We start from the raw sequence: 105,367 nt of genomic DNA, 5'->3' as shown, positions 1-105,367 counted from the left end.
GCTGACCCTAGCTTTCTCAAACACCGTCGAACTACCCATGAGAAGATAGAAACAGTAATGTAGTGCAAAGCTCACCCAAAAAGTTGCAACAAAACTTGCTACTTACCGGAGAGGATTTTGCGCACCCAATCGACGGATAGGTCGACACAATGGGCGAGTTCCTTCGGCGAATAGCACTCAGTTGCCATTTCTCGGGGTCGACGGTTACAGGCGACGCGCACGATGAAACGGCAATTGGACGGCTGCGTCATCATCCCGGAAAACGCCTTGACCAGCTTGTTAGCATCTTTCCAGCCCAGAACCCGAACCAAGGGATGATTTACCGACGGCAGGCGTTTGCGCTGACCTACGAACTCGCGGTGTCTGAGGCGACTGAGGAGCACGACAGAAGTCGGCTTGAAGTACCAACCAACGGAAAGGCTGTTAAGCTGTTGGAAGTAAATGACCCTGTCTCACCAACCGACGCATTGCCTCAGTAAATGCGTTTTTCGACCGAACCAACCTAGGTCTTCCTTCAAATGACAATCGTTTTGTTTGCAAACCGGTGATGGTGAGCAGAGGGTACGCTTGCAAACGGCCGCAATGCCCGGCTTTGTTGCCCGGGCCTGTCTACTTGCAATGCCATTCGGAGGCCCGTAACACGGCTGTAAGGGAATGCGCGCTACGCCTCTGTGATGCAGATAGAGTGTGCCATGGTTGCAAGGTGAATGAATGAGACTTGTCATTTCCACTATGAAAGATGAAGGCCCTTTCATCCTCGAGTGGATTGCCTATTACCAGTCGATCGGCTTCACCCACTTCATCGTCAATTCAAATGATTGCTCGGACGGCACCGACGCGATCCTGAGTCGATGTCAGGAACTGGGGTTTCTTGCACATATCGACAATCCGGGGCCTTGGAAATTCGGGCCTCAGGCTTCGGCTTACGCGAACGCGATGAAACATCCATGGTGCAAAGAGGCCGAGTGGATATTGGTGTGCGACGTTGACGAGTTTTTCGACATCCGCATCGGAGAAGGGACTTTGGACGATCTGTTTCGTGCATTGCCATATGCAGATGGGTTTACTGCAATTTGGCAGCTATTTGGGCATAACGGGGTTGTTGAATTCGAAGACCGGTTCATTGTTGAGCAGTTTACCCGTGCGGGTGAGCTTGGAGCTGTCAGCCCACACAACTTGCGGGCGTTCAAGTCTTTGTTCCGAAACAACGGATCGTATCGGACAATCAGTACGCATCGACCGCGTGGACCAATACCTAAAAAAGCAGACCGTTTTACTTGGATCGATGGCGATGGTGATCCGTTGCCTCCTGCGATGCGTCGACGGGGGTGGGCCTATTCCTCGACGGGGGCCGGGTTTGGGCGCAGACTTTTTCGAATGAACCACTATGCAGTGCGGTCAGTGGAAAGCTATCTGATGAAACGGTTGCGAGGGGATGTGAATACCTCGAGTTTTCATCCCAAGATGGAAGCAACCGGTCAGGCGTACTGGCGACTGCATTGCTATAACGACATCGAAGATACCTCGATCCTGTCGAAAGTTGCACGCCTGCGCCGGGTTTACGAAAAGCTGCAGTCAGATTCAGTTCTGAGGCAGGTGCACGAGCAGGCGGTTGCGTATCACAAAGACCGTATCGCAAGCCTTCTCGAGACCGATGTGGCGAAGGAATTTGTCGCGAAATTCAGACGGTTTCACAGCGGGCGCTATGTCAAGGCGCTGGAACTTGGTGTGATGGAAGATGGTGATTTGTCCTTCAACACCGAACTCTACAAAGACCCTGAAATCACATTTGCTCAGGTTGCAAAGTGGACGCGCCTGGGCAAAATGTCCAAGGCCGAGAACTCCAAGCCGAACAATTTCCCTTGGTTCGTTCGCCTCGATTCCCTTGGTACGACGTTCGACCATGAAGAGGCTGCGACGCAACACGCGCAGATTACCGATGCCAAGCAGGTTTCGGTGCCGTTTGATCCGAAAGATCCGGCTTTCTTGCCCTCTGCTTCTCCTGAGATTGAAAGAACGAAAGACCAGCGTCAAAGCTTTTTGCAATCCATCAGTGGCAAGAAAAATTGGGCGCTGATCGGGCATGTCGAAACGGAAATCGTTGAGGAAGTACTTGCCTTGGATGCCGTCGCGCAATTGACGCTCATAGCGCCATGGGGGCTGTCTTGGGACAGCTTCACTTGCGCGGATGCTTCGCAGGATCCGGATCTACAGGCGCTTGATCGCACGTTTTATGCGTTGCTGGAGTATTTCCGCGAGCCGATCCTGGCCGGGCGCCTCAAAGTCTACCGCGCACTGCCACCTTTGATGCTTAAGCTTTTTGAAGATGAAAGTGTCGGTGTTGTCATAATTCGCGGGGTGCGCACAGAGCAGGTGATGAGCCAGCTTTTGCGTCGCATCGACCGGGTTCTTGCGCCGGGCGGCAGTATCGCATTCACGTCCTATCGCCGTCATGGAGGCGGGTCCTATTCAGGAATGAATGCGGCCATAAACAGTTTTCTGGGGCGCAATGCAGCAAGATACAGGATAACCGGCTTGCAGCCACCGTGGCTTGGTATCGACAAGTTGCCGCCACTTCCCAAAAAGGACACATAGCTTCTGGTTCTTGATACGATGACATGATAGCCATGGCTTAATAAACAAAACGGGTTTTGAGCGAACCGAATGCCCGTCTGTAAGTGAGGTCGAGATGTCAAACGAACCCAAGGTTATCGGTGTTGCACCCGGCAGCCAGCAAAAACCAAAGGCTGACAAGGCGACCAAGCGGAAGAACAGTAAAGAAGCGATCCGCCGCACGTTCCTTTCGCGCCTACCCAAGGGTGGCGTCGCGGTTGAGATCGGTGTCTGGCAGGGGGCGTTCTCTCCGACCATTCTGAAGCTTATTGAACCCAGTCAGCTGTTTCTCATCGACCCATGGAAGCATATTGGAGAAGAGTCCCATACGACGGCTTTCGTCGGGCGGACCGAAGATGAAAAGATGGAGGCCATCTTTCAGAAGGTGGTCAAATCTTTCGAAAAAGAGATCGAAGAGGGCAAGGTCGGTATCATCCGCGATTTCTCGGTTCCCGCGCTCGCGCTGTTTGAAGACGAAAGCATCTCGTTTGCCTATGTCGATGGCGACCATTCTTATGAGGGCGTGACCGCCGATCTGGCGGCACTGTTTCCCAAGATCAAGCCCGGCGGGATCATGGCATTTGACGATTACCATCGCCGTGGCTGGTGGGGCGATGGCGTGATCCGCGCGGTCAACGAGTTTCTAGGCAAGCACCCCCGAGAGCTGCGCATCCGGGCGATCGCCGGCGCTCAGATCGCGATAGAAAAGATTGTCCCGCAGGACAACGACAAAGGTCAGGACAATTAATCCGCGGGATTGAGGGGCAGCGATGGACAAGCCGGAAAAAATCCTCATCACTGCGATGAAGAACGAGGGGCCCTATATCTTGGAATGGGTCGCCCATCACAAGGTGTTGGGGTTCGACAGGATAATTGTCTACACTAATGACTGTTCAGACGGCACAAACCAGATACTTCGCCGTTTGCAGGACATGGGCCATGTCGAGTTTCATAAAAATCGCGTTGGAACAGGCGGGATTCACCGATCCGCCCTCAGACAGGCGCGTCGTTTGCCGGTCGTGAAAGAAGCCAAATGGATTTACGTTGGCGATGCGGATGAGTTTCTGAACATCCACGTTGGCAATCACAAAGTTGATGATCTGATCGAAGCAACGCCGGGCGTTGACGTCGTCTCAATCCCTTGGAAGATTTTTTCGAACAGCGGCAGGCACGTGCTGCGGGATAAACCTGTCACGCAGCAATTCTTTGATGCTGAGTTGGACTATGAACACGGTGGGGCAGGGCGTCGTTTCGTAAAGTCCTTGTTCCGGCAGGGTGAGCTGTATTTGCGTTTCGGCTTGCACAACCCTCATCCTAAACCTGAATTTCAGGCGGCGATGTTTCGGTCCGTGCCCGGGGGGCACGCGAAAGAACCTGCGCCCTTCGGCAACCATGTCTCACCGCCCTTTGGTCTCGAAGTCGCACAAATAAACCATTACGCCGTTCGCTCTACCCAGGCTTATCTGGCCAAGCGAAGCCGGGGCAGGGCAAACCATTCGTCCCAGACGCTGGGAACGGATTACTGGGATCGCTGGAACCGTGGCGGTGCGACGGATGAAACAATCCTGCGCTACAAGGACGAAGTCGATGCGGTGCTGGAGGAGTTTCGTTCAGATGATCGGCTCAAGCGGTTGCACAGAAAATCGTTCCGTTGGCACAAGGCGCTGATCAACGAACTTCTGAAACAACCGGATTATCATGAGCTGTACCAGAAATTACTGGCCACGCCCGCCGTGGAATTTGTCGGAAAAGATCGCATCGTGCGGGAACGGCTTTCAACAGAGACGATCCACACGACCGGCGAACAGCAACCAGAATCCTAGTCAAACGCCCTTCGGAGACATACGTTAATGGCTGCGGATCATTCTCTTCCGACGATTGGTATGCTCTGGATGGAAGGCCGCCTGAGTTTTCTGGAGCAGATGTGCATGTTGTCCTTTGTCGAACAGGGGCACAGGCTTGTTTTGTTTCACTATGGGCAGGTCGAAAACGTGCCTTCAGGTGTTGAACTAGTATCGGCCAATGAAGTGCATGAGCCGAAACAGTTCATTGTGAACAATCAGTTCAATACACCTGTACCGCAATCCGACATCTTCAGATTGCAGTTGATGAAGAAGACGGATTTCCTGTGGTGCGATACGGATGTTGTGGCGCTGGCCCCGATTCCAAAAGCGGATCATATCTTTGGCTATTTCAACCGAGACACGATTTGCAACGCCGTGATGCGGCTGCCGCCCGACAGTCCGGCGCTGAACGCTTATGTGGAGTACAGCGAAGATCCTTACCCGATCCGCCCTTGGGTCGAAGGAGAAGAACGGGAAGAGTTGGAGCGCATGAAACGCGCAGGTGAGTTGCCGCACGCGTCAGATCAGGAGCACAGCGTTTACGGTCCAGGCGTCATGACCTGGTATCTGCGCCAACATGACGAGCTGAAACATGCCAGCCCAATCCCCGTGTTTTATCCGCTGCCGTTCCGTCAGGCAGGGCAAGCCAACGACATTCACGTTCGCGAATTCAGAGGCAACTATATCAAGGATGACACTCTTGCCGTGCATTTGTGGGGCCGCCGGATGCGGTGGTGGATCGCAAATGGTATCAAACGGCATTCATTCCTCGACAGACGCCTGCGGAACTTAGGCATCCGCGCCAGCGATGCACCTTTGCCGCGCCACGGCAGAAAGGGGCCCAAACCGATCGAGTTCCCGGCCAATTTACCCGCGCTGCGCGCAACAACCGAAGACATCCGAAAGGCCACGGGCGGTGCAATGTCCACGGCCTTGCTGTCTGACAGGGAAGACTATCTGAAAGCGGCGCAGGCTGAACTCGATAAGATCACGACTGACAATCTCTATGGTGTAAACGATCCGCCGCCTCCGGGCTGTTCGCGTGGCTGGGATTTCTACGGCAGCGACGCGGCGCGGCTGAACGCGCTTGCGTTGTCTATGTTCAATTATGCCGAAAGCCACCGCCATCTACCCGACCTCTGTGACCCAAATAGGTTTTCGGAAAAGCTGTTGATCATGAAGCTGTTCGGTGCTGTTCCTCATGCGTTTGTCGCGGATAATGACGTAGAGTTGGAAAAGGTGTCGGATATTCTGACGGTGCCTAAGCGAGTGTGGCATGCACAGTCTCCGACGTTGCCGGACGCGCTTAAAGGCGAGCCTGGAGAGTATTGCTTGAAAGGCTCAGCCAGCGCGGCGCACAGGATTGGGGTGTCGCTTCCTCTGGAAGATGCTGAGCGTGATGAGACAAACAATCACTTGGCCGCGTGGCACAAGACCAAAACGCCGGAAGGGTTTTGGACTGGCGACTGGTGGCGCGTCACCAGTCAGCCCATCTATTGTCTTGAAGAAGATCTGTCAGCCGGTGATCAATCAGTCAGCGAATGGCGGTTCTGGGTGATCGCCGGACGCGTACACTTGGTGCAAGTTGATCGTGACCGGGGGCGCGGACGCATTCAGATGCTGCACGACCGCAACTACACATACTTGGCGGATGAGCTGTTGTTCCCAACCAGTTCTGACACAGAGCCACGGCCCGCGCAGTTCGATGATATGATCCGGATCGCGGAAGCCATGGCAAAAGATGTCGAACTTGCCAGAGTAGATTTCAGCCTGATTGAGGAAAGGATCTGCTTGCGAGAGGTTGCTCTGTCTCCGCTCGCGGGAAAGCAGAAAATACGTTCAGATGCGCTGGATCAGCAATTGGGCGCGGCATGGACCGGAACAGCCTTATTCCCCAGCAACAGCTAAGCGGTGTGTCAGATCAGGTATGTGGATGAGTTGCTGCATGGGGGTCACTCAACCACGATCTCCTGACGTAGCTTTCCGGTCGTTTTGTCAAAGATCAGAACACGGTTGTCATCGGTGACAACTGCATACCAGTTGGAGCCGATGGTCAACGCCTGCGCCTTTGCGCCGCCCGGCAAATCGATCTGATCCGGAAGGGTGGGGGTGCGGTCCGATAGGCGGATGACAATCAGGGCGAATGTCACTAGAACCCCGCCAATCATCACCGCGGTCAGCAGCATGACCATCCGCCGCAGCAATCGCAGCTGTGGTGTTTCCAGCGGTTCTTGGGGTTCGGAAGGGACAGTCATGGGCACCCGCCAGATTGAGTTTCAGATCGCGGCTGATCCGCCGCCTCGCCTTGATAAGGCGCTTTCCCGGGATGTGCCAGACGGTGAAAACCTGTCGCGCACCCGGTTGGCCCGCCTGATCCAAGAGGGCGCGGTACAGATCGACGGAAGTGAGACACGAGACCCCAAGGCAAAAGTTGCGGAAGGGGCGCAGATTACCATCGTCGTGGCCGAGGCCGAAGACAGCCATATCGGCCCCGAAGACATCCCACTTGAAGTCATCTTCGAAGATGCGGACTTGATCGTCGTGAACAAGCCTGCAGGTATGGTCGTACACCCTGCGCCGGGCTCGCCCATCGGAACGCTGGTGAACGCGTTGCTGCACCATTGCGGTGACGATCTGTCAGGTGTCGGAGGGGTCAAACGTCCGGGCATCGTGCACCGGATCGACAAGGAAACCAGTGGCCTTTTGGTGGTGGCAAAGTCAGACGCAGCGCATCACGGTCTGGCCGAGCAATTTGCAGCCCACAGCGTAGAACGGTATTATCGCGCAGTGTGCTACGGTGTGCCGGACGCAAACGACCCCCGATTGCGCGGTGTCAACGGGATCAATTTCGAGCCCGGCAACATCATGCGCGTGACAACGCAGCTAGCGCGGCACAAAACCGACCGTCAGAGACAGGCGGTTCTGTTCCACGGTGGCCGCCACGCGGTGACCCGCGCGCGTGTTGTCGAATCCTTCGGAACGCCTGCGGGGTTGGCTCTGATCGAATGCTGGCTGGAAACCGGTCGAACCCATCAGATCCGTGTGCATTTGGCCCATGCAGGGCACGGGCTGGTCGGAGATCCGGTTTATGGCGGCAAGCGCAAACTTTCTGCCAAGGCGTTTTCTGCTGCGGCCGCCGACACTGTGCGTGAATTCTCCCGTCAGGCGCTTCATGCCGCCGTTTTGGGTTTTGAACACCCTGTCAGCGGTGAAACCCTGCGGTTCGAGGCCGAATTGCCGGATGACATGCAAAACCTGATTGCAGGGCTTCGCATACCGCTGTCATAATAAGCAAAGTCTCGTGAGTAAGAGCTTCTTATCTTTCCTTAACAGAAGTTTAATTTCAGACTGATAGCAGCACCTCTTGAATGGGATGGGTTCCTTACCCATATCCTATGTTAAAGACTTAAACATTTGTCGGAGGGACATCATAATGGCAAACTACGCAAATCTCCCCGCACCGACGCCTGAGGGCGGCCTGAATCGCTATATGCAGGAAATCCGCAAGTTTCCTCTGCTGGAGCCGGAAGAAGAATATATGCTGGCCAAGCGCTGGGTCGAAGAGCAGGACACCGAAGCTGCGCATAAGATGGTGACATCTCACCTGCGGCTGGCTGCCAAAATCGCCATGGGCTATCGCGGCTATGGTCTGCCGCAGGCCGAAGTGATTTCCGAGGCCAATGTGGGCCTGATGCAGGCGGTCAAAAAATTCGACCCCGAGAAAGGCTTCCGTCTGGCGACCTATGCCATGTGGTGGATCCGCGCCTCGATTCAGGAGTATGTCCTGAGGTCGTGGTCGATGGTCAAGCTAGGCACGACTTCGGCACAGAAGAAACTGTTCTTCAACCTGCGCAAGGCCAAGGCCCGTATCGGCGCTTTGGAAGAAGGCGACATGCGCCCGGAAAATGTCAAACGGATCGCCGAGGATCTGGGCGTTACCGAAGACGAAGTGATCAGCATGAACCGCCGGATGTCCGGTGGGGATGCATCGCTGAACGCCACGGTTGGGTCCGAAGGCGAAGGCACGATGCAGTGGCAGGACTGGCTGGAAGATGAAGATGCGGATCAGGCAGGCGATTATGAGGCGCGCGACGAATTGGAAGCGCGCCGCGAGTTGCTGACTGCCGCTCTGGATGTTCTGAACGATCGGGAAAAGGACATCCTGACTCAGCGTCGCTTGATGGATCAGCCTGTGACGCTGGAAGAGCTCAGCACGCAATACAATGTCAGCCGCGAACGTATTCGCCAGATCGAGGTGCGTGCGTTTGAGAAGTTGCAGAAAAAAATGCGGGATCTGGCCCGCGAAAAAGGGATGCTGAGCGTCAGCTGACCAAAAAACCAGCCCGCACGCGTTTGCGGGCTGGTTTCGTTTTTCCCCTCGTTGAAAAAGATATTTAGCGTTGATCGGTGCACGGCTTAATCGCACCGTGATTTGACTCTTGGCTACAAAAGGCGGCACTGAAGTCACTTAGAAACGGATGGAGGGCGCGATGCCAAAACCTGTTCAGTTTGGTGTTTTAGGAGCCGCAAAATTTGCGCGGGAATATATGGCGCCGGCGATTCATTCCGCCAACGGCGCGCAGTTGGCTGCTCTGGCGACGTCCGATACAGCGAAGGCGAATCCATTTCTGTCGTTTTGCCCTGATCTCAAGGTGCACAACAGATACGACGCACTGTTGGCAGACCCCGGGATAGACGCGATCTACATCCCTCTGCCCAACCATTTGCACGTCGAATGGAGCCTGAAGGCCCTGGATGCTGGCAAGCACGTGCTGTGCGAAAAACCGATGACCCTGCGCGCGGATGAGTTTGGCGCGTTGATTGCCAAGCGTGACCAGACCGGCTTGCTTGCAGCCGAGGCTTATATGATCGTGCATCACCCCCAATGGCAGATGGCACGCGATCTGATCGCGGACGGGGCCATCGGGAATTTGGTGCACGTGACCGGCGCGTTCAGTTTTGACAATCGGGCGGATACCGGGAACATCCGCAACCGCGCTGAAACCGGTGGTGGCGGTCTGCGGGATATCGGCGTCTATGTGATCGGCGGCGCACGCTTTGCCACCAGGGCAGAGCCAGTGTCGGTACAATCCGCGATCCGTTGGCAAGATGATATCGATGTCTTTACCGAAATTCGGGCCCAGTTCCCCGGGTTCACCTATTCTGCCTACGTGTCCATTCGGGCGCACCCTCATCAGGAAATGGTGTTCCATGGTGAGGGCGGCCTGATCCGTCTGGCAACGCCTTTCAATGCCCGTGTGTTCGGTGAAGCGCGGGTCGAGCTGCACCGGTCGGGGCTTGAGGTTCAGATCACCCGGTTCCCCGCAGCAGATCATTACAAGCTTCAGGTCGAAGCCTTCTGCCGGTCGATTCGGGATGGGGCGGAATACCCCTGTCCGCTGGAGTTTTCGCGCGGCACGCAAGAGGTGATCGACCGTGTGTTCGAGGGAGCGGTGCCGCTGTAACTTGCTCTCATGACGCTGCCTCGGCTATCTTGCTTGGTATTCTAGCAGGAGGCGACCATGGCCGGAGGTTGGGCGCGCGACGGCGCGGTGAGCGAACAGATCGAAGCGTCGATTTCGGACGAACTGGCGCGGATGCGGGCGCAAAAGCGTCCTGTTGGCGAAAGCTTGACCCATTGTGCGGAATGTGAAGAGCCAATCCCCGAGAAACGACGTTTGGCTTTGCCGGGCGTCAAGCTGTGCCTGGATTGCCAGCAGGACCGGGATGGGGCCCACAAAGCCCGCGGTGGCATCAATCGGCGCGGGTCAAAAGATAGCCAGTTGAAGTAAACGAGGCAGCAGCATGACCAAGACCAACCTTTTGCAAAACGGTTTGGTTCTTGGGTTTCTCGCGGCGTTTCTGTGGGGCACGCACAGTGTCATCGTTCGCTATTTGACCAATGATCTTGGTGGATTGCAGATTGCCGTCACGCGGTTGTTCATCGCTGCGCTTGCCATCTTCGTCATGCTTCGGGTGATGCGGGTTTCAGTATCGCTCCGGTTAAGTGATTGGAACTTTCGACTGGCCGTCCTGTCCACAGTGGTCAACTACATCCTTTTTCATATCGGGTTGGAACATACAGGTGCAGCCAATGCGATGGTGCTTGAAAACACCGCACCTTTCTTTGTTCTGGTGTTCCTCTATTTCTTTGCAGACACGCCAGTTACGCGTACTGATTTTTTTGCCACCGCATTGGCAATTTTGGGCGTATTTCTAACGGTGTACCGAGACTTCCAGGGTGGCGGCGAGCCTTTGTTCGGCGACTTAATGGAAATCGGCGCAGGTCTCAGTTGGGCGGTGTTCCTGATTTCCAGCAGCCGTGCGATGCGCAATTCGGAAACGACGGGGGAACGCCTGAACTTCCTGTTCGGAATTTTCCTTTGCTCAGGTGTGCTGCTGCTGCCGCTGGCGGCATTTACGCTGCAGGTTCCTACGGCAAATGACCTGGTCTTTCTGATCTTGCTGGGCGTTCTGCCTACCGCTTTGGCCTATTACCTGTGGTACGAGGCCGCCGCGCGGGTCTCTACCTTGACCGCAACTTTGATGTTTGCAGCTTCGGTTGTGTTCACATTTATCAACTCGGCGCTGTTTTTGGGGGCCACAATCACTCCGATTGCGGCCCTTGGTGCGGTTTTGATCGTGGCTGCCGTGTTCTTGACGACAAAAGGCCAGACGTAACTAGGCCTCCATCGCCTCCAACTCATCGATAAAGCCTGAGATCATCGACAGGCCCTTGTCCCAGAACTTTGGATCGCTCGCGTCCAAACCAAACGGCGCCAGCAGTTCCTTGTGATGCTTCGACCCACCAGCGCGCAGCATCTCGAAATACTTGTCCTCGAATCCTTCCGCGCCGCTTTCGTAAACCGAATAGAGTGCGTTCACCAAGCCGTCGCCGAAGGCGTAGGCATAGACATAGAAGGGAGAATGCACGAAGTGCGGGATGTAGGCCCAGAAGGTCTCGTACCCATCCATGAATTCAAATGCCGGGCCCAGGCTTTCGGCCTGAACGCTCATCCACAAGGCGTTGATATCGTCGGGGGTCAACTCGCCCTCACGGCGCGCGGCGTGCAGCTTGCATTCAAAGTCGTAGAAGGCGATCTGGCGAACCACGGTGTTGATCATGTCCTCGACCTTGCCGGCCAGCAGCACTTTGCGCTGTTCCGGGGTTTCGGCCTGATCCAGCATTTTACGGAAGGTCAGCATTTCGCCAAAGACCGAGGCGGTTTCAGCCAGCGTCAGCGGGGTTGAGGACAGCATCTCACCCTGATCGGCTGCCAGCACCTGATGCACACCATGTCCCAGCTCATGCGCCAGGGTCATCACGTCGCGCTGTTTGCCCAGATAGTTGAGCATCACGTAGGGGTGGACATCGGTAACGGTCGGATGAGCAAAAGCTCCGGGTGCTTTACCGGGTTTCACCGCAGCGTCTATCCATCCCTTCGAAAAGAACGGGGCTGCGATCTCACCCATGCGGGGATCGAAGGCGTCATAGGCGTCCATAACGGTCTTTTCGGCTTCGTTCCAATTGACGACGCGCGTGTCTTCCATCGGCAGCGGTGCATTGCGGTCCCAGACCTGCATCACGTCCAGACCAAGCCATTTGCGTTTCAGTTCATAATACCGGTGGCTGAGCTTGGGATACGCGGCCACGACCGCCTCGCGCAGGGCTTCGACCACTTCGGGTTCGACATCGTTGGACAGGTGACGCCCGGTCTGAGCGCTGGGCATATTGCGCCAGCGGTCGACGATTTCCTTTTCCTTGGATTGCGTGTTGTGAACGCGGGCAAAGGTTTTGATGTTGTCCTGAAACACCGATGCAAGCTCGCGCGCAGCCGCTTCGCGCTTGGAGCGATCTTGCTCGGTCAACAAGTTTAGGGTGCCTTCGATGTTCAGCTCTTCGCCGTCAACCACAAATATCAGTCCGGCAATAGTTTCATCAAACAGACGTTCCCATGCGTCGCCGACAACACCCAGATCGTGTAGGAACTTTTCCAGCTCATCAGACAGTTGGTAGGGCTTCATCGCACGGATGCGGCGGAAAACGGGCTCATACCGTGCCAGATCGGCATTGGCGTCGAAACGCGCTTTCAGAGCGCTATCCTCGATCCGGTTTATTTCCAGTGTGAAAAAGACCAACGGTGTGGTGAAGATCGTGATTTTTTCCTGCATGTCGGACAGGAATTTGGCGCGCTCGGCATCCGTGGTCAGTTGGTAATAGCGCAGGCCGGCGAAAGACATGATGCGTCCGGCAATGGAATTGATCTTTTCGTTGCGCAACACACAGGCCAGCAGGCCACTTGCGTCCAGATCGGCCAGTTTGCCTTCGTAATCCGCGGCAAAGGCGGCGCATTCGCCTTCCAGCCAGCCCAGATCGCGCTCAAGTTCGGGCGCTTCTTCCGAGGTGTAGAGATCGCTCAGATCCCATTCCGGAAGATTGCCCAGATTGTCGGCACCGCCCATTGCGTTTGCGTCACGGACGGGAAAGGGAAGGTCGCGCATGGATCACCTTTTGTAGATAGCTTTTGCAATCATCTAGGGCTGGCGCGCACGGATCACAAGCGGCCAGTCTTCCGGGTGGAAGAAAGGGTCCAGGTTTTCAGCCCTCGGAAGAACGGGTTTGATTAGACAGAAAATGTTCGGCCATCTGATCCAGAACCGGCCCACGCACATCCGGTGCCTCCATCAACACTTCGTGCTCGCCATCCGGGATTTCGACCAATGTGCCGTTTGGCCAGTTTTCCATACGTGCGCGAATGGCCTTGCGGTCTACGATCTGTTCGTGGCTGCCAAGAAAGGTCAGGCCGGACGTGTCAGGTGCGGGTTGTTCCATCAGCCAGGCACATTCGTTCAGCGATTCTCGCAACCAAAGGTTTGAGGGCGCCCCAAGCGCCAGTTCGGGATGGGCCTTTAGCTGATCCTGCATCATCTGAAACATCGCCGGATCGCGGGTCAGCATGTTGCCTTCGAACGGCTGCGACAGGACATAGCTTTCCAGCGTTGTGGTCGGTGGTGTCTTTTCGCCAAGGCCAAGCGCTGTGCCCCAATAGGCCGTCACACGGCTGAGAGGTTTCATGACCGGAGTGAAGAAAATGCCCCACATCGGCCCGGTGAAGGCACAGGCTGCAAAGACCTTCTGTGCCATTACGGCCCGCAAACCAATGGCACCGCCCATCGAATGTCCGATCACGTACCAGGGCTTTGGCAGGTTCAGCGAATGGGCATAATCAAGCGTGGCCTGAACGTCGTGCTGATAGTCCGTGAACTGATCGACATGGCCGATACGGGGATTGTCCAGCAGGCGATCTGCCAGGCCCTGACCGCGCCAATCAACGGCAAGCATAGCAAAGCCGCGTTGGATGAACTCGGCTGCGGTGCTTCCGTATTTTTCGATATACTCGGTTCGACCGGGGAACATCAGAACGGTGCCACGCGCATCGCCTTCGGGCAGCCAATGGCCGACCCGGATTCGTATCTGGTCCGAAGTCATTAGCCAGTGGGCGCTCCCACCGGCGGGACCGCCGGCCACGTCTTCAAAAAAAGGGGCCGGCGTCAATTCCATCAGGCCAGCACCGATGCAAGTTTCATGGCAACGCCCATGTCGCCATCAATGCTCAGCTTGCCGGACATGAACGCTCCGGTGGGGTTCAGTTCACCGCTGAGGATTTGCTCGAACGTGTCGGCGTCTGCGCTCATGGTGACATCAGCATCATCATCGCTGACCCGCGCGCCGTCTGCGTCCAAAACAATTGCGCCCAGATCGGCGATAGCAAACTTGGCCGAGGCATCGAACGCGCCGCCTTCCAGTTTTTCATTCAGCGCGGCTGCCGCCTTTTCAAGAATCTCGCTCATGCTTTTCCTCATTTTGTTAGTGCGCCGTGAATGGACATCCCCGGTCGCAACGCTACACTGACTATTGTTATGATCATTGCAATCCACAATCTCAAAGGTACCGTTGCGGCACTTGTTGTCCTAGTCACGTTTTCCACCAGTTGCCTCGCGCAACAGGCGGATTTGCGGGATGAGGGCGCGCTGCTGGAGCAACTGGCCGAGTCCTCGCCCGAACAGGCAATGGCGCTGGACCGGCAACTGCAAGCGTTGTGGGCGCAGTCCGGCTCGGCCTCGGCGGATCTGCTATTGGAACGCGGTCGCGAAGCCCTTGATGGCGGAGATATCGATGCCGCGTTGGACCATCTGACTGCGTTGACGGATCACGCACCCGAATTTGCAGAAGGCTGGCATGTACGCGCCTCGGCATTTTTCGGGATGGAACGGTTCGGAATGGCGGCGGCTGATCTGGAGCACGCATTGACCCTCAACCCCAACAACTATCAGGCGATATACGGGCTGGGTCTGATCTTTGAGATTATCGGAGAACCTCAGAAAGCCTATGACGCGTATTCGCGGGCCTTGGCTATACATCCCCATCACGAAGAAGTAACCAATGCGGTGAATCGACTGAAGCCTCAGATCGAAGGCGCAGCGCTGTAAGGTCCGGGGCAGGGGGCAATGGTGAGCGGGTCATCCCGAGTAGTGGCCGTTTTGGGCCCGACAAACACAGGCAAAACCCACTATGCGATCGAACGGATGCTGGGATACCGCACCGGCGTGATCGGTTTGCCGCTGCGGCTGCTAGCGCGCGAGGTCTATGACAAGATCGTCGCCATTCGCGGGCCGTCTGTTGTGGCGCTGGTCACGGGTGAAGAGCGCATCGTGCCGCCGCGCACCCAATATTGGGTCTGCACAGTCGAGGCGATGCCCGATGGCATGGGGGCAGATTTCGTTGCGATCGACGAAGTCCAACTCTGCACCGATCCCGAACGCGGCCATGTCTTCACCGACCGCCTGTTGCGTGCGCGGGGGACAAATGAAACACTATTCCTTGGCTCTGACACCATGCGCGGTCCGATTGCCGCCCTGGTGCCCGAAGCGCAGTTTGTGCGGCGCGAACGAATGTCGCAGCTTGTCTATTCGGGGTCCAAAAAGATCAGCCGGATGCCCGCACGCAGTGCCATCGTCGGGTTCTCGGTCGAAAATGTGTATGCCATCGCCGAATTGCTGCGCCGCCAGAAAGGTGGTGCAGCCGTGGTTATGGGCGCACTCAGCCCGCGCACGCGCAACGCACAAGTCGATCTCTACCAGAATGGCGAGGTCGATTATCTTGTTGCGACCGACGCAATCGGGATGGGGTTGAACCTTGATGTGAACCATGTGGCGTTTTCATCCCTGACCAAATTTGATGGCCGCCGGATGCGACCGCTGGCCCCGAACGAACTGGCGCAGATTGCAGGCCGGGCCGGTCGCGGGATGTCCGATGGCACCTTTGGCGTGACGGGCGAGGCTCCGCCACTGGACGAAGGCGTGGCGCAGGCCATCATGGACAGCCGGTTCACGCCGATGAAAAAGCTGAACTGGCGGAATGCCGCCTTGCGGTTCGGCTCAATCGACGCGCTGATCGCCTCGCTTGAGGTCAGCCCAAATGACGAGCACCTGACCAAAGCGCGCCCTGCGGACGACCTGAATGCGCTGAAATCCTTGTCGCAAGTGACCGAGGTCGTTGCTCGTGCCAGCGACCCGCAATCCATCCGTTTGCTGTGGGATGTGTGCCGGATTCCCGATTTTCGCGGCATCAGCCATGCAGAACACGCCAGCTTGCTCGAGGTGATCTTTGGCCACTTGCATGAAAGGGGGGGCGTTCCTGATGACTTCATGGCAAGACAGATTCGCCGGATCGATCAAACCCATGGCGATATTGACGCATTGTCCAAAAGGTTGGCATATATTCGCACTTGGACATATGTTGCGCAACGAAACGGCTGGGTCCGTGACGAATCGCATTGGCGTGACGAAACGCGCACTGTAGAAGACAGATTGTCAGACGCGTTACATGAGCGTCTGACTCAAAGATTTGTGGACCGGCGTACATCTGTTTTGCTGCGCCGGCTCAAACAGAAGGAGGCCCTTTTGGCCGAAGTAAATGACAAGGGTGAAGTGACCGTCGAAGGCGAATTCGTCGGTCGTCTGGAAGGGTTCCGGTTCACGCCGGACAAAAGCGCGCAGGGAACCGAGGCGAAAGCTCTGAAATCGGCGTCCTTGCAAGCACTCGCGCCGCAATTCCATCTGCGCGCCGATCGCTTCTACAATGCGCCCGATACCGAAATTGATTTCACTGATCAGGGTGGCCTGATGTGGGGCGAATACGCCGTCGGCAAACTGGTTGCCGGGGCAGAGTCTCTCAAGCCGATGGTCGAAGTTTTTGTGGACGAAACCGCAGGGCCGGATGTCGAACAGAAAGTGCAGCGCCGGTTGCAGCATTTCATCGACCGCAAGGTCGCCGCGCTGTTCGAGCCGCTGCTGAACCTGTCACGCGATGAAGAACTGACTGGTCTGGCCAAGGGCTTTGCGTTCCGCATGGTCGAAGCGCTGGGCGTACTGCCCCGCGCGCAGGTCGCGCAAGAGGTCAAGGATCTGGATCAGGACTCCCGCGGTGCGCTGCGCAAGCACGGCATCCGGTTTGGCCAGTTCACGATCTTCATGCCGCTGCTGCTGAAACCCGCACCGACGCGCCTGCGTCTGGTGCTGTGGGCGTTGTCCAGCGGTTTGCAGGAGTTCCCCGAAGCTCCGCCTCCGGGTCTGGTCACTGTGCCCATCGCCAAGGATGCGCCGCAGGGATACGACACCATGTGCGGCTACCGCGATGCGGGCGAGCGTTCGATCCGGATCGACATGCTGGAACGTCTGGCCGACATGCTGCGCGCCGAAGACAGCCGGGGCGGGTTCGAAGCCAAGCCGGATATGCTTTCGATCACCGGTATGACGTTGGAACAGTTTGCAGACCTGATGCAAGGCTTGGGGTACAAAGCCGAGCGTGGCGAGCGTGAAAAGGTCAAACAGGCCCCTGTGGAAATGCCCGCGACTGAAGCACCTGATCAGGCCGCCGCAGATGAAACCCAAGCCGCAGAGGCTACTTCGGAAGAGGTTGTGGCACCCGCAGAGGCGCCGGCCGAGACTACGACAAGCCCCGAGGCGGCAGCCGAGGCACCAGCGTCTGACGCCGCATCGGATGAGCCAGAGGTTGAGGTTTTCTTTACCTTCACCTGGGGTCGTCAGCGGCAACCCAACCGTGGCCCGCGTCGTGAGCAAGGGCAAGGTAAAGGCAAACCGCGTGGTAAGCCTCAGGATGGTCGCGGCAAGCCTCACGGCAAGAAGGGCGGCAAACCTCAGGGTGCCAAGACTTTCTCGTCACGGCCTCCGAAAAAGGAAAAGGCCATCGATCCCGACAACCCGTTCGCCGCTGCGCTGATGGGTTTGAAGGACGGCAACTGACGCAATATGGCTGATGCCAAGCTGCGGATCGACAAATGGTTGTGGCAGGCGCGGTTCTTCAAGACCCGCAGCCTGGCCGCTAAACAGGTCAGCGGTGGCTATGTCCGATTGAACGGAAACCGGGTGATAAAACCGGCACAGACCGTGTCACCCGGCGACGTTCTGACCTTTCCTCAGGGCCGTATCGTGCGCGTTGTACGCGTGGAAAAACTGGGTGAACGTCGTGGTCCGGCCCCCGAGGCGCAAACGTTGTACCTCGATATGACCGAAAAGCAGGACGTGCCTCCAAAGAATCCCGGGTTTGAAGGAAAGGGTCGCCCAACCAAGAAAGATCGACGCGCTCTTGATCTTTCTCGCACAGAAGATCGCTGATCCTATCTTGAAGAGTAGGCCAGACTGAATTAGCTAGTCGCTCAAACCGCAAACGGGAATCCGATCATGACCTATGTTGTCACCGAAAACTGTATCGCCTGCAAATACACCGACTGTGTCGAAGTATGTCCGGTGGACTGTTTCTATGAAGGTGAGAACACATTGGTCATTCACCCCGACGAATGCATCGATTGCGGCGTGTGCGAACCGGAATGCCCGGCCGACGCAATCCGTCCGGATACCGAGCCGGGGATGGAGCAATGGGTCGAGTTCAACCGCAAGTTCTCGGAACAGTGGCCGGTCATCGTCACCAAGAAAGATCCGCTGCCCGGCGCGGAAGAACGTGACGGTGAAGATGGCAAGATGGAGAAGTATTTCTCAGAAGCACCCGGCGAAGGCGGTTAAGCGATTCGCCACAGCGCTGCTTCTTTTGGCGCGAAGTTCGCCAAGTAACTGTTTGAATGCGCGTATAATTCGAAAAATTCCCGTAGGGTAAACTTTCGGGCGTCGTATTTTTGTGATATACTCTCAGCCTGTATGATGACCGAGATTGGGATGCGCTCCGAAAGTACGCTCGCTTTGGAGTTTTGAATTTATGACAGAAACGCCGCCTGACGGGGCTGAGACAGTCCCCGCATGTGGTGCTTTTGTTGTCTGCGTCCCGGTCCGCAAGCAAGGATAAAACTGAATGACAAAGTCGAAAAAGCTCGAATTCCGCCCGAACGACTATGTTGTCTACCCCGCACATGGCGTAGGCCAGATCATCTCGATCGAAGAACAGGATGTCGCTGGGTTCACGCTCGAGCTGTTTGTCATCTCATTTGAGAAAGACAAGATGACTCTGCGCGTGCCGACCAACAAGGCCACCGAATCCGGTCTGCGGTCGCTGAGCTCGCCGGATGTGATCAGCCAGGCGATGAAGACGCTGAAGGGCAAGGCCAAGGTCAAACGCGCCATGTGGTCCCGTCGCGCCCAGGAATATGAACAGAAAATCAACTCGGGTGATCTGATCTCGATTGCCGAGGTTGTCCGCGACTTGCATCGCACCGATGACCAGCGCGAGCAGAGCTATTCCGAGCGTCAGCTTTATGAAGCTGCTCTGGAACGTCTGACTCGCGAGGTTGCAGCCGTGTCCGGGGCTGGCGAAGTTTCGGCCGCGAAGCAGGTTGACGAAGTACTGACCTCGCGCGCTGCCTGATCGCACCAAAAACTGCTTGAGGCCGCTCCATTTGGGGCGGCCTTTTTCGTGGCTTGGCGATTTGCGCAACTGCCGTTAATTTCACTTTATATGCAGCACGATACAGGGCGGATATGAAGCAGACGGTGAAATACCTGTATATCGGACATGATCCGATTTCGGTCTGGTTTCGCTATGGCTTGATCGTGTTTGACATCGTGTCGATCGTGTTTTTTGTCGCCACGGCCCATTTTCCAAATGGGCCGGGCGTCACGGCCGCAAGCATGCTGATCGGCTTTCTGATTTTGCTGGATTTCTCGGCACGGCTTTGGATCGCCAAGGATCGTCGGAAATTGTTGCGCCAGATTTACACGCTGGCGGATATCGTTGTTATTGTGTCTCTGGTGCTTGATCCGTTCCTGACTGGCAACCTTGCGTTTCTACGGATCTTGCGTGCCTTGCGGTTGATCCATTCCTATCACCTGCTGAGGGATCTACGGCGCGACAGCCATTTTTTTCGAACCCACGAAGACGCCGTTATTGCCGCAATCAACCTGCTGGTCTTCGTCTTTGCGACCTCGACCGCCGTTCTGGTGTTCTTCATTCCTGCAGACTCGCAGACGCCCTATATTGATGCGCTCTATTTCACCATGGCAACTCTGACGACCACTGGATTTGGCGATATCACCTTGCCCACACCGGGCGGCAAGCTGTTTTCGGTCTTTATCATGGTGGTGGGTGTGGCGCTTTTTGTCCGGCTGGCACAGGCAATTTTCATGCCCCAGAAAGTACGCCATAAATGCCCAAGCTGCGGTTTGTTTCGGCATGATCCGGACGCGGTGCATTGCAAACATTGCGGCGCTACGTTGCGGATCGAAACCGGGGGTGCGTCTTAAATCAGCGCAACGCAGGTTAGCAGAAAGGTGATCTCGGACACCAATTGTGTGGCTCCCAGAATGTCACCCGTCTGGCCACCGATCTTTGTTTTGGCGATGAAGGCCAAGATTGCTGCGCTGGCTATTGCAAAGCCCATGGCAGCGATTGCACCCGCGCCTATGAGCAGGAAGGCAAGCGCCGCCGCCAGACCCAGTGCAGCGACAACGGATGTTTTCTGAGGTTTGCCGACAGAATGGCTCAGGCCCGACTTTCGGGCATGCGGTAGTCCAGCCATCACCAAAGGCATCAACGCTCGCGAGACAATACATGCGGCTATTATTGCACCCACCGCATCAGCGGTCAGCAAAGCCGCGATAGCCGAGATACGAACCAGTTGAGACATGATCAGGGCAAGCACGCCGTAGGTCCCGATATGGCTGTCTTTCATGATTTCCAAGCGGCGGTCTCGGGTGAACCCGCCCCAGAGGCCGTCGAACGTGTCGGCCAGGCCATCCTCGTGCATGGCACCGGTTGTGGCGATCAGCGTGGCCAGCAGCAGACCGGCGGACGCCATTACCGGCAGCCCCAACGCAAGCGCGCTCCACCCCACAAGGCAGGCGAGTCCCGCAACGACCAAACCCACAAGCGGAAAGGCCCAGGTTGCCTGTGCCTGCCTCGAAAACACGGGATCCGGCAAACGCGGCAGGGGCAGTCGGGTGAGCAGCACCAACGCCAGCGGAATATCCCACAGAGAAAAAGGTTTCGTGTCGTTTTTTTGCACGCCCGTGCCTTTCGGGGTCTTGTTGGATTCAGTGCTTCGGTTAAACACACAGGACCACTCTGATGCAATGAGGCTTTCATGCTGCCTGAACTGAATGATTTGAACGCGTTCCGCGCTGCTCTTACGGCGGCACCGGGGCCGGATGCCACTGCGGTGCAAGCTGCGGCTGACCGAAACGGACAACTGACCAAGCCCCCGGGCGCACTTGGGCGGTTGGAAGATCTTGCGATCTGGTATGGGGGATGGCGTGGCGATGCCCGTCCGCAGATTAGCGCACCACAAGTCATCGTCTTTGCCGGAAACCACGGCGTCACTGCACAGGGCGTATCGGCCTTTCCGCCCGAAGTCACCGTGCAGATGGTGATGAATTTCGAACATGGCGGTGCAGCGATAAATCAGCTGGCAAAGGCAGCGGGTGCGACGATGGACGTGCATGCGCTGGACCTGGACACACCCACTGCGGATTTCACTCAAGCTCCGGCCATGAGTGAAGAAGAACTGCTGAGCGCCTTGCGCACGGGTTGGCAGGCCGTTGATCCGCAGGCCGATCTGCTGGTTGTGGGCGAAATGGGTATTGGCAACACAACTCCGGCGGCCGCCATCGCCTGCGCGCTGTTTGGCGGAGACGCAGAGGACTGGACAGGTCGTGGCACCGGTGTCGATGATGCAGGCCTTGCCAACAAAACGCGTGTTGTGGCTGAGGGTGTTGCGAAACATGCGTCAGAGGACGGCCTGGATATCCTGCGCTGCCTCGGAGGGCGCGAGATTGCCGCGATGGCCGGAGCGATTGCCGCCGCGCGCGTATTGCGCATTCCAGTCATTCTGGACGGATTCATCTGCTCTGCCGCTGCCGCTTGCCTGTGGAAATTGTCGGCTGGTGCGCTGGACCATGCGGTTGCCGGGCACCAAAGCGCAGAAGCGGCGCATGGTGAAGTATTGTCCAAGCTAGGCAAAGACCCGTTGCTGAGCCTTGGCCTGCGCTTGGGCGAAGGGTCCGGTGGGGCACTGGCGATAAACATTCTCAAAAGCGCAGTGGCTTGCCATTCCGGCATGGCAACCTTTGCCGAGGCAGGCGTATCTGACGGTTAAGGTGTCGCCTGACCCGGGCGCGGATCTGGGTCAGGCAGATTTCTTGGCGTGCTCTTCAGCCAATTCGAGCAACGCGGTTTCCAGTTCCTTTTCCAGCTTCTGCGAACGTTCGATGTATTTCTTGTTCTCAGCAGTCGGCATTCCGGGAACCCACAGTTCGGCCAGATCGCGCATAGAAGCCCGGTCGTGGTGATAAAAGGTCTGCTCTGCTTGCGAAGCCTCATATTCACTCAGCCCGATATTCTCCAGCACGTAGCGCCCCGCGCGCAGCGAACTGTCGAACATTTCACGCACGATGTCGTTGGCTCCGGCTTGATACAGCTCGTAGACGTGGGTCCGATCACGGGCCCGTGCGATGATGTGCAGGTCGGGGCGCTGCCGTCGAGCATAACCAACAAGTCGTGTGACTTGCTTGTGGTCATCCATCGCTGCCACCAGAACGGATGCTTTTTCCAACCCTGCGGCACGTAGCAACTCGGGCCGCGTAGGGTCGCCCAAGAAGCCTTTTACGCCAAACCGGCGCATCAACTGAACGGTTTCGATATCGTGGTCCAGCACAACGGTCTTGAAACCGCTGGCGCGTACCAGACGATTCACGATCTGACCAAAGCGGCCGATGCCCGCGATGATAACCGGGCCTTTTTCATCAATCTCATCCGGTTCGGGCTCCTTTGAGGTGTCGCCCATTTTTCGGGATAGCAGGTCATAGATGATGAACAGAAGCGGGGTAATCAGCATCGTCAGCGCAATTATCATAAGCAGCTTCTGCGACAGGTCGGGCGGTATGACATTCTGTTGTGTCGAAAAGGCCAGCAGCACAAATCCAAATTCACCGGCCTGCGCCAGTCCGAGTGTGAACAGCCAGTGATCCCGCCCGCTCAGGCGGAATGCCTTGCCGACAAGGTAAAGAATGACCCCTTTTGCCAGGATCACAAGCAGTGCCAGGCCGATCAGGTCAAACGGATCGTCGAAGAAGTAGCCAACGTTAATGCCTGCTCCGACCGTGATGAAGAACAGGCCCAGGAAAAGGCCTTTGAAAGGCTCAAGGTCGCTTTCCATTTGGTGACGAAACTCGGAACTGGCCAGAACGACGCCCGCCAGGAAAGCGCCCAAGGCAGGTGACAGCCCGACCAGCGTCATCAGAAAGGAAATACCAACCACGATCATCAACGCTAGCGCGGTGTACATCTCGCGCAGACGGGTGGCGTGGATAAAGCGAAACAGGGGGCGCGTGAGGTAGACACCCGCCAGAATGACGAAGGCCACAGCCCCTATCGTGACGAGAGTGACGGCCCAACCTGGCAGCCCTTCGACCAGAGACAGGCTATGGTGGCCTGCTCCGTGTAGGTCGGCAACACCGCGGTCAATCGAACCATCTGCTTCGATATGAGGTAACGCTGGAAGGGCCAGCAGCGGCAACAATGCCAGGATCGGAATGACTGCGATGTCTTGCGTCAGCAGCACCGAAAATGTGGCTCGACCACCGTTCGTCTGCATCAACCCCTTTTCCGACAAGGTCTGAAGGACGATCGCTGTAGACGACAAGGACAAGGTCAAACCCACTGCCAGCGCGACGGACCAGGGGTGATTTGCATAGATGGCAACGGCGGCAATCGCAGCTGTTGAGAGCAGAACCTGCAATCCCCCAAGACCCAGCAGCTTGTCGCGCATATCCCACAGGGCGCGAGGTTCCAGTTCCAGTCCGATCAGGAACAGCATCATCACAACGCCAAACTCGGCGACATGTTGAAGGTTTTCCGTTTCGGCCCCGACCAATCCCAGTACAGGCCCAATGATGATCCCGGCGGCCAAATAACCCAGAACCGACCCTAGCCCCAGCCTTGCGGACAGGGGCACCGCGATCACAGCCGCAGCCAGATAGATCGAAGCCTGATATAGAAAATCGTCCATTAGTCTCCTCGTGATCCCGTTCAGGTGGGCAGGGGGGCGTCGCGTTTCAGTTGGTCCATCACTATCTGGCTTTGCACACGGGCAACAGCAGGATGCGGCAGGATGACATGATGGAGCAAGCTGTTGAGCGCGGAAAGATCATCACAATAGACATGCAGCAGGTAATCTGCCTCTCCTGTCATCGTCCAGGCGCTGGTTATCTCGGGGCGGGTGTCGACCATGCGGGCAAAGCTTTGGGATTGTTCGGGGCCATGTGTACCCAGATGAACCTGAACAAATCCTTGCACCTGCAAGTCAAGCTTAAGCGGATCAAGCCGGGCGGCATAGCCTGTAATATAGCCTTCGGCCTCAAGCCGTTGTCGGCGTCTGCCCGCTTGACTGGGCGAGAGGTTCAGCATCTCACCCAGTTGATGCGCAGTCAGATGCGCATCCTTTTGCAGGGCAGATAACAGGCGTTTGTCGGTTGTGTCCAGCACGTGCGGAGGAATCTCGTTTTTTCAGTGTTTCGCGCGCATTTTGCGCGTCAACCTTAAGTTTACACGAAAACAATGCGCAGAAACAGCGTTCGAAAAGTCATATTTTTGAATCAGCAATAAATTTCCGGTCTTCAAAGGAGACGCGCCATGGGTCCATTCCCGCACAACGCCCCGAAATCTGTGATCAGCGACGAAAACCCCGCCGGGACCGACGGGTTTGAGTTTGTTGAATTTGCCCATCCCGAACCGCAGGAACTGCGCGATCTGTTCGCAAAGATGGGGTTCGACCTGGTGGCTCGTCACAAGGTCAAACCGCTGGTTGAACTCTGGCAGCAAGGGGATGTCACTTATGTCCTGAATGCCGACCCGGACAGCTTTGCGGACAAATTCGTAGCCGAGCATGGCCCGTGCGCCCCGGCGATGGGATGGCGCGTCGTCGACGCGCAGAAAGCGTATGAACACGCTGTGTCGAAAGGGGCCGAACCCTATGATGCGGACGATAAAACGATGGATGTTCCTGCGATCAAGGGCATTGGCGGGTCACTGATCTATTTCATCGACCAGTATTACGATACATCGCCCTACAATCAGGAATTCGAGTGGATCAAGGAATCCAAGCCGCGCGGTGAAGGGTTCTATTACCTCGATCACCTGACCCACAATGTCTACACGGGCAACATGGACAAATGGTTCGAGTTCTATGGTGACCTGTTCAATTTCCGCGAAATTCGCTTCTTCGACATTCAGGGCAAGTTCACAGGCCTGTTCAGCCGCGCATTGACGTCGCCCTGCGGTCGAATCCGGATTCCGATCAACGAAGACCGGGGTGAGACCGGGCAGATTGTATCCTACCTCAAGAAGTACAAGGGCGAAGGCATCCAGCATATCGCTGTCGGCAGCGAGGATATCTATGCCTCAACCGACGCAATTGCCGAGAACGGTTTGAAATTCATGCCTGGACCGAACCCCGCCTATTACGAGATGTCGAAAGATCGCGTAACGGATCATGAAGAGCCGCTGGATCGCATGATGAAGCACGGCATCCTGATCGACGGTGAGGGTGTTTTGGACGGCGGCGAGACCCGCATTCTGCTGCAGATCTTCTCAAAGACCGTAATCGGCCCGATCTTTTTTGAGTTCATTCAACGCAAGGGGGATGACGGGTTTGGTGAAGGTAATTTCCAGGCCCTGTTCGAATCCATCGAGCGTGAGCAGATCGAAAGCGGTGAGATTTCCGCTGCCTAATCCAAGAACAATGCGCCGGGAACCTAAAACGCCCCGGCGCATCTTTTGTCACGTCGAACCGCGCGATCAGCTGCGCGGCATCGCCAGTGTCACGTTGCGGCCCTTTTTCTGATAGCGCAATTCACTGTCGCTGATGGCGATGACTTTCCCGCCGTCAATGCGATCCCCGACTTTCAGTTTCTTGTACCGACCACTGGGCAGACGCACCAAGGCGCGACGGTTGGCCGGAGTGCCATAAACACCAATCAGGTTCAGCTTACGCAGGTTGATGGCGTTGTCGATTGTAGCCTGTCGGGCGACCGATGCGGTCGAAGGTATTTTGGGTGCTACCGTCTTGGGTTGAAAAGATCCTGCATCATCGGGCTTTTGATCCAGCGCCGCTGTTGATGCCAGAGTGGACGGCTTTGCAACGGTCGGTCTGGCCGCAACCAGACCTGCTGGTCGCGCCTTGGGTCGGGGGACGCGCATGATGGCCAGCTCAGAGACAGCTACTTCCACCTCTTCAGGGGCTTCCAAACCTTCGGGGCGTGGTTTGGGGCGCTTGCCAGCCAGTTCTTCGCGCGATTGACCACCGAGTTGCTGACGTTCGAACGTTTCTTCAAGATCGCCGGGGCGTGGTTTGGGGCGGAGGCCAGCCAGCCTTTGATCGACCTCTTCAACAACAGGCTCTTCCTCGAACCGCAGCGGAGCTTGTTGCGGGACCTTGGAGGGGCGGCCCAGATATACTGTGATCCCGTCGGGGCTCAAAGCACCCTCGGGCGTGGCGACAACAAGCCCCTGATCATCCAGATCGAACCGCGTGCCTGCAACACTGGGCAGTCCCTCTTGATTGAATGGCACGTCCGTGTCGAAACTTGAGGAAGGCGGCAATGCGACAGCATCATTGGAGAGATCGGACTTGTCGATAGATGTCAGATACAGGTCTTCCGGCTCAACGGCGTCCGGCTCTTGCAAAGGAGCGGGGGGGGCCACGTCAATCCCTGTCACGGCAAGGATATCTTTTGGAGCATCGGGATCCTGAGCAATCGGCTCGACCGCTGTTGGTGCAACCTTGAGCGCTTCGAGGATCGCCGCATCCGTAGGTGACAGCTCGGGCTGTTCCTCGGCCTCATCAACTGGTGGTTCAGGCGGCGTGCTTTGCTGGGGTTCAACAGCTGCAACCTCAGGCGTCGGCACAGGGGCGACTTCGGGCTCGGGTGCCAATACGTCTGGTGCAACTGGGTTCGGCTCAGCCTGTTCGAAGCGTTCCTCGGTCGTTTCTGCGGTTGGTTCGGGGAGGGTGCTTGGCTGCGGCTCGACAGCAGCAATTTCGGATGTGGGGTCAGGGATTGCCTTGGCCTCAGGCGCCGATATTTCCGGTGCGGCTGGGCTTAACTCGGTCCGCTCCGATTGCTCGGTCGGGCCAGAGGCCAGCCACGCGCCAAAAACCCCGCCGAGAAGAATCACGGCGGCAAAGGCCGGAATGGCGTAACGCTTGGAAGCGGGCTGTGAGGTAACATGTGCAGCGCGGGAGCTGTCTGGCGCTCGAAACGCATCCGGTGCAGCCGTACCGGCGATGGGATGAGCAGGCAGGCCGGGGGGGGCAACCTCTTCGGGCGAATCCGTTTCACTGGGCTCTGCGGGCTGCGTTGCAAGTGGTTGCTCAGATTGCTCTATGAAAACCGGCTCGCGTGGGAAGGTGCCTGCGCTTTCTTCAGCGGTGAAAACCGTTGGTACAAAGCCATGGCCTATGGCAAAGTTCCGCGCCTCAGACAGAGTCTCTTTGGCGACGACAGCGACATGAGTTGTGTCACCTTCGGTCTGGCTGTCATAGCTGAGGTCGGACAGAGTATACGGGGTCGCCTCGACCAGTGCTGCCTCAACGCGTGCCTTTCGGTCTGCGACAGATAAGTCACCGGTTTCGACGTCCAGAAAGCGAACCTGATCCGCTGGCAGTACGATCTTGCAACTCAGGTCGTTTTCAAGGGCAAATGCTTTTTCCCGCAATGCCTGAATTTGCTCGGGCAGATCCTGCTCATCCAGCGGAATCGAGCCGACAACGTACCAATCGCCCTCGGATTGGTGGTGCAGAAAAATTCCGGTTGCAGAAAAAGACAACGCAAAGGCGGGTTTCATATTCCGGAAGAACCATAATTATCAGCGTCAATGCAAACGACTTTGCGTTCGCAGACCGACATTAAAGCAGGAACCCGCCGAGGGAAAGAAAAAGGCTGGGATTGCTCTTGTATGGCGACGGTCCGCCAACCCATCTTGAAGTAGAAAAAATTGGAGTGATAACCTTGAAGACATTCGCTTTTCTGGCTGCGATGATGGCAGCAACAGCCGCAGGAGCGGCCCATGCGGAAGAACGTCGCATCACAGTGGATGCAACCGGAACCGTGCAAACCGCACCCGATATGGCAACAATCACGCTGGGCGTGACCAACGAAAACGCAGAGGCCGGGGCCGCCATGCAGGCGACTTCGGATGCGGTTGCCAAGGTCCTGTCACGACTGACCGAGATGGGAATCGAAGACCGGGACGTTCAAACCCGCGATTTGTCACTGTCACCGGTCTGGTCGGGGCGGCACGGGCAGAATGGGGAAAAGCCCGAAATCACAGGGTTCACTGCCTCGAACCGTGTTTTTGTGCGCGTTCGCGATCTGACGCGGCTTGGGAAGATTATGGATGCGGTCATTCAGGATGGTGCCAATGATTTCAGCGGGCTGAGCTTTGGTGTGCAGGATTCAAAACCGTTGGAGGCGCAGGCCCGTGCCGAAGCCGTCGGCGAGGCCAAGGCCAAAGCGGAACAGTTGGCACAGGCGGCTGGAGTAACACTTGGCCCGGTGCAAACGATCTCTGAGCAATCGGCTGGCGTGCGCCCCATGGCAGAGATGCGCGCCATGAGCATGGCCGATGCAGGCGGGGTCCCTGTTGCGGGCGGGGAAGTTTCAGTCTCGGTCAGCGTCTCGATGGAATTCGAGATTTCGGACTAAGACTAATCCCTTGCGCGGGCCATCAGCGGTATGCGTTGCTGGCCCGCGTCGTCAAAATTGTCCGGCGACAGCCAGGCTTCGAAAGCATCACGAACGCGGGGCCATTCGGTATCGATAATCGAATACCACGCAGTATCCCGGTTGCGCCCCTTGTAATGGGTCGCCTGCCGGAACACTCCTTCAAAGGTGAAGCCCAGCCGCGCTGCCGCGCTGCAGGATGGTGCATTCAGCGCATCGCACTTCCATTCATAGCGGCGATAGCCCAATTCATCGAACACCCGCTTCATCATCAGATACATGACTTCGGTGGACTGCGGTTTGCGCTGAAGCAGGGGCGAGAAGTGGATATGTCCCACCTCGATCGCCCCGGCTGCAGGCTCGATCCTTAGGTACGAGGCCATGCCCAAAGGCACGTCATCACCACCCAGAACAGTGTGGAACATCGGATCTGCGTCCATGCAGTTGGCGCGGGCCCAATCTTCAAATTCCGGCTCGCTGTCGAACGGGCCGTAGGGAAGGTAGGTCCAGTTGCGTCCATCCCTGTCACTTGCAAACGCCCGGAACAGTCCGGGCGCATGTCTGTTCACGTCCAAAGGCACGACAGAACAATATCGACCTTCCATCGGTGTATAGGGCGGTGTTGGGCGCGGAAAGTCACCCGAAACCGGCAAACCGATAGGTTGGCCAAGGTCGTTTGTGTCGTGCCCGGCCATCGTCAGGCGCTTGCTTTGGCCAAGGCCTGATCCAGATCCGCGATCAGGTCGTTCGCGTCCTCAATCCCGATGGACACGCGCACGACACCCGGACCCGCACCCGCGGCCTCTTGCTGTTCCGGAGTCAGCTGACGGTGGGTGGTCGAGGCCGAGTGGATGATCAGCGACCGTGCATCGCCCAGATTGGCCACGTGGCTGAAGATCTCCAATGCGTTGACCAGTTTGATACAGGCGTCGTACCCGCCTTTGACCGCAAAGGTGAACAGGGCACCAGCGCCACGTTTGTATTGCGACTTGACCCGGTCGTGATAGGGCGATGAGGGCAGACCTGCATAGGTGACGTAATCCACGCGATCATCAGCTTCCAGCCAGGCCGCGATCTTCTTGGCGTTCTCGACGTGGCGTTCCATCCGCAGCGACAGGGTTTCGATCCCCATCAGCGTATAATGCGCGGCTTGCGGGTTCATAGTCATGCCCAAATCACGCAAGCCAATGGCGATGCCGTGGAAGGTGAAGGCCAAGGGCCCGAACGTTTCGTGGAATTTCAGACCGTGATAGGCCTGCTCCGGTTCGCTGAGCGAGGGGAACTTGTCATTTGCGGACCAGTCGAACTTGCCCGAATCCACAATGCAGCCACCGGTAACAGTGCCGTTGCCGGTTAGGTACTTGGTGGTCGAATGCACAACCAGCGTCGCACCAAGTTCGATCGGGCGGCACAGGTATGGCGTGGCCGAGGTGTTGTCGACGATCAGTGGAATGCCAGCCGCATCAGAAACGTCCGCCAAGGCACGGATATCGGTGACATAACCTCCGGGGTTGGCGATGGATTCGCAGAACACCGCACGGGTGTTTTCGTCGATAGCGTCCTTCACCGCGTCAAGATCGTCGGTGTCGACAAACTTAGCCGACCAGCCAAAGCGTTTGATGGTCTGGCTGAACTGCGTGACCGTACCGCCATACAAACGGGTCGAGGCGACGACGTTGCAACCCGGTCCCATCAGTGGGAACAGCGCCATGATTTGCGCCGCGTGACCGGATGAGCAGCAAACAGCCCCAACACCGCCCTCAAGCGTCGCCACGCGTTCCTGCAACACAGCGACGGTTGGGTTGGTTAGGCGGGAATAGATAAAGCCCACCTCTTGCAGGTTGAACAGGGCTGCGGCGTGATCCGCATCGCGAAAGACATAGGCCGTGGTCTGATAGATCGGTGTCTGGCGCGCTCCGGTCGCCGGGTCGGGGCGGGCGCCCGCGTGAATCTGCAACGTGTCGAAACCGTAAGTGGGGCCGTCAGACATCTTGAAAATCTCCTGTTGGAATTTGGGTTGCTGAATCTGTAGGCGATTGCCCGCTTGCGCACAACGATCCTGTCAGCGCAGCCAAAGCCCTTTGCTTTTGATCGTGTTGCGGATGGCCTGTTCGCGTCGCGGCAGGTTGTCCTGATCAAACAGGGCCCGGATTCTTGCGCCTTTCCCCTGCAGAACCAGCTTTTTCAGCGGATCATATTGCTTGAGCACCTTCTTGACCTTGTTCGGTGCCACAACGGTTTCCAAAACCTCGATAACGTGATCACTTTCACGGGCGTAGAGCATGGGGAACAGGCGGTAGTGACAGCTGACAGAGCCGTCGAGCAGACCGTCAGGCAGCGCATCCCGACCACCGCCGAACGAATGGATGACAAGAGGAAGGGCGGCCTGATCCAGCCACGGGTCAAGATTTTGGCCCGTCAGCTCCGGAATATGTTCATCTCGGATCGCTTTGGCATAGTCCAGATAGCGCTCGCCAAAAACTCTTGGGCACTTGTAGAAGAAATAGCCCGCGTTGAAATACAGATACCGCCGCCAGTAATCATGGGGTTGGCTGGTATCCAGCGAGTCTTCGAAATCCAGCCCGAACCGCCGATACAGCGCCCGCCATATACCGTCGAATCCGGGGCCGTAGAGCGTTGGCTTTGGCCATGTCCCCTCAACCTTCAACGACGCGCCTGGGTGGTCGAAATCAAAGGGCACGGTTGAGATGTCACCGGTGATCAGCGTGTCGGTGTCAAAGAACACAAAGGGCTCATCTTCTGGCAGGGCCAACAGGGCCTCGATCTTGTTGCCGTAAGGATAACTTTCGCCAAAGACATGCGAGTCGAAGGGCAAAATTTCGGCATCCAATTGGTTCAGCGCCTTCAGAACATCTTCGTCTTGAATGCTGGGGTTCTGGCTCCAACGTGGTCCGGGATTGGGCGTGGCGACAAACAGCCTGCCTTCAAATTGGGGTGAGCTGTGGCGCAACGATGCGGCAAATAACAGGGCCTCGTATTGCAGGCGATTGTTTTGCCCGACAACGGCGATGTTAAATTTCTGTGGATTTGCTTGCATCTGCGCCCGTTTCCGATGGGTGCGTGATCCAGCACCCTTCGTCCCGGAGTACAACACCAAACCCAAGCCGTCAAAAGGCGAAAGTTTGCAATTCCATCGCAAGTTCCCATTTCTATCAGGATCACTAAATAAAAGAGGCGAACATGCGGATCAACGCAGATTTCACCAAGCGGGTTGCGGTTCATTTTGACGAAACCGAATGGGTGGCTTCCCCAGCCGCAGGGGTTGAGCGCAAAATGCTGGATCGCATTGGCGACGAGGTTGCCCGCGCCACGACAATCGTCCGCTTTGCCCCCGGAAGCGCATTTTCAGCACATACGCATGATGGTGGAGAGGAATACCTGGTTCTCGATGGTGTTTTTCAGGATGAAACCGGGGATTTCCCTGTTGGAAGTTACGTGCGCAACCCGCCCACTTCGTCTCATACGCCATCGGCAGCCGAAGGGGCGACCATTCTGGTCAAGCTCCACCAGTTCAACCCGCAAGATCGGACAGAGGTGCGAAAGTCTGTCAACGGTGCAGATGATGTGCAGCTGTTCCAAGACGACCATGAAGATGTTCACGTGCAAAGCTGGGCTGCAGGGGACACAATTGAGTTGAACGCCGACCAAGGCATGGAAGTCTTTGTCATTGACGGGGGCTTTGCCGAAAAGGGCGAGCAATTCGCGAAATGGGACTGGTTGCGCTTGCCGCCGGGTACGCGAACGCAGGCCATTGCAGGGCAGCTCGGCGCGCGGGTTTGGACCAAGTCCGGTCATCTCGGCACCATGATCTGAGGTCTCGTCCGCCTCAAAATTACACAAAACCAAACGTAATCCGGGTCATTTGGCCCAGTTTTTCAATTTTTTGACCCTTTGATAAATTTTACCAATTGATAAAAATTTTTTTTGTGGCAAGCTGAGAGCATAACAAACATATCTACAGGGAGTAGAGTGATGGCACAGGGCCAGATGGCACCCGGGATCGTCTCCGGGCGGCTTTCAAGCGATGAGCTGACCTCGAATTTCACCGATCTGCATCCGCCGCTGGCCCCGCACGAGGCCGCCGTTGCCGCAGATCGCTGTTATTTCTGCTATGACGCACCATGCGTAACCGCGTGTCCAACGGATATCGATATTCCGTTGTTCATTCGCCAGATTCAGGCCGGGCAGCCACAATCGGCGGGGCGGACTATTCTTGAACAGAACATTCTGGGCGGGATGTGCGCCCGTGTCTGCCCGACGGAAACACTATGTGAAGAGGCCTGTGTTCGCGAAACCGCCGAGGGTAAACCGGTTGAGATCGGTCGCCTGCAGCGCTTTGCGACCGATGACATCATGGCCTCGGGTGCGCATCCGTTCGACCGTGCGGCCTCGACCGGCAAGACAGTGGCTGTTGTCGGGGCAGGGCCCGCAGGTTTGGCGTGTGCGCATCGGCTGGCGATGCTGGGTCATGACGTCGTGATCCATGAAAGCAAACCCAAGCCCGGTGGCCTGAACGAATATGGCATCGCTGCCTATAAATCGACCAATGACTTTGCGCAGGCCGAGGTAGACTGGCTGCTGAAAATAGGCGGCATCGCGATTGAAACCGGATCGGCTCTGGGTGAAAGCATCTCGCTGGAGGGTCTTGTCGAAAACTACGATGCGGTTTTTTTGTCCATCGGCCTCGTCGGCGTAAACGCCCTGCGTGCAGGCGGTGTCGACAAGGACGGTGTGCGCGCAGCAGTCGATTTCATCTCGGACGTGCGGCAGGCCAGCGACCTCGCCAATCTGCCGGTAGGTCGAAATGTTGTTGTCATTGGCGGGGGCATGACAGCGGTGGATGCGGCTGTGAAGTCCAAGCTGCTGGGTGCTGAACACGTTACCATCGCGTACCGCCGAGGTCGCGACGCCATGGGCGCAAGCCGGTATGAACAGGATTTGGCGGCCTCACACGGCGTTCGAATCCTGCCCAATGTGCAGCCGGTGGCTGTACACGGCAACGGAACTGCAGCCGAGATCGAACTAGAATATACGTCCAGCCAGAACGGTCAGCTCACGGGTACTGGCGAGACGATCCGTCTGCCAGCCGATCAGGTGCTCAAAGCCATCGGTCAAACTCTGGAAGGCGCGCCAGAAGGGCTGACTCTGGACGGCAACAAGATTGCCGTTAGCGGGGCTGGCCGCACCTCCTTGACCGGGGTCTGGGCAGGCGGTGATTGCGCTGCGGGGGGGGAAGACCTGACTGTGACCGCAGTTGCCGAAGGTCGGGACGCGGCGATGGACATCCACGCGACGCTCGTTTCGTGATAGGGTGGGGTACTCACCCCATTCCTTTCGCTGCTGAGGTATTCCCATGTCCCAGATCGAACAAGCTGTTGCTCAACATTATACCACCGGTGCCCTGACCGAACGCGTCCGCGCGGCGCTTGAAGCCAGCGGCATCGATCCCGATGCGGCCACCGTTGCCGATCTGAAGGCAGGGGACGAGTTCCACACGGGCGGCGTTCTGGCGACGGACAACCTGTTTGGGCAACTGTCGCCGACCCATGCAACACGCATTCTTGACGTCGGGTGCGGTATTGGTGGTACCTCGCGGTACATCGTGGATCGCTATGATTCAACGGTGACCGGCATCGATCTGACGCCGGAATTCGTTGAAACGGCTACAGCGCTGAGCGACCTGGTCGGGCATTCCGAGAAGGCCAGTTTTCACGTGGGCAGCGCATTGGATATGCCGGTGCCGGACGCGGGATTTGACCTTGCGGTCATGATGCATGTTGGCATGAACATCGAGGATAAGACTGGGCTTTTTGCCGAAGTGTCGCGGACGCTCGCCACGGGTGGAACCTTTGCCCTGTTCGATGTCATGGGCGGAGACATGGATGAGCCGCTGGCTTTCCCGCTTCCCTGGTCCACTGTGCCAGAGACTTCCTTCGTTCACGCGCCAGACGTGTACAAAAACGCAGCGGCAGCGGCGGGACTTGAACTTGAGACCGAATCCGACCGCACCGAATTTGCGATACAGTTCTTCGAGGATGTCTTTGCCAAAATTGCCGAAAGCGGCCCCGCGCCGCTGGGGATCCACCTGATGATGGGCGAGACGGCGCCCGAAAAGTTCCAGAATTACGTCACAAACCTAAAGGCCGGGCGCATCCGCCCGACTGAAATGATATTCAAGAAATCCGGCTGAGCCGGGAAGGGAGAAGCCATGGCCGATCTGACGACAAACTTTCTGGGCATTTCCAGCCCCAACCCTTACTGGCTGGCCTCAGCGCCGCCGACCGACAAGGAATATAACGTCCGACGTGCCTTCGAGGCCGGATGGGGTGGTGTTGTCTGGAAAACGCTGGGGGCCGAAGGTCCGCCGGTCGTGAACGTGAACGGCCCACGCTATGGCGCTATTTATGGGGCTGACCGCAGGTTGCTGGGCCTGAACAACATCGAGTTGATCACTGACCGGCCATTGGAAGTGAACCTCGAGGAAATGGCGCGGGTCAAGGCGGACTACCCGGATCGCGCGCTGATCGCCTCGATCATGGTTCCGTGTGAGGAAGAGGCATGGAAGGCGATTCTGCCGCGCGTCGCAGAAACCGGCGCCGATGGGATCGAACTGAACTTCGGCTGTCCCCACGGTATGAGTGAGCGTGGCATGGGTTCAGCCGTAGGTCAGGTGCCGGAATACATCGAAATGGTCACGCGCTGGTGCAAGAAATACTATGATCGCCCTGTCATCGTGAAGCTAACGCCGAATATCACGGATGTCCGCAAACCAGCTGCGGCAGCCAGAAATGGTGGTGCGGATGCTGTGTCGCTGATCAACACGATCAACTCGATCACCAGCGTCAATCTGGACACGTTCAGCCCAGAGCCGTCGATCGACGGCAAAGGCAGCCACGGTGGCTATTGCGGCCCTGCGGTGAAACCGATTGCTCTGTCCATGGTATCCGAAATCGCGCGGGCTGAGGCCACGCATGGCATGCCGATTTCCGGCATTGGCGGCGTCACCACATGGCGCGACGCGGCTGAATTCATTTCGCTGGGTTGCGGCAATGTTCAAGTTTGTACTGCCGCGATGACCTATGGCTTCAAGATCATCGACGAGTTGACGGCGGGTCTGTCTGAATGGATGGATGAAAAAGGTTATTCCAGCATTGACGAGGTGATCGGTCGTGCGGTGCCCAATGTCACCGACTGGAAGTATCTGAACCTGAACTATATCGCCAAAGCGAAGATCGATCAGGACCAGTGCATCAAATGTGGCCGTTGCTATGCGGCCTGCGAAGACACCAGCCACCAGGCGATTTCGATGTCGGAGGACCGGGTGTTCGAGGTGATCGACGAGGAATGCGTCGCCTGTAACCTCTGTGTTGATGTCTGCCCGGTCGAAGACTGCATCTCGATGGTGCAGATGGCAGCAGGCGAGGTCGATCCGCGCACAGGCAAAGAGGTTCAGCCATCTTATGCAAACTGGACCACGCATCCGAACAACCCGATGGCCAAGGCGGCTGAGTAAAGGGATCGCAACAGATTACCAAGGGGCCGGTTTTGCGGCCCCTTTTTTCAGGGGGTCAGAAGTTTTCGATACAATGTATCGACAAAGGGACCGGCACCTTCAAACGGATCCTCTTCGCCCAAAATCGCACGCACCTGAACCTCGAAATCAGCGTAATGCTGCGTCAGCGCCCAGATCGAAAACATCAGGTGATAGGGGTGCAGCCGCGCGATCTTTCCCTGATCCATCCAGCGCGTTAGGATCACGGTTTTTTCATCGACCAGTTCTTTGAGGTCATTGGACAAAGCCTCGTGGATACGCGGCGCGCCTTGAACCAGTTCGTTGGCAAAAAGGCGGCTTTCGCGTGGCAGTTCCTGACTCATCTGCAGCTTTCGCTGGATGTAGGACAGGATTTCTTCCATCGGATCGCCATTTTCGTCGAGGTCGTGCAGAGGGGCCAGCCAGGTCTCAAGCAGGCTCGACAAAAGCTCCGTATGGATGGCCTCTTTCGACGGGAAATAATACAGCAGATTTGGCTTGCTCAGCCCCGCCTCAATAGCGATTTGATCCACGGTCGATCCGCGAAACCCGTGTGCTGAAAACACGTTCAGGGCGGCCTCGAGGATCGCGGCGCGGTTCTTTTTCTGAATGCGAGTCGGTGCGCGGTCTTTCGGCATGTTTTCGGCGTGTCTCTTTTTTTGTCGAAAGGCGCGGAATTCAGTGAAAATTCAAGCTGTGCCGCGCAATTTCTTGACTGATATCGAACCCGTGATAGCGTGAGTTTGACCAGATGGTCAAATCAAGACACCAAAAGCGAGCCAAATCGCAAGCAAGCAGGGAAGATGAACATGGCAGCTCCGGCGCAGAATCTCAGGATCAATGGCGACAGGTTGTGGGACAGCTTGATGGAGATGGCCAAGATCGGCCCCGGTGTGGCCGGCGGCAACAACCGTCAAACCCTGACCGACGAGGACGCCGCGGGCCGCGCCCTGTTCCAGAAATGGTGCGAGGAAGCAGGCTGTTCCATGGGCTTGGACCAGATGGGCAACATGTTTGCACACCGCGAAGGGACAGATCCGGATGCACTGCCGGTCTATGTCGGATCGCATCTGGATACGCAGCCGACGGGCGGGAAGTATGATGGTGTTCTGGGCGTTTTAGGGGGGCTGGAAATCATCCGGACCCTCAACGATCTTGGGATCAAGACGAAGCATCCCATCGTGGCGACCAATTGGACCAATGAAGAAGGCACGCGCTATGCGCCCGCCATGCTGTCTTCGGGGGTGTTCGCCGGAATGCACACGCAGGACTGGGCGTATGAGCGCGAGGATGCCGAGGGTAAGAAATTTGGTGATGAGCTCAATCGCATCGGCTGGCGCGGTGATGAGGAAGTCGGCGCGCGGAAGATGCACGCATTTTTTGAACTGCATATCGAACAGGGCCCGATTCTGGAGGCCGAAGGTAAGGATATTGGCGTTGTTACACACGGGCAAGGGTTGAGCTGGACCCAGATCACCGTGACCGGCAATGATGCCCATACCGGTTCAACACCGATGCCGATGCGTAAGAACGCCGGGCTGGCAATGGCGCGTATTCTGGAGAAAGTGGACGAGATTGCCTGGTCACATGCGCCACACGCAGTCGGGGCGGCAGGTCATATCGATGTGTATCCGAACTCACGTAACGTGATCCCGGGAAAGGCAGTGTTCACGGTCGATTTCCGCTCGCCCGAGTTGGATGTAATCACCGATATGGAGAACCGTCTGCGGGTGGCGGCCGAAGACATCGTTGAGGAAATGGGCCTAAAGATTGAGTTCGAAAAGGTCGGTGGGTTCGATCCGGTGAATTTCGACGACGATTGCGTGTCTGCCGTGCGCAATGCAGCCGAGCGGCTGGGCTATTCGCATACAGATATCATCTCGGGCGCGGGGCATGACGCCTGCTGGATCAACCGGGTGGCACCGACGGCAATGATCATGTGCCCATGCGTGGACGGGTTAAGCCATAACGAGGCGGAAGAGATCAGCAAGGAGTGGGCTTCGGCTGGGACGGATGTTCTGTTGCATGCGGTCGTCGAGACGGCGGAGATCGTGGAGTAGGGGGCTCTGCCCCCGTCGCCTGACGGGCGACTCCCCCGGGATATTTTTAGCCAGATGAAGCAAGCGGCGCAGACCGCATCAGGGAGATTATAATGAGCACAGTTATCAAGAACGGAACGGTCGTCACTGCGGATTTGTCGTACAAAGCAGATGTCCTGGTCGAAGGGGGTGTGATCACCGAGATCGGGATGGATCTGAGGGGGGACAAGGAACTGGATGCAACCGGCTGTTATGTGATGCCGGGCGGGATCGATCCGCATACCCACTTGGAGATGCCTTTTATGGGCACCTATTCCAGCGACGATTTCGAAAGCGGCACGCGTGCCGCTTTGGCTGGCGGCACGACGATGGTCGTGGATTTTGCGTTGCCCAACCCCGGCGAAAGCCTGCTGGATGCGTTGAAGCGCTGGGACAACAAATCGACACGGGCGAATTGTGATTATTCGTTCCACATGGCGGTTACATGGTGGGGCGAACAGGTCTTCGACGACATCAAGACAGTGATCGAGACGCGTGGCATCAACACGTTCAAGCATTTCATGGCCTATAAGGGCGCGTTGATGGTGAATGATGATGAGCTGTTTGCATCTTTTAAACGCCTGGCCGAGCTAGGTGGAACTGCTATGGTGCATGCCGAGAATGGTGATGTGGTGGCCGAGCTAAGCGCCAAGCTGCTGGCCGAAGGCAATACCGGACCAGAGGCACACGCATATTCGCGCCCACCGCAGGTTGAAGGCGAGGCCACGAACCGGGCCATCATGATTGCCGATATGGCGGGGGTTCCGCTTTATGTAGTGCATACGTCCTGCGAAGAAGCACATGAGGCCATTCGGCGCGCCAAGATGCAGGGCAAACGGGTGTGGGGGGAACCTCTGATCCAGCATCTCACACTGGATGAGAGCGAATATTTCAATAAGGATTGGGATCACGCAGCGCGCCGGGTCATGAGCCCCCCATTCCGGAACAAGCAGCATCAGGACAGCCTTTGGAACGGTCTTCAGTCGGGGTCTCTGAGTGTCGTGGCCACAGACCATTGTGCCTTTACCACCGAGCAGAAGCGCTATGGTGTGGGCGATTTTACCAAGATTCCGAACGGGACCGGAGGACTTGAAGACCGGATGCCAATGCTATGGACCCACGGGGTGAATACAGGGCGTCTGACACCGAATGAGTTTGTAGCCGTCACTTCAACTAACATCGCCAAGATATTGAATTGCTATCCGAAAAAGGGGGCAGTTCTTGTTGGTGCGGATGCGGATCTGGTGGTTTGGGACCCTGAAAAAGCCAAGACGATCCGCGCCGATGTGCAACAATCTTCGATCGACTACAACGTGTTCGAAGGCAAAGAGGTCAAAGGTCTGCCACGCTTTACGCTGACACGAGGCCACGTAGCGGTGCACGATGGCGAGATCCGGACGCAGGAAGGTCACGGTGACTTTGTGGCGCGCGAGGCGAACACGACCGTCAACAAGGCTTTGAGCACGTGGAAAGAGCTGACAGCCCCAAGACCCGTTGAGCGGACGGGCATTCCGGCGACCGGTGTTTGATCCGTTTGGGCCGCTTTGCAGGCGGCCCTGACAACACTCTTTTCAAGGCAATAAAATGAACACTGAAAGCACGACCCAGCCCGTCATCGAGGCAAGGCAGCTGGACCTCACCTTCCAAACCAACGACGGCCCGATCCACGCGCTCAAGGACGTGAACCTGACGATCGACAAGGGTGAGTTCGTTAGCTTCATCGGGCCGTCCGGATGCGGCAAAACCACGTTTCTGCGGTGTATCGCGGCGCTGGAAACACCCACGGGCGGGACGCTGACCGTGAATGGCATGACCCCCGATGAAGCGCGTCGAAACCGGGCATATGGGTACGTCTTTCAAGCGGCTGGGCTTTACCCATGGCGCACAATCGCCAAGAACATCAAGCTGCCTCTTGAGATTATGGGATACTCTGCTGCAGAGCAGGAAGAACGGGTGAGCAAGGTCTTGGAACTTGTTGATCTTGCTGGGTTTGAAGGCAAGTTCCCCTGGCAATTGTCTGGTGGGATGCAGCAGCGGGCCAGTATCGCGCGGGCGCTGGCCTTCGATGCCGACATCCTGCTGATGGACGAACCGTTTGGCGCGTTGGATGAGATTGTGCGCGATCACCTGAACGAGCAGCTTCTGGCGCTCTGGGCGCGGACCGAAAAGACGATCGGGTTCGTGACGCATTCGATCCCCGAAGCCGTGTATCTGAGCACCAAAATCGTGGTCATGAGCCCGAGACCGGGGCGGATAACGGATGTAATCGATAGCCCTCTGCCCAAAGAACGGCCATTGGACATTCGTGACACACCGGAATTCATCGAGGTCGCGCATCGCGTGAGGGATGGACTGCGGGCGGGGCATTCCTATGACAGCTGAACTGAACGCAGATAAGATCAGACGCGCCGTGCCAGGTGACGTGACTTCCTGCGCCAAGGTCATTCATGACTGGGCAAAGCAAACAGACTGGATGTCCGAGGAATTGCCGGTGGAAGAACTGGCGAACCTGATCGGCGATGCATTCGACAGTCGTGAAATCTGGGTCGCCGGTGATCCGGTCGATTGCTATATGTCGGTTGATCCCGAGCAGCAGAAGATCGGCGCGCTGTATTGTAGCCGCACTGGGCAAGGCATCGGCAAGCGGTTTGTCGAAATCGCCAAAGAGGGAAGAGAGTTTCTATGGCTGACAACACACAGACCCAATACGGCAGCGCAGCGCTTTTATCGCCGTGAAGGGTTTGAAGTGACCGCAGAAGAACCGCCTGTACCTCCGGACACTGTGCCCGTCTATCGCATGGAGTGGCGCGCATGAAGCAGGTCTTTGCCGTACTCACTGTTGTCGCTGTAATCGCCCTGATCTGGTACGCGGCCTGTGTTCCGATGAACATCAAGGGTGTTCTGAGTGAACTTGAACGGGGCGGGGCCGAGGTTCAGCCGCCCACTGCAAGCGCGCGCCGCGACTTGGGGGAATTCGGGCTGGTTACAAACAACACGTTTGCGATCCCCGCCGCGTGGGAGCAAAAAAAACCCCGTTTGCCATCACCCCATCAAGTCGTGATTGAACTGTGGGAAACGACTGTCGAGAAGAATATCACCTCGAAACGGTCGCTGATCTATCATGGTTGGGTGACACTCAGCGCGACGATGCTTGGCTTTGTGATCGGTACGGGCCTGGGCATCCTGCTGGCTGTCGGGATCGTTCATAGCCGCGTGATGGATTTGTCTGTCATGCCATGGGCCATTGTAAGTCAGACGATCCCCATTATTGCGCTGGCCCCTATGATCATTGTTGTCCTGTATTCGGTTGGCGTTCAGGGGATCATCCCCAAGGCGATCATCTCGGCCTATCTGAGCTTCTTCCCGGTTGTCGTTGGTATGGTCAAAGGATTGCGCAGCCCCGATGCGATGCAGCTGGATCTGTTGCGGACCTATAGTGCCAGCCGGTCGCAGGGTTTCTGGAAACTGCGCCTGCCTGCGTCGATGCCTTACCTGTTTACGTCACTGAAAATCGGTATCGCGGCGTCTTTGGTTGGTGCAATCGTGGGCGAGCTGCCGACGGGGGCCGTTGCCGGGCTGGGCGCGCGTCTGCTGGCTGGTAGCTACTATGGCCAAACGGTTCAGATCTGGTCGGCCCTGTTTGCAGCGGCCATTCTGGCGGCCTGTCTGGTCGGGCTGCTCGGAGTGATTGAACGGATGGTCCTGAAGCGGATGGGGATGGCACAATGATGTTGGTTATCTTTGCTCTGTTGCTGTGGGCTGTTGGCTGGTGGCTGAACACCCGGCTGGCCAGTGGTCCTCAGGCAAACAGCCAGTTCGTTCGCTTTCTGGCACCGGTGATTTTCGGGCTGACCGTTGTCGGCGCGTGGGAGTTGTTGGTGCGCGGACTTGAGGTGCCGTTGGTTATCCTGCCTGCGCCCTCTGCCATCGCGCTGCGCTTTGCCGATAGCCTGGGCATTCTTTGGGCGGATTTTGTTCAAACAATCCTGAAGGGTGCGCTCAGCGGTTATGTCATCGGGTGCGGAGCAGCATTCCTTATGGCCATTGCTGTGGATCGGTGGGACTTCCTGCGCCTCGGCCTTTTGCCTGTCGGGAATTTCGTGGCGGCACTTCCCATCGTCGGCACGGCACCTATCCTGGTCATGTGGTTCGGGTTTGATTGGCATTCCAAAGCGGCGGTGGTTGTTGTGATGGTGTTCTTTCCGATGCTGGTCAACACCGTGGCCGGGCTGCGTGAAGCCACCGCGATGCAGCGCGACTTGATGGAGACTTATGCTGCAACCTACTGGCAGAGTTTTCTGAAACTTCGTTTGCCTGCGGCGATGCCTTTCATTTTCAATGGGTTGAAGATTTCGACAACTTTGGCTTTGATTGGTGCCATTGTGGCAGAGTTCTTTGGCTCGCCGATCGTGGGGATGGGCTTTCGGATTTCGACCAGCGTCGGTCAGCTGTCGCTTGATATGGTCTGGGCCGAGATCGTGGTGGCTGCGCTTGCCGGTACCGCATTTTACGGCCTTGTCGCAGGCATCGAGAAGGTCGTGACGTTCTGGCACCCGTCACAACGTGGATAGGAAAAGGAAAAACTCAACAGACCTCGAAAACGAGGCAACCATAAGCAACTAGGAGATATGAAGATGAACAAGCTACTTAGCGGGGCGGTTGCCGCCTTCAGTTTGGCAGCCAGCACGGCGCTAGCGGCGGACGAAGTGACGTTGCAGTTGAAATGGGTCGGGCAGGCGCAATTTGCCGGCTACTTCGTGGCGGAAGCGAAAGGTTTCTACGACGAAGAAGGGCTTGATGTCACAATCAAACCGGGTGGCCCGGACATCGCACCGGAACAGGTCATTGCCGGTGGCGGTGCAGATGTCATCACCACATGGATGGCCGCTGGTTTGGCTGCGCGTGAGCGCGGCGTTCCGCTGGTGAATATCGCACAACCGTTTAAAACGGGCGGTCTTCAGGTCAACTGCCTGAAATCCACCGGCGTCGAAACGCCCGAGGATTTCCCCGGCCGCACCATGGGTGTTTGGTTCTTTGGCAATGAATATCCATTCTACGCCTGGATGGCGTCCTTGGGCATCGAAACGGACGGCGCAGATGATAACGGTGTCACTGTTTTGAAACAGGCGTTTTCTGCAGATCCTCTGATCCAGGGGCAGGCGGATTGCATTTCCACCATGACTTACAACGAGTACCGACAGATCCTTCAGGCCGGTATCACACCTGAAGAGCTGGTGACGTTCAACTATCTTCAGATGGGTTTCGGGATGCTTGAGGATGGCCTTTATGTCATGGAAGAGAACCTGAACGACCCCGCCTTCGTCGACAAGATGGAGCGTTTTGTTCGGGCCTCGATGAAAGGCTGGAAATACGCGGCTGAAAACCAGGAAGAGGCCGCCGAAATCGTGCTGGAATTCGATGAGACCGGCGCGCAGGAATTGGACCATCAGGTCTATATGATGGGTGAGGTTGCAAAGCTTATCGAAGGATCGGACGGCGCATTGGATCCTGCCGATTATGACCAGACCGTAAAAACACTGCTGTCAGCTGTTTCCGCAGAGAACCCGGCTATTACAAAAGAGCCAGACGGCGCCTGGACGCACCAGATCACGGATGCGGCGTTGAACTAACGCAATCCGATAATTCGAACGAATTCAGCGCGGCCCCGATCGGGGCCGCGTTTTTCATTTTGGATGCCGGATTTGTGTCTGTACTCGATTGAAAATCAGAGTAGTATTTGCTTGTAAATTAACGCATTTCGTACGAAATGCAGATCATGCGGTAGAAAATGCAGGGATTAGCATCAGAATTCAGCTTGGCGGTTGCTTTGATCTTCGAAGGAGACTCAGAGCTTTGGGCGATTGTGCTTTTGTCCCTGAAAGTATCCGTGTTTGCGGTGCTGATTTCTGCCCTGATCGGGATGCCTGTCGGTGCGGCTTTGGCTGTCGCCCGGTTCCCTGGACGGCGCTCGTTGATCGTGCTGATGAATGCGCTAATGGGGTTCCCGCCCGTCGTCGTTGGACTGCTGGTCTATCTGATGTTGTCCCGTTCCGGCCCCTTGGGAGTGCTTGAGCTTTTGTATACCCCGACGGCCATGATCATCGCGCAGGTGGTTCTGGTCACCCCGATCGTTGCCGCGCTGACCCGGCAAGTGATCGAAATGCTGGCCGAGGAGTATTCCGAACAGTTGCGATCCTTGGGCGTGTCGCGCCTTGCATCGGTTCCTGTGCTGCTGTGGGACGCACGCCTGGCTTTGGTCACGGCCTTGTTGGCCGGGTTTGGACGTGCAATTGCCGAGGTGGGTGCGGTCATCATCGTGGGCGGAAATATCAACCATGTTACGCGAGTTATGACGACAACGATTGCTCTTGAGACGTCGAAAGGCAATCTCGCGCTGGCACTGGCCTTGGGGGCAATCCTGATCGGGATTGCGGTGGTGGTAAACGCCATGGTCAGCGCCGCCAGTCTGCGGGCCGAACAGGAGGGTTTGCGCCATGCGTGATTTGCTTTGCGACATGACGAAGTGTCTGCAGGTGCGCGGCCTTCAGATCCGCCGCAACGGCAGGGCTTTGCTGGATGTTGCTGATCTGACGCTGGATGGGCCGGGACCAACGTTGTTGCTGGGACCAAATGGCGCGGGCAAAAGTCTGTTGTTGCGGTGTTTGCACGGGTTGATCAGCCCGGATCAGGGGCGGGTCATTCAGGATGGTGCACCCTTGGGTCCCGTTCACACGGCACGACAGGCCATGGTGTTTCAGCAACCGGTTCTTCTGCGGCGTTCGGTTTCGGCCAATCTGGACTTTGTCCTAAGACGACAGAAGATAGCACGTGACGCGCGCAAAACCCGGATTGCCGAATTGCTGACCGAGGGCGGGCTGGAAGACAAAGCCCGACAATCTGCACGATCTCTGTCCGGGGGCGAGGCGCAGCGGCTGGCGATCCTCCGCGCCTTGGCGACAGGCCCTGAAACCCTGTTTTTGGATGAACCCACCAGCGCCCTGGACCCAAGCGCCACTCAGATGATCGAACGGATGATCCAGCGCGCCTCGACACGTGGGGTGCGGATCGTGATGGTGACGCACGACATCGGGCAGGCGCGGCGGTTGGCCGCTGACATAGTCATGATGCAGGGCGGACACGTGGTCGAACATGGACCTGCAAAACAGGTATTGGATGCCCCCGAAAGCGAGGCATCGCGTCGCTATCTGGCGGGTGGGCTGGTTACTTAAAAAGAAAAGACGGAGAATATGATGTTCCGGGCAGCTATTCGGGCAGCAGCAGTGGCACTTGGCTTAACGGCGGGGGCGGTTTCGGCGGAAACGCCGTTCATCGTCGTCCAATCCACGACATCGACGCAGAACTCTGGGTTATTGGAGTATATTCTGCCGTGGTTCGAGGCCGAGTCCGGCATAGACGTGCGCGTTGTTGCGGTGGGAACAGGTCAGGCCATTCGCAATGCGATCAATGGGGACGGCGACGTACTGCTGGTCCATGCCAAGCCGGCCGAGGAGAAATTTGTCGCAGACGGCTGGGGCGTTGAACGCAAAGACCTGATGTACAACGATTTTGTTCTGGTCGGCCCAAAATCGGATCCGGCCGAGATTCGTGGCGGATCCGACATTCTGGCTGCTTTGACTGCCATTGCGGAAGCTGAAGCCCCCTTTGCATCGCGTGGCGATGACAGTGGGACGCATAAGGCCGAGCTGAGCCATTGGTCGGCTGCCGGTCTTGATCCAACGGGTGCCTCGGGCGCGTGGTATCGTGAAACCGGATCGGGCATGGGCGCAACCCTGAACGTGGCCAGCGGAATGGACGCCTATACGCTGACAGACCGGGCCACGTGGCTGTCCTTTGGCAACCGGGGCAATCTTGAGGTATTGGTCGAGGGCGATCCGCGCTTGTTCAATCAATACGGTGTGATCCTTGTGAATCCTAAAAAGCACCATCATGTGCGGGCGGCTTCCGGTCAGCGTTTTATTGACTGGCTGACCGGGGCGGATGGGCAGGAGGCGATTGCATCCTTCCGGCTTGAAGGACAGCAGGTGTTTTTCCCAAATGCCCAATAGGTCGGACTGCGGCCAACCCGTGCAGGGTGAGTATTTTTGAAAAGATGAAGTGGTGAGGGGATCACTCACTGGCACCATTGTGGTGGATGGTGCCGGTTCCCGACAGATCATAGCCACCGAATTCCAGGGCGCGCTGGGTGAATTGATCTGAATGCAAGAGCGTCATCAGCTTTTGTATTGGTGGATCGAAAAAGGACCGTCGCCAGATCGCCAGGTCCAGCCTTTCGGAATGGGTTGGGACAAAACCCAGGTCGTAAAGCCCGGCCAAAGCACCCAGACCAAAGCCAGCCTCGGCCTTTTGATCGTGCAGGGCGATGGCCAGTTCTTCTTCGGTGCGTGCGCAGCCAGGGCAGATATCCAGATCATCCCGGCTCATGTCGTGGGCTGAAAGTTGGGCATCAAACAGGTGTTGGCTGGCTGCACTGTCCTGACGCAGGATGACGCGGCGCGATTTGAGGTCTTCGAAGGATTTGATATCCGAAACGCCTGGGGCAAGCAGCAGCCCGCGCTCACGCCGGGCGACTTCATAGAGGATCACCGGGGCTTCGCCCAACGCGTCGCGCAGGGAACTGGTGTTGAATCCGTCCTCTTCGTGGATGTGAAGCACTGCCGCCTGGGCGCTGCGGTCGCTCAGCCGAGTCAATCCGTCGAAGGAGCCATCATAATAGGTCGCTAGACCCGATCCGCTTTCGCGCAATGCCCAATCCAGCAAAGGATCATGGCTGCCTGCAACAATCGGGGGCAGGGGCGGTTCGGCCACCTGCGGGCCGGATCGCGAGGCGTTGAGCCAGGCAATGATCTCGGCTCTGGGGAACAGCAGCTTGCCCATGGCGCGCACGCAGGGCACCTCGCCCGAAGAGGCAAGATCATAGGCTTTCCGCTCGCCAATGCGCAACAGATCGGCCAGTTCGCGTGTGGTCAGATATTGAGACATTCAGTCTAGGCGCACCGCAGAACCAGACGTGGTGTCCGCAGCGCTGAACCCGATCCGATCCAAGGTAGACGGGGCTGCGACTGTAATCACGACCATCGCGACAACCGCGGCAAAAAAGGCTTTCATAGTCTCCTCCGGTTCAGTTCTGGTCGTCCGTTGCACGGCGCAGGAAGGCGATCAGGTCGTCCCGGTCCTGCTGTTCTGCAATCCGTTGCATCGGCATCTTCGACCCCGGAATGTAATGATCCGGCCCTTCATCGAAAAGGGTATTTATTGTCTGTTCATTCCAAACAATATCAGAGTCTTGCAGCGTATCCGAGTATAAATATCCGGGCAGCGATCCTGCGGGCCGCCCAAAGATGCCATGCAGTGTCGGCCCCGCCCGGCGTCCGCTGTCGGGTGTCAGGCTATGGCAGATCGAGCATTTGCGGGCGAACTGACGTTCTCCGTTCTCCATCTCTTCGGGATCTTTCAGAAAACTGGGCGCGGTCGAGGCCATTTGCTGTTGATCCGACAGCTCACCCACAGGCCAGCTGTACATAGCGGCGTCTATGCCACCTGCGTGAATGTTCTGACCGTCGCTTGAGAACGTCAGCGCCCAGACCGGTCCGCGCAGCGTCGCACGGAAATCCTGCGTGATGCGCCATTCGGTCGTGTCGATCGTCATGATATAGCCTTCGCCGTCGCCAACAGCCAAAAGGCTTCGGTCCGGGCTGAGTGCCAAGGCCAGGATCGGGCGGCGGTCCAGTGTGAAGTCGCGTTCCTCACCCGTGGTCAAATCGAGGATGCGCGTCACCCCGTCCACTGCGCCATAGGCGATCCAGTTGTCCTGCGCATTCAAAATCAATTCGTTGATGCCAAAGCCGTGTTCCACCAGACGATCTGTTTCCGCACCGGTATCAACTTCCCACAGGCGCAACGATCCATCTACACCTGCGGAATAAAGTTGTGATCCATCCGGGGAAAAGACGACCGCGTTCACGCCACTGCCCGTGGGGCCGAACAGGGTGGGGGCGGTGCCATCGACAGGCCATAAGCCGATGGTGCCGTCCCAACTGGCCGTTGCTACATGAGTTTTGGAAGCAGCCACAGAAACGATCTTGCCTTTGTGCTGACCTACGATCTCTCCGCCCGGCCAGCGACGCAGAGTGAAATCATCTCCGGCGGAATAGATCGCTGTGCCGTTGAAGACGACCGCGTTGACGGCAGCTTCGTGACCTTCCAGCCATTCGGGCGTCTGGTTCGACCATAGCCCGACGGAGTTGTCGAAACTGGCTGTTGCGATCCGGCCGTCTGGTGCCGTGGCGATCCCCATGATCGGCCCACCATGGCCTTTGAGCGTAAAGAACTCTGACCACGCGGGCAGGGGGATCACCGCAAAGGCAAAGATCAGCCAGCGCATCTATTCGGCAGGTGAGGCCGCTGCCTTGCCAGCCTCTTTTTCCTGCACCTCTTCCAACCACAGCGAGTGATGTTCGCGGGCCCATTGTTCTTCGACCTCGCCAGTACCCATGGCATCAAACGCGCCTTCCATCCCGACGGACCCAAGGTAGATATGCGCAATGATGATGGCGATGAAGGCATAGGCGACCATTACGTGCCATATCTGTGCGTATTGCATTTCTTCTTGCGGCGACATCTGCACGGGCAGGTTCAGGCCCAGAAACTGTGGAATGCCGGTGGCATTGGCAACAGAGAATGTCTTGGCGAACATCGGCAGCTCGAACGGGAACAGTAGCGACAGTCCGGACAGGCTGATCGAAGCGCCCAGCAGGATACAGGCCCAGAAGATCACCTTTTGGCCTGCGTTGAATTTCTTGGCGGGCGGATGGCTACCTTTGGTAAACAGCCCCCCACCGGCGGCCAGCCATTTCAGGTCGGTGCGGTTGGGGATGTTGTGCGCGATCCAATTCACGGTCACGATGATCAACCCCAGCATGAAAGCCCAAGCCAGATTGTTGTGAAGCCACTTGCAGCTTTGAGCGATGGTGGCAAAGCCTTCTTTTCCGAAGATCGGCATCAGGAAGTCGCGGCCATAAAGCGTCAGCAGACCGGTGACGCCAAGGATCAGGAACGACCCTGCAAACAGCCAGTGGCCAAATCGTTCAAATCCATTAAAGCGGGTGACGGTTCGGCCGGTTTTCTCTCCGTCGATGCGGATTTTGCCGCGGATTAGGAAGAACAGAACAATGATGCCCAGCATTCCGGCGATGATATAGGTGCCGTATTCGCGCAGTGGGCCGGTGCGGAATTCCCACCACCACATGCCGCCATCCTGGATCAGCACACTGTCGGCAGGCCCCCGTGATGAAACAGTGACATCCGCCGAGCCAAAGCGCAGCGCGCGGTATATATCGCTGTCCGAAGACACGCCGCTGGGTCCAAACTGGCCCAGAAAACCTTCGACATTGCCCTGGCCGGTGTTTTCCGAGCGATAGGTGTTGTCCACTTTTTCGCCTCGCTGTCGCGCAAGGATATCCTCAAGCGTTGTTGCGCCTCCGGTCGAGGCGCGCTCATCCGAGGCAGGCGGGGTCTCGGTCTCGGCGGTTTGTGCAACGGTGGCCTGTGCCAACCCAAAGGTGAACAGCAATGCGATGAGAAAGCGGAACATCTGAACCTCGGTCAAAATCCCTGATCAGGCGACCCACGGATGCAGGTCGCCTGTTTGGTTCACGAAAAGGCGGTCTTAGCCGTCTTTCTGGTCGTAGGCTGTGCCCCAACCCCACGCGCCCGAGCCAAACCCGCGCGCCACGACGCGTTCGCGGTAGACTGCGGACACTACGTCGCCGTCACCGGCAAGCAGGGCCTTGGTGGAACACATCTCGGCGCAGATGGGCAGTTTGCCCTCGGCGATCCGGTTGCGACCATATTTGGCGAACTCTGCGGTCGAGTGCGTTTCCTCGGGGCCGCCGGCACAGAAGGTACATTTGTCCATTTTGCCACGCGATCCGAAGTTGCCCGCCTGCGGATATTGCGGTGCGCCAAAGGGGCACGCGTAGAAGCAATAGCCGCAACCAATACACAGGTCCTTGGAATGCAGGACGACCCCTTCTTCGTTCTGATAGAAGCAGTCGACCGGGCACACCGCCATACAGGGCGCATCCGAGCAATGCATGCAGGCGACCGAGATCGAGCGTTCACCCGGGTTGCCGTCATTGATCGTCACCACCCTGCGGCGGTTGATGCCCCACGGCACTTCGTGCTCGTTCTTACACGCGGTTACGCAGGCGTTGCACTCGATGCAGCGTTCAGCGTCGCAGAGAAACTTTGCTCTAGCCATTATCGTCCTCCTTACGCTGCCCAGATTTTGCAGAGAGTACACTTGGTCTCCTGCATCTGGGTCACTGAATCATAGCCGTAGGTCTGGGCGGTGTTGGTACTTTCACCCAGCACATAGGGGTCTGCTCCGGCGGGGTACTTGTGCCGCTGGTCTTCGCCCTGGAAATGGCCGCCAAAGTGGAACGGCATGAAGGCCACGCCGGCACCGACCCTATTGGTCAGCATCGCCATCACCTTGACCTTGCCGCCCTCGGGACCTTCGACCCAGACCTGTGATCCGTCGCGAATACCAAGGTTGTTGGCATCGCGCGGATTGATCTCGACGAACATGTCCTGCTGCAGCTCAGCCAGCCACGGGTTCGACCGTGTCTCATCGCCGCCGCCTTCATATTCGACCAGACGACCAGACGTCAGGATTATCGGGTAATCCTTTGAAAAGTCGTTCTTCTGGATCGAAGCGTAAAGGGTGGGTAGGCGATAGGCCTGACGATCTTCGTAGGTCGGATAGTCCTCGACCAGATCGCGCCGGTTGGTATAGAGCGGCTCGCGATGCAGCGGGATCGGATCCGGGAAGGTCCAGACAACCGCGCGTGCCTTTGCGTTCCCGAAGGGCGCACAGCCATGATTGATTGCGACGCGCTGGATACCGCCCGAAAGGTCAGTTTTCCAGTTGGTCTTTGGACCGGCAACGGCGTCAATGGCCGCGCGCTCTTCGTCGGTCAGATCGCCGTCCCAACCCAGGTCCATCAGCATCTGCATCGTGAATTCAGGGTATCCATCCTGAATTTCCGATCCAACGCTATAGACCCCTTCGGCCAGCAGATTGTCGCCATCGCGTTCCACGCCAAAGCGGGCACGGAAGGTCAGGCCGCCTTCGGCCACCGGTTTGGACATGTCATAGAGGTTCGGAGTCCCCGTATGACCCATCTCAGCAGTTCCCCAGCAAGGCCAGGGCAGACCGTAGTACTCGCCGTCGTTTGGTCCGCCGATTGCCTGCAGCGTGGTTCTGTCGAACGTATGCTGGTTGGCCATATGGCTTTTCAGCCGTTCCGGCGATTGACCGGTGTAACCGATGGTCCAGAGGCCGGAGTTGAACTCACGTGTGATGCTTTCAACATTCGGGGTTTCCGGGTCATCCATTTCGATATTGCGGAAGAGTCGGTCTGCCCATCCGAACTTGTTTGCGAACTTGGCCATGATGACCTCGTCCGGCAGACTTTCGAACAGTGGTTCCACAACCTTGTCGCGCCACTGCAGCGACCGGTTCGATGCCGTGACCGAGCCACGAGTTTCGAACTGCGTACAGGCGGGCAACAGGTAAACGCCATCGGTACGGTCATGCAGAACGGCCGAGACGGTGGGATACGGGTCGATCACGACCAGCATGTCCAGCTTCTCCATCGCCGTCTTCATTTCCGTCATCCGGGTCTGCGAGTTGGGCGCGTGGCCCCACAGAACCATAGCGCGGACATTGTTGTCCTGATCCATGTTTGCCGGGTCTTCCAGAACACCATCGATCCAACGGGAAACAGGTATGCCGCGTTCGTTCTGCAGCGGCTTGTCCTTGCCTTCCTTGTCTTTGATCGAGGCGAACTGGCCAGCTAGCCATTCCGGTTCTTCACCCCAGACACGGGCCCAGTGTCCCCAGGCACCGGCCGAAAGACCATAGTAGCCGGGCAGGGTATGGGACAGAACACCGAGGTCCGTCGCACCCTGCACGTTGTCATGGCCGCGGAAGATGTTGGTGCCACCACCCGAGGTGCCCATGTTGCCAAGCGCAAGCTGTAGCACGCAGTAAGCGCGGGTGTTGTTGTTGCCGTTGGTATGCTGCGTGCCACCCATACACCAGATCACCGTTCCAGGACGGTTGTTGGCCATGGTGCGCGCAACACGCTTCAGCTGCGATCCCGGCGTACCGGTGACGCGTTCGACCTCATCCGGGTTCCACTTGGCGACCTCTTCACGGATCTGGTCCATCCCCCAGACACGGGTGCGGATGAACTCTTTGTCCTCCCATCCGTTGTCGAAGATGTGCCACAGAATACCCCAGACCAAAGCGACGTCGGTACCGGGGCGGAAGCGGACATATTCATCCGCATGCGCCGCGGTGCGCGTAAAGCGCGGATCGCAGACGATCAGCGGGGCGTTGTTCTGCTCTTTCGCGCGCAAAACGTGCAGCAGCGAGACCGGGTGCGCCTCGGCCGGGTTACCGCCGATAATGAAGATAGCCCGAGAGTTGTGGATGTCGTTATACGAATTGGTCATGGCGCCGTAGCCCCATGTATTCGCAACCCCCGCAACAGTGGTTGAGTGGCAGATACGGGCCTGATGGTCCACGTTGTTCGTGCCCCAATAGGCAGCAAACTTGCGGAACAGGTAGGCCTGTTCGTTGTTATGTTTGGCTGAACCCAGCCAGTATACGCTGTCCGGCCCGGATTCTTCGCGGATGCTCATCATGCCGTCGCCGATCTCGTTGATCGCTTCTTCCCAGCTGATGCGCTTCCACTCGCCGCCTTCTTTTTTCATCGGGTACTTGAGGCGGCGTTCACCATGCGCGTGCTCTCGAACGGCAGCGCCCTTGGCGCAGTGTGCGCCCAGGTTGAAGGGGCTGTCCCAACCGGGTTCCTGCCCGATCCAGACACCGTTCTGCACTTCGGCGATAACCGTACATCCGACCGAGCAGTGGGTGCAGATGGATTTGATATTCTCGACGGCCTGATTGGCCGCTGTCTGGGCACTGGCTGGCGTCACGGTTCCACCCGTGGCGCTGATCGCGGCAAGACCGCCGATCGTGAGGCCCGAGCCACGCAGAAATGCGCGGCGATCGACGGTTTTTTCGCCGACCTGGGACAGGATACTTGTCCGCTGGGGGCGTCTCGCAACCCCGTTGGTCTTTTTCCTAAGCATTTGTTTCCTCCCTTGCGCGCCGTGTACGCCACGGCTGGCTTGGTACTGCTGAAGCCGACGTCAGGGCCAATCGCAACCGTCTGTCGGATGTGAAGGCGCCCGATCCTAGAACCGGGTGCTTTCGATGTAGGCGCGTGTATGCGCGGTGTCCTGAATGCGGGTTTCGTCGGTCGGCAGCTCGGCTGCCTCGGCTTCCCCGGTCAGGCTTGCGGCGGCAACAGCAGCAGGCGCTGCGGTTCCGGCCAGTTTCAGGAAGTCACGGCGCGAGGCGCCTTGTTCCTTGGTCTTGCTCATGGGAACCTCCTTTCCCAATTGCAGTGTAACGCCCGTTTGGGCGCTGGCGAATGACAGCGCATCACGCTGTCGTCATTCGGAAGGCTTCCCTCTCGATCTCCATGAACACGCGCCCGGCTGTGCCGACGGATGCATAAAGAACCGAGGTTTCGGCAGCTTCCAAATCAGAGTAAAAATGCGCGGCCCAGGGGCCGATATGCTTGTTCCAGAACGCCTTTTGGTCCTCGAGCGATGCAGTGGCGCCAAAACGTCCGACGATCATGCCCGCCATCATTTCCATCAGAGAGGCGATGTTGTCTTCGGGCTCGAACACATTCTGCGCACGGGTGATCCCCCGGACGGCCATGTCATTGCGCAATTGCGCCAGAGGTTTTTCGTTCAGGAACCCCGTCAGATAAAAACTGGCATAAGGCAGCAACTCGCCACGACCCAGCCCAATGAACAGTGCGTTGAACTCACGCTCGGCGGCGGCGGGCTTGGTGACCTTGGCCACACGCGCCATTGCCTGAATGGCCTGACCCAGATCGGTGTCGTCTCCGCTCAGCCCCGCCATCTGTCCCAGAAGCAACTGATCGGGTGGGCCAGCCAGAAGCAAACCCAGAAAATTATAGAAATCCGCGCGCAGCCGATCCTCGGCCGAGATGTCCATATTTTGCGCGTTGCTTGCGGTCATCTGTTATCCTTCAAATTCAAATTTCATGCGGCGTGGCGCCGGGGTCATTTCCATCTCGTCTTCGACCTCGATTTCTGCCTCTGCCAGAGGCACCTCTGAGGCAGGGGGTGAGTCAATCTGAGGCGCTGGCTCCGTCTCCAGTTCAAGCGAGGGCTCAACTTCGAAGTCGCTCTCATCCTCTTGGGGGGCCTCCGCCGCTGCCAACGCTTCGACATGGGCCAGCATGCCCTTGCCAACCTGATACGCCGTCTGGAGGTTCTCGATCACACAGGCTGCGTCGGTATAGTCTTCGCCGTAGTCAACCAGCCCATCCACGTTGGCCAGAACCGGGTTCAGGCGCCACAACTGCCGCAACGCACGTCGACGCAGGCGATCAGGTAGGGCCTTTGCCATAAAGCCCGACACATCATCGCCTGGTTGCAGCGTATCCGGGTCGGGCAGATCGAACTCGGCCAGTATCTCGGCATCACTCTTCTCTTGCAATTCGGCCTGCCGCGCCGCGACAGCTTGTTCTTCGACCGCAATCACCTCGGCTTCGGCTTCAGCTTGAACAGCGGCCTTTCGGCGGGACCAGAAATCGCGGGACTGGGTCATTGCAGCACCTTTCTGGGCGCGCGGTAGACATCCGAGTCCTGACGGATACGAGCGTCGCCCTTGCCATCCTCGACCAAGTCGGTGCGTTTTTTGTCCCGGCGGCGCTTTATGAACACTTCGTGCTCATGATGCTTGAGTGTGAAGTCCCTCACCCAGGCAATCAGCCCTTCGGTCATGGGAATTTTCTCGACGATCTCTTCGCCGGTATCGGCATAGTCCTGCCCCTCAAAAGGTGAGGCAGTGACAAGTACCGCGTTCAGAGGAACATCCCCCTGCAATTCATCCCGCAACACCAGATAAAGCGATGGCTGCCCGTCCGACAGATTGACCATGTAAGCCTCGGTCTCATCTGCCCAGAGGGTCAGGGGCAAGGTGGCTGCGTGGTATTCAACCGCATCGTCTTCACGACGCAGAACCTGCCAATCGGCAGGGCCTGCACCGGGCACGGCGGCCACTGCACGCCAACTCCAACGGGCCCAACGTGTGACCCCGGGTGTCTTGCGCACGATGACGCCAACCGGCATTTCGATTTGGCTTGCGGCCTTGGCCACTGGCTCCTCCCCGTAAGGCTCTCCCGTGCCTTTCCATGAACACTATGGTACACAATCTGTCTTTGTGCCAAGCCTGCACTCTTAGACTTTGGTCGTAAGTCTTGGTCGCATCTTCGTGAGCGGGCCACAAAACACTTTGGTTTCCTGCTATTTTGCGCCCCAATGCAGCTTGGCACCCGGCGCGCTTCAGGGGGGTTGAAGTTGTCGGGCTGAGGATACAGCCTTAATTGCACGGGATGGCTTCCCACTGGAGGGGACATGGGCACCAAAATATTGTTATGCGACTGCGCCGGAACACAGGCGCTGGACCCCGAGAGGATCGAAAGCGCCTGCGGGCTGACCTGTTCCAAGGTGCACACGACCCTTTGCACAACCCAACTGCAATCCGCCGCCGACCTGATGCAAGAAGGGGAAGCCGTGATCGCCTGCCTGCAAGAGCAGGAGGTGTTCCAGTCTTTGGCTGAAGATCTGGGTATTGACACGCCCGGCTTTTTTGACCTGCGCGACCGTGCGGGTTGGTCCGAACAGGGCGCAGATGCGGCACCCAAGATGGCGGCATTGGCGGCTGAGGCGCTGTTGCCGCAACCGGTCACGCCCAGCGTCGATGTCATAAGCGAGGGAACCTGCTTCATCATCGGCCCCGGTGCGGTGGGATTTGATCTGGCTGAGAAATTGGCGGGAACCTTGGCTGTGACCATACTGACCACGGATCAGGCAGAGCCGACTTCGCGCGCGTTCGATGTGGTTCGCGGTAAGGTGAAGTCCGTGTCCGGGGCGCTGGGCGGTTTTTCCCTGCGTCTGGACGCTTTGCAACAGGTTGTGCCGGGTGGGCGTGGCGCTTTCACATGGACTGACCCTAAGGATGGTGCACATTCCGCTTGTGACATTATTCTGGACCTGACAGGGAGCACGCCCTTTGTACAAGCCCCAGCCAAGCGCGAGGGATATCTGAGGGCCGATCCAAAAGACGCGGTGGCTGTTGAACGTCTGGCGTTTGAGGCTGCGCAACTTGTTGGTACGTTCGAAAAGCCCCTGTACGTGCGTTTGGAAGAAACACTCTGCGCGCATTCGCGGGCCGAACAGGTGGGCTGCTCTAACTGCTTGGATGTTTGCCCAACCGGGGCGATTACACCAGCGGGAGAGCATGTGAGCATCGATCCGATGGTCTGCGCCGGATGTGGTGCGTGTGCTGCTCTGTGCCCGTCAACCGCGATCACCTATGAGGACCCGAGTGTATCGGCGCTGTTGTCCCGGATGCATATCCTGGCGCGCACCTATCGACGTGCAGGAGGTTCTGCGCCTCGACTGCTGATCCATGATGCGCATGGGTCCGAGATGATCCGGCTGTCAGCACGCTTTGGCCGTGGTTTACCTTCGGATGTTATCCCGTTGGAACTAAATGTTATATCGGGCTTCGGTCACGCCGAGATGCTTGCCGCCTTGGCGCACGGATTTGCTCGTGTGGATGTGCTGCTCGCGCCCACGACCGAGCGGGACGCGCTGGATCGCGAGGTTGCACTGGCACACGCTATTGCCGGGTCAGACGGGATCGGCCTGATTGATGAGGTTGATCCCGATGCCATGTCTGATCTGCTCTATGGTCAAGACGTGCCGCAGCCTCTGGCTGATCCGGTTCTGCCACTGGGGAATCGCCGACAGATCGCGCGATTGGCTGCGCAGGCTCTGAACCCGCAGGCTGAGGCACCGTTGCCGCTGCCCGAAAATGCGCCTTATGGGGCGGTGGCGGTAAACAAGGACAGTTGCACCTTGTGTCTCAGCTGTGTGTCGCTGTGCCCGTCTGGTGCACTGATCGACAACCCGGACAAGCCGCAACTCAACTTTCAGCAGGATGCCTGTCTGCAATGCGGGATGTGCAAGACGATCTGCCCGGAAGACGCGATCACTCTAGTCCCACAGCTTGATTTGAGTGATGCGGCCCTGTCGCAGCAAGTGCTCAATGAAGAGGAGCCCTTTGCTTGCGTTGAATGTGGTGCATTGTTTGGGGTGAAATCTACTGTGGAACGGATCATGGAGAAGCTTTCGGGCACGCACCCGATGTTTGCCACGTCGGATCAGGCACGAATGATCCAGATGTGTGACAATTGTAGGGTGAATACGCAGTTCCAACAGCAGGACAATCCGTTCCAGTCAAACCCCAAGCCTCGGGTCGTTACCACCGAAGACTATTATTCGGACAGAAAGGATCATTGAAACTGCAGCGGGGCACCAAGATCTGCCGCGTCGATGCGCGACACAAAGGCGAGGATCGCGTCAAGATCGTCCAGCGTGATCTCGACCGGGTGAATGGGAGACGGGCGTTCGGGGTCAAAAGGCGGTGTCAGCCCGTCTATTTGCGTAAACGCGGGGTGGGGGTTCAAGGCAAAGAACGCCTCGAACCGTTCAGACCAGTCGGGCATTGCGCGCAGCACTGGGAAAGAAGGCGTCGACCCCAGCCCGTTCATTCGGTTCTTCGGCCCGATCACATGGCATCGCCCGCAATGGGTCATCGACAGTTCCTCGCCAAGCACGGTATCGCCGTCGACGGTTTCGTCCGACTGAGTGACCGTCAGATCAAAGCTGGCGGTAAAGGGCGTGCCCTGCGCGGGCGCAAAACTCTCAACGGTGCGTTTGCCGATCTCCGAACGCAGCCAGTCGCGAAACCGAGCCTGCCGCTTATTGTCTTCGATGGTGAGGTGATAGATTACATCATTGCGGGCAAAAACCGGATCGCCGGGCGGGGCGGGCTTCAGGACCATAACGCCTGTGTCATCCGCAATAACGCGAATCCCGGTCTTGAGAGAAAAGCGAGGAAGAATATGTTGCAACAGACCAGAGTCATTCACCTCGGCCGGGGCCGCAAGCCCAATAGCCTCTTGTGACCAAGAGGGGGTGGCAGAGAGCGTCAGGCTCAGGCACAAGAGGACAAAGCGCATGGCTCAGCCTAACGGGGCGGGGCGCGGTGCGTCAAATAAACTGAAAGAGACGGAGACACATGCAATGAGTGGCGAGTCGACACGCACGCCCCTGTCAGCAGGGCGCATCAAAGGGAACGAGGCATGAGTGTTCGTGATGCGGTTCTGGCGAACCTGAAAAAGATCACCGATCCGGTGTCCGGGCAAGATATTGTCAGCGCGGGCGTTGTGCGGGCACTGAACGTGGAAGGCGACACCGTGCGTTTTGTGCTGGAGATCGACCCAAAGCACGCCGAACAGATGGAGCCTGTACGGGCAACGGCCGAGAAGGCCGCGCAGATGGTTGACGGTGTGGCCAATGTCTCGGCCATGATGACTGCGCATTCCGAAAAGGCCCCGCCAGATTTGAAGCCGAAGCCCAAGCCATCGCAAACCGGGCCGCAGGCCGTTCCAGGTGTCGATCGGATCATAGCGGTCGCATCCGGTAAAGGTGGCGTCGGCAAATCCACCGTGTCCGCGAACCTTGCTTGCGCCTTGGCCGCCGAAGGTCGCCGTGTGGGTTTGCTGGACGCTGATGTTTACGGCCCGTCGCAGCCCCGGATGCTGGGTGTTTCCGGTCGTCCGGCCAGCCCGGACGGCAAGACCATCCTGCCGTTGCGCAATCACGGCGTGACCATGATGTCCATGGGGCTGATGACCAACGAAGGTCAGGCCGTTGTCTGGCGCGGACCCATGCTGATGGGCGCGCTGCAACAGATGATGGGTCAGGTTCAGTGGGGCGCTTTGGACGTGCTGATCGTCGACCTTCCACCCGGCACCGGCGATGTGCAATTGACGCTGAGTCAGAAATTCCAGGTGGACGGTGCTATCGTCGTCTCAACCCCGCAGGATGTAGCCCTGATCGACGCCCGCAAGGGGATCGACATGTTCAACCAGCTCAAGACTCCGATCGTGGGTATGATTGAAAACATGTCGACCCACATCTGCTCGAACTGCGGGCACGAAGAGCATGTGTTTGGCCATGGCGGTGTCGCCTCCGAGGCTGAGACGCTGGGTGTACCGTTGCTGGGTGAGATTCCGCTGCATCTGGATATTCGTGTCGCTGCCGACGGGGGGGCACCCATCGTGGTCAGCAAACCCGACAGCCCACAGGCCGAGTCGTTCCGCAAAATCGCACGCGACCTGATCTCGAACGGCTTCGCATGAGCCAGCCGGTCTTTCCCCCTTTGCTGACGGGCCACTCTGTTCAGGGTGGGGAAGACCCGTTCGACCGCGCGCAGGCTATGGCGGCACTGGGTTGTGACGCGGGAACGGTCGTCTACAACATTCAGGCCGACCGCCTGCGCGTTGCCATCGTCTTTGCGCCCGAGGTGCCGTTGCGGGACGCCATGGCGATGCTGCCCCTTTGCGCTGTGGGGTTTCAGAATGCGCTGGGCGCTCTGGCTCCGCCCGAGGTTGCCGTGCATCTCGGCTGGGACGGATTGATCTGCGTGAACGGCGCAAAATGTGGGAAGTTTCGGGTCGCCGCCTCGGACACCTCAGCCGAAGACGAGCCGGATTGGCTGATTGTTGGTTGGGAACTGGCGCTGTTGCAAACCAGCGAAGCGCCGGGTGCGAACCCGGACGTTACCGCGCTCTATGACGAAGGGTGCGCAGAGGTTTCCGCGACGCAACTGGTCGAAAGCTGGTCTCGTCACATGTTGACCTGGCTCAATCGATGGCAAGAGGAAGGCAACGCGCCGTTGCATACCGACTGGATGGCGCTTTTGCGCGGTGTTGGTGATCCGCTAACGGACGGCGGTGTGTTCCTTGGAACGGATGAGCGGTTCGGGATGCTGATCCGCGACGGTGCAGACACGCGCTTGCGCCCCCTGACCGAAGTGTTGGAGAACGGACGATGAAACTGGCCCGCGCAATCCATTTCGACGAAAGCGATATGAACGTGTTTCATTCCCCGGCCCGTACCGGAGAATGGTGTGTGTCCGGCGGGTTCGAGTTTTCGAACTGGAGCGATGCCGATCTTGAGGGTAAGGCGCGGCAGGCATTTGCAAATGGCTGGTTGGGTCTGGAGACCTTTGGCCGCGTCACATTTGTCGCCGTGACACAGATCGAGCCTGCAGAGAAGGATCAGATAACGCGCAATCTGGCCGAACATTTTGTACAATTCTACGGCGCGCCATCGGTCGAGGCCGCAATGGGCGTCGCACAATCCGAAATCGATCACATGTCTGACCTGTGCGAAGACCATGCCGCCAACACTTTGCTCACCGTAGCCCGTGAGTTGAGCGAGGCAGGTGTGCACGAAAGCTATCGAGTCATCACGCCGCAGGACGCCCAGCTTGAGGCGCTTGCCGTGCATGGGTCGCTGGACGATTAGATCAGGTCGACAAACCCGCCGAACTGACCGCGCTTGAAGATCAAACCCTTGCCGGTGCGGTACATTACCTGATCCACCTGACCGACAATAATCAGATGATCCCCGGCGTCGTGCCGCGCATGCAGGCGGCAATCAAACCGCGCCAGACATTGGGTCAATTGCGGGCGACCGGTCTTATCCTCAGTCCAATCTGCATGTGAGAAATCTGCACCGTCACGCGCAAACCGCAGCGCCTGATCCTGTTGATCCTGTGCCATCACATGAATCGAATAATGTTCACAGCTGCTGAAGGCATCGAAACGGTACGATTCCTTGGCCAGACACCACAACACCAGCGGCGGGTCCAATGAGACCGAGGCAAAGGAATTCACAGTGATCGCGCGCGGTCCACCTTCGGTTTGTGTGGTGATCACGGTGACGCCAGTGCCAAAGCACCCCAGCGCCTCGCGAAAGGCGGGGCTTTGATCCGGCGTAGGGGTAAAGGTCTTTTCGGTCATTGCGCGCGTCTTCCTTGGCCGCGCATCTGGTGCCACGCGCGGCCCGGATTGTCCACGAAAAGCTGACTGTTGCCTGCAATTTAAACCGTCAGTTCAGGTCTTCCAGCAAACGTCCGTGTTTTCGGGTTTCCATTATGACCTCACCAAATGTGGTAAAGCCACGCGCCTGCAGGATCGGCAGCATTTTGACCAACGCTTCAGCCGTGGCAACAGCATCGCCAAGTGCAGTGTGGCGCAGCGCCTCGGGGATGGTGATGTCCAACCTTTCGCAAAGGGCGTCCAGCGTATGCGTGTCGCTGGCCCCGAACAGGACGGCAGACAGAAGAACCGTGTCCAGGATCGGATGGTCCCATTCGACCTCCATCCTCGGCCCGTGACGGCGCAGGAACGCCATGTCGAAGGGCGCGTTATGCGCCACCATCACCGCATCGCGTGCAAATTGGTGAAACACGCGCCCGGCCTGGGTGATATCCGGCGCGCCCTGAACCATATGGTCGCTGACCTTGTGCACCCTGGTTGAGGCTGGGGGAATTGGAATGCCCGGATCCACCAGCATGTCCAGATGTTCGCCCTGTACGATCCTGCCGTTGAGGACGCGCACCGCGCCGATCTGAACGATTTCATCCTTGTGCGGCAGCAGCCCGGTTGTTTCGGTATCGAAGACCACGAAACACAGATCAGACAGGGTGCGGTTCTCGAACGCGTCATCGCCCGGCGTGTCGAGCAACTCAAAATCGTAAACCAGCGGGCGTGCCTCATCAGGGGAAATCTGCGCAGCGCTGTCATCAAAGACCAGCATGTATCCTGGCGCCCCCCCCAGCGGTTTCATTCGGGCGGAATAGGTCTGCTTGCCGTCGATACTGGACAGGGTGCAATAGACGTCCTTGCCGGTTTTACTCAGTTTTGCGTAGGCGTCGGTCAGGCCGGTTGCCTCTATATACTCAAAAAGCGAGGCATTCAGGCGGGGGTGCGCGATCTGGGCCAAAACCTCGGCTGCTTGCCCGTCGTACAGCACGATCTGATGCTTGGGGCTGGCCAGCAGCATGGCGACCGGGATTTCCGTCAACAGCGCGGTGAGACGCTGTTTTTCGGCCGCGAGATGAGCGGTTTCCGTAGCTACGGCCTCGGCAGTTCGCATCGCGTTTGAAGCCACTTGTTCCGCCAGCCCAGCCGCGGCCGGGGCGAGATCCCCCAGATAGCGCGCGGCTTGCATGTCCAGATCCGTGCTGACCCCGGCATGCGCACGCGCGCGCAATTGGGCCGAGAGGCGCTCGATCGGTTTTGCAACATTGTCGTCAAACAGAAGCCAGACACCCGCGATCAGGGCTAGCAAGCCAAACCCGATCAGGATTTCGGCAAAAATGAAAGCGTCCAGAAGTTCGGGGTTCTCCGCGCGGGCATAGGTGATCCAAAGGGCGATTGCGCTGATCGCAACTCCCCCCAATGCCAGCAGGCAGAAGAACAGAAAAATCCTGAGTCTCAGACTTAATCCAGTGAGCATGATCAGACCCCGCAGGTGGTCTCGATGATGGAGTCTTTGCCCTCAGCGCGGTACCAGCTTGCGTTGATCAGGCGACCGTCGTCGGCAAATTCGGCTCCGTCTACAAGGTTGGCGCGACTGTTTTCCGCACAGTTGACGGCCACCGGCAAATGCGTGACAGGTGCCCAACGCCCAAACAGATACAGATCGACCAGCCGTTGATCGGGAACCTGATCATTGGTTCTGACCGATTGTGTGTCGATGGCCGAGAAACGGTCGACAAAGGGCACAGCATATGTCCAGGGTCGGTAGTAGGACTTGTTTTTAACTTCTTGAACAATTTCCATACTTTCCGGAAGAGTACCTACTGTGCGGTCATACCAAGAGTACTCGCTGGCGATGGTCATGCCGATCATGCCCAGACCTGCCGCAACCGGAGTGGTCCATTTTGGCAGGCGCCCACCGGTCAGCTTGTTCAGCACAAGCACGACGCCCGCAAACGCAAAGCCCGCAAAGATAGTGCCGATCAATTCCAGAAACATGTGGTCTCTCCGTTCTTGGGGGCATTTAGCCCAGCATACCCTTGCCGTGGCCAACCGCCGACTGCATCGTTTTTACCACAACAAACGCATCGCGCAGATGACTTCGCTCAAAGTCCGAGAGTTCGGACGGCGGCAGGTAGTTGTCTGGTTTTTCGCCGGATTTGACCAGCCGAACCTGATGTTCCAGCCGGGTTTCGGCGATCAGGTCGTAAGCGTCCAGCAGATCCCGGGCGCCGGACGGGCTGAGGACACCGCTGGCCTCGGCTGCTTTCAGGCGGGCGCGGGTGTTGGCCTCGGTCAATTCGCCCTGCAATGCGTAGATGCGCGCCAGATCGACAACAGGCACAACACCGTTGTGTTTCAGGTCCAGCGTGTTGCGATGTTCACCCGAGCGGATCGTGGCGAACCCGCGCAGCAGCCCCAGCGGGGGCGTGTGTTTCAACGAGTTGGAAATCATGTGCGCCACGAAGATCGAATTTGCTCTAGCCGCCGCCAGAGTGTCGGCTTGCAGGTCGGCAAACAACTCAAACGCGCCACCGATGGGGCGCAAGTCGAACATGACAGAAGCCAGCATCTGCGCCTCGGGGTTTGGCTTGGCGATCCAGCCCTTGAAATAGTCGCGCCAGACGCGCACCGGCTGACACCAGCGCGGATTGGTCGCCATCATGTCGCCGGGGCAGTAGAAATATCCGCAAATGTCGAGCCCATCCGAGACGAATTTGGCCAACTTGGTGAAATAGGCCGTGTCTGCGTCAGTCACGCTGTCATCCAGCATCAGGCAATTGTCCTGATCCGATACGCCCGTTTGTTCCTGCCGCCCTTGCGAGCCGCACGCCAACCACAGATACGGAACCGGGGGCGAGCCCAGTTCAGCTTCAGCCAGGGCAAGAAGGCGGCGTGTGACCGTATCCGCGATATCGGTGATCAGACGGGTAACAATTTCATGCCGGTTTCCGCCTGCAACCAGCTGCACAAGAAGCTGCGGGATCTCTTCGGTGACGCGCGCCATCTCTTCGGCTGTGTTGGCAAGCGCAATACGACGCACCAGCTCGGCCGAGTTCACGGCCTGATAATGGGTCAGATCGGTCTGGGTGACGATCCCGACCAAACGACCGCCTTCGGAGATTGGGATATGGCCTATGCCACGCTCCATCATGATATGCAGCACATCCGACCCGATGTCGCTGGGTGACAGGGTCACAGGATTTGCGGTCATGATCTCAGAGATCGGCGTGGTGGCGGGCAAGCCGTCTGCAACGTATTTGCCCGAGATATCCCGCAGGGTCGCAATGCCCTGCAAGCGATCTTCGTCGGTGATGCAGAGCGACGAGATATGTTTGTCACGCATGATCCTTGCGGCGTCCTGAACCGACGTGTCAGCGGGGCAGGTGGCCGGATTATGCGCCATCAGTACGTCGATCGAGCTGGTAGCCAGGCTTTGCGGGCCGCTGCGGTCGCCACGTGTGCGGTCAAAGAACTTTGCCACCACATCGTGGTCATCGATCAAACTCCGCACCAGATCCGGCGGCAGAACCATCAGGACCGAAGGTGTGTGCGCACGGGCCTTTGTGGCGGCCTTGCCGTCTTTCAGCAGGCCCCTCTCGCCAAAGGAATTGCGCAGACCCAGATGAGAGACGATGGCACCGTTCTCATCAGTAATCTCAACCTGTCCTTCATAGATTACGAACACCCCGGGCAACTTATGGCCCAGCTCATAGACCGAGGCATCTTCCTCGACCTCCCAGACTTCGATCTGTTTGACAATCTGATCGAGGGCGTCGGAAGGCAACGCGTCATAAGGGTGAACGGATTTCAGAAACCGGGCAATTTCATCATGGGACAGGGGCATGTGTTGTCTCCGGTGTTCTGGTGAAAAAATCCCGCCCAGTGGTGTGCCGGGCGGGAACAGTGGATCGAAAGACGCGGTCGAAGGCAAGAACCAACGACCGCATCAAGCTCACTTATTCTGAGCTGCGCCCGCACCACGGGGAATGCGTACGCTTTCGACCAGATCCTTGATCTCCTGCGGGGTCTCTTTGGTCATGCCCGCGACAACGTAGGCCACACCAAAGTTGATCATCGCACCGATTGCGCCGAACGAGGTCGACTTGATCGGACCCAGCAGTGGGTCAGCATCGGTGAACGAGTTGGTGCCCGGAATGAACAGCCAGCCCTTGTGCAGGAAGATGTAGACCAGAGTGACCGTCAGACCAGCCAGCATACCAGCAACCGCACCGGTGTTGTTGATGCGGGTCGAGAAGATCCCCATCATCAGCGCCGGGAAGATCGAGGCTGCCGCCAGACCAAAGGCAAGTGCCACGGTTTGCGCCGCAAAGCCCGGTGGGTTCAGACCCAGGTAGGTTGCAACAACGATGGCAACGGCCATTGCGATACGAGCGGCCAGCAGTTCACCCTTTTCAGAGATTTGCGGGTTGATCGCACCTTTAACAAGGTCGTGGGACACTGCCGACGAGATCGCCAGCAACAGGCCCGCAGCGGTTGACAGAGCAGCCGCAAGACCACCAGCAGCGACCAGACCGATCACCCAACCCGGAAGGTTGGCAATCTCGGGGTTGGCCAGAACCAGGATGTCACGGTTGAATTTGGTCAACTCGTTACCGACCCAGCCTTTTTCTTCCGCGATAGCAGTCATGGCTTCGGACTTATCGTTGTAGTACTGGATCTTGCCGTCGCCGTTCTTGTCTTCCCAGTCCAGCAGGCCGGTTTTCTGCCACGTGGCCATCCAGTCGTAACGCGGATCGTTGTCGATCTCTTCGACCGAAACAGCGCCACCTTCGATGCCACCGTTGGGCCACATCATGTCACTGATGTTCAGGCGCGCCATGGCACCAACCGCAGGAGCGGTCAGATACAGCAGCGCGATGAAGACCAGTGCCCAACCAGCCGACCAACGTGCGTCAGATACTTTGGGAACGGTGAAGAAGCGCATGATCACGTGGGGCAGGCCCGCAGTACCGATCATCAGCGACAGGGTGAACAGCACCATGTTCAGCGTGTTCGAGTGGTGGGCTGTGTATTCGTTGAAGCCCAGCTCGGTCACGATCGCGTCCAGCTTGGTCAGCAGGGGCTCACCGCTGGCGGTGTCACCAAACAGACCCAGCGCCGGAACGGGAGTGCCGGTCAGCTGCAGCGAGATGAAGATCGCCGGGATGGTATAGGCGGTGATCAGCACGCAGTACTGAGCGACCTGAGTATAGGTCACGCCCTTCATTCCGCCAAACACCGCGTAGGCAAACACGACGCCCGCACCGATCAGCAGACCGGATGTGTTCGAAACCTCGAGGAAGCGGCCAAAGGCCACGCCCACACCGGTCATCTGACCGATCACGTAGGTTACCGAGGCAACAATCAGACAGATCACCGCAACGATACGTGCGGTCTGGCTGTAGAAGCGGTCACCGATGAATTCCGACACGGTGTATTTACCGAACTTGCGCAGGTAGGGCGCAAGCAGCAGCGCCAGCAGCACGTAGCCACCGGTCCAACCCATCAGGAAGGTCGAGTTGTCATAGCCAGTAAAGGCGATGAGGCCCGCCATCGAGATGAACGAGGCCGCAGACATCCAGTCCGCCGCTGTTGCCATGCCGTTGGTGACCGGGTGAATGCCGCGACCGGCGGCGTAGAATTCAGATGTGGAACCCGCTCGGGCCCAGATCGCGATGCCGATGTATAACGCGAAAGACGCGCCAACAAACAGCAGGTTGATGGTAAACTGATCCATAATCCCCGCTCTCCCTTATTCTTCGTCTACGCCGAATTCGGCGTCCAGCTTGTTCATGCGCCAGGCGTAGTTGAAGATCAGCACCAAAAAGACCAGGATCGATCCCTGTTGTGCGAACCAAAAGCCCAGATCGGTTCCGCCGACGGCGATACCCGACAGCAACGGACGCAGCAGAATGCCGAATCCAAACGACACCAGCGCCCAGATGACGAGGCTGATGTAGATAAGGCGCAGGTTGGCCTGCCAATAGCCCTTATCGGACTCGGCAGTCTGCGCGGAGTTTGTTGAATGATCCGCCATTGCGGGTTCCTCCTTCGCTTCCTCGTTGGGCGGCCCGTGCCCAATTCCTCCAGTGACGCGGACCGCTTCTCGAATGTACCAAACGCCCCGTGACGCCCGGCAATACTTCGCTGTTCCGCCACGGCGGTTCATTGAAGAATTCTTTTTTGGATCAAAGCCTTACGGCTTATATCCTCCCCTTACTTCATCGCGCGACCGACGATTTCCTCCAGATCGCGCGCGATGTCTTCAATCTTGCCCATGGCGTTGGTGCGCTGCAGCACGCCATGGCCTTCGTAATAGGTGATCAGCGGCGCGGTCTGCGCGTGATAGGCCGCCAGCCGCGATGCTACGGTTTCGGCATTGTCATCCGCGCGGCGCTTGAATTCGGTGTGGCCACACTTGTCGCATTTGCCATCTTCGGCGGGCTTTTTGAACGTATCGTGATACCCTTCACCACACCCGGCGCAGGTGTAGCGGCCCGAGATGCGGACAACCATTTCGGCGTCTTCAACTTCAAGGCTAATCGCGGCGTTGATCTTCTGATTGTTCGACTCCAGAAGATCGTCCAGCGCCTCGGCCTGGACCGTTGTGCGGGGAAAGCCATCAAGAATGACACCTTTGGCACAGTCAGGCTGAGCCATGCGGTCACGCAGAATGGCGATGACGATGTCGTCACTAACCAGGTCGCCCGCTTCCATGACGGCTTTGGCGGCAAGACCTGCTTCTGTCCCTGCCGCGACAGCCTCGCGCAGCAGGTCGCCGGTGCTCAGCTGAATCAGCCCGAACTTCTCTTCCAGCATACGGGCCTGTGTACCCTTCCCGGCGCCCGGAGGGCCGAGAAGGATGAGAACGGCGGGTGTGGTGATTGTGGCAGCGTCCATCACATCCTCACTTGCTCGCACGGTTCTTGATCAGATCTTCGACAACCGACGGATCTGCCAGTGTCGAAGTGTCACCCAAGCTGCCAAAGTCATTCTCGGCAATCTTGCGCAGGATCCGGCGCATGATCTTGCCCGAGCGTGTCTTGGGCAGGCCAGGGGCCCACTGGATTACATCCGGCGAGGCAATCGGGCCGATTTCTGTCCGGACCCATGTGCGCAGCTCTTTCAGCAGCTCGTCCGAAGGCTCACGATCATTCATCAAAGTGACATAGCAGTAGATGCCTTGCCCTTTGATCTCATGAGGATAGCCCACAACGGCGGCCTCAGCGACAGCGGCATGAGCCACCAGAGCGCTTTCCACCTCGGCCGTACCCATACGGTGGCCGGACACATTGATCACGTCATCGACGCGACCCGTAATCCAATAATCGCCACCTTCATCGCGACGGCAGCCGTCACCTGTGAAGTAGTAGCCTTTGTAATCCGAGAAATAGGTTTTCTCGAACCGCTCATGATCACCCCAAACGGTGCGCATCTGACCGGGCCAACTGTCCTTGATGCAAAGAACGCCTTCGACGCCGTTGCCTTCGATTTCTACACCGGACTGCGGGTCCAGAACCACTGGTTCAATGCCGAAGAATGGCTTCATGGCCGATCCGGGTTTCATCGCATGGGCACCAGGCAGGGGCGTCATCAGGTGACCGCCGGTTTCCGTCTGCCACCAGGTATCAACAATAGGACAGCGTCCGCCACCGACAACTTCGTTGTACCAGTTCCAGGCCTCGGGGTTGATCGGCTCACCCACGGTGCCCAGCACCTTGAGATCGCTCAGATCGCATTTCTCAACCCACTCGTTGCCTTGCCCCATCAGGGCGCGCAAAGCGGTTGGGGCGGTATAGAATTGGTTCACCTTGTGCTTTTCGCACACCTGCCAGAAACGGCTTGCATCGGGGTAGGTCGGTACGCCCTCGAACATCAGGGTCGTCGCGCCATTGGCCAGAGGGCCATAGACAATATAGCTGTGGCCCGTGACCCAGCCCACATCCGCCGTGCACCAATACACGTCGCCTTCGTGATAATCGAAAACGATCTCATGCGTCAGTGCGGCATAGACCAGATAACCGCCAGTGGTATGTACAACGCCTTTCGGCTGACCAGTCGAGCCAGAGGTATAAAGAATGAACAGGGGATCTTCCGCGTTCATCTCGGCGGGCGCGCAGTAGTCATCCGCCTCAAGCGCCATTTCATTATAGTCGTAATCGCGACCGTCGATCCATGTGGTCTGACCACCGGTGCGCTTGACGACCAGGCATTTCACCGAGTCTTTGCAGTGAAGCAGGGCGGCATCGGCGTTGGATTTCAGCGGAGTTTTGCGACCGCCACGAGGCGCTTCGTCTGCCGTGATCACCACCTTGGCGTCGCAACCGTTGACACGCGCCGCCAGAGCGTCGGGCGAGAAGCCTGCGAAAACGATGGAATGAATTGCGCCGATCCGCGCGCAGGCCAGCATGGCATAGGCGGCTTCGGGGATCATTGGCAGATAGATGACAACGCGGTCGCCCTTCCGCACACCCAGCGTTTCCAGGATATTGGCCATCCGGCAAGTGCGGCGGTGCAGTTCGGCGTAAGAGATATGTTGGGCCGGGTCGTTTGGATCATCGGGTTCCCAGATGATCGCAGTTTGGTCGCCACGGGTTTTCAGGTGACGATCCAGACAGTTGGCCGAGACATTCAACGTGCCATCGGCATACCAATTGATCTTGACCGAGCCGAAGTCGTAATTGACGTCCTTTACCTTCGAGAACGGTTTGATCCAGTCGACGCGCTTGCCTTGCTCGCCCCAGAACGCGTCCGGGTCAGAGGTTGAGGCGGCATACATGTCGGCATATTTTGCAGCATCGACATGCGCACGGGCGACGGTTTCTGCGGATGGCGGATATGTCTTGGCATCTGCCTGGGCAGCGGTGGTCATCTTTGAGGCTCCTCCCTCTGGACTGGATTACGTTAGGTCGTTTTTGCCTGATTGTTTGGCAAAGTCGATCCTGTTCCTCCCCGATCAGAGTATTACCGGGTTCAGAAAATAAATAAATAAATTGCCGTAATCTTTGGGTTTGTTTGTAAATAAATTTTAATCCAGTCTCAATTTTTGTAAATTTCACGGCAAAATTTTGTAAAAAACCTTCGGAAACAAATATTTAATTGTAACGCCTGCTGGTCGTTGTTTCGCGCCGATGCAGCGGCGTCCTCTCCGGCCATATCTTCTTCTTGGTGTCAGATGGGTTCACATGCGCGATCCTGAGGGTTGGCACATCAGAATGTTGGCGCTAGCTTCTTTTTCAAGCGTTTCGGAAAGAGGCGCACCAAAGGGAGACAAAATCATGAATAAGATGTTGAGCGGTGCCGCTGTTGCCGCCTTGAGCTTTGCGTTTGTAAGTGAGGCTGCTGCGACCGAATGGAATGCATCCGTTTGGGGCAAACGCCGCGCATTCACCGAACATGTCGAAAAGCTCGCTGAACTGGTCAGTGAAAAGACCGGAGGAGATTTCACCATCAATGTCAGCTATGGAGGCTTGTCCAAGCCACGCGAAAACCTGGATGGTATCGAAATCGGGGCGTTCGAGATGGCTCAGTTCTGCGCTGGCTATCACCGCGACAAAAACCGGGCGATCACTGTGCTGGAATTGCCGTTCCTGGGTGTGAACAACCTTGAGGAAGAGGTTGCCGTCAGTCACGCGGTGTATGACCACCCAGCCGTCAAGGATGAGATGGCGCAGTGGAATGCCCGGATCATCATGACCTCGCCCATGCCACAGTATAATATCGTGGGCACAGGCGAACCCCGTGACCAGTTGGCGGAATTTGATGGAATGCGCGTTCGTGCAACCGGCGGTTTGGGCCAAGCCTTTGAGGCTGTGGGTGGTGTACCGACTTCGGTGCCTGCGACCGAAGCCTTTAATGCAATGGAATCTGGTGTTGTGGATACCGTTGCCTTTGCCCAGCATGCGCACCTGTCCTTTGGCACGATCAATGAGGCCGATTGGTGGACGGCCAACCTGAACCCCGGCACAGTGAACTGTCCTGTGGTTGTGAATATCGACGCCTATGAAGCACTACCTGCCGAGCATCGCGAAGCGTTGAACAGCTCGATTGACGAGGCGATTGATCACTATCTGGCAAACTACGGCGGCCTGCTCGAACAGTGGGACAGCGTCCTTGAGGAAAAGGGCGTGCAGAAGGTCATGATCGACGATGCCGTGATCGAGGAGTTCCGCACCACAGCTGCAGATCCAATCCGCGAGAAATGGATTGCGGATATGTCAGAGCAGGGACTGCCTGCGCAAGACCTGTATGATCTGGTTCAAACCACGCTGAAGCAGCAGCGCGGCGGTAACTGATCCTTTTGACCGGGTGCCCTGTCGGGTGCCCGGTTCACTTTCAAGAACAAGGAACCACCGGAATGGCAGGACAAGCCACGGTGCTGGAAGACGGAAGCCGTCTGAGCCAGCTGGACCGGCAGTTGTTAAAGCTTGAACGCTTTCTTGCATTGATCAGCGGTTTCGCGGTTTTTGGACTGATGGTTTTGGCCGTGGTTTCCGTCAGCGGGCGAAACGCGCTGAACGCGCCGTTGCCCGGTTACGTCGACTGGATCGAACAGGCGATGCCGCTGATTGCATTTCTGGGTATCTCTTTTGTGCAGCGCGACGGTGGGCATATTCGCATGGACATCGTCATCTCACGGCTTCACGGTCGGGCCTTGTGGCTGTTCGAGCTGATCTCGGTCATTCTGATCCTCGTTCTGATGGTGGCACTGGTGTGGGGAAGTTGGTCCCATTTCGATCGGTCCTTCGATCTTGGCGCGCCGCTCTGGAGCAGGGACAGTTCCATCGACATCAGTATTCCCTTGTGGCCTGCCAAGCTGTTGGCGCCCGTTGCCTTTTCGGTGCTGTGTGTACGGTTGATGATTCAGGTTTGGGGCTATGGGCGTGCGTTTGTGTTAGGGCTTGAGACCCCTGTGGCGGTGCCGCTTCTTCAGGATGCAGCGGCCCAAGCGGCGGCAGAGGCCGAGCAGTTCGAAGGGCAGGACTAGAAGCATGGGCACGATTGAAATTGGCCTCTGGGTCACGGGTGGTCTTCTGGTTTTGGTCGTCGTCGGAATGCGCGTGGCTTTTGCGGCGGGACTGACGGGTTTGGTTGGGCTCATCTGGATTTTCTGGGCCAAGTTTGGATTTGAACCGGACCAGTTTGGCAAAGCTTTGACGATTGCGGTCAAGACTGCAGGGCAGGTACCACATTCAAAGGTTGCGGCTCATACGCTTAGCCTGATCCCGACCTTCATCCTGATTGGTTATCTGGCCTACTACGCTGGCCTGACGCTCGCTTTGTTCGAAGCTGCCAAACGCTGGGTGGCCTGGGTTCCGGGTGGGCTTGCCGTGTCCACAGTTTTCGCCACCGCAGGTTTTGCCGCTGTATCCGGGGCATCGGTTGCCACATCAGCCGTTTTTGCCCGAATAGCGATCCCAGAGATGCTGAAGGTGGGGTATAACAAACGCTTTGCGGCGGGTGTCGTTGCCGCGGGTGGAACGCTGGCTTCGCTCATCCCGCCTTCGGCCATTCTGGTGATCTACGCCATCATCGTTGAGCAGGATGTCGGCAAGCTGTTGCTGGCCGGATTCATACCGGGTGCGTTTTCTGCAATCGTTTATGGCCTGCTGATTGTCGGGATTGCCGTGGTCTTCAAAACCGTCGGACCGCCTGTCACGGGTTTTACCTGGAAAGAGCGCTTTGCTGCCTTGCCCGGTGCCATTCCGATTGTGGCCGTGATCCTGATCATCATTTGCTTTGTCTACAACCCGTTCGGAGACAAGGCGTGGGGCACCCCTACAGAAGGTGGCGCAATCGGGGCCTTCATCGTGTTCTGTTTCGCCCTGTTTCATGGAATGCGTTGGAAGGAATTCAAATCCGCGCTTTTGGAAACCGCCAAGCTGACCGCCATGATCTTCTCGATCATCTGGGGTGTTCTGATCTATGTGCGGTTTCTTGGCTTCGCAGATCTTCCCGGAGCGTTTTCCGACTGGATTACCGGGCTTGAGATGTCACCGATGATGATCCTGATCTGTATCCTTCTGGCTTATGCTGTGCTGGGCATGTTCATGGATGCAATTGGGATGTTGCTGTTGACCTTGCCCGTTGTCTACCCTGCGGTCATGGCCCTGAACGGAGGTGAGACCGTCAGCGCAGCCGACAGCGCGTTTGGTATGTCCGGCCCGATGTGCGCCATCTGGTTCGGTATCCTTGTGGTTAAAATGGCCGAGTTCTGCCTGATAACACCACCCATCGGGCTGAACTGCTTTGTCGTGGCCGGGGTGCGCCCGGACCTGAGCGTTCAGGACGTGTTCAAGGGCGTGACGCCGTTCTTCATCGCTGATGCCATGACGATCGCAATGCTCGTGGCGTTCCCGGGAATTGTACTCTACCTGCCGTCTCTTGCAGGGTAGCAAAGGCGTGAGGCTATGCCTCGCGCAATACGGCCAGAGCGCTTCTCAGCCGTCTAAAGTTGCTGCCCGTCTTTGGGATCATTCGCGCGATACCACCCAGCAGCAACAGGGGTCTCCCTCACTCGCCTGGCAATAAGCACGGCATCAGAAACTGCGGGTGGGGCGGTCGAATATGCGACGGCCCATCAACGACGCAGCAAGATCGACAATCAGTTTGGCCGTGCGGCCCCTTTCATCCAGAAACGGGTTCAACTCAACAAGATCCAGTGAGCTGACCAGCCCGCTTTCATGCAGAAGCTCCATTACCAGATGGGCTTCGCGCTCGGTCGCTCCACCGGGGACCGTGGTGCCGACGGCCGGGGCGATGGCAGGGTCGAGGAAATCAACATCCAGCGACACATGAAGCAGCGCGTTTTCGGCGCGCACACGGTCCAAAAAGGCCAGCAGGGGGGCTTTGATCCCATGCTCGTCGATGCTGCGCATGTCGGCCAGCATGGCGCGGTCCTGTTCCAACGCCATACGCTCTGCAGGGTCGACTGAGCGCAAGCCGATCATGCCGACGCGATCCGTCGGGACCACAGCGGGCAAGGGCGGGAAAGCGTCAAAACCGGGTCTTCCGGTAAAATAGGCCACAGGCGTTCCATGCAGGTTGCCGCTGCCCGTGCTGTCTGGTGTGTGAAAGTCGCTGTGGGCGTCCAACCACAGCACGAACAACGGTCGATCCATCCTTGCTGCATGTGCGGCCATTCCGTTGACGGTGCCCATGGACAACGCATGGTCCCCGCCCATGAAAATGGGCACGCCCTGACCAGCGGCTGCCTGCGCCGCTTTACTAAGGGCCTGAGTCCAGCCGACACACTCTGGCAGGGCAAACAGATGCGGATGTTCGAGCAGACCGGTCTCTTCGGGGCGCACGTCGCCCTGATCCTGCACGGAATGGCCAAGATCGGCCAAAGCCTCTTTCAACCCGGCCACACGATAGGCGTCGGGGCCCATCCGGCATCCCTGACGACGCTTTCCGGCGTCCATTGGTGCGCCGATCAGTATGATTTTTTTCATGTCCATGTGTCCATTTACGATGTCAGAGTGCCTTGCGTGAAGACTGCAATTTGCTCAAAATGGTTCCTGATAGTTCTTAATGGGAAGAAAGCATGGACGATTTGGATAATCGATTGCTCAATGCGTTGCAACGCGATGCACGCGCCAGCCTGTCCGAGCTGTCGGAAACGCTGGGCGTGACGCGCACAACTGTGCGCAGCAGGTTGCAGCGCCTGAAACAATCCGGTGAGATCGTCGGCTTCACTATCCTGACACGCAGGGATCTGGCGCAAAGCCCTGTGCGTGGACTGATGATGCTAGAGATTGAAGGGCGCGGGACAGAGCGTGTCATGGCGCGGATAGCGGCCCTGCGGCAGGTGACGGCAGTGCATTCGACCAACGGCAGCTGGGATCTAATCGCAGAGATCAGCACCGAGACCCTGGCCGAACTGGATGAGGTTCTGTTCCAGATCCGCCGCTTTGACGGCATCACACGGTCCGAGACGAATTTGCTGCTGTCCACGCGCAAGGGGCGGCTCTAGTGCTTTGAGATGAAAACAATTTGTGCCACAGTTTCAGGGTAGATGATGTCAGGGTAATCAGCAGACTGACTGGCTTCACAAACAGGCAGGGACGTGCAGCATGACCACTTCGCAGAAAACTGACGAACCTCTGGCCGTGCGCTGGGCGGAACGGATTGCGGCGATGCTGGAAAAGCCTTGGCTGCGCATCGCGATACCCATTGTCATTACCGGCATCGCCTTGACGGTTCTGCACGATCTGTCGGCGCATGTGAAATGGTCAGAAGTGCAGACTGATATTGCCGCGACGTCGTGGAAATTGATGTTCATTGCGCTCTGCTGGACGGGGTTCAGTTTCTTTTCTCTGTCACTTTACGATGTGTTCGCCGTGCAGAGCGTAGCTGAAGGCAAAGTGCCTTTGCATGTGGCCGGGATGGCGGGGGCCAGTGGCTATGCCGTATCAAATTGTCTAGGCTTTTCCTACATCACCGGGACCGCAATCCGATATCGGATCTATGCGTCACTTGGGCTGGACCTGGGGCGTGTGGCCGGGGTGATCGCGACCTCATGGGTCGCGTTCTGGATGGGTCTGATCTTGATCCTTGGCCTGCTGTTGACCCTGCATCCCGACGGCATATCCAAGGTGGTGCCGGTCAGCACAACAGTGGAAACCGCCATTGGGCTTTCTCTGCTGGGGGCGTTGGTCGTCCTGTTCGTCTGGCTGTCCAGCGGGGGCAGGCGGCTTTCATTGGCTGGTGTTGGTTTTGATTTGCCGGGCGGGAAACTGGCCAGCCTTCTGACGCTGGCCGCGATCGGTGATTTGTTCGGCGCGTCCATGGTGCTTTATGTCCTGATGCCCGACGATCTGGGCGTTGGCTATCCGTATTTCTTCACGATCTATGTTGCCGCCATTGCCGTAGGTATCCTTAGCCACGCACCGGGCGGAATCGGTGTGTTCGAAGCGACGCTGATTGCGGGGCTTGGGGCGTCGGGGCGGTCGGATGTCATAGCGGCATTGCTGTTATACCGGGTGGTTTATACTTTTTTGCCATTTGCCGTCGCCAGCCTGTCGATTGCTGTGGCATCGGCGCTGACGCAACGGCACCGGATCGGCGGTGCTGCAACCTGGGTGTATAGGGTCATCCGTCCCATGGTCCCCATTGTTGCAGCGGGCGTTGCGGCGGTGGCCGGGGTGATCCTTTTGGTATCAGGGGCACTGCCTGCGGGTTCACAGAACCTTGGCGTTTTGAAAGATGTTCTGCCGCTGTCCTTTGTCGAAGCCTCGCACCTTGTGGGCAGTGCCATTGGTGTTCTGCTGTTGCTGGTGTCGCGCGGCTTGTTCCGCAAGCTCTACCGGGCATGGGTGGTGGCGATGCTGCTGATGGTTGCGGGGTTCTTTGCCTCGCTCGCCAAGGGCCTGGACACGCACGAAGCGGTGTCGATGTTGGGAACGATAGGCGTTTTGGCCCTGTTCCGCGGTGCGTTTTACCGGGTCAGCGGCGCATCGATCTTTCGCCTGAACATTCCTTGGCTGATCAGCGTTGTGGTGTTGCTGGCCGTTATCTTCTGGATTGGGCTATTCGCTTATTCCCACGTCGAATACCAAAACGCTTTGTGGTGGGAGTTTGCATGGAATGGCGACGCCTCGCGCTTTTTGCGATCGAGCCTCGTTGTGGCGGTGATCGTCGGTGTGGTGGCCGTTAACTCTCTGTTTGGACGCGAGATTCCAACACCGCAACGCACTGAAATCCCCGAGGTGGTCGAACGGCTGGTGATGGAAAGTGAGGATACCGAATCCCAGATATCCCTGACCGGCGACAAGCAATTTCTGATCTCGCCGGATGAAACGGCCTTTATCGCCTATGCTGATACCGGCAACGCTGTGATCTCAAAAGGGGAACCGGTGGGGGATGAGGTGGCAGGCCGACAATTGATCTGGCAGCTTCGGGAAAAGGCGGACCGTGAAGGAAAGCTGTGTGCGTTCTACAGTGTTTCGACCAAATACCTGCCGACTTTTCTGGATCTTGGCCTGTCGATCCTGAAAATAGGCGAGGTTGCTCGGGTGCCGCTGCAAGATTTCTCGCTGGATGGAAAGTCGCGCAAACGGTTCCGGCAAGCCAAGAACAGGGCCGAACGCGAAGGCTATGTGTTCGAGATCATCCCGAAGGAAAAGCTGGCACCCGTTCTGCCCGAGTTGCGCGAAATTTCAGATCATTGGCTGGAGCAAAAGGCCGGGGCTGAAAAGGGATTTGCACTAGGGGGCTTTGACGATCAGTACTTGTCGTATTTCGATCATGCAGTATTGCGCGATGGAAACACAGGTAAGATCAAGGCGTTCGCCAACCTGTTCCAAGGCGGCGACAAATCCGAGCTGTCATTGGATCTGATGCGGTATGAGCCAGACAGCCCCAGCTTTGTGATGGACGCGCTGTTTGCCGAGATGATGGTTTGGGGCTCGGAGCAGGGCTTTCACTGGTTCTCGCTGGGGGCCGCGCCGTTCTCGGGTATAGAAAATCGGCAACATGCCTCGCTCTGGAACCGGATCGGAGGGTTCGTCTATGAGCATGGCGAACAGTTTTACCATTTCGAAGGCTTGCGCAGCTTCAAGCAAAAGTTCGACCCGGAATGGAGCCCGAATTATCTGGCCAGCCCCGGCGGGCTGGCTGCGCCGCGCATTTTGTATGAGGTCAATATCCTGATCTCAGGTGGGCTGCGCGGACTGACCAAGTAGGGCTTAGTTCAGACTGGCACCGGTTGGGGTTTTCTGCAGCAGATCGCCCCAGTCGGTGCGATAGGCCATTTCGGCCAATACGGTTTCGGGCAGAAATTCCTGGTTTTGACGGATCTGCCAGCCGCCGCCCAACCCCTTGTAAACCGCAACCAGATTACTGGAAACTTGCTGCCGTGCTTCAATCAGATTGGCTTGCGAGCGCAGCAGGGCCGTTTGCGTGTTCAGGATACGTGAATAGCTGGCAATACCGTCCGTGTACTGGCTGACCGCGATCTCAGCCGCCTTGCGCGAGGCGTCGACGCTTTGCTGATAGAACCCAACCTGTTTGCGTGCCTGCGCATAGGCGACCATCGCGCTTTCCACCTCGGAATAGGCCGTCAGCACGGTGTTCTGGTAATTGGCGATCAGCGCCTGATAAGCGGCGTCCTGTGCGCGGACATTGTTCTTGATGCGGCCATAATTCAACACGTTCCAGACGACGCCGGCACTGGCCAGACCGGTTGCGCTGTTGCCGCTGAACAGATCACGTCCGCCTGACGCCTGCAGACCAATCGCGCCTGACAGGACAAACTGCGGATACAGATCCGCCATCGCAATGCCCACCTGCGCCGATTGCGTCGCAGCAGCCAATTCCGCAGCCCGCACATCCGGGCGTCGACGCAGAAGTTCAGCGGGTACACCCACAGCCACATTTGTCCGCGCAGACGGGATGCGGCCGGTATTCCCCAACAGGTTTGTCATCCGAGACGGCGTGACACCCAGCAGCACCGCCAAGGCATTCTTGGTCTGTTGCAGGTCACTTTCCAGGTCTGGCACCAAGGCTTTGGTGTTGTTGAGCAGGGCGGTGGATTCCTGCACGTCCAACTCGGTCGTGACACCATTGTTGAAACGTAATTGGGTCAGATCAGCAGATGCTTGCTGCAACTTGATGTTTTCGCGCGCAACTGCCAGCGACTCCTGCAGCGCACGGATATTGACGTACAGAGCAGCCACATCCCCGGTCAGCGTCACCAGTGCGTCGTCGTAATTGGCCACCTGAAGCGCCAGATTGGACCGCGCGGCCTGAACGCCGCGTCGCTGCGCGCCCCAGACATCCAGCTCCCACTGGGCATCGAACCCGACTTGTGAGGTTGAGAATTCGGTATCCAGCGGAATGATGCGATTGATATCGGCGATGGGTCCAAGATTGTCACTGATTTGTCGCCGCTGCAACGACCCGCCAATGGCCTGGGATTGCGGATAAAGCTCGCCAAATGCGATGCCCAACTGTGCCCGGGCCTGTAACACGCGCGCACCCGCAACCTGAAGGGTCAGGTTTTGCGCATAAGCTTCTGCAATAAGCCTGTTGAGGGTCGGATCATTGAACGTCTCCCACCATTTCACCACAGGTGCGCTGCGCGATGTCAGGCCGCTTTGGCCGGTGCCGGGGTTGTTCACCTCGATCCATTGCTTCACGACCGGAGAGTTCGGACGCACGAAATCCGGTCCCACCGGCGCGCAGGCTGCGAGGGTTGCGGCGCAAAGAGCGGTGCCAAGCAGCTGGCGGAGTGTCATTGTGCGCATCCTCAAATATCCAGTGGCCGGATGAAGTTGGCGAAGGAATAGAGACGGATGTTGATGCGTCTCAGGAACTCAAAGCTTTTGCCCATGCCCGTGTAGATCGCCACTGCCGCGTGGCCACCTGCGGGGAATGTGTGGCCTTCTGGCAGATCTACGGTGATCTGCACTGCAATTCGACCGGGCAGTTTGGGCAGTTCAAAACCGGGTAGGCGTCCCGAAGGAAGGTATTGCCCTTGTCGAGTTGCCCACCAGATTGCCTCGACCTTTCCATTCAGGATTTCACCGGGGTAGAGATCCAGCGCCACCTCAACCTCTTGCCCAGGTTCGACAAATTTGAGGTTCTGCTGACGGAATGTGGCGAGGATATAAGGGCTGTCCTCGGTTACGAAACTGGCAATTGCGCCCAGGCGAACGTCGCCGACAACCAGACCGGGACGTGCCTGTTGAGAAACGATCATACCGTTTTCAGGTGCATAGATTGTTGTGTTTTCCAGAAAATACTCGGCTTCGGCCAATTGGGCCTGAGCCTGAAGAATACCCGTGTTCACGCCGTCTATCTGCGATTCCACAGCCAGTTGTGCCTTTTCCAGATTTGCCTGAGCCTGTTTGACGGCGGCCAGATCTTCGGTCACCTGCTCGTTCCAGCGATCCAAATCGTCCTGCCGTGCTCCACCAGCGGGCACGAGGTTTTCATAACGGGCTTGTTGGGTCTGCGCATAAGCCAGCTGCGCATTTGCCCGTTCCACTGCTTCGGTCGACGCGATCACATCCTGTTCCAGAATTTTGGCATTCTGCTCGGCCGCGACCAGTTGGGCCTTTGAATTGTCCACCGCCAGTGAAAACACGGTGTCATCAAAGCGATAAAGCGGATCGCCTTTTGTAACCTGAGTATTGGGCTCGACCAGTACCTCGGTCAATATCGTTGGCTGCGTCAGTTTGGGCACGATCTGTATGGTCGAACGCACCACATGACTGTCTGCCGAGAAGGGCTGAAAGAACCGCAGCGCCACCAGAAAGATCAGCAGCAGATGCGCGCCCACCCAGAACGAGACGATGCCCCAGGCGATGTTGAATTTCAGAAGTTCCAGCTTGAAGAAGATGAGCCAGACAAAAATGATGTAAAAAAGAGTGATGCCAAGGGCGACGAGCATGTTTGTTGGTTTCCTTCGGCCTTAGCTTTTCTGCGTATCGTCTGTGTCCAGACGATCCTGATACTCGGGCCTGATCTTGCCGCCCAGACGTTTGATTTCGTCGCGAATGGCATCTTTCTCTTCGTCTGGGCCCCGGCGTATGTCGACGGTGATTCCATCATGGAACGCCCACATAAAGGCGTGGACCCATGGGACCACGGCCAGAAATCCCATCCATCCCATGATCTTGACGGCTTCGGCATGAGGGTGATTGCGTTTAATTGCGATCCGCCCCGGAAGCCCCATGAGGAAGAGAAACAACGCCATCACCGCCGCAAGCAGCAGGATCAACGCCACGAAAGTCAGATAGTCGTAATAGCCTAGCGGCTGCCCCAATAGTCCCAAGCTCGTGCCTCCTTTTCGGGCGAAGGTTGTCTTATCCTCCGTCGTCCGCGTCCAGTTCGTCAATCAATTTGTAGCTTGTCGGCGGGTCAGCGCAGATGCCGGGACCGCATTCCAGCAGGGTTGACCCGGCATTCACCACAGCCAGTGCCAGCATGATGAAAAAGGCTGTTTTGGCCAGTTTGTTTCCCCCAAATTTCGGCTCTGCGGACACGTCGTGGTCGTACTGACGCTCAAACATCAGCATGATCGCCGTGCCCAGCAAGATGAGGAAAAAAGCGATCCCGGCCCATGTGTAATAGTGGAGCCCCAGAACCGGTGATCCGTAGTGGCCTGTTCCGGGTACGATATGCAGCAGGATTTGGCGGATCGAAACACTGCCGCCGTACAGTGCTGCGATCAGCACAATGGCATAATGTTGTGGTCTAGCGCCATAGAGCAGGTTCAAGCCAAGCCCCACACCAACCGCCACAAGCCCAACACGTTGCAATAAGCAAAGTGGGCAAGGCAGTTCGTAAAGAACAAGCTGATAGAAAAACGCCAAAGCCAAGACAAGGCAGACGGCAAGCATACCCAGCGCGTTGAGCGTGCGGGACAGTTCAGGTGTCATGCCGGTCCCCTCAAAGTTGAATTGTCAGTTGGCTGGTGGCGTGGAATTTCAACCAATAGATGCTGAGAGCCAACGTGGCGAAAAACAGCACGTTGCCGACCTTAGTCAGGTTGAAATAGTTGAGCCCCATTGTGACGGTAAACAGCAGAAATAATAAAGCAATCATGGCCCGGTCTTCCCCTCCCGTGCGCATTGTAACATGTAGTGGATAGTGTCAGGCTGAACGGCATCTGACAAGCTGCGCAATTCACCCAAACGTTGAAGTGCGAAAGTTACTACGCGCAGAGAACGACTTCTGTTCGCCACTCCCGACAGTGTTGCGGTAGATCACCCGGCAGATGAACGTCTGTGTAAATCGTATCGATTTCGGACATCGAGGTGATCCGTGCAGGGGCCGAACGCTGAAACTTTGAATGATCTGCCACCAGAAAGGTGCGCCGTGCTTGTGCGATGATGGTTTGGCTGACCTGAACTTCTTGAAAATCGAAATCCAACAGATCTCCGTCTCGATCCAGCGCCGAGCATCCGATGACGGCCAGATCAAACTTAAACTGTTGGATGGTTGAAACAGTCAGGGTGCCGATCAACCCGCCATCCGAGCGCCGCAGAATACCGCCAGCCATGACAACTTCGCAATCTGGGTTTTCAATAAGGATGTTGGCGACGTTCATGTTGTTCGTCACGACCATCAGGTTCTTATGGCTCAGCATTTGTCGCGCCACGGCCTCGGTCGAGGTGCCAATATTCATGAAGATCGACGCGCCATCCGGAATCTCCGCAGCGCAGGCTTGTGCGATGCGCGTTTTGGCATCCGCGTTCAGCGCACGTCGGTCGTCGTAGCCGATATTGGACACGCCTGATCGCAAAACAGCGCCGCCATGGACCCGGTCAAGTTTACCGGCATCAGCCAGTTCCGTCAGATCGCGCCGGATCGTCTGAACAGTGACGCCAAAACGTTCAGCCAACCCGTCAACCGTGACGCGCCCTTCGGTACTGGCGATGTCCAGAATGTCGGATTGGCGAAAAGACAGAGACATGGGGCGGGTCCACTCAAAAACGCGTTCCTTCGTTTTTGTTCTTTTGGGTAAGTTTGGCAAGAAGGGCTGCGAATTTTTCATATCAGCGTTGCAAAAAGAAAATAAACGAACATAAACATTGACCAAGCGAATGACTTTCGGGCTAATGCGCCAGACAATGCCTCGCGAGGAATCAAACGATATGCAGTCGACGGACGATCAGATCACAGACCTTTTCATCATTGGTGGCGGCATCAATGGCTGTGGTATCGCACGGGACGCCGCCGGGCGGGGCTTGTCGGTGACACTGGCGGAAATGAACGATCTGGCATCGGCTACGTCTTCGGCCTCGACCAAGCTGTTTCATGGCGGGTTGCGATACCTGGAGTTTTTTGAAGTTCGGTTGGTCCGCGAGGCACTGATCGAACGTGAAACCCTGCTGCGAGCGATGCCACATATCAGTTGGCCGATGCGCTTTGTGTTGCCTTACCACAAGGACATGCGGTTTGACTCGGAAACGCCGACCTCTCGCTTGCTCAGCACGGTGATGCCATGGATGCGTGGGCGGCGTCCGGCTTGGCTGATCCGTTTGGGGTTGTTCCTGTATGACAACCTTGGCGGGCGCAAAATCCTGCCCGGAACCACGTCGCTGAACCTGCGCACTGCACCGGAAGGGGCCCCTTTGCAAGACAGGTTCGAAACGGCCTATGAGTACTCCGACTGTTGGATCGAGGATTCCCGTCTGGTGGTCCTGAATGCGCGTGATGCTGAGGCGCGAGGTGCGCAGATCATGGTGCGGACCAAAGTGATCTCGGCCGAGCGGGTGGGTGATCTGTGGGAGGTGACGGTGCGGGATCGGGACAGTAACCAGACCCGTGTGATCCAGGCCAGAATGTTGATCAACGCAGGTGGTCCGTGGGTCGGCGACATCATCCAGACCAAAATTCGCGTGAACTCGCGCGAAGGCGTTCGGCTGGTGCGCGGCAGTCATATTGTGACACCTAGATTGTACGATCACGACAAGTGTTATTTCTTTCAAGGCGAAGATGGCCGCATCATCTTTGCCATTCCCTACGAGCAGGACTTTACCCTGATTGGCACGACCGATCAGGATCATCCGGATCCGTCCACCGCGCCGGTATGTACCGAGACCGAGCAGGAGTATTTGTGTGCGTTCGCGTCAAAATACTTCCAACGCGCCGTGACCCGCGATGATATTGTCTGGACGTATTCCGGTGTGCGCCCGCTGTATGACGATGGGGCCAGCAGCGCCACAGCGGCGACGCGAGACTATACGCTGAAAGTCGATGCGCAGGGTGGGGCGCCTGTCTTGAACGTGTTTGGTGGCAAAATCACCACCTATCGCAGGCTTGCAGAAAGCGCGTTGGAAAAAGTGGCCGATTTCTTTCCGGACCTGCCCAAACCCTGGACTGCCGGAGTTGCTCTGCCCGGTGGAGACTTTCCGGTGGAAGCCGTCGACACCCTTCAAAGCGATCTTCTGGCGGAATACCCGTTCCTCGACCCAGCATGGGCGGCCCGCTTGATCCGCGCCTACGGGACCGAGGCGCGCGAGATAATAGGTGGTGCAAAACAGGTGTCTGACCTGGGTGAGGATTTTGGCGCAACCCTGACCGCGCAAGAGGTCGCTTGGTTGATGGACAAGGAATATGCCCGCACTGCCGAAGATGTCGTCTGGCGACGCAACAAGCTGGGGCTTCGGCTCAGTGACGAGCAAATCGCGCGGATCGATAGCTGGATGGCCGAGCGGCGCAGCGCGTGACAGGGTTTGCAGGCCCCTTGGCGGTGGACCCCTGTTATGCTAGCCCTTGGGGCACGGTCGGCAGACACCGAGGCGCCGTTGCTCTTTCTTAGAGTGCTAAACCTGCCTTTAACGGATGATTGACATCGCAACACTCAGGGCGTTGCTTCGTCAGGTCAGCGGCCAACGAATGCACAGAACGCCCGATTTGGATGTGTGATGAGCAAGATACCAGTCCCTTTGCATGTGGATGATCTGACCCCCTTTGTTCGAACCTTGGCCACCCAGTTGGGAGAGGCCAGCCCCTCGCACTTGACTCTGATGAACATGGTCGCGCGCGCGGCAGGTTATCAGAATGTACAACATATGCGCGCCGACAGCGCCGCCAGTCGCAGATTGCAGGCGCGCTCGGACCCGCCAGCGGCCAATGCGCGAACAGTAGAACGCGCGCTTCATCTGTTCGACGCAAACGGCAGGTTGCGGCAGTGGCCCTCGAAGCGTTCAGTGCAAAACCTGTCACTTTGGGCTCTTTGGGCTGCAGTGCCAGCGGGTAGGGCCGTAAACGAGGCCGAGGTCAACGCCTATCTCAATGCCGAGCATTGCTTCGATGACCCTGCCACCTTGCGGCGCACGATGATTTCTTGCGGGTTGCTGACGCGGCGCAGGGATGGATCAGAGTATCGCAGGATCGAGCAGGAACCGCCGGTCGACGCGAAACAGGTGATCCACGAGATTGCCAAACGGCGCCGCGCAAGATCACGCTAGGAAAAAACCCCGCCGTTGAGGCGGGGTTAAATACAGGATCAGGCCGCGGACTCGGACGGGTCGGGATCTTTTTTGCTGCCTTTCAACCACTCTCTCATGCTTTGCATGAGGGCGTAGAGCACCGGAACCACGATCACACCAACCAGCGTCGCGGCCAACATGCCGCCGAACACAGCCACACCAATCGCCTTCTGGCTGGCAGCACCGGCACCGTTGGCGGCCAGCAGCGGCACAACCCCCAGCAGGAAGGACAAGGCAGTCATCATCACAGCGCGGAAACGTTGATGCGCGGCCTCGGCTGCGGCTTCTTTGATCGACAAGCCCTTGGCGCGTTGCTCCATCGCAAATTCAACGATCAAAATGCCGTTTTTCGACGCCAGCCCCACCAGCATGATCATCCCGATCTGCGTATAAAGATTGATGTCACTGCCGACGATGGCGACCGCCGCCACCGCCCCGAACAGGGCCACGACCACGGACAGCAGGATCGAGACGGGCAAGGTCCAGCTTTCATACTGACCAACCAGGAACAGGTATCCGAACAGGATCGCAAGCCCCAGAATGATGACCACCAGACTGCCCGAGGCCAGCTGTTGCTGGGCCGTGCCGGTCCATTCGAACGCATATCCGGGGGGCAGGGCGGTTTGGGATTCCTCTGTCATCACCGTGATGGCGTCACCACTGGACAGGCCGGGCGCGGGTACAGCTGTCACCGTGGCCGACCGGAACAGGTTGTGCCGTTTCAGCAGAACCGGCCCCAATACGTTTTCCACGTCGATCAGTGTGCCCAAAGGCACCATGTCACCATTCTGCGAACGGACGTAGAGATTGGCGATATCATCGACATTGTCGCGATAGGTGCCATCAGCCTGGATCATGACGCGATAGACGCGGCCAAACAGGTTGAAGTCATTTACATAGTAAGACCCCAATTGCGCCTGCATGGTCTGAAAAACTTCGGCCACCGAGACGTTGAGCGTCTTGGCTTTTTCACGATCCAGATCCACGAAAAGCTGCGGAACGTTGGCGCGGAAGGTTGTATAGGCTTGCCCGATCTCGGCCCTTTGATTGGCCGAATACACGAACGAACCCACAGCTGAGGCCAGATCCTGAGGCGTGCCTCCACCGGTTTGCTGTACCTCCATTTCAACCCCGGCAGACATGCCGAGACCCTGGATGGGCGGCGGGTTGAAGGCAACGATTGAGGCAGCTGACTCGCTGTTGGATATCGCCAGTACTTTGGCGAGGATAGCATCAGCACTCAGGTCGTCTTCCTGCCGCTCGCTCCAGTTGTCGAGGTTCACAAAGATAGCAGCGCCGTTGGTGATCGTACCGTTCAGCAGCGAAAAGCCGTTGACCAGAACCGTGCTGGCCACGCCGGGGATTTCGCGCAGCTGATCGTCAAGGCGGGCGGTCACAGCCTCGGTCCGTTCCAACGTCGCCGCATCGGGCAATTGCACGTCGACGAACAGATAGCCGTTGTCCTCAAGCGGGATAAACCCGGATGAGGTGTTCGACATGATCGTTCCCGTTCCCATGCCAAGCCCAACCACGATGGCCAGTGCAATGGCCGGAAAAACCAACAGCTTTCGTACAATGGCGACATAACCATTGCGCACGGTGCCGATGAAGCTTTCGAACACGGCAAGCAGCCCTTTGGGCGGGCCAGATCGTGCCTGAAGAACCAACCCACACAGCGCGGGCGACAGGGTCAGCGCGTTGATGGACGAAATCACAACAGCGGTTGAGATCGTGACTGCGAACTGAGAATAGAGCCGTCCCGAGATGCCGGGCATAAAGGTGACCGGCACAAAAACCGCCAACAGAACCAGCGTGGTTGCGATAACCGGGCCAGTGATCTGGCCCATCGCTTTTCGGGTCGCCTCAGCAGGAGGCAGCCCTTCGTCGGCGATGATGCGTTCAACATTTTCAACCACGACGATGGCGTCATCCACCACAATCCCGATGGCAAGGACCAGCGCAAACAGAGAGATCGTGTTCAACGACATGCCAAAAGCCAGCAAGAAGGCAAAGGTACCTATCAAAGAAACCGGGATGGCCACAGCGGGAATGATCGTGGCACGCCAGCTTCCCAGGAACACGAAAACCACCGAGATCACGAGGATGAAGGTCAGGATCAGGGTCGAAACCACGTCGTTCAGAGAAGACTCGACGAAGTCAGTTGTGTTGAAAGGCACATCATATTCGATATCGGTGGGAAACGCGCGGGACAGGCGGTCCAGTTCAGCCTGTACGCGGTCCGAGACCGCCAGAGCGTTGGCGCCAGGGGCTTGATAGATGCCTATCACTGTGGCCGGGACCGCTTGGAAATAGCCCGAAGCCGAATAAAACTGTGCGCCTAGTTCTGTACGTGCGATGTCTTTGACGCGGACAATCGCGCCATCGGCACCGGTGCGGATCACGATGTCGCCAAATTCATCCGCCGAAGTCAGACGACCCTTGGATTTGATCGTGTACTGAAACGTCTGCCCTTCAGGCACCGGAGGCGCGCCAATCGAACCGGCGGACACTTCGATATTCTGTTCACGGATTGCGTTTATCACGTCGCCCGGAGTGATGGACAGCGCTGCCATCTTGTCGGGATCCATCCAGATCCGCATTGCGTATTCCAGGTTGGTCAGAACATCGGCTTTACCAACGCCCTGCACGCGTGCCAGCGCGTCGCGCAGGTTGATCGAGGCATAGTTCGACAAAAACACACTGTCATAGGTGCCCTTCGGTGAGGTCAACGTCACCAGCAACAGCATGTTGGTCGAAGCCTTTTGTGTGACCACTCCCGAAGACGTCACTTCGGTCGGCAGCGATGACATGGCCTGCGCTACCCGGTTCTGCACGTTGACAGATGCGATGTCTGGATCCGTGCCCACCTCGAAGGTGATATTCAGAGAATACGAGCCGTTATCGGATGAAGTGGACGTCATGTATATCATGTCGTCCACGCCGTTGACCTGCGCCTCAATCGGCGCGGCGACAGTATTTTCCACCGTTTCCGCATTCGCGCCGGTATAAGTGGTTGTAACGCTGACAACAGGTGGCGTGATATCCGGAAACTGCGCCACCGGCAGCACCAGATAGCCGATGCCGCCCATGATGGTCAGCACCAGCGAAATGACAAGCGCCAGCTTGGGCCGGCTGATGAACAGGGCTGAGAACATCAGTTATTCTCCCGGCTGTTCAGAGGCAACGACCGCGTCAACAGCCACGCCGGGGCGGACCCTCTGCAGGCCCTCAACAATCACACTTTCACCTTCGCGCAGACCGTCGGTCACGATGATTGCGGTGCCGTATGTGTCGCCAGTGGTGATGTAGCGCTGTTCCACCATCTGTTTGTCATTGACCACCAGAACAAACTCACCCCGCTGATCGCGCTGCAAGGCGGCTTGCGGCACAAGAACCTGCAAGGTCGGCTCCAGCGCTTCGATCTGTACGTTTACAAATGCACCATCCAGGATCAGCCGGTTTGAGTTGTCGAACTGGGCGCGGACCGTGATCGCGCCGGTCAAGGGATCAATGCGGTTATCGACGAAGACGATTCTGCCGGTTTCATCCAACTCGCTTCCATTTGGCAGGATCACGTGAACATTAGGACTTTGCGGGCTTTCCGCCAAAGAGGCCGAGTTTTCGCCATAGGTTTCCAAAACGGTCGTGAATAATTTTTCGTTAAGAGAAAAATTCACGTAAATTGGCATTTCGCTGACGATATTGACCAGTGGAGGGTTGTTTGGACCGACCACGTCGCCAACGCTGGTGGTGATGCTGCCGATACGCCCGTCAAACGGCGCGTGAATCTGCGTATAACTCAGGTCAAGCTCGGCTTGTTGGATTGCGGCATTCGCTGCCTTCACCTCTGCCTCTGCAACCAACTCGTTGGCGCGGGCAATGTCGCGTTCCGATTCCGGCGTGGCGTCGCGTTTGTAAAGTTCTTCTTTACGGGCAAGATCGACTTTTGCGAGTTCGAGATTTGCCTGCGCTCGGTTCAGATCAGCTTTACGGGCCTCAAGTGTCGCCTCGTAAAGGTCGGGTTCGATGGTGAACAGCAGGTCCCCTTCCTTGACAGTTGCGCCATCCTCGACCTCGCGGCTGTTGAGAAACCCGTTCACGCGGGCCACGATGTCGACCTTGTTGATTGCCTGAGCACGCCCGATGAATGTGGCCTCGTCGGTGATTTCTTCGGTATAGGCCGCCGAAATCGACACTTTTGGCGGCGCGCCTTCCTCTTGCGCGACTGCGGCGTGCGCCAGTCCCAGGGACAACAGCAAAAGTGCAGTGGCCAGAGGCCTGCCGGTCCGGGTGGAAGGAATATGTGCTGGGAACATGTAACGCCTCGTACGTGACAGAAACAATTGATGCCGAGTCCGCCGGCAAGGCGACCCGAGTCGGAAGTACTTGGTGTCAGGATGACTTTTTTGCGGTGATTTCTCAAGCGCGATAAATCTAGGGCCAATGAGAGGCGATGCCAAAAATTTCAGCGCTTTGGATGGTTTAGATATTCAGCTGTTTCATGCCAGCCCGCAATGCGGGGGCTGATAAAGCCCCCGCTTGTCGTTTGGATCACGCCTTGTTCAGCTGCGTGTGCCTGCGAATTTCTCCTGCCACTCCTCGCGCTGTTCATCCGTGACTTTGGCGAACAGAACGTCGGGCACGGTAAAGTCGTGACCCGCGGGCAGGGCGCTGAGCGCTGCAGCCATGTCTTCCGGCCAGGCAGTGTCGAGCGTGTTCATCGCGCTCAACATGCGGGCCGAAGTGTCAGGAATGAACGGAGCGCTCAGCACGGAGTACAGACGGATCAGGTTCAGACCCAGGCGCACCTGAGCGGCCGCCTGCTCGGGGTCTTCCTTAAAGGTTGACCATGGGGCTGCGGCCTGAAGATATTCGTTGCCAGCAACCCAAATCGCCCGCAACTCCTGCGCCGATTTGCGCACCTCCATTGCCTCCATATGCCCTTCATAAGCGCGAACACGTTTGGTGAGTTCGTTGATCAGAGCGTTTTCACGATCGCCATAGTTGCCGCCTTCCGGCACGGCTTCACCGAACTTCGAGCGGCAGAACTTGGTAATCCGGCTGACAAAGTTACCCAGAACGTCGGCGAGGTCCTTGTTCACCGATTGCTGGAAGTTTTCCCAGGTGAACTCACTGTCGCTGCTTTCAGGGGCATGGCTGAGCAGCCACCAGCGCCAGTAGTCGGCGGACAGGATTTCCAGCGCCTGGTCCATGAACACGCCGCGACCTTGCGAGGTCGAGAACTGGCCGCCATCATAGTTCAGGTAGTTGAACGACTTGATATAATCGACCAGCTTCCATTGCTCGGATGATCCGCTCACTTCATTATGCGTGTTGGTGCCCAGAATGGTCGCCGGGAAAGACAGCGTATGGAAAGGCACGTTGTCCTTGCCCATGAACTGGACATAACGCACGTCGTCTGCGCCTTTGTCGGTGCGCCACCAGCGCTCCCAATCGGCGTCGGTCCTGCCATTGGCATCGGCCCATTCCTTGGCGCAGGCAATGTATTCGATCGGCGCGTCGAACCACACATAGAAGACCTTGCCTTCCATCCCTGGCCAATCCTGATCGCCTTTTTTGACCGGCACGCCCCAGTCCAGATCGCGGGTGATGCCCCGGTCTTGCAGGCCGTCGCCGTCATGCAGCCACTTCTTGGCAATTGAGGTTGTTAGTGTTGGCCAATACGGGTTCTCTTTAAATCCCGAAAGATCTTCGGTCTTAGTCCACCCTTCGCTATCGCCTCCCAATAATTCATTTCGAAATCTGGGAGGAATTTTGCTGTCGATCCACGCATCCAACTGATCCTTCATCGCCGATTGGCGCAGATACAGATGCTTGGTCTCGCGCACTTCCAGATCGGTCGAGCCGGAAATGGCCGAACGTGGCTCAATCAGGTCTGTCGGGTCCAGCTGTTTGGTGCAGTTTTCGCACTGGTCACCGCGCGCGCGCTCATAGCCGCAATTAGGGCAGGTGCCTTCGATATAGCGGTCGGGCAAAAAGCGGCCATCGGCGTTGGAATAGACCTGTTTCTCGCTGACTTCGCGGATCAGACCCGCGTCATCCAACTTACCCGCAAAATGCTGGGTCAGACGCTTGTTCTGGTCGCTTGACGAACGACCGAAGTGATCGAAGCTGAGGCCAAACCGTTTGGCGATATCGGCCTGAACCGTATACATGTCGGCGCAGTACTCGGCCACCGGCTTGCCTGCCTTGGCGGCAGCCAGTTCGGCCGGCGTGCCGTGTTCATCCGTGGCGCACAGGAACATGACCTCATTCCCCCGGGCACGCTGGTAACGCGCATACAGATCGGCTGGCAGTTGCGAGCCGATCAGGTTGCCGAGGTGCTTGATCCCGTTGATGTAGGGGATCGCTGAGGTGATGAGAATCCGAGCCATGTTCCGCTTCCGCATATCTGTCTGCGCGCCCGTCTACCTTATGTCGTCCGTCAGCAAAAGGCCGGGTTTCGCACCTGCGCCCTGAAAAGCAATGATCGGCAATAAAAAAACACCTGACACCGGATTTCGGATTGTATACGGGCGGGGGGAGACACCACCCTTAGGTTGAATTCCAGAATCACAACCTCTTGAAATTTCGTTAAGACTACCCACATCCAATGTATACTAAAGTATACAATAACGAGGGCCATTCATTGATGTTCGACTTCCTGCTCGAAGGTGCATTTGTACCATTCACAATGGCACTTGCGCCGTTGTTCGGCCTGCTGGCACTGGAGCTGATTGCTTTGGTGTTGGGGGGAAGTTTGCTGGCGGGTGAGGGCGAGGTTGATCTGGACGTGGTGGATGCCCCGGATCTGGATGCCGCGGATTTCGATCTTGATATCGATGCAGATATCGATCTGAGCGAATTCGAACTGGCCGAGATCGATACGGATGTACCTCAGGCAGCCGCGGCAGGCCCGATGGCCTGGCTGGGGATCGGCAAAGTACCGTTCATGATCTGGCTGGTGGTTCTGTTGGCAGGTTTCGGCCTGTCGGGTATCGGCCTGCAACTGGCGCTGCGCGATCAGCTGGGATTTGACCTGCCCAGTTGGATCGCGGCCATTCCTGCCGGTGCGTTTGGCCTGTGGTTTGCGCGTGGCTTTGGCACAGTCTTTGCCCGGCTGTTGCCCAAGACCGAGACCGAGGCAATGTCGGAACGGATGCTGGCCCGCCGCCGGGGCGTGATCTCGCAAGGGACTGCTTCATGCGGGCGCGCGGCAGAGGTGCGGGTGATGGACCGGTTCGGCAACACGCATCACCTGCGGGCCGAGCCGCTGCAGGACAAAGACATCCTTGAGCAAGGCACCGAGGTTTTGGTGCTGCGCGACAGACGGCGCGACCGGTTCGTTCTGGTCGGCTTGTCAGACTAATCAAATTTCAAACCCTTAAATCGGAGGATTTTGCATGGAACTCTCATTCCTAGTCATTAATGTTGCGGTGGTCTTAGCCGTTATTCTGTTCATCGGACTTGTGATGGCCCGACTTTTTAAACGGGCAACAAGAGAAATCAGTCTGGTCAAGACGGGGCAGGGCGGAAAGAAAGTTTTTATGGATGCAGGTGCTATCATCGTGCCGTTGCTCCACGAGGTCAGCCCGGTCAACATGAAGACCCTGCGCCTTGAGGTGCAACGCAGCGGCGAGGCCGCGTTGATCACTCAAGACCGGATGCGTGTGGACGTGGGTGTTGAGTTCTACGTCTCGGTCATGGCGACCGAAGAAGGGATCGCCCGCGCGGCCCAAACGCTTGGCTCACGTACTTTCGACGTCGAACAGCTGCGCGAAATGATCGAAGGCAAGCTGATTGACGGTCTGCGTGCCGTGGCCGCTCAGATGACCATGGACGGTTTGCACGAAAACCGCGCCGACTTTGTGCAGGAAGTGCAGAATGCGGTGTCCGAGGATCTGCTGAAAAACGGCCTGTCGCTGGAATCCGTCTCGCTGACCGCGCTGGACCAGACCCCGTTAGCAGCTTTGGATGAGAACAACGCGTTTAACGCGGTGGGTATGCGCAAGCTGGCCGAGGTTATCGCGACTTCAAAGAAAGAGCGCGCGCAGATTGATGCGGATGCCGAGGTCGAGGTGCGGCGATGGAAGCACAGCGTCAGAAGCTATTGATCGAAAAGGACGAAGAACAGGCGCGTATTGAACAGACGCAAATGGTGGAAACCCTGCGCGTGGCCCAAGAGGCCGAGATTGCAGCGCGGACCGAAGACTCGGTACGTGAAACAGAACGCGCCCGGATCGCCCGTGAAGAAGCCATCCGTGCAGCCGAGATCGAGCGTGAGCGCAAGATCCGCGATGCGGAAATCTCCAAAGAGCGCGAAATCGAAGTGGCCGAGCAAGAGCGCCAGATCATCATCGCGCAGAAATCCGAAGAGGAAAGCCGCGCGCGTGCGTCGGCGGATCTGGCCCGTGCTGAGGCGACCAAAGCGACCGAATCTGTCGTGACCGCCCGTGAAGTGGCCGAGGCCGAACGTCAGAAGCAGATCGTTCTGATCGAAGCTGCCCGCGAAGCAGAACGTCAGGCAACCGCGATCCGCCTCGCTGCACAGGCCGAGAAAGAGGCCGCCGCCGACCGTGCCGAAGCCCGGCGCGAGGAAGCTCAGGCCGATGCCGACGCGCTCAACATTCGTGCCGAAGCCAAGAAGAACGACATGCTGGCCGAAGCCGAAGGTAAACGTGCGATTGTCGAGGCCGACAACGCTCTGTCCGCCGCGCAAATCCGCATGAAGGTAGATCTGGCGCGGATCGAAGCCATGCCCTCGATCATCTCGGAAATGGTCAAACCAGCCGAAAAGATCGACTCGATCAAGATCCATCAGGTCGGTGGCATTGGTGCCGGTGCGTCAGGCGGCGGCACGGCGAACAGCGACAAGCCGGTGGTCAACCAAGCGCTGGATTCAATCATGGGCATGGCCGTCCAGATGCCCGCGCTCAAGAAACTGGGCGAAGAATTGGGCCTGTCGATGGAAAACGGTGTTGGCGGCGTTGTAAACGGTGCTCTGGAGCAGACTGTTGAGCCCGCAGAAGCTGAAGAACCAGCAGAAGAATCGCGTACCGAGCACTGACGCAACTGTCCCTCGAAATGGTTGAAAGGGCCGGGTGCTTCCCGGCCCTTTTTACTTTTCCCGCGACCGTTTTAATAGCCGACCTATCGTGAACGAAGTCCGCGGAGCGTAGACGTAGTTCGTACGCTCATCTGGTGTAGGCCGCGACCGCATCCGGGCCAGACCAAAGATGATCAGGAAGGCATGTCCAAATGCGACGAAGGCAAATAGGGCTTCGGGGCCGAACTTTTGGATCAAGGTCGACGAGATATAGGGCGACGCGATGGCCCCCAGCGCAAACCAGAACATCAGCGCGGCCGATAGTTCAACACGTTCCTCGGTAGTGGCAAAGTCATTTGCGTGGGCGGAAGAGACCGAGAAGATCGGAAAGGTTGTCAGGCCAAAGAAAACTGCCGCCGACATCACACCAACGGTCCCGCTGCCACTTGCCATCATTGTTACTCCACAACTGAGCACCGCAGCTGCAGATAGCCAGATCAGCACCCAGCGCCGATCATATTTGTCGGCCAACCAGCCCACGGGGTATTGTGCCAGCGCACCACCCAATACGAACGAGGCCAGGAAGAAGGCGATCTGATCGACACCCAGGCCGACCTCTTGCCCGTAAACCGGGCCGACCATGCGGAAAGAGGCCGAACTGAGCGCGGCGACGATCACGCCTGCCACCGCCAGAGGAGAGCTGCGCCAGGCCAGTTTCGGACGCAATCGCGGCGCGTCGGGTGTTTTGGGTTGGCTGGCTTTGGTCAATGTCAGTGGCAGCAGCGCGGCACAGCACAAAATAGCCAGTAGGTTGTACGAAACGTAAGACGCAGGCGGCAGTACCGCGATGATTAATTGCGCACCAAGAGACGCGCCCATATCGACAATCCGATAGGTTCCCATGGCGCGCCCGCGTGTCTCGTTGTTGACCTTGGCGTTCAGCCAGGCTTCGATCACCGTATAGCTGCCCGCAACACAGGTCCCCGATGCGATCCGTAATGCGGCCCAGATGTAAGGGTCGTCCGTCAGAGTGTGTCCAATAAGCCCCATTGAGCCCAATGCGGTGCATACGGCAAAAGCGCGTGAATGCCCAATATTGCCCATCAGGCGCGGGGCCCACCAGCACCCGACGAAAAAGCCGATAAAATGGGACGAGCCCAACAGACCGATCTGTTCCGTTGTGAAATTCAGCGTGATGCCCGAGATGGCATCGAGTGGACCCACGCCGCCCGTAGAGAGCTGCAGCAGAATGACCGAAAGAAACAGGGCGGCAAATGAAATGATCGTGCGCATAGTGAGGTCAGGCATAACGCACTCAGACCGGTTGCGCGTGTCTAATCGACCCTCGTGTGTCGTTTTTTGCAGTTTCGTTGTTTAGTTCTGGCGCGTGATCTCGGCGCGGATGTTCAGCCCGACTGTGTCATCGACCAGTTCGGGATAGCCAGAGGCCCCAAAAGCGTGGCGGTCCAGTGTTCCTGTCAGGCGGATCGAAAGGGCGTTGAGGTCATCCGCTGCGCTGCCTGGCGGGCGGTACAGCGCGGCGTCGAGGATCACAGGGTGGGTTATGCCACGCACGGTGAGGTCTCCTGTAATGGTGGCCCCGTCCGAAATGCGCCCGCTCGGACCGAGTTGGATTTTGGTCGAGGTAAAGCGAATGGTCGGATGTGCATCGGCGTTCAGCACGCTTTCCCCCAGCATGGGGCCGCGCGCAAACGGTAAATTGGTTCGCGCATTGGCAACGTTCAGGATCACGTCGACTTTGCTGTTTTGCAGACGCTTTGTGTCCAGTTTTATTGTAGCCGATTGGATCGGCATCGTGCCAGATTGCGAAACCCCGGACAGATCGAAGGTGAATCCAACCGATGTGCCTTTGGACGCCAGAGCGTAAGGGATCAATGCGGTCTGCGCAGAGGTAAGTGCCGGCCATGCCACCAACCCGGCTATCACGGCCCGTCTGGTCATTCTGGTCATGAAGGTTCCTCTTGCCTGTGCTGGTGTTTCGGGGGTGTTCGAATTTGTTGTGTGCGCCTGTGCCTTGACGTTAGAGCGCTGGGGGTAACTCTTGGTTAACGCGCGGGTGGTCCCTTTTATTCAGATCTTGTTTGCAAAGATGGCGGTCACTGGTGGCCAGGTGCATCTTTTGCGTGTGCATAAACGCTAGGGTGGTGCCCTGCGTTTAGCCAATCACATCTTGGGTGAGCGATTTGCCGTGTTACCCCAAAGCATCATCGGTCTGGGGCCGGATCAACTCCAGCCCTGCGCGGGCGGCGGTCATGCTGGCCTGCCATGTGATCGGGGGCAGGGCGCGTGCGCGGCGGCGGGTCAGGGTCCAGCGCCGGGCCTCGCCCTGATGGGCCGCAGCCATGTGCCAGCGCGTCTCGACCCCTTGCGCGCCACCGTCACCAGGGGTCAGCAGCAGGCCAAGCGGAGCCCGCCCCATCGTGCCGCCCTGTTCTGCGGCCAGATGCATCCGACGTATCGGTGTCAGACCCGGCGCGCCCGGCAGGTCGCCGATGATCAGTGGGATCGCCCCGCTGCGCAGTGCCTCTTCCATGCACCACAGAAGATCCTCGGCACGGGTGGGATGAACAAAGATGAACCGGGCCGGATCGGCAAAGGCCATCATCCCATCGGGGTTTAGCTGGCCGGGTTCCCACGTGGGGGAAATCCACAAGACCGGGCCCTGTGTCTGGCCGGCCAGCCACATGGCAAAGCTACGTCGGGCTGGGCCACATGCCTCATGCACGCGGCCCAGTTGCAGAGTGATCTGATTATGTAGGCTCAACCCGGGAGCAGCGCGCGCGGGTCTTTGATCGAGAAGATGGGCAGACATGCGGACAGTTTAGCATGTTCCTATTTTGTTCTCAATAATCGAATGCGATTCCAAAGAGGTCAGCGCGACAGGATCATGCGCCCGTCTGCAAACTGGATATTCGAAAACCGATGCAGGTAATCCATCCCCAGCAGGGACTTGTGCAACTCGCCCTCATTGACCCAGGCTGAAACGTTTTGATCCGTGATGGGGCCAACAGTCAGGGTTTCAAGCCGGACCGGAGCGGTGCGCACCTCGCCATTGGCGGTCAGGGCGCGTCCGAAATAGTTCAGTTGATTGGGGTCGATGCCTGCGCGTTCGGCATCCTGTGCGCTCAGCACGATCTGGCTGGCACCGGTGTCGACAAGAAAGTTGATCGGCTCGCCATTCACCAAAACTGGCAGGTAATAATGGCCATCATAGGCGCGGGGCACCTCGATCGTTTCGCCCGAAACGGTCATCTGCGGGGCGGGGACAACCGAAGACCGGATGTCTTCCCACAGGCCGATAACAGCGATGACGCCAACAAAGATGAACACCCAGGCCATCACCTGCTGCAACGTCTTGTTCAGGGACTGGCGATTTTGCGAAACGAACCAGAACGCAACCGCCAGGCCAAGTGCGACCAGATAGACCAGTTGTCCGATATTTACGCCTTCCATTCGCGTATCCCCACTTCAGCCAGTACTACGCAATATGGGGGTTTATGCGGCAAAACCAAAGGCTTTGAGGCCATCCAGAATGAACTGTACCGAAAGCGCTGCCAGCAACATACCCAACAAACGGGTCAGAACATTCAGCCCGGTCTTGCCCAGAACACGCGCCACAGCGCCGGATGTCAGATACATCACGAATACCATCGCCAGAACGACAAGCATGACGCCAATGACAACGGCAAGACCCTGAATGCCGGGCTGCTGACCCGCAAGCAGAATCATCGTTGCAATCGAGCCGGGGCCGGCGATCAGCGGGATGCCCAAGGGAAAGACGGACGGGTCCGGATGTTCCTCTTCCTCGGCGCTGCTTTCGCGCCGTTTGGTGCGGCGTTCGAACAGCATGTCGAGCGCGGTCAGGAACAGCAGAACGCCCCCTGCAACGCGAAACGCCTCCATCGAGATGCCGACAAACCCCAAAAGAGCTTCACCGAACGCGGCGAACAGGGTCAGAATGAAGCCCGCGGTCAGGCACGCCCGAACCGCGATGGACCGGCGCGTGTTCCAGTCCATGCCCTGAGTCAGTGCCACAAAGATCGGTGTTTGCGCGGGTGGATCAAGGACCACAAATAGCGTCGTGAACGCGGTTATCAGGAATGCGCTGTCCATTGCTATTTGCTGCTCCTTTGCAGGTCCTGCAGGATATTCAGGGCGTTTTGTGCTGAATCTGAAGGGACGTAAACGTGATCGTGGTGATACCCTGCGACCATGTTCGCGGGAATACCTGCCTGAGCCAATGCGCTGGAAACGGCTGCGGTCAAACCGACACCTTCCAGCGAAGAATGAACCTGCAACGTGATGCAACGCATTGCGACGGCATCCTGCGGTGCATGGTTGATTGGTACGATGAGAGATAACCCCTCAGCCTCGACACAGCTGGCACGCGTACCGTCTGGCCAAGGTTTGTCTTGATGCCAGGAAGCAAAGGCAAACTCGCCTGACTGTAAAACAGGGCGCATACCGGCAATCATGGCGTTAGTATCCTTGATGGGCGTGGTCATGCTGTTTCTGCCTGTTCAAGCCGTTCGGCGGCTGCGACCCACAGGGCCTCGGCTTTTTGCATGGCCTCAGTGACTTCAGCAAATTTCCGGTTCCAGGTTTCCAGATCGTTGACCTTGTCGTCTTCATACAAAGCCGGGTCGGACAGCTTGGCCGAGAGTTTATCGTGCATGTCCGTCAGTTTTTCGATCCTGTCCTCGCATTTGCGCAGATCGGCGCGCAGGGTCAGCATCGCCTCGCGCGAGGGGCGTTTAGGTTTGCTGACTTGAGGCTTTTCTTTCACCGGCTTGTCTCGAGACAACAGCATGGCACGATACGCTTCCAGGTCGCCGTCAAACAGTTTGACAGTTCCTTCTGAGACCAGCCAGAGCCGATCAGCAACAAGGCTCAGAAGGTGCATGTCGTGGCTGACCAACACAACCGCACCGGAATAAGCAGTCAGCGCTTCGACCAGAGCCTCGCGGCTTTCGATATCAAGGTGGTTGGTCGGTTCATCGAGGATCAGCATATGCGGCGCATCGATGGTGGCGATCAACAGCGACAGGCGTGCCTTCTGACCACCCGACAAGCGACCGACTTTGGTTTCTGCCTGATCCGCGTTCAATCCAAATCCGGCCAGACGGGACCGCCACTTGCCCGGCGCTTCATCCGGTCGCAAACGGCGCAGGTGGTCCAGTGGCGTTTCGTCTACGTAAAGTTCATCCACCTGATGCTGCGCGAAATAGCCGATGCGCAGCTTGTTACTGCGGGTCATCTTGCCCGCCATCAGCGGCAGGCGGTCGGACAGAAGCTTGGACAGCGTCGATTTGCCCTGACCGTTCTTGCCCAGCAGGGCGATCCTGTCATCCTGATCGATGCGCAGGTTCAGGCGACGCAGCACTTCGGTTTCACCATAGCCGGTGACGCCGCCTTCGATCTGGATGATCGGCGGCGACAGTTCCTCGGGCTCAGGGAAGGAAAACGCGCGCAAGGCAGCCTCTTGCGGGGTCGAGACCAGTTGAATGCGTTCGATCATCTTCAGGCGGGATTGGGCCTGAACGGCCTTGGACGCCTTGTAACGGAACCGATCCACGAAGCTTTGCAGATGTGCGATGCGGGCCTTAGACTTGGCGTTCTCGGATTCCGCCTGGGCCAAACGTTCGGCGCGACGCTCGGCAAATTTGTCATACGGCACCGCGTAATAGGTCAGCTTGCGGTCTTCCAGGTGTAGGATCGACCCCACCGCGCGGTTCAGCAGCCCTCGGTCGTGGCTGATGATGATCACCGTGTGCGGATACTTGGCCAGATAGCTTTCCAGCCACAACGCGCCTTCAAGGTCCAGATAGTTGGTCGGTTCGTCCAGCAGCAGCAGATCGGGCTGCGAAAACAGCACCGCCGCCAAAGCGACACGCATCCGCCAACCGCCCGAGAAATCCGAGCAGGGGCGCAGTTGATCTTCGTCGTCAAAGCCCAACCCCTTGAGGATCGAGGCCGCCCGCGCCTCTGCCGACCAGGCATCGATGTCGGCCAGCCGGGTATGGATCTCGGCGATCCGCGCAGGGTCTTCGGCGCTATCGGATTCGGCCATCAATGCGCTGCGCTCAGTATCAGCGGCGAGGACGGTGTTTATTAGCGACACTTCTGACGAAGGCACTTCTTGCGCCACACCGCCAATCCGCGCACGTTTCGGGACTGAGATGTTGCCGGATTCCAGCGCCAGCTCCCCCCGGATAAGGCGAAACAGGGTGGTTTTCCCGGTGCCGTTCCGGCCGACAAGGCCGACCTTGTGGCCATCGGGAATAGTCGCGCATGCCCCATCAAAAAGCGGGCGACCTTCAACGGCGTAGGTGATATCTTCGATCCGTAGCATTAGGCGCTCTTAGCAGAGCTGTGATGCCGCCGCCAGCGGCTTAGCATGTTCAAGCTTCAAGCAATGTGTTAGCGCTGTTTCGTTTGCTTTTCTGAACGGTTTTTCACATGCGCGCGGCCCAAACGCCACCATCTCTGATCACGCTGATCTTTGCCACTGCGCTGTCGGTGCTGTCGCTGAATATGTTCCTGCCGTCGCTGGCGCATATGAGTGACGATTTCGGCGTGGATTACGGCCTGGTGAACCTTTCGGTTGCCGGGTATCTGGCGGTTTCAGCGGTTTTACAATTGATTATGGGTCCCTTGTCCGATCGTTTCGGGCGCAGGCCGATCTTGTTGATCTGCATGACCATCTTCGTCATCGCCTCAATCGGGTGCACACTGGCTGAATCGATTTGGGTTTTTCTGGGGTTCCGTCTTTTGCAGGCTTCGGTTGTTGCCGGGTCAGTTCTATCCAGTGCGTCGATCAGAGATCGGTATCCGCCAAATGAAGCGGCCAGCAAACTCGGCTATGTCGCGATGGCCATGGCTTTGGCGCCGATGCTTGGTCCGATGCTGGGCGGGGGGCTGGATATGCTCTTCGGCTGGCGCTCGGGATTTGTGCTTTACACCTTGCTCGGGGCAGGGCTGTTGGGGCTGCTGTGGTTTGACATGGGCGAGACCAACATGAACCGCTCTTCAACTTTCGCGGCCCAATTGCGGGAATATCCGCATCTGTTCCGCGCCCGTCGATTCTGGGGCTATGCCCTCTGTGCGGCGTTTTCGATTGGCGGGTTCTACAGCTTTATCACCGGCGCGCCATTGGTCGCGGCCGCATGGTTCGATCTGAGCCCTGCAATGTTGGGTCTTGGGATTGGAATCATCACCGGTGGGTTCATGGTCGGTAACTTCGTCACCGGCCGGATAGCAGCGCGGACACGTCTGACCACGATGATCCTGATCGGCCGGGTTGTGGCTTCGACCGGGCCATTCCTCGGATTGCTGTTGTTTCTCGCTGAATTGGGGTCGGTCTGGGTGTTCTTCGGCTCGGCCATTTGTGTCGGGTTCGGCAACGGTCTGACAAATGCAAATGCCTCGGCAGGGGTCATGTCGGTGCGCCCCAGGCTGGCGGGCAGCGCGGCAGGGTTGTCGGGGGCGATGGTGGTTGCACTCGGTGCGATCCTGACGTCAATGACAGGCGCATTTGTCAGCCCAGAAAACGGGCCGTTTCTGGTTCTGGGCATGATGTGGGCGTGCAGCTTTGCCGGGTTGCTTGCGGTGCTGTATGTTCGTCGTTTAGACCGGATCGATCCGCTGCCCGACACATTCTGAACCCCAATGCAGCGGGCAGACCATCATTACACTTTTCTTGAGCGAAAGACCGTGATACGCGGCGCGCGATGGATTTCGGCGCGGGCCCCGCGCCACATTGTAAGGAGAGGCCGACATGGCACTGGAACGCACATTCTCGATCATCAAACCCGATGCAACCCGCCGCAACCTGACTGGCAAGATCAACGCCAAGTTTGAAGAGGCCGGCCTGCGCATCGTTGCGCAAAAGCGCATCCACATGACCAAAGCTCAGGCTGGCAAGTTCTATGACGTGCATGCCGAGCGTCCGTTTTATGACGAACTGTGCGAATTCATGTCGTCTGAGCCGGTCGTTGTTCAGGTTCTGGAAGGCGAAGGCGCCATTGCCAAGAACCGTGAAGTCATGGGCGCAACCAACCCTGCAGACGCAGCACCCGGCACCATCCGCGCCGAGTTCGCTGAATCGGTTGGCGAAAACTCGGTCCACGGTTCAGACGCTCCGGAAACCGCAGCGGTTGAGATCGCCTACTTCTTCTCGGGCATCGAACTGGTTGGCTAAGCCGCCGCCTTTGCTGAAGTATGAGGCCGCTCCGATTGGGGCGGCCTTTTTTGTTCAGACTTGCTTTAGGTCTTTGGTTGCGATGCGAACACCGATGGCATCCAGATCCGCAACCATCTGGTTTTCCGGCGCCGCGCTGTTACCGGCTTTGATGGCGTCGAACCGTTGTCGCAGGGCTTTCTTCTCTTCGCCCTTGCAGTCATTCCACGGGCGGCCCTGCAGCCCCATCACCAACACATAATAGCCGATGAAATGGGCCCGGCTGCCTGCGCGCAAGAGGCGAGCATAGGCTTCATCCGGCCCCAATTCTCTCAGCTCTTCAGCCGAGTGTATGCCTGCACGTGCACAGGCTTGTTCAAAGGCCGGACCAAGGTTGCGGATAGATGAAACAGGGTTGCTCATAGGCTTGTTTTACGTCCATACCTGACCCCTGTCACCCGGGGATTACGCGTGGTCAAAGCGGAATGCCTTGATGTTTTTCCAAGCTTGAGATTGCATAAGACCATGCTGTCGCGGAGGGTCGGGTGCAAGAACACAAAAAGACCAGAGGTGGATCAACCGAAAGGGGGATGGCCGGGTCGTCTGAAGAGGTGTTTTTTCTGCCCTCGTTGATGGGCACGTCCGCTGTTGAAGCTGCCTTGCCGGGGTTTTCCGTTGTCGTTGAACAGGTAGGCGTGGCCAGGCCTTTTGCGCTGCTGGATTGCCATGACCAATCCTTACGGGCCAAGGGTCGGGTGCTGATCGAAAGTGGTGGTGCGTTACAACTACTGCAAAAGGAGCAGCGGCATTTGTCCCAGAACTGCGCAGGCAAGGGACGGTTTGTTCAGGACCTGCCACGGGGACCGGTGCAGGCAGCATTGAGTGGATTTCCCGAACTCCGCGCCTTTATGCAGATCGGAACCGGTGAGATTGAGGAGAAATCGCTCACCGTGTTGGATGAACTACAAAAAACACAAGTTAAGGGAACGATCTGGTGTATGTCCTCGCCAACAGGGCAAATGACAATAGTTCGGCTCCAGCAACTGCGAGGGTACGAACGAGCATATCAAAAGGTCAGGGCGGCAATTGCCGACATGTCTGTTGGCGAACAGGGTATCCAGGCGTTCTATGTCGGGCTGTATCCAGATATGGACGCCTATCAGGCCAAGCCTGAAATCAAGTTGGGCAAAACAGAACCATCCATCGAAGTCGCAGCAGATATCATTCATACGTATCTGAAGGTTGCCCGGCAAAACGAAGATGGCGTGATCGCTGACATCGATACAGAGTTTCTGCATGACTACCGTGTCTCTCTTCGCAAAATCAGGTCTGTGGTCAGTCTGTTCAAAGGGGTCTTTTCCGAAGATCAGACCGCCGATTTGAAGCGGGTATTTTCAGATCTTATGGCCCCGACCGGGCGGATGCGCGATCTGGATGTGTATCTTTTGGAAAAAGATATGTACTTCAACCTCATCCCGCACAACCTTCATCCAGGATTGCAAGGAATGTTTGACCGCTTCCAAAAGGAGCGAGGGCAGGAACTGTCGCGCTTGTCTCGAAGGTTGCGCAGCATTGACTATGGCGCCTCTATGGATCGGCTGATCGAAATGTTCGACGGCATTGGTCGTTTAAAAGCCGGACCAAACGCGGATCGGGGTGCTTACGACTATGCCTGCACGCTGATCTGGAAACGCTACCGCAAGGTATGCAAAATCGCGCGCAGCATCACCGATGACACCCCGGACGAAACGGTCCATGACCTGCGCATCGACTGTAAGAAGCTGCGCTATCTGATGGAGTTTTTTGCCCCGCTCTTTGACGCAAAAGGGTTCAAGACAATTCTCAAGCCATTGAAAAAGCTGCAAGACAATCTGGGCCTGTTCAACGACTACTCTGTCCAGCAAGAGGCATTGCTGGCCTTTGCCTTTCAGCAAAGCAACGCACAGGGTCGCGTGGATACACAGATCGGTCTGGCCGTGGGCGGATTGATAGCGGTGCTGGATCAACGTCAAAAATCCGAGCGCAACCGCGTTATCACCAGCTTCCAACACTTTGACAGTCCCGAAACCCGGACTCTGTTCCGCAGCTTGTTTCACCACAAAAAGGAGTGAGGGATGAAGATCATTGCCTGCTACAGCAACAAGGGCGGTGTCGGTAAAACCGCGACCTCGGTGAACTTGGCCTATGCCTATGCGCAAGCGGGGAAACAGGTTTTGCTGTGTGATCTCGATCCTCAGGGTGCGTCGGGGTTCTACTTTCGGGTGAAGCCATCGAAAAAGCTGACAGATGCGCGGTTTTTTGAGGATGTGGAACGCTTTACCAAAGCGATCCGGGCCAGCGATTTCGAAGGGCTGGACGTGTTGCCCGCAAACCTGACCTTTCGCGATTTCGATGTCTTCCTGTCCCGGATGCGCAACAAACGCTCGCGCTTGAAAAAGGCGCTGGTGTCCGCCGGCAGCGACTATGACGTGATCATTCTGGATTGCCCGCCGAACTTTTCGACCCTGTCCGAAAACATCTTCAAGGCAGCGGATGAAATCGTGGTCCCGGTCATTCCCACGACCCTGTCCGAGCGGACGTTTGATCAGTTGGTGAGCTTCTTTGAAGAACACAAACTGCGCAAGAAAAAGCTGCGAGCGTTCTTTTCTATGGTGCAAAAACGGAAGATTTTGCATCAGGAAACGATGGAATCGATGCGCAAATTATATCCTAAACGGTTTTTACAAACG

General features: G+C 57.5%; 98 protein-coding genes and 1 pseudogene (1 of these 99 only partly in view). 50 read left to right on the top strand and 49 right to left on the bottom strand.

From position 1 onward, the window contains the following. Nucleotides 1-149: 149 nt before the first annotated feature. The 5 genes from ALB80_RS08760 (at nucleotide 150) to ALB80_RS08740 (ending at nucleotide 6,365) form a co-directional block, all read left to right on the top strand. Nucleotides 150-479: a hypothetical protein gene (locus ALB80_RS08760; protein ID WP_050603654.1), complete on the top strand. Its 330-nt coding sequence runs from the start codon at nucleotides 150-152 to the stop codon at nucleotides 477-479. A gap of 232 nt (nucleotides 480-711) precedes the next feature. Further along, nucleotides 712-2,595 (top strand): glycosyltransferase family 2 protein, encoded by a 1,884-nt coding sequence (locus ALB80_RS08755; RefSeq protein WP_083445235.1) that lies wholly within the window; start codon nucleotides 712-714, stop codon nucleotides 2,593-2,595. A 94-nt stretch (nucleotides 2,596-2,689) separates the two neighbouring features. After that, nucleotides 2,690-3,361 carry a class I SAM-dependent methyltransferase gene (locus ALB80_RS08750; RefSeq protein ID WP_050603652.1) on the top strand — a complete coding sequence of 224 codons (672 nt, stop codon included), beginning with the start codon at nucleotides 2,690-2,692 and terminating at the stop codon, nucleotides 3,359-3,361. A 22-nt stretch (nucleotides 3,362-3,383) separates the two neighbouring features. Continuing rightward, a complete protein-coding gene (locus ALB80_RS08745; protein WP_253276838.1) occupies nucleotides 3,384-4,436 on the top strand; it encodes a glycosyltransferase family 2 protein in 1,053 nt (350 codons plus the stop codon). Nucleotides 4,437-4,463: 27 nt separating this feature from the next. Further along, nucleotides 4,464-6,365, top strand: coding sequence for an ATP-grasp fold amidoligase family protein (locus ALB80_RS08740; RefSeq protein WP_050603651.1), 1,902 nt, complete (start codon nucleotides 4,464-4,466; stop codon nucleotides 6,363-6,365). Nucleotides 6,366-6,409: 44 nt separating this feature from the next. Here the strand turns inward: ALB80_RS08740 and ALB80_RS08735 are convergent, their stop codons facing one another. Continuing rightward, on the bottom strand, nucleotides 6,410-6,712 hold the full coding sequence (locus ALB80_RS08735; RefSeq protein WP_050603650.1) for a DUF6476 family protein: 303 nt from the start codon (nucleotides 6,710-6,712) through the stop codon (nucleotides 6,410-6,412). On the opposite strand from ALB80_RS08735, the gene ALB80_RS08730 reads away from it, so the two are divergent. The 5 genes from ALB80_RS08730 to ALB80_RS08710 all read left to right on the top strand — a co-directional run bounded on the left by ALB80_RS08730 (nucleotide 6,711) and on the right by ALB80_RS08710 (nucleotide 11,138). Further along, nucleotides 6,711-7,745 carry an RluA family pseudouridine synthase gene (locus ALB80_RS08730; RefSeq protein ID WP_050603649.1) on the top strand — a complete coding sequence of 345 codons (1,035 nt, stop codon included), beginning with the start codon at nucleotides 6,711-6,713 and terminating at the stop codon, nucleotides 7,743-7,745. The two genes, ALB80_RS08735 and ALB80_RS08730, sit on opposite strands and share 2 nt — an antisense overlap. A gap of 145 nt (nucleotides 7,746-7,890) precedes the next feature. Beyond that, nucleotides 7,891-8,787 carry an RNA polymerase sigma factor RpoH gene (rpoH, locus tag ALB80_RS08725; RefSeq protein ID WP_050603648.1) on the top strand — a complete coding sequence of 299 codons (897 nt, stop codon included), beginning with the start codon at nucleotides 7,891-7,893 and terminating at the stop codon, nucleotides 8,785-8,787. 160 nt (nucleotides 8,788-8,947) lie between these two features. Further along, nucleotides 8,948-9,922 (top strand): Gfo/Idh/MocA family protein, encoded by a 975-nt coding sequence (locus ALB80_RS08720; RefSeq protein ID WP_050603686.1) that lies wholly within the window; start codon nucleotides 8,948-8,950, stop codon nucleotides 9,920-9,922. 57 nt (nucleotides 9,923-9,979) lie between these two features. After that, on the top strand, nucleotides 9,980-10,249 hold the full coding sequence (locus ALB80_RS08715) for a DksA/TraR family C4-type zinc finger protein (RefSeq protein ID WP_050603647.1): 270 nt from the start codon (nucleotides 9,980-9,982) through the stop codon (nucleotides 10,247-10,249). A 13-nt stretch (nucleotides 10,250-10,262) separates the two neighbouring features. Continuing rightward, on the top strand, nucleotides 10,263-11,138 hold the full coding sequence (locus tag ALB80_RS08710; RefSeq protein WP_050603646.1) for a DMT family transporter: 876 nt from the start codon (nucleotides 10,263-10,265) through the stop codon (nucleotides 11,136-11,138). Here the strand turns inward: ALB80_RS08710 and ALB80_RS08705 are convergent, their stop codons facing one another. The 3 genes from ALB80_RS08705 to ALB80_RS08695 form a co-directional block, all read right to left on the bottom strand. Then, the gene (locus ALB80_RS08705) at nucleotides 11,139-12,959 is read right to left on the bottom strand and encodes a M3 family oligoendopeptidase (protein WP_050603645.1); all 1,821 of its coding nucleotides are present in this window, start codon (nucleotides 12,957-12,959) and stop codon (nucleotides 11,139-11,141) included. A 97-nt stretch (nucleotides 12,960-13,056) separates the two neighbouring features. Beyond that, the gene (locus tag ALB80_RS08700) at nucleotides 13,057-14,019 is read right to left on the bottom strand and encodes an alpha/beta hydrolase (protein ID WP_083445234.1); all 963 of its coding nucleotides are present in this window, start codon (nucleotides 14,017-14,019) and stop codon (nucleotides 13,057-13,059) included. After that, nucleotides 14,019-14,309 (bottom strand): SCP2 sterol-binding domain-containing protein, encoded by a 291-nt coding sequence (locus ALB80_RS08695; RefSeq protein WP_050603643.1) that lies wholly within the window; start codon nucleotides 14,307-14,309, stop codon nucleotides 14,019-14,021. The genes ALB80_RS08700 and ALB80_RS08695 overlap by 1 nt, the downstream gene beginning before the upstream one ends. 30 nt (nucleotides 14,310-14,339) lie before the next feature. On the opposite strand from ALB80_RS08695, the gene ALB80_RS08690 reads away from it, so the two are divergent. From ALB80_RS08690 to ALB80_RS08665, 6 genes are all read left to right on the top strand, one after another. Next, nucleotides 14,340-14,948 carry a tetratricopeptide repeat protein gene (locus ALB80_RS08690; protein WP_050603642.1) on the top strand — a complete coding sequence of 203 codons (609 nt, stop codon included), beginning with the start codon at nucleotides 14,340-14,342 and terminating at the stop codon, nucleotides 14,946-14,948. Between the two features lie 18 nt (nucleotides 14,949-14,966). Further along, a complete protein-coding gene (locus tag ALB80_RS08685) occupies nucleotides 14,967-17,783 on the top strand; it encodes a helicase-related protein (protein WP_050603641.1) in 2,817 nt (938 codons plus the stop codon). Between the two features lie 6 nt (nucleotides 17,784-17,789). Further along, nucleotides 17,790-18,155, top strand: a complete 366-nt coding sequence (locus tag ALB80_RS08680; protein ID WP_050603640.1) for an RNA-binding S4 domain-containing protein — start codon at nucleotides 17,790-17,792, stop codon at nucleotides 18,153-18,155. A 66-nt stretch (nucleotides 18,156-18,221) separates the two neighbouring features. Next, nucleotides 18,222-18,560: a ferredoxin FdxA gene (gene fdxA, locus ALB80_RS08675; protein ID WP_050603639.1), complete on the top strand. Its 339-nt coding sequence runs from the start codon at nucleotides 18,222-18,224 to the stop codon at nucleotides 18,558-18,560. A 283-nt stretch (nucleotides 18,561-18,843) separates the two neighbouring features. Then, nucleotides 18,844-19,353, top strand: coding sequence for a CarD family transcriptional regulator (locus ALB80_RS08670; protein WP_050603638.1), 510 nt, complete (start codon nucleotides 18,844-18,846; stop codon nucleotides 19,351-19,353). A 113-nt stretch (nucleotides 19,354-19,466) separates the two neighbouring features. Then, nucleotides 19,467-20,228 carry an ion channel gene (locus ALB80_RS08665; protein ID WP_050603637.1) on the top strand — a complete coding sequence of 254 codons (762 nt, stop codon included), beginning with the start codon at nucleotides 19,467-19,469 and terminating at the stop codon, nucleotides 20,226-20,228. On the opposite strand, the gene cobS is transcribed toward ALB80_RS08665, so the two are convergent. Continuing rightward, nucleotides 20,225-20,989: an adenosylcobinamide-GDP ribazoletransferase gene (gene cobS, locus ALB80_RS08660; protein ID WP_050603685.1), complete on the bottom strand. Its 765-nt coding sequence runs from the start codon at nucleotides 20,987-20,989 to the stop codon at nucleotides 20,225-20,227. The genes ALB80_RS08665 and cobS overlap by 4 nt on opposite strands. Nucleotides 20,990-21,067: 78 nt before the next feature. Between cobS and cobT the strand changes: the two genes are divergently transcribed. After that, nucleotides 21,068-22,078, top strand: coding sequence for a nicotinate-nucleotide--dimethylbenzimidazole phosphoribosyltransferase (gene cobT / locus ALB80_RS08655; RefSeq protein ID WP_050603636.1), 1,011 nt, complete (start codon nucleotides 21,068-21,070; stop codon nucleotides 22,076-22,078). Between the two features lie 30 nt (nucleotides 22,079-22,108). Here the strand turns inward: cobT and ALB80_RS08650 are convergent, their stop codons facing one another. Further along, on the bottom strand, nucleotides 22,109-23,989 hold the full coding sequence (locus tag ALB80_RS08650) for a monovalent cation:proton antiporter-2 (CPA2) family protein (RefSeq protein WP_050603635.1): 1,881 nt from the start codon (nucleotides 23,987-23,989) through the stop codon (nucleotides 22,109-22,111). Nucleotides 23,990-24,009: 20 nt separating this feature from the next. Next, nucleotides 24,010-24,465 carry an Lrp/AsnC family transcriptional regulator gene (locus ALB80_RS08645; protein WP_050603634.1) on the bottom strand — a complete coding sequence of 152 codons (456 nt, stop codon included), beginning with the start codon at nucleotides 24,463-24,465 and terminating at the stop codon, nucleotides 24,010-24,012. A gap of 147 nt (nucleotides 24,466-24,612) precedes the next feature. On the opposite strand from ALB80_RS08645, the gene hppD reads away from it, so the two are divergent. Then, a complete protein-coding gene (gene hppD / locus ALB80_RS08640) occupies nucleotides 24,613-25,710 on the top strand; it encodes a 4-hydroxyphenylpyruvate dioxygenase (RefSeq protein ID WP_050603633.1) in 1,098 nt (365 codons plus the stop codon). Between the two features lie 66 nt (nucleotides 25,711-25,776). On the opposite strand, the gene ALB80_RS08635 is transcribed toward hppD, so the two are convergent. Continuing rightward, nucleotides 25,777-27,825 carry a hypothetical protein gene (locus ALB80_RS08635; RefSeq protein WP_050603632.1) on the bottom strand — a complete coding sequence of 683 codons (2,049 nt, stop codon included), beginning with the start codon at nucleotides 27,823-27,825 and terminating at the stop codon, nucleotides 25,777-25,779. 155 nt (nucleotides 27,826-27,980) lie between these two features. On the opposite strand from ALB80_RS08635, the gene ALB80_RS08630 reads away from it, so the two are divergent. Next, a complete protein-coding gene (locus ALB80_RS08630) occupies nucleotides 27,981-28,685 on the top strand; it encodes an SIMPL domain-containing protein (protein WP_371255960.1) in 705 nt (234 codons plus the stop codon). A 2-nt stretch (nucleotides 28,686-28,687) separates the two neighbouring features. Here ALB80_RS08630 and ALB80_RS08625 read toward each other — a convergent pair whose 3' ends face one another. The 3 genes from ALB80_RS08625 to ALB80_RS08615 form a co-directional block, all read right to left on the bottom strand. Next, the gene (locus ALB80_RS08625; RefSeq protein ID WP_050603631.1) at nucleotides 28,688-29,398 is read right to left on the bottom strand and encodes a GNAT family N-acetyltransferase; all 711 of its coding nucleotides are present in this window, start codon (nucleotides 29,396-29,398) and stop codon (nucleotides 28,688-28,690) included. 2 nt (nucleotides 29,399-29,400) lie between these two features. After that, nucleotides 29,401-30,693: an O-acetylhomoserine aminocarboxypropyltransferase/cysteine synthase family protein gene (locus tag ALB80_RS08620; protein WP_050603630.1), complete on the bottom strand. Its 1,293-nt coding sequence runs from the start codon at nucleotides 30,691-30,693 to the stop codon at nucleotides 29,401-29,403. Between the two features lie 72 nt (nucleotides 30,694-30,765). Next, nucleotides 30,766-31,761: a hypothetical protein gene (locus ALB80_RS08615; protein ID WP_050603629.1), complete on the bottom strand. Its 996-nt coding sequence runs from the start codon at nucleotides 31,759-31,761 to the stop codon at nucleotides 30,766-30,768. A gap of 143 nt (nucleotides 31,762-31,904) precedes the next feature. On the opposite strand from ALB80_RS08615, the gene ALB80_RS08610 reads away from it, so the two are divergent. The 4 genes from ALB80_RS08610 to preA all read left to right on the top strand — a co-directional run bounded on the left by ALB80_RS08610 (nucleotide 31,905) and on the right by preA (nucleotide 36,237). Further along, nucleotides 31,905-32,537: a cupin domain-containing protein gene (locus ALB80_RS08610; RefSeq protein WP_050603628.1), complete on the top strand. Its 633-nt coding sequence runs from the start codon at nucleotides 31,905-31,907 to the stop codon at nucleotides 32,535-32,537. A gap of 159 nt (nucleotides 32,538-32,696) precedes the next feature. Next, nucleotides 32,697-34,031: an NAD(P)-dependent oxidoreductase gene (locus ALB80_RS08605; protein ID WP_050603627.1), complete on the top strand. Its 1,335-nt coding sequence runs from the start codon at nucleotides 32,697-32,699 to the stop codon at nucleotides 34,029-34,031. A gap of 46 nt (nucleotides 34,032-34,077) precedes the next feature. After that, complete coding sequence (locus ALB80_RS08600) at nucleotides 34,078-34,914, top strand: methyltransferase domain-containing protein (protein ID WP_050603626.1); 837 nt, start codon at nucleotides 34,078-34,080, stop codon at nucleotides 34,912-34,914. Between the two features lie 18 nt (nucleotides 34,915-34,932). Then, entirely contained in the window at nucleotides 34,933-36,237 is a 1,305-nt protein-coding gene (gene preA / locus ALB80_RS08595; RefSeq protein WP_050603625.1) for an NAD-dependent dihydropyrimidine dehydrogenase subunit PreA, read from the top strand. A gap of 47 nt (nucleotides 36,238-36,284) precedes the next feature. On the opposite strand, the gene ALB80_RS08590 is transcribed toward preA, so the two are convergent. Continuing rightward, a complete protein-coding gene (locus ALB80_RS08590; protein WP_050603624.1) occupies nucleotides 36,285-36,893 on the bottom strand; it encodes a TetR family transcriptional regulator C-terminal domain-containing protein in 609 nt (202 codons plus the stop codon). A gap of 171 nt (nucleotides 36,894-37,064) precedes the next feature. On the opposite strand from ALB80_RS08590, the gene ALB80_RS08585 reads away from it, so the two are divergent. From ALB80_RS08585 to ALB80_RS08540, 10 genes are all read left to right on the top strand, one after another. Beyond that, on the top strand, nucleotides 37,065-38,315 hold the full coding sequence (locus ALB80_RS08585; RefSeq protein WP_050603623.1) for a Zn-dependent hydrolase: 1,251 nt from the start codon (nucleotides 37,065-37,067) through the stop codon (nucleotides 38,313-38,315). Between the two features lie 92 nt (nucleotides 38,316-38,407). After that, complete coding sequence (gene hydA / locus ALB80_RS08580) at nucleotides 38,408-39,862, top strand: dihydropyrimidinase (protein ID WP_050603622.1); 1,455 nt, start codon at nucleotides 38,408-38,410, stop codon at nucleotides 39,860-39,862. 55 nt (nucleotides 39,863-39,917) lie between these two features. After that, nucleotides 39,918-40,715: an ABC transporter ATP-binding protein gene (locus ALB80_RS08575; protein ID WP_050603621.1), complete on the top strand. Its 798-nt coding sequence runs from the start codon at nucleotides 39,918-39,920 to the stop codon at nucleotides 40,713-40,715. Next, a complete protein-coding gene (locus ALB80_RS08570) occupies nucleotides 40,705-41,148 on the top strand; it encodes an N-acetyltransferase (protein WP_050603620.1) in 444 nt (147 codons plus the stop codon). The genes ALB80_RS08575 and ALB80_RS08570 overlap by 11 nt, the downstream gene beginning before the upstream one ends. Continuing rightward, nucleotides 41,145-42,062, top strand: coding sequence for an ABC transporter permease (locus ALB80_RS08565; RefSeq protein ID WP_050603619.1), 918 nt, complete (start codon nucleotides 41,145-41,147; stop codon nucleotides 42,060-42,062). Before ALB80_RS08570 ends, ALB80_RS08565 begins: the two co-directional genes overlap by 4 nt. Next, nucleotides 42,059-42,904, top strand: a complete 846-nt coding sequence (locus ALB80_RS08560; protein WP_050603618.1) for an ABC transporter permease — start codon at nucleotides 42,059-42,061, stop codon at nucleotides 42,902-42,904. Before ALB80_RS08565 ends, ALB80_RS08560 begins: the two co-directional genes overlap by 4 nt. A 63-nt stretch (nucleotides 42,905-42,967) precedes the next feature. Beyond that, the gene (locus ALB80_RS08555; protein ID WP_050603683.1) at nucleotides 42,968-43,963 is read left to right on the top strand and encodes an ABC transporter substrate-binding protein; all 996 of its coding nucleotides are present in this window, start codon (nucleotides 42,968-42,970) and stop codon (nucleotides 43,961-43,963) included. A 158-nt stretch (nucleotides 43,964-44,121) separates the two neighbouring features. Then, entirely contained in the window at nucleotides 44,122-44,835 is a 714-nt protein-coding gene (locus ALB80_RS08550) for an ABC transporter permease (RefSeq protein ID WP_050603617.1), read from the top strand. After that, nucleotides 44,828-45,562: an ATP-binding cassette domain-containing protein gene (locus ALB80_RS08545; RefSeq protein ID WP_050603616.1), complete on the top strand. Its 735-nt coding sequence runs from the start codon at nucleotides 44,828-44,830 to the stop codon at nucleotides 45,560-45,562. The genes ALB80_RS08550 and ALB80_RS08545 overlap by 8 nt, the downstream gene beginning before the upstream one ends. A gap of 21 nt (nucleotides 45,563-45,583) precedes the next feature. Further along, nucleotides 45,584-46,399, top strand: coding sequence for a substrate-binding domain-containing protein (locus ALB80_RS08540; RefSeq protein WP_050603615.1), 816 nt, complete (start codon nucleotides 45,584-45,586; stop codon nucleotides 46,397-46,399). A gap of 61 nt (nucleotides 46,400-46,460) precedes the next feature. Here the strand turns inward: ALB80_RS08540 and ALB80_RS08535 are convergent, their stop codons facing one another. From ALB80_RS08535 to ALB80_RS08495, 10 genes are all read right to left on the bottom strand, one after another. Further along, a complete protein-coding gene (locus ALB80_RS08535; RefSeq protein ID WP_050603614.1) occupies nucleotides 46,461-47,333 on the bottom strand; it encodes a helix-turn-helix transcriptional regulator in 873 nt (290 codons plus the stop codon). Next, a complete protein-coding gene (locus ALB80_RS22815; RefSeq protein WP_256364016.1) occupies nucleotides 47,334-47,459 on the bottom strand; it encodes a hypothetical protein in 126 nt (41 codons plus the stop codon). Between the two features lie 13 nt (nucleotides 47,460-47,472). After that, nucleotides 47,473-48,735 carry a c-type cytochrome gene (locus ALB80_RS08530; protein WP_050603613.1) on the bottom strand — a complete coding sequence of 421 codons (1,263 nt, stop codon included), beginning with the start codon at nucleotides 48,733-48,735 and terminating at the stop codon, nucleotides 47,473-47,475. Then, entirely contained in the window at nucleotides 48,736-49,944 is a 1,209-nt protein-coding gene (locus ALB80_RS08525) for a formate dehydrogenase subunit gamma (RefSeq protein WP_050603682.1), read from the bottom strand. Between the two features lie 75 nt (nucleotides 49,945-50,019). Further along, on the bottom strand, nucleotides 50,020-50,613 hold the full coding sequence (fdh3B, locus tag ALB80_RS08520) for a formate dehydrogenase FDH3 subunit beta (protein ID WP_010439472.1): 594 nt from the start codon (nucleotides 50,611-50,613) through the stop codon (nucleotides 50,020-50,022). 11 nt (nucleotides 50,614-50,624) lie between these two features. Beyond that, complete coding sequence (locus ALB80_RS08515; RefSeq protein WP_050603612.1) at nucleotides 50,625-53,519, bottom strand: formate dehydrogenase subunit alpha; 2,895 nt, start codon at nucleotides 53,517-53,519, stop codon at nucleotides 50,625-50,627. A 105-nt stretch (nucleotides 53,520-53,624) separates the two neighbouring features. Continuing rightward, nucleotides 53,625-53,813: a ubiquinol-cytochrome c reductase iron-sulfur subunit N-terminal domain-containing protein gene (locus tag ALB80_RS08510; protein ID WP_050603611.1), complete on the bottom strand. Its 189-nt coding sequence runs from the start codon at nucleotides 53,811-53,813 to the stop codon at nucleotides 53,625-53,627. A gap of 61 nt (nucleotides 53,814-53,874) precedes the next feature. Further along, nucleotides 53,875-54,486, bottom strand: a complete 612-nt coding sequence (locus tag ALB80_RS08505; protein WP_050603610.1) for a molecular chaperone — start codon at nucleotides 54,484-54,486, stop codon at nucleotides 53,875-53,877. 3 nt (nucleotides 54,487-54,489) lie between these two features. After that, nucleotides 54,490-55,080 carry a DUF3306 domain-containing protein gene (locus ALB80_RS08500; RefSeq protein WP_050603609.1) on the bottom strand — a complete coding sequence of 197 codons (591 nt, stop codon included), beginning with the start codon at nucleotides 55,078-55,080 and terminating at the stop codon, nucleotides 54,490-54,492. After that, nucleotides 55,077-55,631 carry a DUF3305 domain-containing protein gene (locus ALB80_RS08495; RefSeq protein ID WP_083445233.1) on the bottom strand — a complete coding sequence of 185 codons (555 nt, stop codon included), beginning with the start codon at nucleotides 55,629-55,631 and terminating at the stop codon, nucleotides 55,077-55,079. Before ALB80_RS08495 ends, ALB80_RS08500 begins: the two co-directional genes overlap by 4 nt. 258 nt (nucleotides 55,632-55,889) lie before the next feature. Between ALB80_RS08495 and ALB80_RS08490 the strand changes: the two genes are divergently transcribed. Continuing rightward, complete coding sequence (locus tag ALB80_RS08490) at nucleotides 55,890-57,842, top strand: 4Fe-4S binding protein (RefSeq protein WP_050603608.1); 1,953 nt, start codon at nucleotides 55,890-55,892, stop codon at nucleotides 57,840-57,842. Here ALB80_RS08490 and ALB80_RS08485 read toward each other — a convergent pair. After that, nucleotides 57,836-58,564, bottom strand: coding sequence for a cytochrome c (locus tag ALB80_RS08485; protein ID WP_050603607.1), 729 nt, complete (start codon nucleotides 58,562-58,564; stop codon nucleotides 57,836-57,838). The genes ALB80_RS08490 and ALB80_RS08485 overlap by 7 nt on opposite strands. 123 nt (nucleotides 58,565-58,687) lie before the next feature. Here ALB80_RS08485 and ALB80_RS08480 point away from each other — a divergent pair, with 123 nt between their 5' ends. From ALB80_RS08480 to ALB80_RS08470, 3 genes are read left to right on the top strand one after another with little or no spacing between them, the layout of a single operon-like run. Then, nucleotides 58,688-59,749 (top strand): Mrp/NBP35 family ATP-binding protein, encoded by a 1,062-nt coding sequence (locus ALB80_RS08480; RefSeq protein ID WP_050603606.1) that lies wholly within the window; start codon nucleotides 58,688-58,690, stop codon nucleotides 59,747-59,749. After that, the gene (locus tag ALB80_RS08475) at nucleotides 59,746-60,444 is read left to right on the top strand and encodes a biotin/lipoate--protein ligase family protein (protein WP_050603605.1); all 699 of its coding nucleotides are present in this window, start codon (nucleotides 59,746-59,748) and stop codon (nucleotides 60,442-60,444) included. Before ALB80_RS08480 ends, ALB80_RS08475 begins: the two co-directional genes overlap by 4 nt. Then, nucleotides 60,441-60,920, top strand: coding sequence for a DUF6505 family protein (locus ALB80_RS08470; protein ID WP_050603604.1), 480 nt, complete (start codon nucleotides 60,441-60,443; stop codon nucleotides 60,918-60,920). Before ALB80_RS08475 ends, ALB80_RS08470 begins: the two co-directional genes overlap by 4 nt. Here ALB80_RS08470 and ALB80_RS08465 read toward each other — a convergent pair. The 8 genes from ALB80_RS08465 to acs form a co-directional block, all read right to left on the bottom strand. Then, nucleotides 60,917-61,417, bottom strand: coding sequence for a flavin reductase family protein (locus ALB80_RS08465; protein ID WP_050603603.1), 501 nt, complete (start codon nucleotides 61,415-61,417; stop codon nucleotides 60,917-60,919). The genes ALB80_RS08470 and ALB80_RS08465 overlap by 4 nt on opposite strands. An 88-nt stretch (nucleotides 61,418-61,505) precedes the next feature. Then, nucleotides 61,506-62,918, bottom strand: coding sequence for an exonuclease domain-containing protein (locus ALB80_RS08460; RefSeq protein WP_050603602.1), 1,413 nt, complete (start codon nucleotides 62,916-62,918; stop codon nucleotides 61,506-61,508). Nucleotides 62,919-62,920: 2 nt separating this feature from the next. Then, nucleotides 62,921-63,439 carry a hypothetical protein gene (locus tag ALB80_RS08455; RefSeq protein WP_050603601.1) on the bottom strand — a complete coding sequence of 173 codons (519 nt, stop codon included), beginning with the start codon at nucleotides 63,437-63,439 and terminating at the stop codon, nucleotides 62,921-62,923. A gap of 25 nt (nucleotides 63,440-63,464) precedes the next feature. After that, entirely contained in the window at nucleotides 63,465-65,288 is a 1,824-nt protein-coding gene (locus ALB80_RS08450) for a putative nucleotidyltransferase substrate binding domain-containing protein (protein WP_050603600.1), read from the bottom strand. Between the two features lie 108 nt (nucleotides 65,289-65,396). After that, the gene (locus ALB80_RS08445; protein ID WP_050603599.1) at nucleotides 65,397-67,181 is read right to left on the bottom strand and encodes a sodium:solute symporter family protein; all 1,785 of its coding nucleotides are present in this window, start codon (nucleotides 67,179-67,181) and stop codon (nucleotides 65,397-65,399) included. Nucleotides 67,182-67,196: 15 nt separating this feature from the next. Continuing rightward, complete coding sequence (locus ALB80_RS08440; protein ID WP_050603598.1) at nucleotides 67,197-67,481, bottom strand: DUF4212 domain-containing protein; 285 nt, start codon at nucleotides 67,479-67,481, stop codon at nucleotides 67,197-67,199. A gap of 179 nt (nucleotides 67,482-67,660) precedes the next feature. Next, nucleotides 67,661-68,344, bottom strand: coding sequence for an adenylate kinase (locus ALB80_RS08435; RefSeq protein WP_050603597.1), 684 nt, complete (start codon nucleotides 68,342-68,344; stop codon nucleotides 67,661-67,663). A gap of 7 nt (nucleotides 68,345-68,351) precedes the next feature. Then, nucleotides 68,352-70,316 (bottom strand): acetate--CoA ligase, encoded by a 1,965-nt coding sequence (gene acs, locus ALB80_RS08430; protein ID WP_050603596.1) that lies wholly within the window; start codon nucleotides 70,314-70,316, stop codon nucleotides 68,352-68,354. 406 nt (nucleotides 70,317-70,722) lie between these two features. On the opposite strand from acs, the gene dctP reads away from it, so the two are divergent. The 3 genes from dctP to ALB80_RS08415 all read left to right on the top strand — a co-directional run bounded on the left by dctP (nucleotide 70,723) and on the right by ALB80_RS08415 (nucleotide 73,839). Next, nucleotides 70,723-71,739: a TRAP transporter substrate-binding protein DctP gene (gene dctP / locus ALB80_RS08425; RefSeq protein ID WP_050603680.1), complete on the top strand. Its 1,017-nt coding sequence runs from the start codon at nucleotides 70,723-70,725 to the stop codon at nucleotides 71,737-71,739. Nucleotides 71,740-71,801: 62 nt separating this feature from the next. After that, complete coding sequence (locus tag ALB80_RS08420; protein WP_050603595.1) at nucleotides 71,802-72,431, top strand: TRAP transporter small permease; 630 nt, start codon at nucleotides 71,802-71,804, stop codon at nucleotides 72,429-72,431. 4 nt (nucleotides 72,432-72,435) lie between these two features. Beyond that, a complete protein-coding gene (locus ALB80_RS08415) occupies nucleotides 72,436-73,839 on the top strand; it encodes a TRAP transporter large permease (protein WP_050603594.1) in 1,404 nt (467 codons plus the stop codon). A 144-nt stretch (nucleotides 73,840-73,983) separates the two neighbouring features. Here the strand turns inward: ALB80_RS08415 and rocF are convergent, their stop codons facing one another. Beyond that, nucleotides 73,984-74,904 carry an arginase gene (rocF, locus tag ALB80_RS08410; protein WP_050603593.1) on the bottom strand — a complete coding sequence of 307 codons (921 nt, stop codon included), beginning with the start codon at nucleotides 74,902-74,904 and terminating at the stop codon, nucleotides 73,984-73,986. 86 nt (nucleotides 74,905-74,990) lie between these two features. On the opposite strand from rocF, the gene ALB80_RS08405 reads away from it, so the two are divergent. Together ALB80_RS08405 and mprF are read left to right on the top strand one after the other, a co-directional pair. Then, on the top strand, nucleotides 74,991-75,419 hold the full coding sequence (locus ALB80_RS08405; protein ID WP_050603592.1) for an Lrp/AsnC family transcriptional regulator: 429 nt from the start codon (nucleotides 74,991-74,993) through the stop codon (nucleotides 75,417-75,419). Between the two features lie 100 nt (nucleotides 75,420-75,519). Beyond that, entirely contained in the window at nucleotides 75,520-78,129 is a 2,610-nt protein-coding gene (gene mprF / locus ALB80_RS08400) for a bifunctional lysylphosphatidylglycerol flippase/synthetase MprF (RefSeq protein ID WP_050603591.1), read from the top strand. A gap of 3 nt (nucleotides 78,130-78,132) precedes the next feature. Here the strand turns inward: mprF and ALB80_RS08395 are convergent, their stop codons facing one another. The 6 genes from ALB80_RS08395 to ALB80_RS08375 form a co-directional block, all read right to left on the bottom strand. Beyond that, nucleotides 78,133-79,683 (bottom strand): efflux transporter outer membrane subunit, encoded by a 1,551-nt coding sequence (locus ALB80_RS08395; protein WP_253276837.1) that lies wholly within the window; start codon nucleotides 79,681-79,683, stop codon nucleotides 78,133-78,135. A gap of 11 nt (nucleotides 79,684-79,694) precedes the next feature. After that, nucleotides 79,695-80,840 (bottom strand): HlyD family secretion protein, encoded by a 1,146-nt coding sequence (locus ALB80_RS08390; RefSeq protein ID WP_050603589.1) that lies wholly within the window; start codon nucleotides 80,838-80,840, stop codon nucleotides 79,695-79,697. 21 nt (nucleotides 80,841-80,861) lie between these two features. Continuing rightward, nucleotides 80,862-81,224, bottom strand: a complete 363-nt coding sequence (locus tag ALB80_RS08385) for a DUF3302 domain-containing protein (protein ID WP_050603588.1) — start codon at nucleotides 81,222-81,224, stop codon at nucleotides 80,862-80,864. Between the two features lie 31 nt (nucleotides 81,225-81,255). Continuing rightward, nucleotides 81,256-81,831, bottom strand: a complete 576-nt coding sequence (locus tag ALB80_RS08380; RefSeq protein ID WP_050603587.1) for a disulfide bond formation protein B — start codon at nucleotides 81,829-81,831, stop codon at nucleotides 81,256-81,258. Nucleotides 81,832-81,841: 10 nt separating this feature from the next. Beyond that, entirely contained in the window at nucleotides 81,842-81,997 is a 156-nt protein-coding gene (locus ALB80_RS22395) for a DUF5993 family protein (RefSeq protein WP_172677873.1), read from the bottom strand. A gap of 109 nt (nucleotides 81,998-82,106) precedes the next feature. Then, nucleotides 82,107-82,868, bottom strand: a complete 762-nt coding sequence (locus tag ALB80_RS08375) for a DeoR/GlpR family DNA-binding transcription regulator (protein WP_050603679.1) — start codon at nucleotides 82,866-82,868, stop codon at nucleotides 82,107-82,109. A 181-nt stretch (nucleotides 82,869-83,049) separates the two neighbouring features. Here ALB80_RS08375 and glpD point away from each other — a divergent pair, with 181 nt between their 5' ends. Continuing rightward, nucleotides 83,050-84,627 (top strand): glycerol-3-phosphate dehydrogenase, encoded by a 1,578-nt coding sequence (gene glpD / locus ALB80_RS08370; protein ID WP_050603678.1) that lies wholly within the window; start codon nucleotides 83,050-83,052, stop codon nucleotides 84,625-84,627. A gap of 198 nt (nucleotides 84,628-84,825) precedes the next feature. Next, nucleotides 84,826-85,371 carry a DUF2087 domain-containing protein gene (locus tag ALB80_RS08365; protein WP_050603586.1) on the top strand — a complete coding sequence of 182 codons (546 nt, stop codon included), beginning with the start codon at nucleotides 84,826-84,828 and terminating at the stop codon, nucleotides 85,369-85,371. Between the two features lie 38 nt (nucleotides 85,372-85,409). On the opposite strand, the gene ALB80_RS08360 is transcribed toward ALB80_RS08365, so the two are convergent. From ALB80_RS08360 to ALB80_RS08350, 3 genes are all read right to left on the bottom strand, one after another. Then, nucleotides 85,410-88,547 carry an efflux RND transporter permease subunit gene (locus ALB80_RS08360; RefSeq protein WP_050603585.1) on the bottom strand — a complete coding sequence of 1,046 codons (3,138 nt, stop codon included), beginning with the start codon at nucleotides 88,545-88,547 and terminating at the stop codon, nucleotides 85,410-85,412. A gap of 3 nt (nucleotides 88,548-88,550) precedes the next feature. After that, entirely contained in the window at nucleotides 88,551-89,708 is a 1,158-nt protein-coding gene (locus tag ALB80_RS08355; RefSeq protein WP_050603584.1) for an efflux RND transporter periplasmic adaptor subunit, read from the bottom strand. Nucleotides 89,709-89,954: 246 nt separating this feature from the next. Then, nucleotides 89,955-91,787: a methionine--tRNA ligase gene (locus ALB80_RS08350; RefSeq protein ID WP_050603583.1), complete on the bottom strand. Its 1,833-nt coding sequence runs from the start codon at nucleotides 91,785-91,787 to the stop codon at nucleotides 89,955-89,957. 218 nt (nucleotides 91,788-92,005) lie between these two features. Between ALB80_RS08350 and ALB80_RS08345 the strand changes: the two genes are divergently transcribed. Next, the gene (locus ALB80_RS08345) at nucleotides 92,006-92,761 is read left to right on the top strand and encodes an OB-fold-containig protein (RefSeq protein ID WP_253276836.1); all 756 of its coding nucleotides are present in this window, start codon (nucleotides 92,006-92,008) and stop codon (nucleotides 92,759-92,761) included. A gap of 34 nt (nucleotides 92,762-92,795) precedes the next feature. Further along, nucleotides 92,796-94,459: pseudogene (locus ALB80_RS08340) on the top strand (flotillin family protein). 51 nt (nucleotides 94,460-94,510) lie between these two features. Here the strand turns inward: ALB80_RS08340 and ALB80_RS08335 are convergent. The 7 genes from ALB80_RS08335 to ALB80_RS08305 all read right to left on the bottom strand — a co-directional run bounded on the left by ALB80_RS08335 (nucleotide 94,511) and on the right by ALB80_RS08305 (nucleotide 100,811). Beyond that, nucleotides 94,511-95,731: an MFS transporter gene (locus tag ALB80_RS08335; RefSeq protein ID WP_050603582.1), complete on the bottom strand. Its 1,221-nt coding sequence runs from the start codon at nucleotides 95,729-95,731 to the stop codon at nucleotides 94,511-94,513. A gap of 81 nt (nucleotides 95,732-95,812) precedes the next feature. Then, complete coding sequence (locus tag ALB80_RS08330) at nucleotides 95,813-96,409, bottom strand: YceI family protein (protein WP_050603581.1); 597 nt, start codon at nucleotides 96,407-96,409, stop codon at nucleotides 95,813-95,815. Between the two features lie 241 nt (nucleotides 96,410-96,650). Continuing rightward, complete coding sequence (locus ALB80_RS08325) at nucleotides 96,651-97,271, bottom strand: ImuA family protein (RefSeq protein ID WP_050603580.1); 621 nt, start codon at nucleotides 97,269-97,271, stop codon at nucleotides 96,651-96,653. 59 nt (nucleotides 97,272-97,330) lie between these two features. After that, nucleotides 97,331-97,912 carry a TIGR02281 family clan AA aspartic protease gene (locus tag ALB80_RS08320; protein WP_050603579.1) on the bottom strand — a complete coding sequence of 194 codons (582 nt, stop codon included), beginning with the start codon at nucleotides 97,910-97,912 and terminating at the stop codon, nucleotides 97,331-97,333. A 42-nt stretch (nucleotides 97,913-97,954) separates the two neighbouring features. Continuing rightward, nucleotides 97,955-98,572, bottom strand: a complete 618-nt coding sequence (locus ALB80_RS08315; RefSeq protein WP_050603578.1) for a MarC family protein — start codon at nucleotides 98,570-98,572, stop codon at nucleotides 97,955-97,957. A gap of 2 nt (nucleotides 98,573-98,574) precedes the next feature. Then, the gene (locus ALB80_RS08310; RefSeq protein WP_050603577.1) at nucleotides 98,575-98,964 is read right to left on the bottom strand and encodes an ACT domain-containing protein; all 390 of its coding nucleotides are present in this window, start codon (nucleotides 98,962-98,964) and stop codon (nucleotides 98,575-98,577) included. Continuing rightward, complete coding sequence (locus ALB80_RS08305) at nucleotides 98,961-100,811, bottom strand: ABC-F family ATP-binding cassette domain-containing protein (protein WP_050603576.1); 1,851 nt, start codon at nucleotides 100,809-100,811, stop codon at nucleotides 98,961-98,963. Before ALB80_RS08305 ends, ALB80_RS08310 begins: the two co-directional genes overlap by 4 nt. A 107-nt stretch (nucleotides 100,812-100,918) precedes the next feature. Here ALB80_RS08305 and ALB80_RS08300 point away from each other — a divergent pair, with 107 nt between their 5' ends. Both ALB80_RS08300 and ndk read left to right on the top strand, forming a co-directional pair. Continuing rightward, a complete protein-coding gene (locus ALB80_RS08300; protein ID WP_050603575.1) occupies nucleotides 100,919-102,121 on the top strand; it encodes a multidrug effflux MFS transporter in 1,203 nt (400 codons plus the stop codon). 115 nt (nucleotides 102,122-102,236) lie between these two features. Then, complete coding sequence (gene ndk, locus ALB80_RS08295) at nucleotides 102,237-102,659, top strand: nucleoside-diphosphate kinase (protein ID WP_050603574.1); 423 nt, start codon at nucleotides 102,237-102,239, stop codon at nucleotides 102,657-102,659. A 54-nt stretch (nucleotides 102,660-102,713) separates the two neighbouring features. On the opposite strand, the gene ALB80_RS08290 is transcribed toward ndk, so the two are convergent. Then, the gene (locus ALB80_RS08290) at nucleotides 102,714-103,061 is read right to left on the bottom strand and encodes a TfoX/Sxy family protein (protein WP_050603573.1); all 348 of its coding nucleotides are present in this window, start codon (nucleotides 103,059-103,061) and stop codon (nucleotides 102,714-102,716) included. Nucleotides 103,062-103,183: 122 nt separating this feature from the next. On the opposite strand from ALB80_RS08290, the gene ALB80_RS08285 reads away from it, so the two are divergent. Together ALB80_RS08285 and ALB80_RS08280 are read left to right on the top strand one after the other, a co-directional pair. After that, a complete protein-coding gene (locus ALB80_RS08285; protein ID WP_157054165.1) occupies nucleotides 103,184-104,749 on the top strand; it encodes a CHAD domain-containing protein in 1,566 nt (521 codons plus the stop codon). Nucleotides 104,750-104,752: 3 nt separating this feature from the next. After that, nucleotides 104,753-105,367 carry the 5' portion of a ParA family protein gene (locus tag ALB80_RS08280; RefSeq protein WP_050603571.1) on the top strand. Its footprint extends 141 nt past the window's final position, so the window shows 615 of its 756 coding nt (coding positions 1-615); its start codon is at nucleotides 104,753-104,755; the stop codon falls past the right edge of the window.

The sequence above is a fragment of the Ruegeria sp. 6PALISEP08 genome (genome assembly GCF_001238295.1).
Taxonomy (GTDB): domain Bacteria; phylum Pseudomonadota; class Alphaproteobacteria; order Rhodobacterales; family Rhodobacteraceae; genus Ruegeria.
Note: the sequence above shows the minus strand (reverse complement) of the source record. Positions and strands in the feature narration are given on the sequence as shown.

Bases quoted from the DNA above. Each gene is read 5' to 3' on its own strand.
- ALB80_RS08760 (WP_050603654.1), top strand. From the start codon at position 150: ATGGGCGAGTTCCTTCGGCGAATAGCACTCAGTTGCCATTTCTCGGGG.
- ALB80_RS08755 (WP_083445235.1), top strand. From the start codon at position 712: ATGAGACTTGTCATTTCCACTATGAAAGATGAAGGCCCTTTCATCCTC.
- ALB80_RS08750 (WP_050603652.1), top strand. From the start codon at position 2,690: ATGTCAAACGAACCCAAGGTTATCGGTGTTGCACCCGGCAGCCAGCAA.
- ALB80_RS08745 (WP_253276838.1), top strand. From the start codon at position 3,384: ATGGACAAGCCGGAAAAAATCCTCATCACTGCGATGAAGAACGAGGGG.
- ALB80_RS08740 (WP_050603651.1), top strand. From the start codon at position 4,464: ATGGCTGCGGATCATTCTCTTCCGACGATTGGTATGCTCTGGATGGAA.
- ALB80_RS08730 (WP_050603649.1), top strand. From the start codon at position 6,711: ATGGGCACCCGCCAGATTGAGTTTCAGATCGCGGCTGATCCGCCGCCT.
- ALB80_RS08735 (WP_050603650.1), bottom strand. From the start codon at position 6,712: ATGACTGTCCCTTCCGAACCCCAAGAACCGCTGGAAACACCACAGCTG.
- rpoH (WP_050603648.1), top strand. From the start codon at position 7,891: ATGGCAAACTACGCAAATCTCCCCGCACCGACGCCTGAGGGCGGCCTG.
- ALB80_RS08720 (WP_050603686.1), top strand. From the start codon at position 8,948: ATGCCAAAACCTGTTCAGTTTGGTGTTTTAGGAGCCGCAAAATTTGCG.
- ALB80_RS08715 (WP_050603647.1), top strand. From the start codon at position 9,980: ATGGCCGGAGGTTGGGCGCGCGACGGCGCGGTGAGCGAACAGATCGAA.
- ALB80_RS08710 (WP_050603646.1), top strand. From the start codon at position 10,263: ATGACCAAGACCAACCTTTTGCAAAACGGTTTGGTTCTTGGGTTTCTC.
- ALB80_RS08705 (WP_050603645.1), bottom strand. From the start codon at position 12,959: ATGCGCGACCTTCCCTTTCCCGTCCGTGACGCAAACGCAATGGGCGGT.
- ALB80_RS08700 (WP_083445234.1), bottom strand. From the start codon at position 14,019: ATGGAATTGACGCCGGCCCCTTTTTTTGAAGACGTGGCCGGCGGTCCC.
- ALB80_RS08695 (WP_050603643.1), bottom strand. From the start codon at position 14,309: ATGAGCGAGATTCTTGAAAAGGCGGCAGCCGCGCTGAATGAAAAACTG.
- ALB80_RS08690 (WP_050603642.1), top strand. From the start codon at position 14,340: ATGGACATCCCCGGTCGCAACGCTACACTGACTATTGTTATGATCATT.
- ALB80_RS08685 (WP_050603641.1), top strand. From the start codon at position 14,967: ATGGTGAGCGGGTCATCCCGAGTAGTGGCCGTTTTGGGCCCGACAAAC.
- ALB80_RS08680 (WP_050603640.1), top strand. From the start codon at position 17,790: ATGGCTGATGCCAAGCTGCGGATCGACAAATGGTTGTGGCAGGCGCGG.
- fdxA (WP_050603639.1), top strand. From the start codon at position 18,222: ATGACCTATGTTGTCACCGAAAACTGTATCGCCTGCAAATACACCGAC.
- ALB80_RS08670 (WP_050603638.1), top strand. From the start codon at position 18,844: ATGACAAAGTCGAAAAAGCTCGAATTCCGCCCGAACGACTATGTTGTC.
- ALB80_RS08665 (WP_050603637.1), top strand. From the start codon at position 19,467: ATGAAGCAGACGGTGAAATACCTGTATATCGGACATGATCCGATTTCG.
- cobT (WP_050603636.1), top strand. From the start codon at position 21,068: ATGCTGCCTGAACTGAATGATTTGAACGCGTTCCGCGCTGCTCTTACG.
- ALB80_RS08650 (WP_050603635.1), bottom strand. From the start codon at position 23,989: ATGGACGATTTTCTATATCAGGCTTCGATCTATCTGGCTGCGGCTGTG.
- hppD (WP_050603633.1), top strand. From the start codon at position 24,613: ATGGGTCCATTCCCGCACAACGCCCCGAAATCTGTGATCAGCGACGAA.
- ALB80_RS08635 (WP_050603632.1), bottom strand. From the start codon at position 27,825: ATGAAACCCGCCTTTGCGTTGTCTTTTTCTGCAACCGGAATTTTTCTG.
- ALB80_RS08625 (WP_050603631.1), bottom strand. From the start codon at position 29,398: ATGGCCGGGCACGACACAAACGACCTTGGCCAACCTATCGGTTTGCCG.
- ALB80_RS08620 (WP_050603630.1), bottom strand. From the start codon at position 30,693: ATGTCTGACGGCCCCACTTACGGTTTCGACACGTTGCAGATTCACGCG.
- ALB80_RS08615 (WP_050603629.1), bottom strand. From the start codon at position 31,761: ATGCAAGCAAATCCACAGAAATTTAACATCGCCGTTGTCGGGCAAAAC.
- ALB80_RS08610 (WP_050603628.1), top strand. From the start codon at position 31,905: ATGCGGATCAACGCAGATTTCACCAAGCGGGTTGCGGTTCATTTTGAC.
- ALB80_RS08605 (WP_050603627.1), top strand. From the start codon at position 32,697: ATGGCACAGGGCCAGATGGCACCCGGGATCGTCTCCGGGCGGCTTTCA.
- ALB80_RS08600 (WP_050603626.1), top strand. From the start codon at position 34,078: ATGTCCCAGATCGAACAAGCTGTTGCTCAACATTATACCACCGGTGCC.
- preA (WP_050603625.1), top strand. From the start codon at position 34,933: ATGGCCGATCTGACGACAAACTTTCTGGGCATTTCCAGCCCCAACCCT.
- ALB80_RS08590 (WP_050603624.1), bottom strand. From the start codon at position 36,893: ATGCCGAAAGACCGCGCACCGACTCGCATTCAGAAAAAGAACCGCGCC.
- ALB80_RS08585 (WP_050603623.1), top strand. From the start codon at position 37,065: ATGGCAGCTCCGGCGCAGAATCTCAGGATCAATGGCGACAGGTTGTGG.
- hydA (WP_050603622.1), top strand. From the start codon at position 38,408: ATGAGCACAGTTATCAAGAACGGAACGGTCGTCACTGCGGATTTGTCG.
- ALB80_RS08575 (WP_050603621.1), top strand. From the start codon at position 39,918: ATGAACACTGAAAGCACGACCCAGCCCGTCATCGAGGCAAGGCAGCTG.
- ALB80_RS08570 (WP_050603620.1), top strand. From the start codon at position 40,705: ATGACAGCTGAACTGAACGCAGATAAGATCAGACGCGCCGTGCCAGGT.
- ALB80_RS08565 (WP_050603619.1), top strand. From the start codon at position 41,145: ATGAAGCAGGTCTTTGCCGTACTCACTGTTGTCGCTGTAATCGCCCTG.
- ALB80_RS08560 (WP_050603618.1), top strand. From the start codon at position 42,059: ATGATGTTGGTTATCTTTGCTCTGTTGCTGTGGGCTGTTGGCTGGTGG.
- ALB80_RS08555 (WP_050603683.1), top strand. From the start codon at position 42,968: ATGAACAAGCTACTTAGCGGGGCGGTTGCCGCCTTCAGTTTGGCAGCC.
- ALB80_RS08550 (WP_050603617.1), top strand. From the start codon at position 44,122: ATGCAGGGATTAGCATCAGAATTCAGCTTGGCGGTTGCTTTGATCTTC.
- ALB80_RS08545 (WP_050603616.1), top strand. From the start codon at position 44,828: ATGCGTGATTTGCTTTGCGACATGACGAAGTGTCTGCAGGTGCGCGGC.
- ALB80_RS08540 (WP_050603615.1), top strand. From the start codon at position 45,584: ATGTTCCGGGCAGCTATTCGGGCAGCAGCAGTGGCACTTGGCTTAACG.
- ALB80_RS08535 (WP_050603614.1), bottom strand. From the start codon at position 47,333: ATGTCTCAATATCTGACCACACGCGAACTGGCCGATCTGTTGCGCATT.
- ALB80_RS22815 (WP_256364016.1), bottom strand. From the start codon at position 47,459: ATGAAAGCCTTTTTTGCCGCGGTTGTCGCGATGGTCGTGATTACAGTC.
- ALB80_RS08530 (WP_050603613.1), bottom strand. From the start codon at position 48,735: ATGCGCTGGCTGATCTTTGCCTTTGCGGTGATCCCCCTGCCCGCGTGG.
- ALB80_RS08525 (WP_050603682.1), bottom strand. From the start codon at position 49,944: ATGTTCCGCTTTCTCATCGCATTGCTGTTCACCTTTGGGTTGGCACAG.
- fdh3B (WP_010439472.1), bottom strand. From the start codon at position 50,613: ATGGCTAGAGCAAAGTTTCTCTGCGACGCTGAACGCTGCATCGAGTGC.
- ALB80_RS08515 (WP_050603612.1), bottom strand. From the start codon at position 53,519: ATGCTTAGGAAAAAGACCAACGGGGTTGCGAGACGCCCCCAGCGGACA.
- ALB80_RS08510 (WP_050603611.1), bottom strand. From the start codon at position 53,813: ATGAGCAAGACCAAGGAACAAGGCGCCTCGCGCCGTGACTTCCTGAAA.
- ALB80_RS08505 (WP_050603610.1), bottom strand. From the start codon at position 54,486: ATGACCGCAAGCAACGCGCAAAATATGGACATCTCGGCCGAGGATCGG.
- ALB80_RS08500 (WP_050603609.1), bottom strand. From the start codon at position 55,080: ATGACCCAGTCCCGCGATTTCTGGTCCCGCCGAAAGGCCGCTGTTCAA.
- ALB80_RS08490 (WP_050603608.1), top strand. From the start codon at position 55,890: ATGGGCACCAAAATATTGTTATGCGACTGCGCCGGAACACAGGCGCTG.
- ALB80_RS08485 (WP_050603607.1), bottom strand. From the start codon at position 58,564: ATGCGCTTTGTCCTCTTGTGCCTGAGCCTGACGCTCTCTGCCACCCCC.
- ALB80_RS08480 (WP_050603606.1), top strand. From the start codon at position 58,688: ATGAGTGTTCGTGATGCGGTTCTGGCGAACCTGAAAAAGATCACCGAT.
- ALB80_RS08475 (WP_050603605.1), top strand. From the start codon at position 59,746: ATGAGCCAGCCGGTCTTTCCCCCTTTGCTGACGGGCCACTCTGTTCAG.
- ALB80_RS08470 (WP_050603604.1), top strand. From the start codon at position 60,441: ATGAAACTGGCCCGCGCAATCCATTTCGACGAAAGCGATATGAACGTG.
- ALB80_RS08465 (WP_050603603.1), bottom strand. From the start codon at position 61,417: ATGACCGAAAAGACCTTTACCCCTACGCCGGATCAAAGCCCCGCCTTT.
- ALB80_RS08460 (WP_050603602.1), bottom strand. From the start codon at position 62,918: ATGCTCACTGGATTAAGTCTGAGACTCAGGATTTTTCTGTTCTTCTGC.
- ALB80_RS08455 (WP_050603601.1), bottom strand. From the start codon at position 63,439: ATGTTTCTGGAATTGATCGGCACTATCTTTGCGGGCTTTGCGTTTGCG.
- ALB80_RS08450 (WP_050603600.1), bottom strand. From the start codon at position 65,288: ATGCCCCTGTCCCATGATGAAATTGCCCGGTTTCTGAAATCCGTTCAC.
- ALB80_RS08445 (WP_050603599.1), bottom strand. From the start codon at position 67,181: ATGGATCAGTTTACCATCAACCTGCTGTTTGTTGGCGCGTCTTTCGCG.
- ALB80_RS08440 (WP_050603598.1), bottom strand. From the start codon at position 67,481: ATGGCGGATCATTCAACAAACTCCGCGCAGACTGCCGAGTCCGATAAG.
- ALB80_RS08435 (WP_050603597.1), bottom strand. From the start codon at position 68,344: ATGGACGCTGCCACAATCACCACACCCGCCGTTCTCATCCTTCTCGGC.
- acs (WP_050603596.1), bottom strand. From the start codon at position 70,316: ATGACCACCGCTGCCCAGGCAGATGCCAAGACATATCCGCCATCCGCA.
- dctP (WP_050603680.1), top strand. From the start codon at position 70,723: ATGAATAAGATGTTGAGCGGTGCCGCTGTTGCCGCCTTGAGCTTTGCG.
- ALB80_RS08420 (WP_050603595.1), top strand. From the start codon at position 71,802: ATGGCAGGACAAGCCACGGTGCTGGAAGACGGAAGCCGTCTGAGCCAG.
- ALB80_RS08415 (WP_050603594.1), top strand. From the start codon at position 72,436: ATGGGCACGATTGAAATTGGCCTCTGGGTCACGGGTGGTCTTCTGGTT.
- rocF (WP_050603593.1), bottom strand. From the start codon at position 74,904: ATGGACATGAAAAAAATCATACTGATCGGCGCACCAATGGACGCCGGA.
- ALB80_RS08405 (WP_050603592.1), top strand. From the start codon at position 74,991: ATGGACGATTTGGATAATCGATTGCTCAATGCGTTGCAACGCGATGCA.
- mprF (WP_050603591.1), top strand. From the start codon at position 75,520: ATGACCACTTCGCAGAAAACTGACGAACCTCTGGCCGTGCGCTGGGCG.
- ALB80_RS08395 (WP_253276837.1), bottom strand. From the start codon at position 79,683: ATGACACTCCGCCAGCTGCTTGGCACCGCTCTTTGCGCCGCAACCCTC.
- ALB80_RS08390 (WP_050603589.1), bottom strand. From the start codon at position 80,840: ATGCTCGTCGCCCTTGGCATCACTCTTTTTTACATCATTTTTGTCTGG.
- ALB80_RS08380 (WP_050603587.1), bottom strand. From the start codon at position 81,831: ATGACACCTGAACTGTCCCGCACGCTCAACGCGCTGGGTATGCTTGCC.
- ALB80_RS22395 (WP_172677873.1), bottom strand. From the start codon at position 81,997: ATGATTGCTTTATTATTTCTGCTGTTTACCGTCACAATGGGGCTCAAC.
- ALB80_RS08375 (WP_050603679.1), bottom strand. From the start codon at position 82,868: ATGTCTCTGTCTTTTCGCCAATCCGACATTCTGGACATCGCCAGTACC.
- glpD (WP_050603678.1), top strand. From the start codon at position 83,050: ATGCAGTCGACGGACGATCAGATCACAGACCTTTTCATCATTGGTGGC.
- ALB80_RS08365 (WP_050603586.1), top strand. From the start codon at position 84,826: ATGAGCAAGATACCAGTCCCTTTGCATGTGGATGATCTGACCCCCTTT.
- ALB80_RS08360 (WP_050603585.1), bottom strand. From the start codon at position 88,547: ATGTTCTCAGCCCTGTTCATCAGCCGGCCCAAGCTGGCGCTTGTCATT.
- ALB80_RS08355 (WP_050603584.1), bottom strand. From the start codon at position 89,708: ATGTTCCCAGCACATATTCCTTCCACCCGGACCGGCAGGCCTCTGGCC.
- ALB80_RS08350 (WP_050603583.1), bottom strand. From the start codon at position 91,787: ATGGCTCGGATTCTCATCACCTCAGCGATCCCCTACATCAACGGGATC.
- ALB80_RS08345 (WP_253276836.1), top strand. From the start codon at position 92,006: ATGTATACTAAAGTATACAATAACGAGGGCCATTCATTGATGTTCGAC.
- ALB80_RS08335 (WP_050603582.1), bottom strand. From the start codon at position 95,731: ATGCGCACGATCATTTCATTTGCCGCCCTGTTTCTTTCGGTCATTCTG.
- ALB80_RS08330 (WP_050603581.1), bottom strand. From the start codon at position 96,409: ATGACCAGAATGACCAGACGGGCCGTGATAGCCGGGTTGGTGGCATGG.
- ALB80_RS08325 (WP_050603580.1), bottom strand. From the start codon at position 97,271: ATGTCTGCCCATCTTCTCGATCAAAGACCCGCGCGCGCTGCTCCCGGG.
- ALB80_RS08320 (WP_050603579.1), bottom strand. From the start codon at position 97,912: ATGGAAGGCGTAAATATCGGACAACTGGTCTATCTGGTCGCACTTGGC.
- ALB80_RS08315 (WP_050603578.1), bottom strand. From the start codon at position 98,572: ATGGACAGCGCATTCCTGATAACCGCGTTCACGACGCTATTTGTGGTC.
- ALB80_RS08310 (WP_050603577.1), bottom strand. From the start codon at position 98,964: ATGACCACGCCCATCAAGGATACTAACGCCATGATTGCCGGTATGCGC.
- ALB80_RS08305 (WP_050603576.1), bottom strand. From the start codon at position 100,811: ATGCTACGGATCGAAGATATCACCTACGCCGTTGAAGGTCGCCCGCTT.
- ALB80_RS08300 (WP_050603575.1), top strand. From the start codon at position 100,919: ATGCGCGCGGCCCAAACGCCACCATCTCTGATCACGCTGATCTTTGCC.
- ndk (WP_050603574.1), top strand. From the start codon at position 102,237: ATGGCACTGGAACGCACATTCTCGATCATCAAACCCGATGCAACCCGC.
- ALB80_RS08290 (WP_050603573.1), bottom strand. From the start codon at position 103,061: ATGAGCAACCCTGTTTCATCTATCCGCAACCTTGGTCCGGCCTTTGAA.